Genomic DNA, 115108 nt, shown 5'->3' on the forward strand with positions numbered 1-115108 from the left:
AAACTCTGTGCGTTGATCCATGACAGAAATCTCCCGCCAAGCCATCCCGACACTCCTCCGCCAAGCAGAAAAAGTGTCAGGGATGTCTCCGAACATCTGTCAACTATGTCTCCGGGCTGTACACTTGACCCGAGGATCCATTCTTAGTGCGGCTGTGGATTCTCGGGTCAAGCCCGAGGATGACGTTGCGTATGCGGGACAGGTTGTGGACCAATCCCGAAATACGGCCTCATATTAGGCCGTATTTCTTTTCGCCCAAAGATCAAGCCTTGATGAAAGCCAGAAGATCGGCGTTCAGCACATCGGCATTGACGGTGAGCATACCGTGCGAGAAGCCGGGATAGGTCTTCAGCGTACCGTTTTTCAACAGCTTCACCGATTTCAGTGCGGAGTCGGCAATCGGCACGATCTGGTCGTCTTCGCCATGCAGCACCAGCGTCGGAACGCTGATATTCTTCAGGTCTTCGGTCTGGTCGGTTTCCGAGAAGGCCTTGATGCCGTCATAATGAGCCTTTGCGCCGCCCATCATGCCCTGACGCCACCAGTTCTGGATAACGCCTTCATGAACGGTCGCGCCATCGCGGTTGAAGCCATAGAACGGACCGGCCGGGACATCGCGGAAGAATTGCGCGCGGTTTGCGGCGAGCGACGAGCGGAAGCCGTCAAAAACCTCCATCGGCAGGCCTTCCGGATTGGCCGCAGTCTTGAGCATCAGCGGCGGCACGGCGGAAACGAGAACCGCCTTGGCGACACGGCCGGCGGGTTCGCCATGTTTTGCGACATAACGGGCGACTTCGCCACCGCCGGTGGAATGGCCGATATGGACGGCGTTCTTCAGATCGAGAGCTTCGACGACGGCAAAGGCGTCGGCGGCGTAGTGATCCATGTCATGACCGTCGGCAACCTGGGCGGAACGGCCATGGCCACGGCGGTCATGGGCGACGACGCGAAAACCCTTGGAAACGAAGAACAGCATCTGCGCATCCCAGTCATCGGACGAGAGCGGCCAGCCATGGTGGAACATGATCGGCTGGGCATCCTTCGGGCCCCAGTCCTTGTAGAAGATTTCGGTTCCGTCTGTCGTCTTAACAAAGCCCATGATCGTTACTCCTTCGGTTGCGTTGGCATCTCCGGCGCAGCCTGTTGTGCGCCGGTTTGATGGAGGGATGATGACGCAGGATAACGGTTGCAACAATTGCAACAATAATTGAGAATGAATTGCCGTTTATGAAATTATCTTCTCTACCCGCATACCATTCCGGCACATGTGTCGACCCGCTCCGCGCCCTCATGCAAGTATGAGAACGGGGATGGAGGGCGGACGGTTCCGTGAATTCGACGCGGCCTCAGTCCACCTCGGGATCGTATTCTCTCGGGCTCTCGTCCTTCGAGAACAGGACACAGGGCCCGCGTGAACCGCGCGGATCATAGGCATATCCCTTGGCGGTCAGCGCCTGCATGATATCGCGAACCCCGGCGAGACCGTAAAGATGGTCGTGCAGCTCCACGAATATCCGCTCCACGCCGGTCAGATCGGCCCTGCCGAGCAGATCGCGTTCCGCACCCTCGATATCCATCACGAGCGCGGTGATGCCCCGGCTGGCGATAAATTCATCGATATTGGCGGAGGAAATTTCGATGCGTTTTTCATAGGGGCCCTGATTTTCGTCCATGGACGACATCCAGAGATCCCTGCGGACATAAAAAGGATAGGAGCTCGGCTCGTCGGCGGTGAGAAGCCCCTGTGAAAACACGACATTGCCGCGGCAATTGGCCTTGATTACCCGCTCTGCCAGCGCCGCAGTGGAGGGGTTGGCCTCGAAGGCCCAGACGGAAACATCCTCGATGCCGGCGATGATCGAGGTGATGATCCCGATACCGGAGCCCAGCTCCAGCACGCGATCGCCGGGCTTGATGGCTTTCAGGACGCTGCGGGCCTCTTTCGCCTCATAGCTGCCGTCGGTCAGCGCCTGCCAGATGACCGGCGACACCTCATCGGAAGAGAGGGGAAGGGCAACTCCATGCACGTCCAGTATTTCCATGTCTCAAGCCTTTTCGCAAAACCCGGCCGCTTTGTCGCAATAATCCCATATCGACCGGGAATGCTCTACAGCATCGTTGCGGCAACCGGTATCGGTTTTCGCAAGCAACGCTATGACGTGGTAAAAATTCAAGATACGGCCGCCGCCAAAACAGGGCGTCTCAGACGGAACTCCAGGCCACAAGCTCCTTGGCCGGCAACGGTCTGCTGATCAGATATCCCTGAACCTGATCGCAGCCGAGACGCCTGACGCATTCATATTGCTCTTCCGTCTCGATACCTTCCGCAATCGTCGTCATCCGCAGACTGCGGCCGACGCCGACCACGAATTCAACGATCGCCAGCGCGTCGCGGTCGCTGGTGATATCGCGCAGGAACGAGCGGTCGATCTTGATCTTGTCGAAGGGCACGCCGCGCAAATTGGCGAGCGATGAATAACCTGTGCCAAAATCATCCATGGCGATCTGGATGCCGACGGCCTTCAGGCGCGACAGCGTGTTGATCGTCTGGTCGCTCTTGTTGAGCAGGATCGATTCGGTGATTTCAAGCTCGAGCCGGCTGGGTTCCAGCCCGCTTTTCTCAAGTGCGCCCATGACGTTCTGGATGAGACTGGTGCTGTGGAACTGAACCGGCGACAGATTGACCGCCACCTTCATGTCCTCGTCCCAGCCCATCGCCTCGCGGCAGGCGGTCTCCATCACCCATTTTCCGAGCGAATGGATGAGACCGGTTCTTTCCGCCACGGGAATGAACACGCTGGGCGGCACATCGCCCCGCACCGGATGTTTCCAGCGCAGCAACGCCTCGAAGCCGCAAAGCTTGCGTGTCTGCGTCGCCACCTGCGGCTGGTAATAGACTTCCATCTCGTCGTTCTGCAACGCGGTTTGCAGGTCGGCCTCGAAGGATTTCTTCTCGGTCAGCTGCTTCTGCATGCGGACCTTGAAAACGCTCGCCCGGCCGGGGCCGATGGCTTTCGCCTCATAAAGCGCCAGATCCGCGCGCTTGAACAATTCATCCGCATCGACGGCGCCGTGCGATATGGCGATGCCGATGCAGGTGCCGATTTTGACTTCCTGCTCGCCGAGCTGGTAGGTGCGGCTGATCTGGTCGATGAGCTTGGTGGCAAGACGCCGGGCGGCATCCTCGTTCAGATCGTCGGAGACGACGGCAAATTCGTCGCCGCCCAGACGGCAGACCATGTCGTAGTCGCCGCCGATGCCCGAGAGGCGCTGCGCCACGGCCTGAAGCAGCGCATCGCCGGCATCGTGGCCGAGCGTGTCGTTGACGTCCTTGAACCCATCAAGATCGAGCAGGAGGATGGCTGTCGTTCCCGTCCCGCCGAAGGATCGGCGCAACCTCTCGATCAGTTCCTGCCGGAACAGCGCGCGGTTCGGCAGTCCCGTCAGCGCGTCATGATAGGCGTCGTGTTCGAGCCGGACATTCTTCGCCTGCAATTCCAGCGTTGCGGCACGCAGATCGTCCGTCAGGCCGCGCATGCTTTTCTGCGCGCGGTTCAGAAGATCGTTCTGGCGAAGCAGTAATATGACAAGCGCAATACCGCACAGGATGAGGCCGCCCGCCAGCGCGGTATAGACGATATGCAGCTTGCGCACATCCTCATGGGCCGTATCGATCAGATTGACGTCATAAGCGACGGAAGACGAGGCAAGCGTCGTCATCGGCGCATCAAGCGCGCTCATCGTCGCCAGCAGATCCGGAACCTCGGCCGGATTGAGGTTGTTCACCTGCTGCTCGAGACGGGCCAGAACAGCATCGAGGCGGGTTACGAGATCCCGCCACTGCTGTTTTTCATTGATGAAGGCCCCGAGATTGCCCTGCTTCAAAAGCTCAAGCCGGCTCAGCATGATGTCCAGGCGCAGTTGCAGCTCATCCCGGTCGATCTTGCCGGGATTGAGCGCGAACACGGCCAGCTTGTTCTGGAGGCGCAGATATTCGGCTACGGTCTGGCTGACGGCCCAGGAATCATTGTAGCGGGCGAATTTCTGCAGAGCGGTCTGCCGCTCGGCAATGACGAAAGCGATATAGCCCGTTGCCAGGACGAAGCAACAGATGATCACCGCCACAAGTTTTCGCAAACGGCACCTTTATTCCACTATCAGTTTGGCAACTTGCCATGCGGACCGCGAATAATAGGTCTGCTTCTGCAGCTCCGGATCGCTGTCATAGGGATAGATGACGAACAACGGGCCTTTTTCGCGAACTGTCATGTAATTGCCATCCAGCTTGATCGCCAGAATAACGTTAAATTTCTTAAAATCTTCAATCGGTATCGTGCTGACATAATCGTTGAGAGCGACTGCCGTGACGCTGGTGCCCTTTGCGCCGACGACATCCATCAATTTTGCCAGCGAAACACCATCGAAACGGACTCGGCCATCATGCCAGGGCGTTGTCGTCTCCACCGTCACCATGCCGAGCGCTTCCAGCATGTCACGATCAAATACCGCGGCGCCCTCGCCATTCGTATTGGCGATGTTTCCGGATATGGTTAATATCGGTTTTCCTTGCGGTTTGGCAATTTCGCCAGCTTCGGCACAGGAAAGCCACGCGAGCGACAAGAACGCACTGAGAAGTACCCGGGCGAAACTCATACTTTTTCTCCATCGATAACGTTCAGGTCGAGGGTTTTCACCAACCTTTGAAGGTCAAGGGAACCGACGCTAGCAATATATATCAGGAATGGATGTTATATCCTCAGTGAGATTTTATCCGTATTTTCTCTAGGTTTTGAGTAAACCCTTTGGATAAGTTTTCCGTCTTATTGTATTTTTTCAGGCCACGTGTCCCATTATGACACAAGCGACAAGCTCCGGAGACCCCTCCCGATAATTCGTCAGGTGCGACAAAGGCCGAATTGTGGCGAGAGCCTTTCCGTCGTCGCGCAGCTGCATCTGATTCGCCTGAGGCAGCCGGATAAGCAACGCCCCGTCCGCGTGCCAGATTGAAATGACGAATGGCAAATTCTGCGTCACGGAAAAATCATGGCGATTGCCGGAGCGCACGGTTGAAACATACCGCCCGGACCTTAATATAAAGGCTGTCGTTTCCGTTTCCGACAACTCCAGAAGCCCCCGTCGGAAATATCCAGACACATGTTCCGCGCAGCGAAAGCCGCGATGCCGGACATCGTCCGGCCAGGAAAATTCTGTTCACGTCTCCGGGCCGGACGGCATTTCGCCGTATCGGCCGCATCATGAAGGTAGCCCCTATGCACACCTATCCCGACATCAAACTTCTCATTGATGGCGAATGGCGAGACGCCGTTTCCGGCAAGACGATCGCCGTGTCCGATCCGGCAACCGACGAGATCATCGGCGCGATTGCGCATGCCGAGAAGGAAGACCTCGATCTGGCGCTTGCCGCTGCCGAGCGCGGTTTCAAGGTGTGGCGCGACACCTCGCCCTTCGAGCGCTCGAAGATCATGCGCAGGGCGGCCGATATTCTGCGCGAGCGCAAGGACAAGATCGCCTACATCATGACCCGCGAACAGGGCAAGCCGCTGGCGCAATCGGGCACCGAGGTCATGGGCGCCGCCGACACCATCGACTGGTTCGCGGAAGAAGCACGCCGCACCTATGGCCAGGTCATCCCGGCGCGCGCAACCGGCGTTTCGCAGCTTGCCATCAAGCTGCCGGTCGGTCCCGTCGCGGCGTTTACGCCGTGGAACTTCCCGATCAACCAGATCGTCCGCAAGCTTTCCGCAGCGCTTGCCACGGGCTGCTCCATCATCGTCAAGGCGCCGGAGGAAACACCCGCATCGCCGGCCGAACTGATCCGCGCCTTCGTGGATGCGGGCGTGCCGGCGGGCGTCATCGGCCTCGTTTACGGCGTTCCCTCCGAGATTTCGGAATATCTGATCCCGCATCCGGTTATCCGCAAGATTTCCTTCACCGGCTCCACCCCCATCGGCAAACATCTGGCCGCACTTGCCGGCAAGCACATGAAGCGCGCCACGATGGAGCTCGGCGGCCATGCGCCGGTGATGATCTTTAACGACGCCGATATCGACAAGGCAATCGAAGTCACCTCGCTTGCCAAGTTCCGCAATGCCGGCCAGGTCTGTGTCGCCCCCACCCGCTTCCTCGTGCAGGACGGCGTGGCCGACCGTTTCCTTGAAGGTTTCGTGGAAGCGACGAAGGCCATCAAGGTCGGCAACGGGCTGGAAGACGGGGTCATCATGGGACCGCTCGCCAATGAGCGCCGTATTCCGGCGCTGGAAGGCCTCATCAACGACGCCGTTTCCCATGGCGCAGAATTGAAGACCGGCGGTCGCCGCATCGGCAACAAGGGCAATTTCTTCGAGCCGACGGTTCTCGCCAACGTGCCGACCACCGCCAAAATCATGAATGACGAACCCTTCGGCCCCGTCGCCATCATCAACCGCTTCTCGAGCTTCGATGACGCCATCGACGAGGCGAACCGCCTGCCCTTCGGCCTCGCATCCTATGCCTTCACCGGCTCGGTCAAAACCGCCCACGCGCTCGGCCAACAGGTCGAGGCCGGCATGCTGACCATCAACCACAACGGCCTTGCGCTTCCGGAAGTCCCCTTCGGCGGCATCAAGGATTCCGGTTATGGCACGGAAGGCGGCTCGGAAGCGGTTCAAGCCTATCTGGAGACCAAATTCGTCAGCCAGATGAGCTGAGTGTTCCGAAATTTCTTCTCCCCACCGGGGAGAAGATGGCCCGAAGGGTCACATGAGGGGGCAAGCTCTCCGCATATCTCTGCGCGCACCCCCTCATCCCGCTGCCGCGACCTTCTTCCCCTCGGGGAGAAGGCGAAAGTCGCGCTCACTCGATCCATTCTCACCTCCGATCGTTGTTCAGCCTTCTTGCCTATAGCCTCCTTCTGCCCTAAAAGAACAAAAAGTGAACCTTGAGGGCGATATGAGCGACGCGGCGGCACCGGCACTGAAGGAAATCTTCAACCGCGAGAAACTGCGGCATATCGCCGATGAGACCAAGGCTGTTCATCCGCCATTTGACGTTTCCGCCTTCATGGCGCTCGCCACCGAAAACCTCGAAGCGCTGGGCATCATGCAGCGCATGCGGCAGGTGGCAACGAGCCTGCATGCGACGCTTCCCGGCGACTATGCCCGCAACATCGAAATCCTGACCGCCGCAGCGCCGGGCATCGGCAACGGTTTCGCCTCCATTTCGCTGCCGGAATATGTGGCGCTCTACGGCCTCGATGATTTCGACCTCTCCATGGAAGCGCTGCATTATTTCACCCGCTTCGGCTCCTCTGAATTCGCCATCCGTCATTTTTTGCAGAAGGATATGGCCCGCACCCTCGCCGTGATGGAAACATGGTCGCGGCACGAAAACGAACATGTGCGGCGGCTGGCGAGCGAAGGCTGCCGGCCCCGCCTGCCATGGTCGTTCCAGCTCAAACCTCTCATCGACGATCCCTCGCCGGTCACCGCAATCCTCGACGCCATGAAAGCCGACGAGGCGCTTTATGTGCGCAAATCCGTCGCCAATCATCTGAACGACATCACCAAGGACAATCCCGCTTTCGTGCTGGCGCTGATCGATGCATGGCCGAAGGACAATCCGCATACACGCTGGATCACGCGGCAGGCCCTGCGCACATTGATCAAGAAGGGCGATGCCGCCGCACTTGCCCATCTCGGCGCGCATGAAGAAGCGGAAATCGCGCTGACGGCGTTTCAGGTTACGCCGGAGAAAATCGCACTCGGCAATCCGGTGCGGATTTCAGCCTCCTTCACCTCGACAGCGAAACGGCCGCAGAAACTGGTGATCGACTACGCCGTCCACTACGTGAAGAAGAGCGGCGACGCCTCCGCGAAAGTCTTCAAGTGGAAAGAGATCGAACTTCAGCCCGGCGAGACATGCGCGCTGTCGATCAGCCGCGCCATACGCGATTTCACGACCCGCAAGCACTATCCCGGCATCCACAAGGTCGACCTGACGATCAACGGCAAGCTTGTGGCAGAAAGCGCCTTCGAGCTTCTGGGCTGATAGCGGCTCAAGCCGCCGGGAAAATCTTCGCCCGGCGGATGATGACGGAACCGCGGTCTCCGGCGGCGACATCGTTTTCCGGCGGCACGTCGAATTCCAGAAGGTCGCCGCCATCGGTGCTGGCGATCACCCGGCGCTCGCCCGCGCGGTCGAGAACCCGCGCCACAGAGGCCGGAATGCCCTCATGCAGATCTTCCCACTCCAGATCGCCGGGGCGGGCATAGATGTCCACCGCGCCGTCGCCTTGAGCATAGGAGAAAGGCAGCTCGTTATCGCCGACATAGACCTTGCCGCCACGCGCCACGCCGGACACCCGGTTGGTATCGCCCAGAAAGCGCATGACGAAGGCGCTGTTCGGCTGGCGGCAGACCTCCTTCGGCGTGCCCTGCTGTACGATCTCGCCCTGATTGAGGATGACAACACGGTCGGCAAGATCGAGCGCCTCTTCCTGGTCATGCGTCACGAAAATCGTGGTGATGCCGAGCGAATCGTGAATCTCGCGCAGCCAGCGGCGCAGGTCGCGGCGTACATTGGCGTCCAGCGCCCCGAAGGGCTCATCGAGCAGAAGCACCTTCGGATCGACCGAAAGCGCACGCGCCAGCGCCACGCGCTGCCGCTGGCCGCCGGAAATCTGCGCCGGAAAACGGTCGCCCAGGCCATCGAGCTTCACCAGCCGCAGAAGCTCTTCGACGCGGGCATCGATTGCCGCCTTGTCCCGCTTCACCTTCGAGACCTTCATGCCGAAAGCGATGTTTTGATGCAGGGTCATATGCGGAAAGAGCGCGTAGTGCTGGAACACGAAACCGACGCCGCGGTCCCGCACCGGAATATTGGTGGCGTCCTCGTCGCCGAAAAAGATACGGCCGCCATCGCTATATTCGAGACCGGCAACCATGCGCAAAATCGTGGTCTTGCCGGAGCCTGAGGGACCGAGCAGCGCCAGAAGCTCGCCGCTTTCGATATCCAGCGAAACATCGCGCACGGCGCGGAAGGTATCGAAGGTCTTCACCACATTTTCGAGGCGGATTTTCATGGGAATCAGGTCTCCGTGGCGATGGCGGCATCGCCGTTGGTCTTCTTGGCCCCGCGCCCGGCACCGCGCCGTTCCAGCGCCACCTTGGCGATGATGGTGACGACGGCGAGGGTGGCGAGGATCGAGGCCGAGGCAAAAGCGCCGGCCGTCTGGTAGTCGTGGTAAAGCAGCTCGATATGCAGCGGCAGCGTGTTGGTCTGGCCGCGAATATTGCCCGATACGACCGATACCGCGCCGAACTCGCCCATCACGCGGGCGTTGCACAGCACGACGCCGTAAAGCAGCGCCCATTTGATATTCGGCAAGGTGACCGAAAAGAAAGTGCGCCAGCCGGATGCGCCAAGCGAGGTCGCCGCCTCTTCCAGATCGCGGCCCTGCGCCTGCATCAGCGGGATAAGTTCCCGCGCCACGAAAGGTGCGGTGACGAACATCGAGGCGATGACGATGCCGGGCAGCGCAAAAAGTATCTTGATGTCATGCGCATCGAGGAACGGGCCGAAAAGCCCCTGCAGGCCGTAAACGAAGAGATAGGCGACACCGGCGACGATGGGCGAGATGGAGAAGGGTATCTCGATCAGCACCAGCAGGAAGCGTCGACCGGGGAAATCGAACTTGGTGATCGCCCATGCGGCCGCAACACCGAAGGCCGTATTGACCGGCACGGCGATCAGCGCCGTCAGCACCGTCAGCATGATGGCGTGGCGGGTATCGGGATGGGTGATGGTGGCCGTATAGGCCTTCCAGCCCTGCGAAAACGCCTCGACGCCGATGATGATAAGCGGCGCCAGGACCAACAGGGCGCCGATGACCAGCACAAAAGAAATCAGGCTGCGGCGAACGAGAGGCGAGTCGCCGACGCGTGGCGGTTTGCGATGTGACGAAACGACGCTCATCTCTCAGCCCTTCACCGTATAACGAAGCGCGCGCGCCTGCAGATAATTGGTTACCGCCAGCATCACGAAGGCGGTGATGAGCAGCACGGAGGCGATGGCGGCGGCGGCCTGATAGTCATATTCCTCCAGCCGGATGAAGATCAGCAGCGCCGTGATTTCCGTCGAAAACGGCTGATTGCCGGCGATGAAGATGATCGCCCCGAATTCGCCGAGGCTGCGGGCGAAGGACAGCGACAGACCCGCCAAAAGCGCCGGCGTCAACAGCGGCAGGATGATCTTGCGGAAAATTTCGAGATCGGAACCGCCGAGCGACTGCGCCGCTTCCTCCAGCGCCGGATCGAGGTCTTCCAGCACCGGCTGCACGGTACGCACAATGAATGGCAGGCTGGTAAAGGCCATCGCCACCATGATGCCGAGCGGCGTGTAAGCCACCTTGATGCCGAATTGCGAAAGCACCGAGCCGAACCAGCCATTACCTGCGAACAGTGTCGTCAGCGCAATGCCGGCAACGGCGGTCGGAAGCGCAAAAGGCAGATCGACGATGGCATCGACGATGCGCCAGCCGGGAAAACGGTAACGCGTCAGCACCCAAGCGAGCGCCAGCCCGAAGATGACGTTGAACAGCGTGGCGGCGAGCGCGCAGAGCACGGTAACACGATAACTGGCCACGGCGCGCGGCGACGAGATGATCGACCAATATTCGGCAGGGCCGAGGCTTGCCGCCTTGAACACCAATGCCGAGAGCGGCAGAAGCACGATGATGGCAACGTAAGTCAGGGTAACGCCAAGGGACAATTTCAGCCCCGGCAGAACATTCCGCTTCAAACCCCGCCCCCATTCATCAAAAAGCGACCCGGCGGTTTCCCGCCGGGTCTTTTACCTGTTGCGTATCGCTGTGATTAACGGCTGCCGTAAAGCGTATCAAGCGTCGCGCCGGATGCAAAATGCTCTTTCTGGATTTTGTCCCAGCCGCCGAAGACATCATCGACGTTGACGAGGCGAATAGCAGGGAACTTGTCCTTGAATTCGCCGACGACCTTTTCATTGTGGACGCGGTGGCCGAATTCGGCGGCGATGCGCTGGCCTTCCTCGGTATAGAGGAAGTCGAGATAGCTCTTCGCCAGATCGCGCGAGCCGCGCTTGTCGACGACCTTGTCCACCACGGCCACCGGGAATTCGGCCAGCAGGCTGACGGAGGGCACGACGCCTTCCACCTTGTCTGCGCCATATTGCTTGGCGATGCCGCGGGTCTCGGCTTCGAAGGTGATCAGCACGTCGCCGATTTCACGCTCAACGAAGGTGGTGGTGGCGGCACGGCCTCCCGTGTCGAACACCGGCGTATTGTCGAAGATTTTCTTGACGAATGCCTGAACCTTCGCGTCGTCGCCGTTGAACTTCTCCTTGGCGTAAGCCGTGGCGGCGAGATAGGTGTAACGGGCATTACCCGAGGTCTTCGGATTGGGGAAGACGATCTTCACATCGTCGCGGGCAAGATCGTCCCAGTCCTTGATACCCTTGGGATTGCCGGCGCGCACGAGGAAGGACGGGAAGGAATAGAAGGGCGATGCGTCGTTCGCAAAATCCTTCTTCCAGTCGGCGGAAACGAAGCCCTGCTTCACCAGAAAATCGACATCGGTGACCTGATTGAAGGTGACGACATCGGCTTCCAGACCCTCGACGATGGCGCGCGCCTGCTTGGAGGTGCCGGCATGCGACTGGTCGACGGTGACGCCCGGATGCAGCTTGATGAACGCCTCGTTCTCGGCCGCGAAAACTTCGCGGGCGACATCGTAGGATGCGTTGAGAATGGTGGTCGGAGACTGCGCCTGCGCCGCACCTGCAAAAAGAGCGGCAATGGCAGTACCGATAATGAGAAGACGTTTCATGAATACCCCCGGCAATTCGAATGGTGCTCAACATAGCGGGCGGCGGCAACGCCCGCGAGAAACAGCCATGCTTTCCGGGCGCGCGGATTGGAAATTTCGCCCAAAGAATATCGGCTCCAAAGGCGATGATTTCATATACGGCAAGAAGCCGGATTTCTTTTGCGCCGACCTAAAGACGGTGATCGGGAAACAGATTGCCGGAATGCGCGGCAAAATAAGGCGCAATGTCCTCCTCCCTCACCTCCTCCAGCCGTGCCGGTTGCCAGCGGGGATTGCGGTCCTTGTCGACCAGCGCCGCGCGCACACCTTCGTAAAAATCATGCTGGCGCAATATTTCCGTGCCGGCGGCAAATTCCCGCTCCAGGCATTCGATGAGGCTCGCGCTTTCCCGGCCGAGGCGTAGCAGCTTCAGGGTCAGTTTCAGACTGGTGGGGGAGCGTTTTTGCAGGACCTCGAGGGTCTCGCGCGAAAACGCATCCTGGCGCGCAGAAAGCGCGGCGAAAATCTCCTCGACCGTTTCGAAACGGAATGTCGCGTCGATGATATCCCGATTTATGGATAAAACGCCTTCACCGGCCTCGACGGCGTGCGCCGCGATTACCGTCTCGATGCTGTCTGTATCCGCGGCTTGCGACAGATCTTGGACCAACCCCTCGAGACGGTCCGAAGGAACAAGATAGTCGGCAAAACCGGCATAGATGGCATCGGCAGCGGTAACGGCATTGCCCGTCAACCCCAGCCAGGTGCCGCATTCGCCCGGCGCCCGTGGCAAAAGCCAGGAGCCGCCGACATCCGGGAAATAACCGATGCCGGTTTCCGGCATGGCGAGTTTTGTGCGTTCCGTGACGATGCGGTGGCTGCCATGGGCTGAAATGCCGACACCGCCGCCCATGACGATGCCGTCCATCAGCGCGATATAGGGTTTGCCGAAGCGGGCAATGCGATAGTTGAGCGGAAATTCTTCCCGCCAGAAATCAAGCACCTGCGGGTCGCCCGCCTTGCCGAGATCGTGAATGATGCGGACATCGCCCCCGGCGCAAAGCCCCCTGTCGCCTTCCCCTGTAAGTACCACACAGGAAACACCGGCATCCTCTTCGAAACGCTGAAGCGCCTGAAACAGGTCGCGCACCATCGGCAAGGTCAGGCTGTTGATGGCCTTCGGGCGGTTGAGGCGAATGATGCCTGCCCCTCCCCGTTTTTCGACGATGACCTGCGCATCCGCTTCCGTTCTCTGTTCCAAGACCGCCTCCTCCGCTGCCCATTCATCCGGCCATCTTGGCGGCCCTGGCACGATCACGCAACGTTGATCTTGTTCTGCGGGAACGTCTTTCGCTCAAACCGCTTTAACGGGCAGAAAATGCCAGAAATCCGTTTTCGCAATGCAGCATGTTTGCTTGACGCCCGGAAAATCATGGCATGTAATGGGTTCTGGAAATGCCGGCATTGATTCCTGTCGAGCGTGTGCCGGACCAAAGCGGAATGTCGCCTTCTCATAGGCGCTGTAAACAGCAACGGGAGACGAGCATGCAGGTTTCGGAACACGAATGGATCAGTAAACGGGCATATACACTCTGGGAAAAGGAAGGTCACCCCCATGGGCGCGACGCGCACCATTGGGAACAGGCCAAGCATGAATTTTCGCTGCTGAAGACATCGGAAGCGACGAAACCCGCAACGCGCAAGAAGGCCGCTCCCAAGGCCGCTGCTGCAGAAGCCGCACCGAATGCGGAAGCCCCGGCAAAACCCAAGGCCCGTGTGCGCAAGGCTGCCGCCGCGAAGTAGCGGGAAGATCATACCGACACGTCGATCAAAAGTCTGGGAGCAACCGAAAAGTGCGCGGGTACGCAGCCTCGCCAAACTCGGAATTTTACGGAGATATCCTGGAAGTGCTTCCAAGACGAGACAATGTCCCCGGCGACAAACCGGGGACATTTTTTCATCAACTATGTTTAGCTGGCGAGTATTCCCGCCAGTCTAAGTTTTATTGTCTCGACAGGCATTCCGTATCGGCCGGATCACACGCACGATAGCTCCGGGGTGCCGGCTCGGGCGGACGAACCTGCTCCTGTGACGGAGCGCGACCTTCGGGACGCCGTTGTTCTTCAGGTTGAACACGACGCTCGGGGCGACGCTGGCCATCATCCTGATTAAACTGACGGTTGCGGTCGCGGTTTTCATCTTCCCAGCGGCGGCGGTCGTCGTCGCGACGCGGCCTGTCCTGATTTCTGTCACCCTGGTTCCAGTCGCCGTAACGACGTTCCCAGCGTCCGTCATTCGGACCGCCGCCCTGACGGGGATCACGCCACTCGTCGCGGCGACCATCACGCCAGTCGTCCCGGCGGCCGTCACGCCACTCGTCACGCGGACGCGGGCGATCCCAGTCGGCGCGGGGCGGCGGGGCGTTCCAGTAACCGCCGGACGGCGGCGGACGGCGCCAGCGGTCGCGCTCGCGGTAGAAGTCGCGGTCGCGATAATAGCGGTCCCAATAACGGCCGACTTCGAAGGTGATCACCGGCACGCCGAGATCGCGGTAATAGCGCGGTTCGACATAGACCCGGTTCTGCCGGTAGGTCGTGGCGATATAACGCCCGGCCACCCAGCCGCGACCGCCCACGAACGAGACATCGCACCAAGGCGTATCGGAAAGGCAGCCGTGCACGGTGAGCGGCGCGCCGTTCGGGATAACCACGACGGCCGGATAGGCCGTGCTCGGGCCGGAGCGCATATTCACATTCGCGGTGGCGAAACCCCGCGTCGCAGCTTCGGCAAGTGCCGGTGCGGCGAGCATGGCCACCAGCGCAATTGCGCCAAACAGTTTTTTCTTCACTTCTTTCTCCTCAAGCAAAGGCCCGCTTTGCCCTTGTCAGCGTCCACCATGTTCGATGGACGAGTATGCGTTCCGCATACTGCCACGACCGGAAAATACGCGGTTCTGCATGAACGCAGCATGAAACAAACGAGGCATCCAATCAGTTCCACCTGCGGCAATCAGCGCCCGATAAATCGCCGCCGGAATGGACCGCCGGTCTTGACTTCGGGGGACAATCATCCGACTTCAATGCAACAGCAATATGGAGCAGAACCATGAGCGAAACCGCACAGACGACCGTCGACCAGAGCGAAGTGGATCGCTTCTCCGCGATGGCTGCGGAGTGGTGGAGCCCGACCGGCAAGTTCCGCCCGCTGCACAAGTTCAATCCGGTGCGGCTCGAATATATCCGCAACCGCATCTGCGAGAATTTCGGCCGCGACCCGAAGGCGCACCGCCCGCTGGAAGGGCTGCGCATATTGGATATCGGCTGCGGCGGCGGCCTTCTCTCCGAACCCGTTGCACGCATGGGCGCGGATGTGGTGGGCGCCGATCCCTCGGAAAAGAATATCGGCATCGCCTCCACCCATGCCCGCGAAAGCGGGGTCAGCGTCGAATACCGCGCCGTGACTGCCGAGCAGTTGCAGGAAGCCGGCGAAACCTTCGACGTCATCCTCAACATGGAGGTGGTCGAGCATGTGGCCAATGTCGATCTCTTCGTCACCACCTGCGCTAAAATGGTGCGCCCCGGCGGCCTGATGTTCGCCGCCACCATCAACCGCACGCTCAAAGCCCGGGCACTGGCGATCTTTGCCGCCGAAAACGTGCTGCGCTGGCTGCCACGTGGCACGCACCAGTATGAAAAGCTCGTTCGCCCGGAAGAGCTCGAGCGGCCGCTGGTGGCAAGCGGCATGGATATCATCCACCGCACCGGCGTCTTTTACAACGTGCTGCAGGATCGCTGGAATCTTTCGCCGGATATGGATGTCAACTACATGATGCTGGCGAAGCGGCCGGCGTAGGGGTAATCCCGGACGCTATTTGCGTGAGGTCGTCCTAAAGAAGTTCAGTTGACGTCGTCGGGCAGCACCGGCAGCGGCGCGATCTCGATACCCTCGTCCAGCAGGGCCTTGGCGTCCTGCGCCGAGGCATTGCCGATGATGCCGCGCTCATCCGCTTCGCCGTAGTGGATCTTGCGGGCTTCTTCCGGAAATTTATCGCCGACATCTTCGGCATTGGCGCGGATATTGGCAACGGCCTCGCGGATTTTCGCAAGCGCCTCTTTTCGGGCGCTATCCATGGCCAGCGTCTGGCGTTCGTCTTTCTTGCGGGCGGTGGAAACCGAAGGCGCCATCAACAGCTTGGAGACCTGCACGGAATTGCAGACCGGACAGGACAGGAAACCGCGCTGCAACTGATCGTCGAAATCGTCGCTGCCGGCAAACCAGCCTTCGAACTCATGGCCCTTTTCACAGGCCAGCGCATAACGGATCACGCCGCTTCACCTCCGGCAGGTTTCAGGGGAATAACCGTGTCCAGACCAAACTCGCGGGCATTGCGGAGATTGGGAATTTTTCCGCGCGCGGCGGCCACCAGCGAGGTATCGATCTCGGCGAAGATGATCTCTTCGCCAGCGCCGCCGGCAACGGCCAGAACCTTGCCCCATGGGTCGATGATGATGGAATGACCGAAGGTTTCCCGCCCGTCCTCATGCACGCCGGCCTGCGCGGCGGCGATGACGAAAGCGCCGTTTTCGATGGCGCGGGCACGCAGCAGGATTTCCCAATGGGCCTCCCCCGTCTGTCGTGTGAAAGCCGCCGGAACGGTCAGAACCTCAGCACCTGCCAGCGCTTCCGCGCGGAAAAGCTGCGGGAAACGGACGTCATAGCAGATTGCGAAGCCGAATTTCCCCAGCGGAAGTTCGGCGATACGCGCCACTTCGCCGGGTTGATAAGCAGCGCTTTCACGCCAGCTTTCACCATTGTCGAGATCGACATCGAACATATGGATCTTGTCATAGCTGCAGATGCGCGAACCATCCGGCGCGAAGAGAAAACCGCGATTGGCGATCTTGCCATCCGGGCGGGCAATGGCCGTGGAGCCGACATGGACATGAATGCCGAGTTCGCGGGCAAGACGGGCGGCCGTCGCAACGATGATATCGCCGTCGTCATCCCGCAATTGCGCACGCAGCGCCTGCCTGTCCTTCTGGATCGCGCCCGTCATTTCCGGGGTCTGCACATAAACGGCGCCCTCGGCCGCAGCCGCACGCACCATCCGTTCCATATCGGCGGCGTTTCTTGCCGGATCGACGCCGGAGCGCATCTGAATGGCGGCAGCCTTGAAACTCATCACATCCTCCATACCCGCAAATCAGGTCGATCAGGCGGCCAGCAGCGCGTCCAGTTTACCCGCGCGCTCGAGCGCATGCAGATCGTCGCAACCGCCCACATGCTGGCCGTTGATGAAGATTTGCGGGAACGTCGTTCCGCCGGATTTCTCGATCATTTCCTGTCGGTATTCCGGTGTCGTCGTGGCGTTATATTCGGCATAATCCACGCCCTTGCTGTCCAGCAGCGCCTTGGCGCGCGCGCAATAACCACAAAAATCCCGCGTATAGATCGTCACCGGTGCCATGTTTTCAAAGCCCTCGCAAACGTGCGGTAAAACGCACGATAAAGTCATGTCATTCAGGTTTCATATAGGCCCGGAAATGGCCATTGCAAAGGTCAAAACCGTCACATCCGCGGCACCAGCCTTGCGCAGGGCGCGGCTTGCCGCACCCACCGTCGCACCGGTGGTATAGACGTCGTCCACCAGCACCACGCGCCTGCCATGGACATCGGTTTCCCGGCCGGGCGCAAGCGCGAAAGCGCCGCGCATATTGTCCCGCCGGGCAAGCGCGGAAAGACCCACCTGCCGCTCTGTCGGTTTCACGCGCAGCAGCGTGCCGGCAAGCAAGGGCTTACCGGAGGCCCTGGCCAGATGCCGCGCCAGCTCGGCGGATTGATTGAAGCGGCGGCGCAGGAAGCGGTTGCGATGCAATGGAACGGGCACGATGCAATCGCAGGCATCCACCGTTCCGTCACTTGCCCTCATCATCCACAGCGCCATCAGGCGGGCGAGATCGGTCCGGTCCTGATATTTCAGCCGGTGCACCAGCTTGCGGGCGGTTCCCTCATGGCTTGCGACGGCGCGCAGCCGGTCAAAAGGCGGCGGTTCGGCAATCGCCTGCGCGCTCACGAAACCGTCTCCGTGATCCCGCGCGAAGGGAATGCCCAGAACCTCGCAAAAAGGGCGATCGATAAAGGCCACATCCCGCCAGCAATCCGCGCATAAGGCGCCCTCGCCGCCGGTCATGCGGGTGCAGCCCGCGCAGGTTGGCGGGTAGACCATACGAAAGACCGCACGCCACATGTCTCCCGCCGCCGCCGGCACGGCCGCAGACTTCGACAGCAACCCCGAAAACAGACTTTCACCAGCACCCATGAGGTTGACTTTACCGCCGAACGGGTGCCTTTGCGAGAGCGATAGTTCCCTCCCGACACCGGGAAAACGATGCCCCAACCGGCATGAGACCAACGATACGGCCCGCCGATCCCGAAGGCGTTTGAGGCCGAGCAGGCAAGACGATGGATATTCTCTTTGACCAGGCCCTGATCGAACAAAACCGTCGCCGGGCGTGGAACCGGCGCGACGACAGGGCCCTGTTTCTTCTTGATATGGCGGCCGAAGAGCTGGCCGACAGGCTTGCCATCGTCGAGCGCCAGTTCGAGACCGCAATCGAACTTCACGGCGGAACCGGCGTCACCGCCCGGCGGCTGGCGGAAACCGGCAAGGTGGATATCATTCGCCGTATCGAAACCGAGAGCTCTTTTGCGACGGATGCGAATATTCCCGAGGCCGCTTCCATGGAGCATCTGCCGCTTGAAGAGGCCTCCGCCAACCTCATCGTTTCACCGCTTGCCCTGCATCTGACCAACGATACGCCCGGCGCGCTGATCCAGATCCGCCGGGCATTGAAACCGGACGGCCTGTTTCTCGGCGCCATTCCCGGCAGCGGCACCCTGCAGGAACTGCGCGACGTGCTGCTGACCGCCGAGGCGGAGCTGACAGGAGGCGCCAGCCCGCGTGTCATTCCCTTCGCCGATGTGCGCGATGTCGGCGCGCTTTTGCAGCGCGCCGGGTTTGCGCTCCCCGTGACCGATGCGGAGAGCTACACCGTGCGTTACGATTCGATTTTCCCGCTGATGCGCGACCTGCGCGCCATGGGCATGGCCAATCCGCTGGCAAGCCGCAGCAGAAAGCCGCTCAACCGCGCCTTTTTCCTGCGCGCGGCGGAGCTTTACGCCGAGCGATATTCCGATCCTGACGGGCGGATAAGAGCGACATTTTCCATCATCTATGTATCAGGCTGGGCGCCGCACGAAAGCCAGCAGAAGCCGCTGAAACCCGGCTCCGCCAAGGTGCGGCTTGCCGATGCCTTAAAGACAACCGAGGTGAAGCTGTCCTGAGCGATCAGCCAAAAGGCTTCAACTCTCGACCAAAGTGTCTACGATGAATTGAAACACGGCATTGATATTGCTGCTGATGCTGCCTGCGCCAGCAATGAGGGCCGCGGAAATCAGCCCGGCGATCAAGCCGTATTCAATCGCTGTCGCACCGTCTTCGTTTTTGCAAAAACTGATAAAAAAATGCAGCACAGGATATTCCCCACCCGCCATCCGGTGCGTTGCGACAACCGGCTTCTGCCCTGTTGAAATCAACTCTATCCTAGGTCGGCGATGTGAGGAATCCGTTACCTTTGATGGTAAACGATCAGCAACCGCTCTCGTTGCTATAACCCGTGACCACGCAGGGCATTTCCGGCATCGGCTGGGTGATGCTGCGACGGATGGAATAGGTCTTGCCCACATCCGTCTTTTTGATGGAGCCGGTGCTGATCATGTCGTAATTGTCGGGAAACTGCGCCACCCGCGTGGAGGATTTTCCGGCAAGCATGGGAGTGACGATGAGCGAGAGCGCGATAACCGCCGTGCCGAAAAGCAGCGCCACATTGAGCACGCCGGTGCGACGGGATTTGTCGGAATACAAGTGACGACCTTCCACCGTCTTCCAGAAATCCTCGTTCATGACCAACCTCGTCTCGCGCAGTTTACCGCTTCTTTAGCTTAACAATCTGCCAGAGGGTGCTGAACGATCTCTTAACACAGCCCCGTTTTGGCACGGCAAAGCGCTGCAAACGGGGCATTTTCACGAAGCTGTGACGGGATAATACGCGAGGACCTCGGGGGGGCTTCCCGATTTTATAGCAGATCCTGCAGGAAGGGGATGAGCGGCTCATCGGCCGGCGGCATGGGGTAATCGCGCAGGGCCTGCGGCTTCACCCATTTGATCGCCTGCCCTTCCCGGCCATGCGCAATGCCCTCATAACGGCGGCACACGTAAAGCGGCATCAGGAGGTGAAAGGTCTCATAGGTGTGGCTGGCAAATGTCAGCGGTGCGAGGCAGGCGACCTTGGTTTTGATACCCAGCTCCTCGTCCAGTTCACGGACAAGGGTTTCCTCCGGCGTCTCGCCATGCTCCACCTTGCCGCCCGGAAATTCCCACAGGCCTGCAAGCGACTTGCCTTCCGGACGCTGCGCCAGAAGAATGCGGCCATCTTGATCCAGAAGGGCGCAGGCGGCGACGAGCAGGATTTTTTTGCCTGCCTCGCTCATTCGCCGGTTCCCTTGCGCCAGTAGCGATAACGATAGGCCTCCGAGAAGCCGAATTTCTCATAAAGGGCGATGGCAGGCGCATTGGTGGAAACCACCTGCAGCCAGGCGGTTTTTGCGCCGCTGATTCTCGCCCAGCGCAGTGCCGACGACAAAACCTGCGTGCCGAGGCCCTTTTTACGCTGCGACTTTTCGACATCGAGGGAGATGATGCCGGCAAGGTCGTTATCCTGCACGCAGATCACGGTCGCGAGCGGATTGCCTTCCACTTCCTCATTGATGAAAAGGCCGAGCGCCGGCTTGATGGAGCTGACGATTTCCGCAATCGCCGGACGGAGCGCCGGATCGCTATCGCTGACCTTGATGCTCGCCTCGACAAAACGGCCGATATCGTGGCTCGGCAGGCTGACCAGCGTTTCGGGCAGCTCCATGCCGGAGAGATCGGCCGTCATGACCATCACCTCTTCGAACACGGACCAGCCGTCATTCGCCAGAAAATCCCTGAGCTGCGGCGGCATCAGCGTCGTTTCGCGCACCACCAGCGGTCTGCCGAAATCTTCGAAACGCTTGCGCGCTTTTTCCAGCCGCACCGCGCTGTTTCCGTAATCGGACGGGTCCAGCGGCACCACGCAATTGATGCGCTTGGAGGGGTGCGAACCCGTCAGGCGGATTTGCCAGCTGCCGTCATAAATCACCGACGAGGCAGGCCATGCCCGGAAACTGACGGCTTCCAGACGGCGAACCAGCGGCAGATTGACGGCTTTATTGTCCTGCATTCTCTTCGGCTCCAACGGTCAGCTCCGATAGTCGCCGTTGATCGCAACATATTCTTTCGTCAGGTCACAGGTCCAGACGGTGGCCGTTCCCTGACCGAGACCGATATCCACCTTCACCGGAATGTCTTCGAGACGCATCACCGCGCTGGTTTCCGCCTCCGAATAATCCGGGTCACGCTCGCCGTTGACGGCCACGCGCACGCCGCCGAACCAGATGGCGAGGCGGTCACGGTCGGCCATTTCGCCGGACTTGCCGACGGCCATGACGACGCGGCCCCAATTGGCGTCTTCGCCGGCAACCGCGGTCTTCACCAGCGGCGAATTGGCGATGGAAAGGGCAATCTTCTTGGCGGCGGCATCGTTTTCCGCGCCCGTTACGGTGACTTCCACCATCTTGCGCGCGCCTTCGCCGTCACGAACCACCTGCAGGGCAAGGTCCTTCAGGAGATCGTTCAGCGCGATGCGGAAGCCGGCAAGGCGCTCGTCATCGGCGCTCGTTACCTTCACCTGGCCGTCTTCAGCGGCAGCACCTGTCGCAAACAGCATCAACGTATCGGAGGTGGAAGTGTCGCTATCGACCGTCACGGAATTGAATGTCGGGCCAACACCGGCAGACAGTAGCGACTGCAGGGCGGCGGGCTCGATATCCGCATCCGTCACCACGAAAGAGAGCATCGTCGCCATGTCGGGCGCAATCATGCCAGCACCCTTGGAAATGCCGTTGATCGTTACGATCACGCCGCCGATCTCGGCGGTGCGGGTCGAAACCTTGGGATAGGTGTCGGTCGTCATGATCGCCTTGGCGGCTTCCTGCCAGAAATCGGCTTCCGCCCTGACGTTCATATCGCCGAGAACGCCGGCGAATTTCGTCGCATCCAGCGGCTCGCCGATCACGCCCGTCGATGCCAGGAACACCTCGCCTTCAGAACAGCCAACGGCGGCAGCAGCGGATTTCGCCGTCAATTCGGTCGCGGCCTTGCCCTTGACGCCGGTAAAGGCATTGGCATTGCCGGAATTGACCACCACCGCGCGCGCCACGCCGCCGCCGAGATTGGCGCGGCAGAAATCGACCGGGGCAGATGGGCATTTCGATTTGGTGAAGACGCCGGCGACGCTTGCCGGCTTGTCGAACACCATCAGCAGAACGTCGGTGCGGTTCTTGTACTTGATGCCGGCGGCAGCCGTCGCCATGCGAACGCCGCGCAGCGCAGGCATGTCAGGATAGGATTTCGGAGCGAGCGGAGAAACGGCAACGGACATGGGAAGCGCCTGAAATTCTGGAAAAGGGGTCTGGAATGCCTGAGATGAAACGGGGCGGCCCATAGCCGCCCCGTAACATTTGTTTTTACTGCTGCGGCTGAGCCTGCTGTTCCTTCGTGGCTTCGTCGTAGCCCTTCTTCAGCGTCTCATCCATGATTTCGATCTTCTGGTCGGCCTTTGCCTTCTCGATGAGGGCAACGTACTTGTCACGCATGACAAGCTGACGAACCTGCGGCTCGACCTGCTCGAAAGCCGGCGGCGGCGCGATACGCTTGTCTTCGAGCTTGATGACGTGGAAGCCGAACTGGGTCTTCACCGGAGCCTTGGTGTAAGCGCCCTTTTCGAGACCGAAAGCGGCCTCTTCGAATTCCGGAACCATGCGGCCCTTGCCGAACCAGCCGAGATCGCCGCCGTCGTCCTTGTTGGAATCGGTCGACTTTTCCTTGGCGAGCGCGGCGAAATCCTTGCCCGAATCAAGCTGCTTGATGATGTCCTTGGCTTCGTCCTCGCTGGCGACCAGAATGTGGGCGGCCTTGATTTCCTCTTCCTGCGGCAGGGCTGCGACTTCCTTGTCGTAGCGGGCCTTTACTTCGTCAGCGGTAACGGCATCGACGACATGCTTGCGGAAATAGGCGTTGTGCAGCTCACGGTCCTGGATGAACTCCATGCGCTTCTTGAAATCTTCAGTCTTTTCCAGACCTTCGGCGCTGGCGTTCTTCACCAGAAGCTTGACGTCGATCGCGCCGGAAAGGGCTGCAACCTTCTTCTGCTCATCGGGAAGCTGCGCGAGCTGCGGGTCGAGGTTGCTCATGGCGAGGTCGAGTTCGGACTGGTGGATTTCCAGATCGCCGACCTTGGCGACAACCTTGTCTTCCTGTGCGAAAGCCGGAAGCTGGAGGCCGAGCGTGGCCACAATCACCGCAGCCGCAATTTTATTATAGCGCAACATTTTGAACCTTTCGGGGACAATGCCGGCTCCAGACATGGTTTCCGGCTCTGAAAAAACTTCCAAACACCGGATTGTGGCCATTCTGTAACGGGCAGAACCGTTGACATCATTTGCCCCCCCTCTTATCTGTCACGCAACCTCGCGTCCAGATACGTTGAAGGGCGAAGTCCGTCATTTATGCTGAAATCGGCGTGACGGAGAAAAGCGCCCGGCAAAACGGAATTTCAGAAAGGGCCAGTAAGATGGTCAGTCTCGGCGGAATAGCCCGCAAGTTGTTCGGTTCGGCAAATGACCGCCGCGTCCGCTCCTATAAAAGCAAGATCGCAGCCATCAATGCGCTGGAAGAAGCCACCAAGGCGCTCTCCAATGAGGCGCTGGCGGCCAAGACCGCTGAGTTCCGCCAGCAGCTTGCCGATGGCAAGACGCTGGACGACCTGCTGATCCCGGCTTTCGCCGTTGCCCGCGAAGCCTCGCGCCGCGTTCTGCATATGCGCCCCTTCGACGTGCAGCTGACCGGCGGCATGATTCTGCATGGCGGCGCCATCGCCGAAATGAAGACCGGTGAAGGCAAGACCTTGGTGGCGACCCTTGCGGTCTACCTCAACGCCCTTGCCGGCAAGGGCGTACATGTCGTCACCGTCAACGACTATCTCGCCAAGCGCGACGCGGCCACGATGAGCAGGCTCTATGGCTTTCTCGGCCTGACGACCGGCGTGATCGTCCACGGGCTGGACGACGACCAGCGCCGCGAGGCCTATGCCTGCGATATTACCTACGCGACGAATAACGAACTTGGCTTCGACTATCTGCGCGACAACATGAAATATGACCGCGCCCAGATGGTTCAGCGCGGCCACAACTACGCGATCGTCGACGAAGTCGACTCGATCCTGGTCGACGAGGCGCGCACGCCGCTCATCATTTCCGGCCCGCTGGACGACCGTTCCGACCTTTACAACACCATCGACGCCTTCATTCCGCTGCTGACGCCGGAAGATTACGAAATCGATGAAAAACAGCGTTCGGCCAACTTCTCCGAAGACGGCACCGAGAAGCTCGAAAACCTGCTGCGGCAGGCGGGCCTCCTGAAGGGCGAATCGCTTTACGACGTCGAAAACGTCGCCATCGTTCACCACATCAACAATGCGCTGAAGGCCCACAAGCTCTTCACCCGCGACAAGGACTATATCGTACGCAACGACGAAATCGTCATCATCGACGAGTTCACCGGCCGCATGATGCCGGGCCGCCGTTATTCCGAAGGTCAGCATCAGGCTCTCGAAGCCAAGGAAAAGGTGCAGATCCAGCCGGAAAACCAGACGCTTTCCTCCGTCACCTTCCAGAATTATTTCCGCATGTACGAAAAGCTGGCCGGCATGACCGGCACGGCTGCGACGGAAGCGGAAGAATTCGGCAACATTTACGGCCTCGACGTCATCGAAGTGCCGACCAACCTGCCGATCCAGCGTATCGACGAGGACGACGAGGTTTACCGCACCGGCGAGGAGAAGTTCCAGGCGATCATCACCGAGATCAAGGCGGCGCATGAACGCGGCCAGCCGGTTCTGGTGGGTACGACCTCCATCGAAAAATCCGAGCTTCTGGCGCATCTCCTGCGTCAGTCCGGCTTCTCCGATTTCCAGGTCCTGAACGCCCGTTACCACGAGCAGGAAGCCTATATCGTTTCGCAGGCCGGCGTTCCGGGTGCGGTTACCATCGCCACCAACATGGCCGGCCGCGGCACCGACATCCAGCTCGGCGGCAACGTCGACATGCGGCTTGAGCGCGAGCTCGAAGGCATCGAACCCGGTCCGGAACATGACGCGAAGGAAGAGGCAATCCGCGCCGAGATCAAGGTGCTGAAGGAAAAGGCGCTTGCCGCCGGCGGTCTTTACGTCATCGCCACCGAGCGCCACGAAAGCCGACGCATCGACAACCAGCTGCGCGGCCGTTCCGGCCGTCAGGGCGACCCCGGCCGTTCGAAATTCTACCTCTCGCTTCAGGATGACCTGATGCGCATCTTCGGTTCCGAGCGCATGGACTCGATGCTGCAGAAGCTCGGCCTGAAGGAAGGCGAGGCAATCGTCCATCCGTGGATCAACAAGGCGCTGGAGCGCGCCCAGAAGAAGGTCGAAGCCCGCAACTTCGAGACCCGCAAGAACCTTCTGAAATATGACGACGTGCTGAACGACCAGCGCAAGGTGATCTTCGAGCAGCGTCTCGAGCTGATGGAAGCCGACAATATCGGCGAAACCGCAGCCGATATGCGCCATGAAGTGATCGAAACGCTCGTCACCAAGCATATTCCGGAAAATGCCTATGCCGAACAGTGGGATATTGCAGGCCTGAAGGCTGGTATCGCCCAGTTCCTGAACCTCGACCTGCCGGTTGAGGAATGGGCCAAGGAAGAAGGCATCGCCGAGGACGATATTCTTCAGCGCGTCACCGAGGCCGCCGACAAATACGCCGCCGAGCGCGCGGAACGTTTCGGCCCCGAGATCATGACCTATGTGGAACGTTCGGTCATTCTCCAGACGATCGACCATCTGTGGCGCGAACATATCGTCAACCTCGACCATCTCCGCTCGGTCGTCGGTTTCCGCGGTTATGCCCAGCGCGACCCGCTGCAGGAATACAAGGCGGAAGCCTTCGAACTGTTCCAGGCGCTGCTCGCCAATCTGCGCGAGGCCGTTACCGCCCAGCTGATGCGGGTGGAACTGGTGCAGCAGGAACCGCAGCAGCCGGAACTGCCGGAAATGACGGCGCATCATCTCGATCCCAATACGGGCGAAGACGAAATGGCGCAGGGCCAGCAGGCTGCGCCCGCTGCGTTCGTGCCGGCCGAGGATCGCGATCCGGAAAACCCCGCCACCTGGGGTCGCATCGGCCGCAACGAAATGTGCCCCTGCGGCTCCGGCAAGAAATACAAACACTGCCACGGCGTTTACGAACAGGCCTGAGGCAGTTCCTGACAGACAAACGAAATCGCCCGCACCTTCGGTTGCGGGCGATTTTCGTTGCACCCCTCGATCGCTGTTGACGGATATCGGCAATTTCCAATATGGGAGCCTCATCGTCCTTCGGAAAACGCTTTCATGGCTCCTCGCGACTTTGCCGCCTATGTTTTTCTCGCACTCGCGTGGGGAATGTCGTTCCTGCTGCTTTTGCATGTCGTCGAGGCCTTCGGCTGGATCGGGGCGGTCACGCTCCGCTCGCTGGTCACCGCCATCACCCTGTTTCTGATCGCGATTGCGGTGCGCCGAAAGCTCGCATTTTCCGCGAGCTGGCGCGCCTTCGCAGTCGTCGGCGCAACAACGGTCGCGGGACAGTTGATCGGCCTCTCCTATGCGACGCCGTTGGTCGGCACCGCCATGGCCGCCATATTGGTGGCCACCATCCCGCTCTTTTCCATGCTCATCGCGCAGGTCTGGGGTATCGAGCGTCTGACGCGTCAGGGCATTGCCGGTCTCGTAATCGGTCTTGCCGGCATCATCCTGCTTGTCGGCTTTCCCGCCGTTCCCGTTACAACCGGTTTCATCATCGGCTGCGCCGCCGCTGTCGCCGCGTGCATCTGCGCGGCCTATGGCAGCAATTTTGCCAGCCGCCACCTGAAGGGCGTGGGTTCCTGGGAAATCACCATAGGCTCATTCCTGACAGGCGGCCTGATGACCCTGCCGCTTCTCTTCGCGGTCCCATTGCCGAGAACGCCTGATCTCATCGATTACGGTTATCTTCTGGTGCAGGCGGTGGTCATGAGCGGCCTCACCTACATCACCTATTTCAAGCTTGTCTCCTCGATCGGCGCAACCAGGGCGATCAGCGTGGAATTCGCCGTGACCGTCGTTGCGGTCCTCGTCGGCGCGCTGGTGCTGGATGAGCCGCTTTCGCTTCCCCAGCTTTTCGGCGCCGGCATCATCATTCTGGGCTGTGCGCTGGTCCTCAATCTCATGCCCAGAAAAAAGGCTCCGCCCACACCGTCCGGGGCGTGAAGGGTTTATTAGCGTTTTCCACCAATAGTCGTGCTGGTCATTGCTGATCACACGGGATCGCGCCTGTCGCGCGAGGGAAAAATGCAACCGGGCAAACCTGACTACGAGCATTACTGGGACCCGCTAAGGGCGCTCCTCATGCTGCTTGGCATTCCCTATCACGCCTCCCTCCTCTACAGCCATGCCCTGCCATGGGACATCAAGGATTTCGACACCAGCCCGTTTCTGAGCGCGCTGGGTGCCGCACTCGTCACCTTCCGCATGCCGGCATTCTTTCTGGTGGCCGGTTATTTTTCCACCATGGTCATCGGCAAAAAAGGCAAGATGCGTTGGCTGAGGCAGCGTTTCCTGCGCCTCGGCGTGCCCTTTATCGTCGCGGTCCTTCTGCTCGGTCCATCGCAGCTTTTTCTGCTGCAACTGGCCGGCGTCGCCAAAGGCGATATCCCGGCCGACCGGCTGCTTGAGAGCCTGCCCAGCCTGCTGCGCCCGAGTGAACAGTGGATCATGCATCTATGGTTCCTGCCTGCCCTTGTCTTCTATTCGATCCTGCTTGCCGGCCTGCTGTTTCTCGCGGAACGTCCGCCAGTGGCATATATCAGAGACTGGTTAGGCAGCCTGCGGCAGCGGCATACCACCCTGTTTTTCGCGGCACTCTGCATCCTGCCTGTTTTGTGGGAATTGATGATCTACGGATCCGGCCAGCTTGCGGCAAAGAGCGGAAGCGGCCTCTTTCTTCTCTATGAACGCGCTTCCGATCCCTATGCGCGTTACCTGCCATTCTTCCTCATCGGCGCGCTGCTGCACCGTGACCGCGCCCTCTTTCACCGCTTTCGCCAGACGGGCCTTCTCACCGGCGTCATCGCGGCGGGCACCATCGCGACGGCGGTGACCCTGCGCCTGCAATATCCCTTTTCGAATTCGGCCCTGCTGGTGCTGGTGTCGGCAATTGCGGCGGTGGCGGCAAGCCGTCTGTTGATAGACCTCGCCTGCCGCTATTTCGACAGGCCGAACCGGCTTGCCAGACGCATGACGGATGCGTCCTTCACCATCTACCTGTTTCACCATCCGCTGATCTACGCCTTCGGAACGCTGTTCATCCTCATTGCGCTGCCGCCCATCCTCGAATTTACCATCATCGTTGCGGCCACCACGGCGGCGGCCTATATGCTGCATCAGGCGATACGCCTCAGCCCGCTCGCCCTTTTCCTGTTCAACGGCATTCGCAAGCCACGCGTGGCGGACGATATTGGCACACAGGCCGGCGCGTCCCAAACCCTTCGTTAAGGATGAAGCGCGTATGATCGGCTCGCCTATTCAACTGGAAATGATGGCGTGTGGATCATGGCTATCCTCAACACGGCGGAAAAAGCCTTACCCGCAGGCCTGCGCGCGAAGCTTTCGCTGCTGGTAGCGAAAGTCGCCGTTGTTCTTTCCGGCGGGGATGAGGTCTCCCGCGCGCAGCGCATGGCGCTGGTTGCGTTTGCGGTGCGTATCGTCAGCGCCGGTATCGCCTTCATTTCCCAGATCATCCTTGCCCGCCTGATGGGCGAATTCGAATATGGCCTGTTCGCTTTCGTCTGGGTTCTGGTGATCCTGTTCGGCAATCTTTCCTGTCTCGGTTTTCACACGACCGTCATCCGCTTTTTACCCGGCTATCGTCTGGAGGATGCCCATGACAAGATCATGGGGCTGACCTCGACGGCGCGTGTCTTCGCCATGCTTTCGGCCAGCGCGCTTGCGATTTTCGGTTTCGTTTTCCTGTATTTCTTCGGCGAGCGCATCGCCTCCTATTATCTCATTCCCGTTTCGCTGGCGCTTTTCACCCTGCCGATGGTGGCGCTGGGCGATGTGCTGAACGGCACCGCGCGCGCCAATGGCTGGGCGGTCTCCGCACTCAGCCCCACCTATATCGTTCGCCCGGTGCTGATCCTGCTGTTCATGCTGGTAGCAATCGGTCTCGGCGCGGAAAAAACCGCAACGACGGCCATGCTGACGGCCCTTCTTGCCACCTATGTCACCACGCTTTTCCATTTCGCCTTCATGAACCGCCGGCTCAACCGGCATTTCCGCAGCACGGTCCGCAGGGTGCATTTCCGCCACTGGATAAGGTTCGCCTTCCCGATGTTCCTGATCGACGGCATCGGTTTTTTGATGACCAATTCCGATGTGGTGATTGTCGGGCTTTATCTGCCGCCGGATCAAGTCGGCATCTATTTTGCCGCGGCCAAGACCATCGTGCTGATGCAATTCGTGTTTTTCTCGGTGCAGGCGGCAGCCGCCCCGCGCCTGGCCGCCCTGATGTCGGCCAATGACCGGCAGGGGCTCGCCGGTTTCGCCAGCCAGGCCGCGCGCTGGGCCTTCTGGCCGTCGCTCGCCGTCGGCAGCGTGGTGCTTCTGGCCGGCCCGTTCCTGCTGTCGCTGTTCGGTCCCGGCTTCGTTCAGGGTTATGAGCTGATGTTCTTCCTTTTTGCCGGTTTCCTCGCCAAGGCGCTGATCGGCCCGGGGGAAACATTGCTGAACATGGCCGGCAAACAAAAATTGTGCGTCGTCCTTTATATTATCATCTTCGGTTGCAACATTGCACTCAACATGGCGCTCATTCCGGTCTATGGTCTGGCAGGGGCCGCGGCAGCGGTGGCGATAGCCATGTGCATAGAAGCTGTGCTATTGCATATTGCCATTCGCCGCACACTCGGGATCGTCCTTTTTGCCTTCAACGATCCCCGGGCGGGTCAAAACACTGGGAAGGCGGTGTAACGATAAGCATGTCCAGCGATCCAAAGAATCCGGATTTTCAGGACCCGCGCATCGCGGCACTGATGGCGTCTGCGGAGCGTGATCGCCCCGTGGCCGACAGCAGCCGACGCGTGGGCCGCGATGGCCGGGAATTCTGCATCTATCCGGGTCAGCTCGGTTATGACATGCAGGAAGAACTCGACTTTCTGTCCAACCGCGTCATGGAGGCGAATGTCTTCTTCACCGGAAGGCTTCTCGCGCCCGCCATGCCGCGCATCGAGGACAAGTCCGTGCGCTTCGCCCTCATTCGCGATGAGAACGGTGCCAGAAGCCGCATGCGCTTCCTGATGCCCTTTACCGTGGAAAAGCCGGGCTTTTCCATCGGTCCCTCCATCATTCGCGTCTGGGCCAATCCATTCGGGCCGCTCGGCACGCCGCTGGTCGACACCGAAGGCGCTGCCGAAACCCTCGACAATCTTTTCGATGCGCTTTCCGATAGCAATATGCGTCTGCCGAATGTTCTGGTTCTGCCGGATGTCCGGCTGGAAGGGCCGTTTGCCCGCATGTTCAAAGCCATCGCGCTCAGCCGCAACCTGCCGGTGACGACGACGGGCAATTATTACCGGCCGATGCTGGAAAGCCTTCTCGATGGCAAGGCGTATCTGCGAAACGCCCTCGCGCCGCACCATTTGCGCGAAATGAACAGGCAGTGGCGTCAGCTCGAAAAACTTGGGCCCCTCTCCTATACCGTTACCCGCCAGCCAGCGGACGTGCGTTACCGCATGGAGGAGTTTCTGGCGCTGGAGGCGAGCGGCTGGAAAGGCCGCAAACGCACCGCGCTGGTCAACGACCGTTATCGCGCCGCCTTCGCCCGCGAGGCGATCACCAATCTGGCCGAAGCGGATGCAGTGCGTATCCACACCATCGATCTCAATGGCAGCGCCATCGCCTCCATGGTCGTCTTCATCACCGCCGGCGAGGCCTATACGTGGAAGACCGCTTTCGACGAGAGCTATGCGCAATTTTCTCCCGGCAAGCTGCTGGTGCAGAAACTGACCGACTGGCATCTGGATGACGCCAATATTCTGCGCAGCGACAGCTGCGCCGTGCCCGATCATCCGATCATGAGCCGCTTCTGGCAGGAACGCCAGGAGATGGGCACGCTGGTCGTCGGGCTTGCCCAGAACAGCGACCGGGACGTGCGGCAGGTTTCCACGCAGGTGGACATGTACCGCAACACCCGCAACCTCGCCCGCAGCCTGCGGCAGAAAATCCTTTCCTTCGGACGCAAGGGCAATTGATCCGAAGGGCGCCAGTGGCGCCCTTCGACGTTTCCGACACGGACAAAACCTGCTTCAGCGCGAGGCCGTCCGGATCATCTTGCACAATTGCGTCAGCGCCGCATCGTATCCGCCGCCCAGAATATCGACACAACGGCGGGCGAGCTTGATCTGCTCAGTTCGCGACATATCGTTATAGGCTTGCAGGGCATTGCGCATCGCGCCGGGAGACACCGTGCCCGAGCCGCCGGGACCGGTGGTGCTGCCGCCGGGATTTCCGGGCGTTCCGGTCGAACCGGAGCCACCGATACCGACGCCGACGCCGAGACCGACACCGCTCGAGCCGCCCACATTGGCCCCGACATTGGCATTAATGCCATCCGAGCCGCCAACGGAAGCGTTCACACCCGCATTGACGCCGCTGGAACCGCCGACGGATGCATTGACATCCGCATTGACCCCATTGCTGCCGCCGACCGATGCGTTGACATCCGCACCCAGCCCGCCGCCGCTCCTGCCGCCGACGTCCGCACTGGCGTTAACGCCACTGCTGCCGCCAACGGAGGCATCGACCCCGAGCCCGCCGCTGCCATTGTCGCCAACACTGGCGTTAACCCCATTCTCGCCACCGATCCCGATATCCAGCGCATGGGCGTTGATCGGCAGGATCAGGCAGGCGGACAGTAATAAATTGCGAGAAAAAGCCCTCATAATTTCCTCCCTATGAGTTTGGCCATTCCCGCCCCGCGTGGAAACTCCACCCTGACATCATAATTCAATTAGTAATTGCGTATATTCTAATTTATTAGAGGTGCCTAATATTACCCTAATGCCGCAACTGCAGGTGTCGCGATCCGGCACAGCCGCCCTCCGCAATATTTTGATCGGTGGACCGGCAAAGACGGAAAACCGCGCGCGCAAACACGCGCAATTCAAAAGGATAAGTCAGCTTTGGGGTTGCACGCATGGCCTTGACCATGATAGACGCCGTGGCATTACCACCGTTGCCCCAATGGCGGAATTGGTAGACGCGCCGCACTCAAAATGCGGTTCCGAAAGGAGTGCTGGTTCGATCCCGGCTTGGGGTACCATTACCTAAAAATAGCATTGATTTTCTTAAATTTTCCAGTCCGAAGTGTCCAAGTAGTTCACACCACATAGAAAAGTTGGAAATTCTCTTGCAAAAATGGGTCAGCCGCAAAACGGCCGTCTGAACGATGCAAGAAGGCCGATCGGTTAGCACCGGTCGGCTTTTTGCGTTTAGGTCAGCTGTAAAGAATGGATAGATATTCCGCCGGAGGAACCCACGGCCGCGATAGGTAGGAATCTGATTTTCTGGTCTATAATTGTTTTCAGCGTTCAGATGATCTCCACGGTCCTTAAGACGCCTCGGCCAGCGCCCGGCGGACCTTCCGCTTCCGTTCAGTCAATGCGTGGTCGGGGAGGTGCGGAGCACCCATTCGATGACTGCATCGGATTTGTTCGGGTCATCAAAGATAAGGGCGGCATGGCTACTAAGGAACAAACCGCTCTGGAATAAGTACCAATAAAAACTTATACGTTGGTGAAACCAAATGTAGGCGCTTATAAGAGTTCACTGAGGAAATATGCATTTCCCAAGCCTCGAAAATCGGCAGAGCAAAGGGACGCGGCGCGTGGATAGCCAATTACAAAATTTAAAGAATGCGGCACTACGCTCTCTTTCCCCGTTTCGCTACCCGGGTGGCAAGGCATTCTTGAGCACATTTCTTGCAGCGCGCGTTCCCGCGGTCGACGGTGAGCGGCACTATGCGGAACCGTTCTGCGGAGGAGCTGGCGCAGCTCTAATTTTGCTCAGATCCGGCACGGTGCAGCACCTTCATCTTAATGATGCGGACGTTCGAATCTATTCGGCTTGGCGCGCCATGCTCCAGGAGACGGATCGCTTTGTAGATCGCCTGCTGAACATTCCGGTAGGCATGCCTGAGTGGTACAAGGCATCTGACTTGGTCAAAAAAGGAGCCAGCTCCGGCTATGACTTTGACGTCGGTTTCGCAACATTCTTTCTCAACCGCACGAGCCGTTCCGGTATAATTGTTGGAGCCGGTCCGATCGGAGGTTACAATCAGACCGGAAAATGGAAGATTGACGCGCGTTTTAACCCCCAAAATCTGGCGGACCGGATAAGATGGATTGGCTCCGCCTCAAATCAAATCTCACTGACCAATGAGGACGCCTTAACATTTCTCCATCGCTCCATTGACAGAACGCCCTTGGCGAAGACCCTTTTTTTCGTTGATCCACCCTACGTTCAAGCTGGCGGTCGGCTTTATTTAAATGCCATGAACGAAGGAAAGCACATCGCATTGAGCGATATCCTCCAAGATTCCAAAATCAAGCATTGGGTACTGACTTACGACGATCATCCACTAATACGATCAATCTACCGCGAACAGAAGATTGAGAATCTCGCAGTTACCTACAGTCTTCAAAATAAGAGAAAAGAAAATGAGGTGCTGATTGAACCGGCATCACAATAATGCTGTGGTCCGATACTCGTTAAGCCAGTCCACGACCGCGCCGACTTGATCAGCTTCATCAACCATGGTGCCGGTTTGAAATAGCTCGAGGCCGACCTTGGCATTCGGAGGTAGCCGTAGCCTATCAATCACGGCTCGGTGAAATTGGTTTTGGGAATTCCAGAACCTCTCATCCGTGACGCGGAATGGAATTATCGTAGCGTATTGTCGGTTCCCGGTCGCCACGTCCTGCATGTAATTTGCTTCAAAAACCCGCGCATGTTCCGACGCTGGCTTTCCGGGCCAATTGCCCCCGCTGGCCGTCTGGCCGAAGAAAAGATGTGTCGGCGGCGGCGTTGCCTGCTTCGTCCATCCTAGAACATCAATACCTCCATCCTTTTCGTCTGGTGAGGTGTAAATTCCCGGCGGATTTCGCACGTTGAAACCTGCGCCATTCTCTGCGGCTCTCTGCAATAATGCCACTATTGATTCGCCACTCAAGCGCGGCCACCCGACGCTAACAGCGGGACCACGAGTCAGACCGGAGATTGCGAGCGTCGCCAATATTTGAAACACTCTGTTTCGCAACCTCGTCAAGAGTGCGCCGGTTGGTGGCTTATTAAGTATCGGCGATGCCGTGACATGCGAGGTAATCAAGCAAATGAGATAAAAGGAGTAAACTGGGGACGCCCAATCATCCACCAAGCACAGTTCTTCTCCGTCCTCGTCTAGGCGAAATGGATAGGTGTCACCGAGGTGCTTTTCCCTTAACTCAACTTCATTCTCAATTCTCTCCCGAAGTTGTTCGAGTGCTTTATCGGCCTCGCCAATGTCCTCTTCATCTTGCTCCTCAAGCTGCTTCAGAGATGACGTAAGCGCGTCTGTACGGGCAATTCCGTATGGCCCAAAGAGAGCCACCAACTCCATCCAATCCACCAGTTCAGCTTCATGCGATTCAAGGTTTGGCGGATCAACTTGCAATACCGTCATTTCTGGGTTTCCGAGGTTTGTGCAGCCATCGCAGTTTCGATCTGAAGCTTTACGATACCAGCCTTCTTGTGAAGCGATATCGCGATCTGAAGCATCTCTGGTTGGCTTTTCGCATCGAACCCTTCGATAGCCGCCACCGCATGGCTTAGTTCAGCATTCGCCGCAATAAGATGCTCCTCAAAACGCAACATAAGAGGGGTAGATGCGGTTACGGCTTCGCCAAGATCAGCTCGCTCTTCAAGGACCCTTATTCCAACAGGAGAGCCAAGGACTTCCCGCAAGCGGTTGAGGTCGGGGTTTTGACTTTTTACGGCGGGCGCTATGTCCCTGTCCTTTGACCCATAGAGCCAAGTTAGGAGATTTCTCAACTGGTCATAGTGCGAAGCTGGGACCGGATTTCGCGACGGGTCTACTGATCGATCAGGACGCTCCATTCCGAGATAAGTGGTAAACTCTTCATACGACAGGCCTGTATATAGATGGGAAAAGCTAAATGACCTTTTTTTGCGGTCCTCAATCGAATAAACACGGTCACGTTCAGCTTGATCAAGAAGGAATTTCGCCGTCACCATTCTATGAATGGTCATGTGTTGATCGCCCATTCTTCCGGCAATCTCTGCCAAACTCATTCCGTCCGGCTTTTTCGACTCGTCATCCAACCAACGGGCTGCAAATCGAGCCTTTGCGAAAGCGTCCCAACCTTGCGGACCATTGATGTGCTTAAAACCAATCAAATCTCGCGCGTCAGCCTCTGTCGCGACCCGATAGCACAGCAGCTCATCGAGTGTGGCACGTTTCGCATCATCCATAGGCGGGAGAATTAGTCGCGCTTCCCTCGCCAATTCCGGATTCCGTAAAACTCGCACTGCGGCCAGTCGGCGATTGCCTTCGAGTACGGCAAACCTACCGTTCGTCTCTAGAACAATGAGCGGCTCAATATTGATATAACCACTTGTTGCAATTGATTGAATGAGCTCAGCCAAGTCGGCACTACGCGCCAACTCAATCACTATATCGTGCTCATCGGCCGAGCTCGGCATCTTGTCAGGCGTAAAGCGCGGGTTGTTTGGGTCAAAATCCAGCAGTCCAACCGGGACCTTTGCCGACTTGCCGACGGGCAAAATCGCATCCAAATCCATTTAACAACCCTTTTACTGTTTTTGACTCGCGGAACTCTTCGTGCCCGGATAACCGATCAGCACAAACTTTCAAGGAGTGTTCCTCAGAATCTTAGCGGACACAAGTTTACGAGAGGTAATTTGTTTATAACCGCGCACTGTTCGGTGCAGGGTCGCGCAACGATTGGACACTTTTTCGAAAAGCTAAAAGTTTTCACCAAAACCCCGGATGTCCAGTGCGATTGCAAGCCGCTGATTTCGTTCAAAATCAGCGGCCCGGCTTGGGGTACCATTTCCAAAAGCGCATTGATTTCTCTAGGCTTTGCCCCGCACGGGCCCGTGAATTCTCTAATGGCCACACGCCGCCGACAAGCTCACGAAACTTTGCTTGTGCGCTCCCGAGTATTACCGGGCTTTCATTTGCCAGATGCAGCGGACTGGATTAGACGAATCCCGTTACACCCCGTGAGGACCGGCGACTTAATTTCGCCATCACGCCCGCCTTTTTGAAAGCCCGTCCGGGATATCTGCTTCTTCGCGAAGTTTGAGGAAAACAACATGGCCAATGCGACCACCGCCGACAATAGCCGCACGCTCGCCGCTCTCGGCGTCACGGCGGGAATGATCTTTACCGTCGGCTCCGCCCTCGGTTTCCAGCATATTGGCGGTTATACGCCCTGTGCGCTGTGCCTGCTGCAGCGCGATCCTTATTATTACGCCATTCCGCTGGGCATATTGGCCATTGCGACCAGCATCTTCAAATTGCCGGTTCAGATCACCCGGCTGCTGCTTGCCCTTATCGGCGTGGCGATGTTGATCGGCGCCGGGCTCGGCGTTTATCATGCCGGTGTGGAATGGGGTTTCTGGGAAGGGCCGATCACCTGCGCCACCGGGGCGCCTTCCATCACCACCAATGCCGGCGATCTGCTGGGCAATCTGAACGCCATCAAGGCGCCTTCCTGCAACGACGCCGCCTTGCGGGTGCTCGGCCTTTCCTTCGCGGGCTGGAATGTCATCGCAAGCGTTGCACTTGCGGCAGTCGCCTTTTTTGGCGCGAGCCGTAAAAGCCGGTAAGCGGAAAACCGCGTTGCAGTCCTCAAAAGATCAGGGCTGCAGTTCGGTATCCCAGTAAAGATAGTCCATCCAGCTTTCGTGCAGATAATTGGGCGGGAACAGCCGCCCGTTATTGTGCAGATCCTGAACCGTGGGCTGGAAGGGCTTCTGCGCCGGGAACATGCCCGCCTGCTTGGGAAGCTTGCTGCCTTTTTTAAGGTTGCAGGGAGAGCACGCCGCAACGACATTGTGCCAGGTGGTTTCACCGCCATGCGCGCGGGGAATCACATGGTCGAAGGTCAATTCGTCCCGCGTGCCGCAATACTGGCATTCGAACTTGTCCCGAAGGAAAACGTTGAAGCGCGTAAAGGCGGGGTTGCGGGTGGGCTGCACATAGGTCTTGAGGCTGACGACGCTCGGCAGCCGCATGGAAAAGCTGGGGGACGACACCGCGTGATCATATTCTGCAATGATGTTCACACGGTCTAGAAAGACGGCCTTGATCGCGTCCTGCCAGGACCATAACGACAAGGGATAATAACTCAGTGGCCTGTAGTCTGCGTTCAGAACGAGCGCCGGCAGGGCCTGTGGTGAAACTGCAATCGTCAAGGGCTTCTCCTGAGCGATTCGGCATCTGCACTTGTATATTAGGTCCGTTGTTACAGGATTGTGAAGCCTATAAATGCAGCGGCGAAGAGCTTAATTTTTGAGCCGTAGAATGGCCTTTTTCGCATTCCTGACGATCGAACGGCACGGTGACACCTCCTGGCGTTGTGACACCGCTGGCCGATGCTGCAGGAAGGCGATTCGGGCCTTTGCCAGGCACAAATCCTTCTCACACCGGATGCACTATCGGTGATATGATTACCCCCGACGGACGACTGGAAAATCAATGCGCGCCGGGCATGGCAAATATGCGGCGGCGGCATTCATCATTTCCGTCAATGGAGGAACGGTCATGAGGTTGGGCAGGCAGCAAGCGGCAGCATTGCGGGGCGGCCTGGTGGTCGGCGTCCTGACCGCCCTCATCTGCCTCTCCGCGGGCGCCCATGCCCAGCAGTATCAGAATTTCGAAGTAACGCCGGATGGCCGCGGCGGGGCGCAGGGAACGATCGGCGGGCGCAATTTCGAAGTTTACCGAAATTACGACCGGCCGCCGGCAAGCCGTGCCTACCCCGAGACCCGGCGTGAACTCAGGCGGGCCGTCCCGCAGCAAACCTGTATTATCGACACCGAGGGGCGAACCCGCTGCAGGTGAGTGCGAACCCGGCTTTCCCGCTGTTTTCAGCGCGCTGTCACAAAATTAGATTTCGTTAAAATGCAATCTATCGACTTAAACGGCCCGCAAGAATGGGTCGCTATGGTGCCAGGCACAAGACAAGACAATTGTGCAGGGGCAAGGACATGGCGAAGAGAACAATCCGTCTGGCAAAGATTTTTGCCGTCGCTGCCGGCGTGGCGGCAAGTGTTGCGACAACGGCATCGGCCGTCCAGCTCGGTGGCCTTGCCCAGAAGCCCGGCGCATCGCGGCCCGGCCAGTTCATGACCACGAGCCGTCCCACCATCGCACCCATTGCCTTCGCTAAATTCTGTGAAAGCGCCGCCGACCAGTGCCTCCGGATTGGCGACCGCGATACGGTGGAACTGAGCAAGCAGAAGCGCACGGAACTCCAGCGCATCAACGCCGAGATCAACACCTCGATAAGCTATGTCGGGGAGCAGGACGGCGAAGACGACTGGAAACTGAACCCGGCAAGCGGCGACTGCGAAGATTTTGCGGTGACCAAGCGGCAACGCCTCCTGCGCGCCGGCTGGCCCTCGGGCGCCCTGCGCATCGCCACAGCCCGCACGACGGATGGCATAGGACATGCCGTTCTGGTCGTCAGCACCAGCCAGGGCGATCTGGTGCTGGACAACCGCACCAATGTCGTCAAGCCGTGGAAAGCGGTGGATCTGAAATGGATCAAGATTCAGTCGCACGAGGACCCGCGTGTCTGGCTGAAACTCTAGAACACTGTTTCAGGCTAAAGCCGCCCTTTCGGACGGCAGGCATTTCGATTGCCGGTTTAAGGCAACGTATCTTTCGACCATCAAAGCGGGTATTCTTTCCCCACAGAATCGGCGCGTCAACGCAGCTTTGGCGGGTGATGCAACAGCCGCCTTCAACGCTCTTGACCTTGTGCGGGAGAGACAGTATCGGCAGCTATGCCCAAGGTGCTCAACTGGATTCGCGGTCGTAAACAACCAGCCTCCCGCGACGACCGGAGGCGGCGCAGAATTGACCTTGGCGACAAGCCGGCCTCCTTCCCTATCTATGCCATTGGCGACGTGCATGGCAGTCTCGACCTGCTGTTGCAGGCGGAGCAGAAAATCCTTGCCGATCTGGGACCCGACCCTTCTCCCGCGCTGGTCGTTCTCCTCGGCGACTATGTCGATCGCGGGCGCGATTCCCGTGGCGTTCTCGAACATTTGCTGCAGCCCCCGCCCGCGCCGCTGCGCCGTATTGCGCTTTGCGGCAACCACGAGCAGCTCTTCCATGATTTTCTCGAAAATCCGCAGCAGAATATGCACTGGCTGGACTTCGGTGGCCGCCAGACGCTTTTATCCTACGGCGTCGATATCGACTATTTCCTGCAAAAGGGCCGCCTGAGACTGCAGCCATTCAGGGACGCCCTGCTCGGCGCAATTCCGCAGACCCACCGCCAGCTTTTATCCAGCCTGCCGATCTACGCCCGGATAGGACCCTATATTTTCGTGCATGCCGGCTTGAGACCGGGATTGCCGCTGGAGACGCAGACGGATAAGGACATGCTCTGGATCAGGGAGCCGTTCCTGTCACAAGGGGCCGGGCTGGATCTCGTCGTCATCCACGGCCATACGCCGGTAACCGAGCCGGAAACCGGCCCGCAACGGATCGGCATCGACACGGGTGCATTCACCACGGGCAGGCTTACCGTTCTCAGGCTTTCGGATGCGGGCTTGCACCTGATCGGTTGAGGTGAACAATCGGCTCATTTCCCCGAAAGACGACCTTGATGCGCGCGCGAGCCCGCGACGGATTGCGGAGTTTCACGCTCTCCTGAACTGCCGTTTCCAGCTTTCGATTGCGTCCACCGGCAACTTTATCGGCGGCACGTCGCTCCCGGAAATCCAGTTCGACATTCTGTCGAAATCCTTGCGATCCATGGCCGGCAAACCAGTATCCTTGGAAATTTCCGTGGCCCGGTTGTCGACTTTGACGATTAGGGCGCGGCGAAATTTCTGCATCGCGCGAATGCCGCCATGCAGGCGCGTTCCCACGAAATCCACATCCTCATTATCAAGAAAATGGTTATAGGCTGCGAGCGTCGGATCGATGAACTTCAGCCCGGAAATATTCATGGAAGCCAGATAGGCCGCATCTTCGCGCTGCTGCGGCCAGAAATAGACGGTGTCGTAACGATCCTTCAGAATTTCAATCATCTTTTTGTCCTCCTCCTGACGGTTGAGGTAGAAGGTGAGCGTTGTGACAACGGAAGAGGCCTTGGAAGTGGGAATGGACCTGCAATGGTCCGGATCAAGGCCCCACATGGTCGGGCAAGAGGTGTTCAGAACCTTTTTGCCCAGGGTCCTGAGTTTTTCGGCGGTGTAATTGTCGCGCACGGCATGCGTGAATTCATCCGACAGAATTTTTTTCAGAATCCAGCGCGAATAAGCGTTCGGTTGCTTCATGTAATTCATCCAACCGCAGCCGAGCAGAACAGTCTCCCGGAAGGCGAATGCATCCCAGGGTAGCAACTTCCACAACACGCGGGCTTCCATGTTCGATGCAAGAATATTGGTGCCGGAAACAAAGGCAGCTTCGCTCTTGCGCAGCAGCGACTTCGAGACGTTTGTCATATATTCATGTGTCGCCACGTGATAGGGGTAAGCTTGGGGAACAACCTCAAGCAGCACCTCCTTGACGGCATCGAGAATGATCTGATCGCCGAGATTGTCCGAGGCTACGGTTGTATCGAGAATGGTAATCGTCTTCATTGGAACCTCGTCGTGAAATTAAGTCGTTCTGCAATTTCATTTTCGTGAAAAAAGCGCTCTGGCCTCTTTAAGCACCCCCCTTATGTCCCCGGGCATGGTGATAAAAAGCAAAGCCGGATAGATCACCGCCCCTGCCGAGACGAGCAGGCATAGTGTTACCGGTTTGGAGAAACGTTCCCCCATCATCCAGTAAAGACCGCTAACCAGAACAGCCATGGTGAAGGCAGCGATAAGCGGCGGCATGCAGGTGCGAAGCGTGCCGCCTATCGAAATGCCAGCGCTGTTTCGGACGCTGACCAAAGCGACCGGCCACGTCAGATAAGCCCGCACGACATGGGCGAGAGTAACCGCCACCAAGCCGAAAGGCGCAGCGGCGAGACCCAGCCCACAACCGATAACGACCTGCAGAAACGACAGGTACAGGGTTTTACCGCCCTGCCGGATGGCGGTCAGAAGCGGCCAGACGAATGAATTGGCGACAAACGGCAGAGCTGTAAGACATAATAATTGCGTGACAGGTGCTGCTGCTGCCCAGTTTTCGCCGAAGGCAACGGGAACAAGAACCGGCGCCGTGGCCGCAAGGCCAAGGAAACACGGGAAAGCAATGATGCCCGACAGCCGGATGAAGCCGAAATAGGCATTTTCGAGGGATTTGTTCTCGGCATTGATACGTGCATAACTGGTCAACGCCACCGATGTCAGAGGAATGACAGCCAACTGACTGACGAGATCGATGCACCGCCACGACAATCGGATGTATCCCACGGCCGCAGTCGAGAGAAACGTCGCAGCGATCAGCTCCTGCAGGCGGACATTGAGACCCATCAGGAAGTTTGCCGCAAAGATGCGCGACCCGAAACTCCACTGATCCGCTACATAGGCTCTGATGAAACGCGGACGCGGGATCCATCCACAGGCAATCCAGTTCATACAAGTCGTCACAAGACTGGCAATCAGCCTCTGCACGACCATTGCCCATACGCCCCAACCGTTCAGAGCCAGAGCGATTGCGATCACACCAGCGAGAAAATTGGACAGGAGCGCACGCATGGCAAGCTTGCGAAACGCGAACTCACGCTGCAGGCGGGCTTCATGGATGGCGCCGGCGCCCATGATGAAAAGAACGGTGGAAAGCGCCATCAAGACCGGGCTGAGCTCGGCAATTCTAAAAAGGCTCGCGAGGAAAGGCGCCGCGAGCGAAAGCAGGGCACACAGGAAAGCCCCCCACAGGAGTGAAAACCAGAAAGCGGTATCGGCATAGTCTTCGTCCAGCTTGGGCCGCTGCAACACGGCTTCCGGAAGGCCGCCGCGGGCCATGACGAGGATAATATCCACGAAAACCGTTGCGATGGCGACAAGCCCAAATTCGTCCGGCGTAAGCAATCGTGCCAGAATAAGGAAGACGACGAAAGACAAGAAGACGTTGCCATAGCCGCCGACCGCGCTCCACAAGGCGCTCGTGACCGAGCGCCTTTCAAGACGTGGAACGTTATCGTCCAACTTCAACATCTGCAAAACCCAGGACGCAAGTTCGCGCCTTGACGGCAACTGAAAGATCAGTGTTTGGCCACCGCGCGCTCGTCATGCGGCTGCAGCCTTGCTTTTCGCCACCACATCCTCATAGAGTTTCACATAATTTTCACCGACCCGACGCGAAGTGGATTCCTCGACGATGTTTCCGAAATCGGCCTCCGTCGGCAATTCTTCGCGCGAGAGTGTCAGCACCCGGCGGATACGGGCGGCAAGGTCGGTGGCGTTGCCTGGCTCGAACAGCCAGTCATGGTTGGTCTCGCCGATCAGCTCCGGAATGCCGCCGGAGGCTGCGCCGATGACCGGCACGCCCATGGCATAAGCCTCGTAGATCGTGCGTGGCGAAGGCTCCGCCCAGAAGGAAGGAACGATGAGCACGTCGATCTCTTCGAGAAACTCCTTCGGTTTCGCCCAGCCGACGAATTCGATCGGCAGATCGCCGGCCTGAGCCGTGAAACGTTCGATGGAATCGTCCATCGCATGGCCAGCGACCAGACAGCGCCAGTTGCCGTGGCCGATTTCCTTGAAGGCATCGACCATGTTGCCGACGCCTTTTTCCGTATTGATGCGACCGATATAACCGAAGGTCAGCGGCCGGCCAGTGCGGTCGATCCGCCGGCGGGCGACGGGATCGCCCTCCGGAACCGTGCAGGAATAAAAGATGACGCGGCGCAGGCTTTCCGGAATGTGGTGGAAAAGCCCGTGATTGACATGCGTCTTGAGGATTTCAGTGCCGACGCTTGCGACAGCGCCGATATAACGCTGGGTGAATTTCTTGGTGAAATTCACCGCCTGACAACCGAGATGGATGTGCTCGCAGGGCTTGCCGCCCTTGAACATGGCGGCGTTGCCGCACAGGAGATCATATTCGCAGATCGTGTGAACGATCGGAATGCCGCGCTTATGCGCCGCCCGCCATACCAGCGTCGTCACATCCAAAAGCGAGTGGGTGTTGAGAACGTCAGGCTTGAAATCGTCGAGAACGGCTTCGAACTGCTTTTCGACGTCGAAATTCCACTGCTGCTTGAGCTTCTGCATGCGCCGCTGCTGCGGCGAATATTGCGGCCAGTCCTCGAGCCAGAAATCGTTATTATGGAACATGCGGTAAACGGTGACGCCATTGCGCATGGTTTTCGGTTCGGCCTGCCGCTCGATACAGGCGGCGCCGACCGTATGTCCCATGGAGACGAGTTCCTCGGCGAGATGTTCGACCGAGCGTTCGCATCCACCAACGATATGCGGCGGATAAAGGCTGCTAAGATGGAGAATTCTCATGCGGTTACGCTCTGTTTTCCTTCATCGAAAATCTATGGCGTCCATCCCGGGCTCGTTCGTCTCCCCTCATTCCAAGAGACCAGTGAGACATCTGCAAAAATAAAAGAGCCGGAGCAGAACTAATGTTTGAAAATATGAATTACCAAAATCTACTTTTCAAAAAGCACGGGAATCGACGCTATTTCAAGTGATTTTTTTCGCGGCGCGGCAAAAGCCATGCGGTGTTGCGAAAAGAACCGGTCTCGTGTTACGGTTTAGCCACTTTAAAGTGCAGGCAATCGGGAGAAATCGGTTGCGTTGCAGCTTGTGATTATATTCCAGTTGATAATATCTGTTTTATTTCAAACACATGGATTTCAGGGCGATTGTAGATGCCGAAAACTTCCAGGACATTCTGATCTCGACGTGTTGAGAGGCATCATCGCCATTTAAACGGCGACGTCCATGTGTTGACGTCTGGCTTATATTTTCTCCGGACACACCAGGAGGCGAAGATGAATGGAAAAACGCCGATCGCCATGGGCAGCCTGACACGGCGCAACCTGCTTTCAGCCGCGCCCCTTGCGTTGGTCGCCGCCTCCGGTTTGCAAGCCATTCCCGCACGGGCGCAGACGGTTGCTTCAGCCAGTACCGAAGCCTTTCTGGACAGCGTAGGGGTGTGCGGTCACTTCACCCGTCCCACGGGAATCTATCCGGAACAGTTCGAGCGGATCGTGCCCGAACTCGAAGCACTGGGCGTCCGGCATCTGCGCGATGACGGGCTCATCACCGCGAGAGACAGTCGCGACAGCCCCGTCTTTCGGCGGCTGCGCCGGATCGTGGCGGCGGGCGTTCGCCTCACCATCATCTGTTACGACAATCTCAACCCTTACGTTTCCACGCCGCTCGACAGGCTGGCGGATTTCTATGACTGGTGCGACGCGGGTATCGATGTTTTCGAGGGCAGCAATGAACCGAACCTGACGAAGAATCCGCAAAATGCTCCGCGCATTTCGGCGGAGCATCAGGCGGCGCTGCACGGCGCTATCCGCTCGGTTCCGCGCCTGAATGCGGTGCCCGTTGCGGCGCCAAGTTATGTCCTGTCGAACAGAGCGCTGGCGCTGGACCTGAAAAATGCCTGCGATTACGGCAATATCCACGCTTACGCCGGGATGGAGCATCCCGAAACGACCGGTCCGGGGGCACTCTCGAAATCCATCGCCGCTTCGGCGCATATAGCGGCCGGCAGGCCGGTGCTCGCCACGGAAATGGGCTACCATACCTCGCTGCAAACCAAGACATTTCATTTCCCCGTTACCGAAGGCATCAAGGCGCGCTATATGCCGCGCATGCTGCTCTGGTGCTTCATCAGCGGTATCCGCAGGTCCTACATCTATGAAATGGTTTCAAGCTTCGCCGCCGATGAGACAAACCCGGAATCCTCCTTCGGCCTCCTGCGCCACGATCTGAGCCGCACCCCGGCCTACGAGGCAGTTCGCGCCCTTCTTTCCCTCTGCAGGGCAGAACGGCAAACCGGACCGGAGCAACGACAGCTCGATTTCCTCACTGCCGATTCCCAAAGGTTGTCGCTGCATCTGGTGAGATCGGACGGTGCTTTGCTCGTGCCTGTCTGGCTTGGAATTTCCGGCTGGCAATGGCCGGCCCGCATCGAAAACCCGCCCGCCGAACGGATTGCGACATTTTCGGTGGCCGGCCAGCATAGTCATGTTATCGCACACCGTTTCCGCGATGACGGCTCCGTGAGCCAGCAGACAATTACGCAGGAAAGCGGACAATACCGGCTTTCGGTCAGCGACCAGCTTACGGTTCTGGAAGTCTTCTGAATGGCGCGGAGGAAATGCGCATCGCAAAATTGTGTGTATCGCGTCGCGCTATTACATGATAGCCTGCTTGAATACTGGACTTCCGCACCGCAAAAGCGGCGCAATATAATACTAAATATATCTTTATTTTTATAGATTGACGATGATGAAAAACTTTAGAGAAGCGCCCGTTGCCGGGGCGCAGCGTCTTGATGTTCTTCAGGTGATGCGCGCCGTTGCGGCAACCATGATTGTTGCGCTGCACGCGGACGTGAACTGGCCATTCACGCTTTTCCCACTGCATCTGCCGAGACTGAGCGGCGGTGTCGACCTGTTTTTTGTTATTTCCGGCTTCGTCATCGTTTATGCATCCCGGCCCTATTTCGCGGCGGCAGGCGGCCGTTCCGCATTTCTGCTGCGCCGGTTTCTCCGCATCGTTCCGCTTTACTGGTTTGTGCTGACCCTGCGGCTTGCCATAGCCGCCAGCGTGCCCCTTATCAGTGCAAAGGCCTTCCCGCCGTTACAGTCGATCCTCACCTCCTACCTGTTTATTCCCTATGACAGCATGGGTTATGGCGACGCCTATCCGTTTCCGCTGATCGATCTCGGCTGGACGCTGAATTACGAAATGTTCTTTTATATCGTTTTCGCAGCGTTCATCTTCCTGCCGCTGGAGCGCGCGGTATTCACGACCGCCGGCGTGCTGTTTGCCGCCGTCATGATCGGCTCCGCCTTCGATCTCGGCCTGCCGTTCAGCTTCTGGTTCCAGCCGATCATTCTCGAATTCGTCGCGGGCATGCTCCTGGCGGTCCTCTTCCTGCGAGGCGTTCGCCTGCCGCCCCTGCTCGGGCTCGCAACGGCCCTGTGCGGCCTGGGGATCTGGATGCTGACCGATCTGAGCAGGATAGGGTTCCAGTGCGATCCGGGCTGTTACTCGTTTTCGCGACTGCTGGTTTTCGGCGGCGGCGCAATTCTACTGATGGCAGCGGCGACCTTGACCAGAAATATCTCCCTGCCCCGTTTCGCACAGCCGCTGGCGAAACTGGGCGATTCATCCTATGCGCTTTACCTGCTGCACCCGTTTATTTTCCGGGGCTTCAAAATTGCGCTCGGCGGCGTCACGTTCCCGCCCGAATGGAGCAACCTCGTTTATCTCGTCATCGTCGTCAGCACCGTCGCCATAGCCCACACCTTCCACGTCCTTGTCGAAACGCCGGCCAATATCTGGCTGCGTGACCGGCTGATAACATCGCCACGGAAAGTCGCCGTGTCATGAACAAACTGGAGAAAGGCAAGGGCGGCCGTTAACAATAGCTGAGGGTTTCCGCCACAGGTTTATTTTAGCGCTTGATCCTTTGCTTGGGCTGTGCGATTTAAAAAGAAATTTTAAATGTTGGGTAACCTTGCCCAGCATTGGATGTATTTAAAGTCGTATTTTAAAAGATTTGGAGAGTTGGATGCCCCGCATTCGTAACGGCTCGATGTTTGTTGGTGCGATGTTTATTGCCAGTATGGGTCTCTTTTCCGCTGTCGCCAACGCACAGAACGTGGAAACCGCACCGCCGGCCGCACCGCAACAGGCGCCCTCAGCCGAGAGCGCTGCAACAGGCGCGCCCGTCAAGGCCGCCGATGAAACCACCGCCGCATTTCTGAGCCGCGTTAACACCACCAATCCGGACACGGTTTCCATCACCGCAGCGGAACTGTTCAAGCAGTCTCCGACGCAGGGGACGATCAGGGATCTGGTCACCATCGCTTCCAGCACGGATGCGGCAGCGGCCGACGTAACCGGAAAAGTGACGAGCGGGTTTCCGATCATCGCCGTTTCCACCAGCGCGGCACAGTTCTCCGAACAGCTTTCCGCCCTGATCCTGAGTGACTCCGGCCAGTTGCCCACCATCGTCGCACTGGCCCAGAAGGTCGGCAACAAGGACTTTTCCGAAGTCGTCGGCGAAGGCCTGGCGCTTGCCCACGCCACCGCGATGAGGAACGGCAATACGATACTCGCAGCCGCCATCCAGTTGCAGACAAAGGGCGCCAACGTACCCGCCGATCTCCTGATCGCCTTTAGCGAAAATATCGAAGGAACGGCTGCCGGTCCGGCCGCCCCTGCCGCGGCCGCAGCGGCGGCTTCGCCGATCGGCGGCGCCGGTTCCTCGCCAGCAAGCGCCAACAGCATCGGCGGTTCGGGAACGGCAGGTGCCGCAGGCGGCACCGCACAGGCGGGTGGCGGAAGCCCGCCGGCTGGCCGCGGCAGATCGCTTTCAACCGGCAGCACCAGCACGACGACGAGCACAAGTCCCGTTTGAGTTTGGCTTTATCGCCTTTCCCGTGAGGAAGGCTGCCGCCATTTCTGTGATGCAACCGTGACTTGGCGGGCCCTGCGCCCGCCGAAAAGAGCGAGGCTGACAGTTGTTACAAAGGCACGATCCCCTGACGATGGCTGACTACGATAAAAACGGGCTGACGGCCGAATTTATCGATATCGACGCCGTTCTTGCGATGATCCGCCGGCAGTGGCGCATCGTGCTTGCCGCCGTCGCAGTCGCCGGGGCAATCGGCCTCGCTTTTGCCGCAACGGCCGTTCCGATCTATTCGGCGACGGCGACGCTGTTGATCGACCGCAACAACAGCCAGATTGTCGAACAGCTTTCGACGATCGGCGGCGTCATAGAGGATGAAGCCTCCATTCTCAGCCAGGTCGAGGTTCTGCAATCGGAAACCATCGGGCTTGCCGTTGTCGATAGTCTCAATCTTACGGAAAATCAGGAATTCAGGGCAACGCGTGCATCGCTTCTGAGCTCGATATTCGGCACCATCCGCTCGCTCGTCAATGTTTCGCAATGGTTCTCGCCAGCGAAGAAAAAAGAGGCGGTGGTTGACGATGGAACCCTGAAAAGATCGCTGTCGGACCAGCTGCTCAACGGCCTCAGCGTCAAGCGCATCGGTCGGACCTACGCGCTGGAACTCACCTATAATTCGACATCGCCGGTTCTCGCCGCGCAGATCGTCAATGCCGTGGCCTCGGCCTATCTGCTGGACAAGCTGAATTCCAAATACGAAGCGACGCGGCGGGCCAGCGACTGGTTGTCCGACCGTATTGCCGAGCTGCGCCAGCGGGCGCTCGAAACCGATCTGGCCGTGCAGAAGTTTCGCGCCGAACATAATCTGATCTCGACCGGCAACAACAGCCTGCTCTCCGATCAGCAGCTGGCGGAATCCAACAGCGCGCTGATTTTGGCGCAGTCGGAAACCGCCAGGGCGCGGGCGCGGGTGCAACGCATTGAACATATTCTCGCCACCGACGATGTCGATGCGGTCGTTACCGATATTCTCGACAGCTCGGTCGCCAACGACCTGCGCAAAAAATATCTCGAAGCTTCCAAGATCGAGGCGGAAATCACTGGCCGACTCGGCAGCAACCACGTTCAGGCGGTACGTCTGCGCAATGAAATGCAGGAATACCGGCGGCTGATGTTCCAGGAAATCAGCCGCATCGCGCAAAGTTACAAAAGCGATCTGGAAGTCTCGGAAGCGAGGGAAAAGTCGCTCGCCGAAAGTGTCGCCAAGGCGACCGACATCAGCAACTCGGCCAGCGAGACACAGGTTCAGCTGCGCGAACTGCAGCGCGAGGCCGAAACCTACAAGAACATGTACCAGACCTTCCTACAGCGATATCAGGAAGCGATGCAGCAGCAATCCTTCCCCGTGACGGAAGCGCGCGTGATTTCCAAGGCGATGCCGCCCAGAATTCCGAGCAAGCCGAACAAGCCCATCATTTTGGCCCTGTTCATGATCATGGGTGCTGCGGCCGGTGGCGGTATCGCCATGTTCCGCGAATTCCGCGACCGGTTTTTCCGCACTGGCGAACAGGTTCGCGATGTTCTCGGGCTGGAGTTCCTCGGCAATACCCCGCTCATCCAGAACAAGGCCGTAATAGAAGATCAGGAAGGCGGCCATCCGGCCTTGACGCGCCCCACCAGCGTTGCGCGCTACGCGGTCGACCATCCGCTCTCCTCCTTCGCCGAAACCCTGCGCAGCACCAGGCTTGCCATCGATCTCGGTATTCCCGCCAAAAGCGGAGCGCGGATTGTCGGTGTCGTCTCAGCCTTGCCGAGCGAAGGGAAATCCACGATCTCCATCAATCTGGCACAGTTGCTTGCCGGGCAGGGTGCGCGGGTCCTGCTGCTGGATGCCGATATTCGCAATCCCGGCGCCACGCGCGCCATGGCGCGTCACGCGAGCGAGGGCCTGCTCGAAGTCTTACTGGAAGGCCGCAGCGTGCAGGATGTGCTGCTTCGTGACGAAAAGACACGGCTCGCTTTCCTGCCCACGGTGGTCAAGCAGCGTGTCCCTCATTCCTCCGAACTGCTGACCTCGGCGCAGATGCACAAGCTGCTGGCCGAAGCGAGCAATGCTTTCGACTATATCATCGTCGACCTGCCCCCGCTCGGGCCGGTGGTCGATGCCCGCGCCATGGCGGGGCGGATAGACGGTTTTATCTTCGTCACCGAATGGGGCAAAACCGCCCGCAGGGCAGTGCGGAACACGGTGGAGAATGAGGTTCATATCCGCAAGAAGTGCCTCGGCGTCGTCCTCAACAAGGTGGACACCGAAAAGCTGAAGCTTTACCGCGCCTATGGTTCGAGCGAATATTATCATTCGCGCTATACACGATATTACCATGACCAGGCGTGACGGCGTGACGCGCCTGCGGAAAATCCTCGCGGTCGTGCCGGTCCTCGTCGTTTCCATCTTTGTCCTGTCCGTCGCGGCGCAGGCCTTTTCGCAAAGCCGGCGGTTTTCCGATATTGTCGCATTGGCGCGGATCGCCGACGACAATAATGGCCTCGCGCCTGATCTCCTTGCGGAAACGGTCCCTGAACTTCAGCCCATCGTTAGCGAAAAAATCTGCCGTTCGGATATCGTCAAAGCCGGACTAAGGCTCGTTCTGGCCGATCTCGATGCAAATGGCATCGATCCGGCATCCGATTCCGGCGCGGCGCGTCTCGGTTTTGCCGAAACCTTTATTCGCCATTCGCTCTCTTGTCTTCCCGCAAATGGCGATGTCTGGCTGCGTCTTGCCATGGTTCGCTCGCTGCGCAACGCCTCGCCCATGGAAGTCGCCGTGCTGATGAACTTCTCCCAGCTCTATGGGCCTGCCGATGCCAATTTGATCCGTGGGCGTTTCGTGATTTGGCAGCAATTTCCGAAAAACACCTTGCCCGAGGCGGAGGCTGCCCGCGAGGCGGATACGGCCATCGTCTGCGGCAGGCAGGGAGAAATCCTGCGATGGACGCTGGCGGAAGTCTGCCCAAAGCCACCGCCGGCAGACACAAAACGCTCCGCTCCGCTGTCATGATCTGAAACGATGAAACGGCTGAGCCTCGTCGATATTCGCGGCATAGCCATCACAAACAATTCCGACAAAGCCCAAAGATATGTCGCTCACCGATGCCCGATCAGAACCGCTCTCCTCCTCGCAACCCCCACTGGGGGCGGTTCGGGACTATGTCCGGCCGGTCGCAATAGTCGCATTCTGGGCAATATTTCTGCTGGCGCTTCTCAATAGGGGCGCAACGGAAATCGAAAGTCGCATCGTCGTCACGACCGCGATCTATCTCCTGCTGGTGCCATCGATCCTCCTGTTCGGACCGCCGAAGGCCGGGGCGGGCAAGGTATTCGCGGCAGCCTGCCTTTTATTGGGAGCGCTCATCGTTCAGGTGCTGTTGCAGGCATCCTCCATGCCCGGCATCGCGCGCGCCAACCCGGCATGGTCCACCGCCGCCATGTTCATGCAGAATGCGCCAGCCGCCACAATCTCACTGACACCTGCGGATGACCGGCTCGGCCTCTTGAGCGCCGCCCTGCCCTTCGGCGCCTTCATGGCCGGCCTCGTGCTTTTCGACAGCGACGAGCGTGCGGCAAAGACGCTGCGATGGTTCGCAATTGCCGGTGGCTGGCTTGCGCTGTTTTCCATCGTGCAATTCGTGCTTTTCCCCGAAGCTCTCGGCCTCATCCAGAAGCGCTTCTACCTCGGCAGCCTCACCGGCCTTTTTGTCAACCGCAATACCGCCGCGACCTTCTTCGGTCTCATCCTTCTCACGCTCGCCGCATTGTTACATAAAAGCCTCCTCGCTCCCGATTGGGCGAGAGTAAAGGCGCTCGTGGCAAATCGCCTGACCGTGCCGGCGGAGCAGAAACAGCTCATCCGCAGGGCCGCTTTTCTCGGCGTCCTCGCGGGCTTTTGTTTCATCGCATTGATGCTGACGGGATCCCGTGCGGGGATCGGCTCAAGCCTCGCCGCGCTGATTTTGCTGATCCTGCTGATTGTGTTCAACTCTCCCGCCAGAACCGGCCGCAATGGGGCCTCCAGCCGGCGCAGGCAGCGCGGGACAAGACGTCGTGCCGCGCTCCTGATCGCCATCGCTATCGCCCTCTTCGCGCTTTTCGCCAACCGGGTGGCGCTTCGCATGGAAACGCGTTTGGAAGACGATATGCGCTTCTGCTACATGCCGGGCATCGCCCGCGCCATCGCCGACAATTGGCCGCAAGGGTCGGGCCTTGCAAGCTTTACGGAAATCTATGCGCCCTATCATGTGGCGCGATGCGGGGTGGACGCCGTCGTCACCCACGCCCACAATGTCTACGCCGAAGGGCTGCTGACACTCGGTGCGGCCTTCCCGTTTTACCTCGCTTTTTTTGTGCTCATCCAACTGGTGATTTTCATTCGCGGGACACTGAAACGCAGAAATTATCGTTATGCCTCTCATCTCGGCCTTGCCGCGCTGCTGCTCGTCCTGTTGCATTCGACGCTTGATTTTTCGCTGCAGATTCCGGGCTTTGCCATGGCCTATGCCGTTTTCCTCGCCCCGGTCGTCACGCTTTGCCTGAACCCGCCCGGAATGGAGCGGGAAGGCCGCAAACGGCGGAGACAATTTTCGGAAGACGCTACAATGCGGGCGCCGGGCCATTCAGACCAGACAGTACAAACGCCGCTTCGTCTGCAATAACGGATTTTACGAATGCAAACCAGGTTTCGTGATCTTAAAGGCGCAGGAATTTAAGCATGCGGATATTGCAAATAACCTCGCTGTTTTCTCCGGATCGGGTGGGCGGTGCGGAAATATTCGTGGAAGACCTTGCGCGTGGACTTGCCGATAAGGGGCACACGGTCGCGGTGGTCGCCATCTCCCGTGAAGAGCAGGCAGCACAACAACGAGACGGTTTCACCATTCACCGTCTCGGGCATACCACACCGTTCTTTATTGGCGACTGGGGGCAACAACCGGAATGGAAGCGAAAATATTATAAGATCGCCGTGCAACTGGATCCGCGCCTCGTTCACCGGCTTGCGCGTGTGATCGATGATTTCCGGCCGGACGTGGTCAATACCCATTCGCTATCGGAACTGACGCCGCTGATCTGGCCGATGATCCGCAAGCGCGGCGTTCCGCTGGTTCATTCGCTGCATGATTTCACGAGCATGTGCACCAATGGCTCCCTGTTTCATGATGGGCATATCTGCGATGGCAGCAGCAAAAAATGCCGTGCCTTTTCCTATCTCCACCGGCGTTGCCAATGCGCAGTCGATGCTGTCGCCGGCGTTGGTCGCGATATCGTCGAACGCCATGTGCGGGCCGGCTTTTTCACCCATGTTCCCGAAAACCGCCGCACGGTGATCTGGAACGCCATCTCACCGCCAGATTCGCCAGAACCGCATATTGCCCGCGCGCCCGGCGAGCCGCTGGTTTTCGGCTATCTGGGCCGCATCGAAGCAGCGAAAGGGGCTGACTTGCTGATAGAAGCGTTGCGGCTTTTGCCGCCGCAGGGCTGGCGGGCGGTCATGGCAGGCCGCGCGCCGGATGGTATCGAGACCTATCAGCAAAAGGCAGCCGGCCTGCCGGTCGAATTTCCGGGCTATGTGGAAGCCGATCATTTCTTCGCCGGCATAGATTGCCTCATCGTGCCGCCCCTATGGCCGGAGGCCTTCGGCCGCACCGTCGCTGAAGCCATTCTGCGCGGCGTACCCGTCATCGGCGCAAATCTTGCGGGTGTTGCCGAACAGATCGGCGCGGACAGGCCGGAACGCCTGTTCGCCCCAGGCAATGCCGCCGAACTGGCCGCGCGCATGGCAGAGGCAATGCGCAATCCCGCCATGCTTGCGGAAACACCTGAAACCCGGGAGCGAATTCGCCAGGGCGTTGAGCCTGAAGGGGTCATTGCGGCCTATGAAAAGCTCTATGCGGATGTGTGCGACGATATTGAGCCATAAATATTATCAATTACACGGCATTGTTTTTGATATTCACTTTATAGCGACCATGTTATTATCATGCGCGCTTTCTAAATTTTGTATATTTTCTCCAAACTACATCAAAAATTAATTAAATAAAAAATCCAAATAAAAAATATAAATCACGAATACCAATCAAATATTTATTATATATAATTGAGAAAAAGATGATATACAATCTTCAATTCCTACGCGCATTCGCAGCTATACTTGTATTTTTTTATCACAGCGAGATTTACTGGAAGGGCGTCCTTCCGTCAACTTGGCTCTTCAAGCTTGGGCTAGCAGGAGTTGATGTTTTCTTTGTTTTAAGTGGATTCATCATGGCTGCAACTACATCATCACGTGATGTTGCAGCCACATCATTCCTTAGCCATCGCATTTTCCGTATCGTCCCCCTTTATTGGATTATAACGCTGCTTTTTACATTCTTATTTTTTTCGGGCCTCAAGCCCGTAGGCTTGATGGAGTTAACGTCGGAATATCTTATAAAATCCTTGTTCTTCATTCCGTTTTTAAGGGGCGGCGCAGCTGAACCAATCGTAACAGTCGGCTGGACACTTAACTACGAAATCTTCTTCTATCTCCTTTTTTCACTTTGCCTTTTTATTCCCAACATTAGGGCGCGGCACCCGTCTGTAATTATACTAATCTTACTCGCACTTTTACCCCGAAGTTTTGGTTCAGAGAATTTTTACGCGATTTATTATGGTAATCCGATCATACTTGAATTCTGCTTGGGAATTGCCTGCTATCATTGTGTTACATTGATGGAGAAAGCCCTCGACCCGAAGCATATGGTCCCTCTTGCCAGTGCCTTCGTCGCAGCATCAGTATTGTTCCTTTTCGCGCCAGCCTTCGGCTTAACCGGAGAAGTAACGACATCTCACTTTGCGGCGTCTGCCTTCATCCGCCCGCTCACATGGGGCGCGGCAGGATTCTTGGCTGTTTTGTCCGCTGTACTTCTCGAACGTGCAGGCTACGTATCGCGACGGGGGTTAGTCCAAATTGGCAATGCAAGCTATTCGATTTATCTCATCCATGGACTGATGCTGCATGGCGCATCCAAGGTAGTCAGCGTATTTTCACCGACCCCAGTAATATTTGCGCTGGCAACAACGACTATTGCACTTTTACTGTCGATCGCCGCAGGCCTCGTCTTGTTTCGATATTTAGAATCGCCCATCAATAAAATGCTACGTGAGTCCTTTACGCGTTTACGCGTAACGCACCCTTCACCCAGTTAGCGGATATATCCAACCTATTGTGATAACCCCCGGCGCAATACAAAAGATATTTACAGCTGCCGAAGGATTATCCAAAGAGAGAGCCATTTTTACATCGGCAAGAAGCAGCATCTTTCTTAACATTTAACGGCGTCTCCGTGGAGAAGCCACGCATAGCTCTCCGCCGCCTTCTCCCACGAATATAATTTGCGGTTTTCATAACCCGCCTGGCGGAGATTTTCTGCCAGTTCCGGATTGTCCAAAAGTCGCTCAAGCGTGTCGACAAGGCTTTGAGCATCCGACGGATCGAAAGTCAGGGCGCCTTCGCCGGCAATCTCCGGTGTTGCGGAACGATTGGAGCAGATGACCGGGCATCCAAGCTGCTGCGCTTCCAGCACCGGCAGGCAGAAGCCTTCATAGGTGGAGGGGACGCAAAGGCAGGCTGCGTGACGGTAAAGTTCGGCCAGTTGCCGGTCATCTATGCCGGAAAGCCGGATCAGCCGGGCCTGCAGCTCCGGATCGTCCAACGCGCCGGCGATTTCCTCCGCCTCGTCGCGGCCAACATGCACGATGCGCAAATCCGGCCATTTTTTACCGAGTATGGCAAAGGCTTTGCCCAGGAGAGCGAAATTCTTATTGGACGTCGCGTTTCCGACCGCCAGTATGTAGCGTCCGGGAACAGGCGGCACCGTGTCGAAAACCCCGGGATCGACATTCAGCGTGCTGTCGGAATAAATGGTGATGCTCTTATCGGCAGCGGCTGGATAAAAACGCCCCAGATCCTTCCGCGTCGCTTCAGATACGCAGATGACCCGATCCGAACCGGCCATCATCAGCTTGAAGATGAAATCGGTCGTCAGGGTCGCCCGCCAGCCGATCTGTTCGGGAATGGTTTTGAAATAAAGATCATGAACAAGGGTGAGACGCCGTTTGCCGCCGAGGGGACTTCCGAAAGGATCGGTATTAAACAGCACATCGATGCCATGCCGGCGGCAGAGCGCGGGCAGCATCGCGGCCTGACGCACCACATCGAAAACCATGACGCGCGGTCGTGGAGTCTCGATGAGCTGCAGCCGGCTGTCGCGCAGGTTTTCAGGCAGTTGCGCCCGCGTCCAGGGAGAGCGCAGAACATAGTCGTCACCCGTCTGCTCCAGCAGCCGCTCCAGCAGGCTGAAGGTCACGCGGGCCACACCGGAGGCCTTGCCGCCATATTGGCTCGGCATGTTTACGAGAATGCGCATCCTGGCCCTTCCGCCTGCCGGCATTGCCTGTTCCTGTCGATCGCCGGGTGAAACCTCACGCCGCCTCCGTCAGCAGCGCAGAAACGGAGCGGCAGGTTTCCTCCAGCGAGAAACGCTGGCTCACATCCTCCCGCCCCTTTTGCGCCAGCCTTTCCGCCAGGGCCGGTTGCGACAGGACACAGCCGATCGCCGCCGCCAGCGCCGATGCATCCCCCGGCGGCACGAGAAGGCCGGTTTCGCCGTCACGGATGATTTCGGTAACACCGCCGCCGCGCGTGGCGACAACCGGACGCCCGCACATCATGGCCTCCACCACCACCCGGCCAAAGGGCTCGGCAACAATCGAGGTATGAGCAACCACATCCATCGCCGACATCAGTTCCGGCACATCCGGGCGGAAACCGAGGAAACGGACGCGACCGTCGAGACCGAGACGGGACGCCTGTTCGCGAATGCGCGCCTCATAGGCCTCCTGCCCGAAAAGCGCACCGCCGACGATGACCGCCTGCACGCCCTCCATCGCCGCAATCGCGTCCAGAAACACATGTTGTCCCTTCCATTCGCTCAGCCGGCCAAAAAGGCCGACAAGCGGTTGCGGACCAAAGCCCAGTTCCGCACGCAGCCGCGCGGCCGTGCCGGGCTCGTATAGCCTTGCTTTCGCAGGGTCGAAGCCATTGTAAACGATGCGAACCTTATCCGCCTCACCGCCGGCCTCGATGAAAGCCCGGCCCGTCTCTTCGGAATTGACAGCCACCAGCCTGGCGAAAAGGCGCGCAAATGCCAGCGAGGCGCGGCGGTTGGTGGCGCTGAAAGCCGGATCCGTGACGATATCGTGTAAAATCCAGACGAGCGGCCGGCGGCTGAGCTTCGCGGCCAAGGCACAGACGAAAAGCGCTTTTTGCGAATTGGCGCAGATCACATCATAGCGCCTCGCCTCCCGGCTCAATTGCCAGGCGACCGCCATCACGTCGGCCGCTCCGCGCAACAGGGCGCCGAAAGACGCATTGCGGCGGATCGACAGCATTTTTTCTCCGGCGGACAGCATGACCGGAGCACGCCCCGCATCAACGAGATCATCTGCGGCCGCACCGCCGCTGAGAAAACAGGCACGCCAGGAGTGTGGGCCCGCCTTGACGAGGTCCGTCAGAAAAAGTTCGGCGCCGCCCTTCTCTCCGGTATGGCTGACGAAAAGAGCGGATGTCATGGCGTCTCCCCTGCCGGATGAGAGGGCCGACGATGCATCTTTCTGTGATTGCGGGCATGAACAGCCGGCCCGCGGAAAGAACGAACCTGCCCGAAAGCGACGGGAATATCTTCACCGGAAGCCGCGTGGAAACGCGTGTCGCTAGATAAAAATACCAGCATAAAAACCTTTATTCGTAATAGAATTCAATAATAACAATAATAATTAGAATAATATTCTATTTTTACGCCTCAAGCGAGTTCAAAGAAAAATTCATGACGCTCGTTTTCATGCGCTGTTTTCTGTTTCGCTCCCGGCATTTTTCCCCGGTCCTCGTGGCGGAACTATTCTGAGGCCAGACCAGGAGAACGAACGATGACACCGCCCGAACACAACATATGCATATATACGGCGCGAACGGAAGAGGTGGCCGCATGATCGGTTTGACGCTCGGCATACGTCCCCGAAACATGGGTGACATCGGTTTTTCCCTGACCGCGTTCTCGCCCTTGCGGGCCCGTCTGGCGGCCGGGCAGAATGCCACGATCTTCGTGAACGGCGACAGCACCGCCCATGCCGAAGCCGGACCATTTCAGCAATTTGCGATGATGCTCGGCGATCTGCACGATACGACTGTTGTGTTATACCGTTGGGCGGAATGGGAGACGAGCGCCGCCACCGGGCCAAAAACCTATGCGCCCCCGGTCACGCTGCGCGCCGGCAAAGGAGCGACGCTGACGCTCTATCTTGCGACGCTGCCCGGCGGCATGGCGGGTTACATGCTTGCGGAACAGCGCGCAGCGGCGCTGAAGATTCCCCGCCCCGATCTCTGCATCATGCATCATGGCCACAATATGCAGACCTTCGAAGCGCCCGGCGGCATTTTAAGCTCCGGACGGTCCACCCTGCTCGGACCGCTGGGAATGACCGAATGGCAATGGCCAAATGCTCCGCAACTCATCACCACGCAGAATCCGTGGCGGGATGGGACGGGTTACGACAAGGTCTATCAGGCGATCCTCGACCTAGCCCGATCCCATCCGAACCTCACGCTGGTGGATACGCATGTCGCATTTCTGGCGAAGGGCAAGGACGCCGCCCTTTATCGGGACAATATTCACCCGAACGAGGCGGGCTCCCGGCTGATTGCCCGGACCCTGTTCGATTCCTATCTGGGATCGGCGCGCGATAACAACTTCCAGACACCTTGCTGGCCAAAGCTGCCTGCCGCCAATCTCATCGGCAATGGCGATTTCACCGATTGGACTGGTTCCGTTCCAATGGGCTCGGCTATGACTTCACCAGGTTCTGCCACCAAAACCAACGAAATCATCTTCTCCCAGTCCTTCGCAAGCAGCCTCGCCCTCTACCCAAATGGCAGCCAGATCGCCGGGCTTACTCGCTATTTCCGCAATGCGGAGGCCACAGCGATGATCGGCAAGACCATTTCCTTCGCCGTACTTTACAAAAACAACGAGAGGCAGCGTGTGCCCTACATCGCACTGGTTGCGAAAAGCGGTGGCGCAGTCCGGACAATCGTTTGCTCCGCCCTGCAATTCGGAGGTGCCAACATCGCCAGTAGTGGCGGCTGGATGTGGGCGATAGCCAACGGGATCGCCGTTGACCCCGATATCAACCCGGCGGGGTATACTTTCTTTCTGCGAATCCTTCCGGCATTCGGGACCAGCGCGCCCACCTCGAATGAACCAGTTCACATTCAGCGCATCATTGCCGTCGAAGGGGATTTACCGAGAGGCAATCTGATCTCGTGACGAAACGATAAAATATCTTGCGCGGCGACGTCATCGAGCCCACTAATGGTCACCATATTATATTGATTGCCACGCGGTACCGCTCTCCTGCGGAGAGTCGAAATCCGCTTACAAAAGATAGAGACCGCGGATGAAAAGACCAGCAAACCATGCGGCATCGCACCAGCCTGCTATACCGGGTTTTGTTTTGGCAATACCGCTCTACCCTTCAAGGACAATCAATATTCCCGGCATCTTTCTCGCGACATTCGTTTTCGCCATTGGTTTCTTCATTCAATGCAATGTGGCGACCAGCAATATCGGCCTGCGTTTCCTCAACATTACCGACATGCTGGTGCTGATGACGCTGCCCGCCATCGCGCTGCTTTACATTCGCTGCCTGACGCCCTCGATTATCCTGTTTTATCTTCTTCCGCTGACAGTGCTGTTTGTTCTCACGACGCTCTTTGCCGACGCGCGCGGCGATGGCGAGTTTTACACGACGGCGATGACCTATTTTTATGCGGTCTATTTTCTGTTCTTTGCCTATATGCTGTTCAAGGAAAACCTGCTCGAACTGTTCTGCTGGGGCATATTTGCGGGCTTCATAGCGGTGACGATCCTGCTTTTCCTGGACATTGTCATCCATGACCAGCTCGCCTCCCTCGGATTGTCCTTCATGTTCGATGAGGCGGGCGTGCTGGAGCTTGCGGCGAAAGGTGAGATAACCCCGCTACTTTTGCGCGTCGAAAAGGCAGGCGGCATCTGGCCCGTCGGCAACACGGCTGGACCGGCCTTCGCGCTGGCCGGAGCAGCGGCGGCCTATGTCGCCGAACGCCACCAACGCCCCGCGCTGTTTGCCGTGTTTCTGCTCGTATATCTTGCGAGCTTTACCCTTACGCTTAACCGCTCGGGGGTGTTTGCCGTCCTCGCCATCGGGCTCTATTTCTACGTCCGGAATTTTTCGATCAAAATGCTGCTCAGCACCTATTTCGGTTTTGCCTTGAGCGCCCTCGTCATCGCCGCCGTTTTGCCGCTCGGCGCTTTCGAGTTTGCGGAACAGGCCTTTTCGAAACGTTTTCTCGAGGACAGCAATAGCAGCAACAACTTGCATGAGCGGTGGGAGACGATCACCGGCGGTTTTCAGGTCATGTTCCAGCATCCTTTGGGCATAGGATTTACCGCGCGATACGAAGAACTTACGCAGATATCGAGGATCGGCACGCCACATAATGGTTTTATGGCCACCGCCTATGCTTCCGGATTGGGATTTTCCATCATGAGCGCCTTCGCGCTTTTTTATGCAATTTTCCGGAAACGCAAAATCGGCTTTTTCACCTATTCGGCAATCGGCGTCATTATCGGTTATCAATTTGAAGAGCTGAATTTCAACCCCGTCTTCATGGCCCATGTGGGACTTGCGCTTGCCTATGCCGCCATTGATCTGGACTTCAGACTTTTCCTGAAAAACACGATGATGCGGATGCTGGGCACGGCAGACAATGCGCGCAACCGGGAAGAAGAAAGCCTGATCGGAAACAGGCCGGGTCTAAGTCCACCTGTGTTCTGACCGAACGCTTCAGGCGACGTCGACGATCTCGATCTCCCTCCCGCCCAAACTGACGAGATCGCCGGCCGCTTTTCCCATCAGCACCCTTGCAACCGGGGAGACATAGGACATCGTTCCCGCAGCGGGATCGGCCTCATCTTCGCCGACGATCCGGAACCGTTGCGTTCGCCCGTCATCGCGGCTGAATGTCACCAGGCTGCCGAAGGCGACGACGCCATCCGCTGGCGGATCAGGCATCAATTGCGCGGTGCGAACCCGCTCGGAGAAATATCGCAGATCGCGTAGCGGGCTGGCGGAAATGCGCCGTCTTTCATTTATGTCTTCAATGGCATTGGCCGCCTCGCAGGCTTCGCGCGCCAGACGCAACTGCTCTTCCAGCGCCTTCAGCCCGGACTGCGTTACCAGATTGGGATGAGGCGAGATTACCCGATCCGGCAGAACGGTTTCGGCTGCGGTTTCCGCACTGTCTTCCTTGGTGAAGGCTACGCTCAATCCTGACACTCCATTCCCGATATGCCCCGCGACATATCTGCGATCCGCCCCAATCCTGCCATCGCCCGCAGGGGCACCGCAAGACCGCGCCGCGCCGGTTCAAAAACGGACATGTAACAGGCGGAAGCGGGTCATGACAACGCGCCCGTTCAACAGCTGAATGCAACCGCAACGGAACATACCCCTCATATTTCGGCCTAACAGGAGGCTTTTTGCCCTGTTAGGGTGTGCAGCAGGAGGAGTGAGACACCAACGCTAACGGACAGGAGACGGTTCATGGCCCGGACAGTAGTGAATGCGCTTGGAGACACACTCTATTACAGCGGCAGTTCCACGGGATTTTTCTCCGCCACGGGTTCCGGCCCGCTGCTCACCGGCACCGCAGGCAATGATTCCATGTGGGGCGACAGTTCCGTCAACGTGACCATGGCGGGCGGCACGGGCGACGATATTTATTATCTCTATTCGAGCATCAATCGCGCCGCCGAAAATGCCGGGGAAGGTATCGACACCATCGATACTTGGATGAGTTACACCCTGCCCGACAATTTCGAGAATCTCAGGGTAACGGGCGATGGGCGTTATGCCTTCGGCAATTCGGCCGACAATATCATCACCGGCGGGTCGGGCAGCCAGACGATCGATGGCGGGGCTGGCAACGACGTGCTGATCGGTGGCGGCGGGGCCGACACCTTTGTTTTCACCAGCGGCAACGGCACCGATCTCATCACGGATTTCAGCGCCAATGACACGATCCGGCTGAATGGTTACGGCATCACATCTTTCGATCAGCTTGTCGGCAGCGCCACGCAGCAAGGCAGCGACCTGTGGCTCAATTTTTCGAATGGTGAGGCCATCGTTCTTGCTGGAACGACCATAGACGACCTTCAGGCCGACCAGTTCGAACTCAGCCTCGACCGATCGTCCCTCACCCAGACCTTTGCCGATGAATTCGATACGCTGTCGCTGCGCAGCGGCGATCAGGGCACCTGGGACGCCAAATATTGGTGGGCGCCGGAAAAGGGAAGCTCGCTGACGACGAACGGCGAAGCGCAATGGTATATCAACCCCGCCTATGCCGGCACATCGGAGGTCAACCCTTTCAGCGTCGAAAACGGCGTCCTGACCATTACCGCCGAGGAGACCCCGCAGTCGATTGCCGACGAGGTCGAGGGTTATGATTATACCTCGGGGATGCTGAACACCTATTCCTCCTTCAGCCAGACCTATGGCTATTTCGAAATCCGCGCCGATATGCCGACCGACCGGGGCGCCTGGCCTGCCTTCTGGCTCCTGCCCGAAGACGGCTCCTGGCCGCCTGAACTCGATGTCATCGAAATGCGCGGTCAAAACCCCAATACGCTCATCATGTCCGCCCATTCCAACGCCACCGGTGAACAGACCTCAGTCATCAACAATGTCAGCGTGCCGAGCACCGAAGGATTCCACACTTACGGCCTGTTGTGGGATGCCGAGCATATAACCTGGTATTTCGACGATGTCGCCGTGGCGCAGACGGATACGCCCGATGATATGCATGACCCCATGTATATGGTCGTCAACCTTGCCGTCGGCGGCACGGCGGGAACGCCATCGGACGCTGATTTCAGCGATGGCTCGCAGATGATGATCGATTATATCAGGGCCTATTCGCTCTCCGACTGGGCCGCATGAATTAAAACACCGGCAGTCGCATCGGGACTGCCGGTGTTTCAAACATCAGCCTCTCGGCTTACGCCTCGTTCAGGCCAATCACTCGGCCGCGAGCTGGGTGCGGGCGCTATTTAGCGAGATCAGGTGCCGCGCCGTTTCGAGGCTTGCCGGCTGCTCGGCGCGATAACGACGGCCGATTTCCATCATCAGCACGGTATCGGGCAGGAAGGAAAGTTCCGAGAAGATGTCCTGCCAGTCGATATCGCCCCAGCCGAGCGGCATGTGCAGATCGCCGATGCCGAGTGCTGTGTTTTCCTGCGGGAAATAGGGCTGATAGAAGCCCTGCGGGCGGCCGAAGGAATCGTGCACATGCAGATGGCCGGCAACCGGCGCCATGGCGCGAAGTTCATCGCGGAAATCGAGGCCACGATAGGTGGATTCGAGATAGGCATGGCTGAAGTCGATCAGCGCAACGAGATTTTCGTGACCGACAGCCTTCACGGTCGCTGCCACCTCGGCCGGTGTCTGGCGATATTGGCCGGGTTCGGTGGAGAAGATATTCTCAAGGGCGATGCGCACGCCATAGGGCCGGCAGAATTCCGCCAGTTCAAAAAGCGCTTCCCGCTCGCGGCTGTCGGCATCGGCCCGTTCGGCGATCTGGTCGGCACGCAGCGCGCCGCTATGCTGGACGAGAATGCCCGCGCCGATACGCTCGCATAGAACGGCAAGCGCCTTGGCCGCATCGATCTGGTAACGGCATGTCACCGGATCCATGAAATTCGAAGAGACGAGACCGTGCACGGTGTAGCGGAAATCGAACTGCTTTGCGAGCGACACGAAACGGTCGGCGCGCTCTTCGATAATCCGGCCGCCGGCGATCATGTCGAGGCTTGTTGCGGCGATTTCCACGGTATCGCAGCCAATTTCGGCAAGCGCGCGCAGATCGTTTTCGAGGGTGGCCAGTTCGCCATCGTCCGAGCCGGCGTTGAAGCCGGTACCTATAAGATTGCTCACTTCGTCATCTCCAGGGCTAGAAAGGTCATGGGAGTTCGGACGCCGCACATGCGACGCCACTTCAAACAGGTCCGGGCGGTCGATATCGACGTCGTCTATCCCGGGCGATGCGATGCCGTAAGAAAGTCCGAGGTCGCCGCCGTGTCGGTAAAAAGCGACCGGGACATGGTGATCCGTTTCCGTTGAAACCGATCACTCAATTAAGTTTCTTCATTTACAGCTTTATGACATTTCCGCAGGCAACCAGCAGGAAGAGCGGGCCTTCGCGGCTGGACAGGCAGCGGCATGAAGAAGTGCGTGGGAGGCCGTCGGAATGTCAGGTTGCGGACGCTCGGGTCCGCTCAAATGGCGAAATGGCCGCAAATTGCGGCGATGGGTCTGCGCGCCAGAACGTTGAAACCGGATGTCTTCCGGCGGGAGGTGCTAACCGAGATTGTGCACCATGAAATAAATCAGCCAGCAATGCGCGATGGCCAATATCGCCCAGGCCCATTTTGCGGCCCTGATATCGGCATCGACAACCCTGTTTCGGATTTCGGTCCTGCCCGGCGCCTCTTTTCCGGCTCGATCATCGCCGACGGCGGATGCGGGCAATGTCTGGGAAACGGGCTCGCTGACAACGTAGAGCCTGTCGCTGCGCAGAAGCGGGCGCGGCTCATCCTCGACGCTCTCCGCATCGGAAAGCGTATCGTCGCCGGAAACGCAATTCACCGCCACAAGCTGCGATGACATCCCCCTGTTACGCACTTTACCTCTATTGGGCATCATAATGTTCCACACAATAAAAATAAAAATATTCCCGGGTGACTTCCGATAAAGCCGCGCTTTACCGGACATGCCGCAATACGCGCATCCATGCCTTCCGCCCGTTGACCCAAAGAGCGCCCCCCGCGGTCAGGCCACCGGGACTCCCGGCAAACCACGCCTGCCCGCATAGGGTTTTGCCTCCCGCTGGATCAGGAAGACGGATTTTTCCACCGGCAGCGGCTCAATCGTCCGGTAACGCTGAAACCGCCTGGAATATTCGAACCGGATGAGCCTGTCGTCGAACTTGCCCGCCAGAACGCGATAGCCGTTGACGAATTCATTCAGGATTTCCAGTTCTTCTCCCCACACCCAGCCGCCGTAGGACGTCCCCTCATTCGAACGCAGCACGATCTCGAAAAAGTGCCCGCCCGCCACCAGCGGCATGCGAAAGAGAATATCGAGATTATCCTCGTCCTCATCGTCGCCCTTTTCCGCCGACAGCCTGGCATGCGCGACCTTCGCATGGACCAGCGCCGAGACCGGATAGAACGGACGGCCCTTGAACCACATGAATTCACTGACCGCATATCCGACATCGTCGGCACGCTGGTAAGGCTCGATACGCGGCTCGAAGGCCATGTAGCTTCCGTTAAACGCTATCACTGTCGAAAATTCCCGATGCCTGCCCGTCGCATGTCCGCTGTTTTCCACCCGTCATTCATGCTTCTGTCTGCGACAATAGGCAGGCCGCGTCACACCAGCGTCAAATGGAACGCTATGATGACTTTCAATTTCCCGGACACGTTGTTAGATGATGGTTCATGAGGGGACGAAAGTGGCTGGGAACGCTGAACTGATACCGATCCGGCTTTTTGGCACCCCGCGCTGTGATGCGGTGCGGGAGGCATTTTTTCCGTCCAAGGGCTTCGCCCTTACCGCCGCCCTCATCCTTGCGCCGAACCAGTCCCTTTCCCGCCAGCATGCCGCATCGCTTTTATGGGAAAATGTCGAGCAGAAAAGGGCTCTCGGCAATTTGCGGCAGCTCATTCTCCGCCTGCAGAAACTGCCCAATGAGGACGATGCCATCCTTCTGACCGAAGGAAACGACCTGAAGGCCGGCAAGCTGGCGCAGCGCACTGACCTTGCCATCTTCCTTGCCGGCGCAAGGGCGGAAGACCCGATGCGGCGGCTCAATGCGCTGCTCGAATTCGGCGGCGAGTTGCTGGAGGGGCTGGAGGCCGGGCAGGACCATCTTTATCTCTGGCTGCTTTCGGAGCGCCGCCGTCTCAGGGACCTGTTCTTTTCGAGCTACACCCAGCTTCTGGAGGAATTGACCCGCTTCGGTCGCGCCAGCTCGAACGACATCGCCAGACTTGCCGAATGCGCCTGCAAGATCGAACCGGAGCGCGAAGAAACCTACCGCGCCGCCATGGCGGCCTATGCGCGGATCGGAAATATCAGCGCCTGCGAGGGCATGTACCAGCTTCTGATGGAGCAGCTTCGTCAGGAGGGTCGTTCGCCGGAAGCGGAAACCGTGGCGCTGAGGCGGAGAATACAAAGTCTGGCCGCCACGATAACGGCCCCCGCCGAGCCGGAAGAAGGCAGTCGCCGAAAATCAATGGCAAAACCGCGTGTCGCATTCGTCCGCCCGGCACGGGTCGACGGGCAGCCGGTCTCGCCGGTCATGCATGCCTTCGTTGAGGATGTCGCCAACAGCCTTGTCCGATACCGAACCTTCACCGTCCTTTCGCCGCACAGCACCTTTGCGCTGGCGCATGACCGGGCCGATGACGGCTACGCCATGCTGCGGGCGGATTACCGCATCATTTCGACCGTGTTCGACGAAACCCGCATGTCGGTTGCGCTGATCGAGGATGCGAGCGGTGAAATCGTCTGGTCACTGGAAGCGGTCCTGACCGAACGGCATATTCACGCCGCCTTCCGGCTGCTCTCCAAACAGGTGGCGGCGGCGCTTGCCCGCGAAATCGAACGGCTTCAGGTGGAGCCCGACCGCAACCATAGCGGCGAGGCCTACCGGCAATTGCTGGAAGGCCAGCAGCTTCTGCGCGGCAAATGCGATCTGCCGCTTCTCAGAAGAGCCCGTTCGATGTTCCGCAAGGCCGTCGATCTCGACCACAGCATGGCGGTTGCCCGCGCCCGCGTTGCACAGAGCCTGCAACTGGAATGGCTGATGCTGGGCGGCAACGACCCCCATCTCCTGCACCGCGCCAAGGCGGAGGCCGATTCTTCCGTCGAGATCGACCCCGCCCTCGGGGTGGGCCACTGGATGTGCGCGGTGGTGGCGCTCTACCAGCGGGACTTCGACATCTCCGCCGAAAAATTCTTCGAGGCGGAGGCGCTGGCGCCCAATTCGGCCGACCTCCTGCTCCAGCATGCCGATGCGCTCGCTCATTTCGGCGATGCGGAAATCGCCTGGGAGAAGTTTCAGCAGGCCATCGACCTCAATCCGCTGGCGCCCGACATCTACTGGTGGGCCGGCGCCAGCATCGCTTTCAAGCGCGAGGATTACGGCACGGCGGTGGAACTGTGCGGGCGGATGGAAAATGACGAGCCTGCGCTACGCGTCCTCACCGCAAGCCACGCGCTGCATGGCGATCTGGCCTCCGCTCGGGAATCCGGCAACAGGCTTCAGGAAAACTATCCGGGTATGACGGCGAGGGAGATCAGCAGCCTGTCTCCAGACCGAGACCCGATAGCGAATGAAAAATTCTATCACGCACTTCGATTAGCTGGGATCAAATAGGAGATACTATGTCCTCGCATTTCTTCATTGTCGGAAAAAAGGGTTTCGGCGTTCTCTTCATTCGCACGGCGCCGCTCAGGGTTGCGTCCGTGTCGCATGAGACGATTGCCGCCTATGAAGCCAGCCATCCCGGCGTGGATGGCTATGCCCGCGTGGCAGCCGCCGCAAAGTCCATGCTCGTTCGCCAGAACGGCCAGCCGGAAGCGGAACTGGACCAGGTTCAGATTCAGGGCATCGAAGCCCTCGTCTCCGGCGGTGCCGTGGTTTCCGAAGCCGATTTCGCCTTCATCGGCGAAGTGAACGACGCCGGCTGGGATTTCAACCGCATGGTACAGGCGCCGATCGAAGCGGCCCTGAAGGCTGTCGGCCCGGCCGGCTCCGTCACCGGCGAGCTGTTCGACGCCATCCTTGCCGACGACAGCAACACGGCGCCCTGATCGCGGTCTCGCAGCCTTGACCGGCGCCGATGCTCCCATATCAGCGACAGCGGCTTCAAGGCATGTCGACGCTTCGTTCTTCGATCCCGGACTGCTTCGGCGGTTCGGGATTACCCGTGTTGGCGACGTGACCGGCCTCGATATTATCGGCATTCCCGTCTGGTTCGCGGCCCGGCCCAATTCGCGCGGGCTGTCGGTCTCGCAGGGCAAGGGGCTTGTCACGGAACAGGCCCGGCTATCGGCGATCATGGAGGCGATCGAAGGCGCGGTTGCCGAAGAAACCCGCAAACATATCGCCGCCTTCAGCTCCGTTCAGGAGATGCGGGACAAAGGGGTTCCTCTCATTCCCTTCGAAACCGTTGGCAGGGTCGATCCGGACGCGCTCGATCCGCGAAAAGAACGCGCCTGGGTGAAGGGCACATCCATTCGCCGGCAGGGGGAGGTTTTTGCACCTTACGAACTTGTCGGCATGGATTTCCGGGTGGATTTCCCATGGGACCGGCAGGCCTTTCGCATGAGTTCCCAAGGGCTCGCGGCGGGGTTCGACCATGACCATGCGGTCCTCCATGCCCTGCTCGAACTCATTGAAAACGATGCCTGCTTTCTCGTCGACACTTTCGAGACGCGCGCCATCGCACCGCGACCGATCCTCATTCCGGCGGGCGTCGATCCTTCCTTCGACGGTCTTGTTCAGCACCTTTCGGATATCGGCCTGCCGCCGTCCTTCTTCGACATGACGAATGGGCTTGGCGTGCCGGTGGCGATGGCGAGCCTGCCCCGGTCGCTTCAGGCACAGGACGGGCCAGCCACCCGCAGCGCCGCGGGCGCCGCCTGCCGGCCTGATATCCATGGCGCTGCCATTGCAGCCTTGCTGGAGGCGATCCAGTCGCGATTGACCGATATCAGCGGCGCGAGGGACGATCTTTCTCCTCTCCGCTACCAGCGGGATATGGTTGCGGCCGGGTCTTCGGCCGCCGGCGTGCAGCCGATGGAAAGGGTGCCAGCCAATCTCGATTTTATACATGACGCCGCGTCTTCGCCGCCATGGCGTCAGCTTGCGACACACCTGTTCGCCGGCGGCATCGAGGATATCTATGTCTTTCCGCTGGAAACGGAGGTATCCGGCCTGCATGTCGTGCGGGTTCTGGCAAGCGGCCTTGCTCCGGCCGGCGGCGGCCTGCAACACATCTCGCAGCGCACTCTCGATCACCTGCTGACCGTCGGGGGCCTCGGATGAAACCGGTGGTTTTTGCAGGCCCGTCCATCCACGGCATCGCAGCCGAGCATATATCCGGTCTCGATCTTCGCGGTCCGGCCGCCTACGGCGATATTTTCGATGCGGTTCGGCAAGGCGTCGGAACAATCGGGCTGATCGACGGGCTTTACGGCGATTGCGCCGCCGTCTGGCACAAGGAGATCCTGTTTGCACTGGCGAGCGGCGTCACCGTTTTCGGCGCCGCCAGCATGGGGGCGCTCAGGGCGGCGGAATGCGCACCCTTCGGCATGATCGGCATCGGCGAGATTTTCGAGGCCTATCGGGATGGGCGGCGTTTTTCCGATGCCGATGTGGCAGTGAGCCATGCACCCAGCGCGCTCGATTACCGCCCGCTGACAGTCGCGCTGGTCGATGCCGAGGCGACGCTTGCCGTCTGCCGCGATACGGTCGCAGAGGAATATGACGCGCTCACGCACGCAGCCAACAATCTGCATTTTACCCGCAGGACATGGCGCGCCATCGCCGCGGAAGCGGGCCTCGGCTCCCAGACGGCGAATCTGCTCGCGGCGAATGCGGTTTCCGTCAAAAGAAACGATGCGGCCAGGCTTCTGGCAACGCTCACGGGCGAAATGTTGCCATCCCCACCGCCGCCATCATGGAAGCTTCAGAATACGATGTTTTTCCAGCAATTGGCGGCAAGGCGGGCGGCAGGGGACAAAAGGTCTTGAGCACCATCCGGCTCCTGCCTCTGATGCCCGATTGCGGCGGGCAGATCCGCACGATTGCGCTCGCACTACCCGCCTCTTTTTTTGCGGAAAACAGGGCCGCTGACACTGTTTTACCGCTCGTTCCAATCGGAAATCTGCTCTCGGCCCTGCCTGCAGATATCACCGCCGTTATCGTGACCGATCGAGCCAGTCTCGGGTCAGCACGCGTCTGGCTTAGCAGCCTGCCAGCCTCTTGCAGCACCGAGCTGATACCCCTTGCCGGAAACGACAGCATTTCGCATCCATGGATACAGGACATGTTCCATGTGCGTGCGGTTGATGCTGCGGCGGAATTCGTCCTGGTGGCGGAGAAGGCCATCGGCGTCAGCCTGGCCGAATATCTGGGAGCGGCAACCACGCATTCGGATGTCGCCTTGGCAGGGGGCAACCAGCTTGTCGGCCCGGATTTTCGACTGGTGGGCCATTCCAGCCTGCAGGATGACAGGGGGATCGGAAGGAATGCGGCCATCCCTTCGCAGCGGTGGCGAAAAATTCAGGCTCTGGACGGCAGAAACATCTTCAGTTTCGGATATCGGCCGGAAGATCTCGGCAAAATCCCGGTCTCCTCCGATTTTTCCGCGATGGAAACTTGCGGAGCGGAGATTGCCGGCGAAAAAATGCACCAATGCGGCTTCCACGTTGACCAGTTCGTTTCCGTCACCGGTCTGAGAAGCGGCGGCCGGCCGCTATTGCTCGTTGCCGACCCTGTCGCGCATGGCGGATGCAATGCCCGCGCCGCAACCGAGCTGAAAAGAAAACTGGACGCCTCGGTACTTTGGCTCGCCCGGCAGGGCTTTGCGATCGAACGAAATCCCATCCCGCTTTCGCCGGCCATCGACACCAACAAATGCCTGCCCAGACTTTACAACAATGTCCTTCTTGAAAATGTCATACGTTCCGGTCAGAAACGGCCATTCGTCTGGATTCCGCATTTCGGCGATACCGAGTCGCTTGAGGAATTCGATGCAATGAACCGAGAAATTTGGGACAGAATCGGCTTTCAGACCATCCGCGTGGCCGGATGGAGCCATCTTTCCAGCCGCAACGGTGCGTTGCGTTGTGCAACAAAAATAATAAATCGCGGCCCGGACACGCGATTATGAACGAAAAATCGTGCAATTTCGTCAATAAAGCGTCATAATACCCGTGGAAATTGTGTTGAATGTATACCTTCAACAATATTAATTGATAATCATCGGATTTAAGAACCTCAACCGGAGGAATTTGTAATGCACGCCAAACTACCCAGCCCGATCGACGTCCATGTCGGCGCACAAATCAGAATGCGCCGCAAGTCGCTCGGCATGAGCCAGAGTGCGCTGGCCGGGCGATTGGGCATCACCTTCCAGCAGGTCCAGAAGTATGAAAAGGGCGCCAATCGTGTCGGCGCGTCCCGTCTGCAGGCCATTGCGTCGATTCTCGGCGTTGAGGTCAGCTCCCTGTTCGCCAATGCCACGCCCGATGGCGACCCGGCCAATCCGGCCCTTGGCACGATCAATGCCATGCAGACCTTCGTGGCCTCGAATGAAGGCTTTTCGCTCAACCAGGCCTTTTCGCGCATCAAGAGCGCCGCCGTGCGCAGAAGCATCGTCGCTCTCGTGACATCGCTCGCCGCCACTGAAGCGGCGGAAAACGTCGCCGCGCCGGCGGACAAAAACGACGATTGACGCAGGTGTGACGCTCGCGTGACGCTCGATGTGGTCGAAAATGAACAACGCAACATTATCGCGTTTTCATACTGTCGACTGTCGAGAGGGAATCATGGCGGCGTCTACCACAGCTATACTTGAACAGGACAATGCAGACGAGATTCTGGCGCTCGGGCGGATGGTTTCCTATCTTTGCCAGCGCTCGAAATCTCTGGAACTGGGCATGTCGACCTATTTCCTGGAGATGGCATTGTTGTCGCTGGCTCAGGACATCAATCAGCAGGGTCTGCCGCCGGTAAGCGCAGAGCTGAATGTCGGCGCCTTCGCTCAGGCCGACCTGCATTGAACGCTTTCGCAACGGCGTAAATCCGCCGGGATTGAGCGTTTCCACACCGATCTCCAGTCGTAGGCCCGGAAACGTTCATCTGCCTGTCCGGCTGGCTCCATCCTCCCGGAGAGGCTTTCATATGCCCTCCCCCACATTTTCCCGGCGGAAGCCGTGATGGAGGCCCGGTTCTCGCCGGGCCTCCATTCATATCAGAGCACCGCGCGGCGAAGCTCGGCAGCGGCGGCGACCATGTTGACCAGGGCCGGCCTGACCTCTTCCCATTTACGCGTCTTCAGGCCGCAATCCGGATTGATCCAGAGCTGCCGGTCGTCAAGCCGCTCTCGCGCCAGCGCCAGAAGATCGACCATTTCTCCAACCGCCGGCACACGCGGCGAATGGATGTCGTAGACACCGGGACCGATCTGGTTCGGGTATTTGTAGGTCCGAAACGCATCCAGCAATTCCATCTTCGAACGCGAGGTCTCGATGGAGATCACGTCGGCGTCCATGGCAGCAATGGCATCGATGATCTGGTTGAATTCGGAATAGCACATATGGGTGTGAACCTGTGTGCGGTCGCCCACGCCGCTGGAGCAAATGCGGAAGCATTCCACCGCCCAGCCGAGATAATCCTGCCAGTCCCGGTGCCGAAGCGGCAGTCCTTCACGAAGAGCTGCCTCATCGATCTGGATCATCTGCGCACCGGCCGCTTCGAGATCATTGACCTCATCGCGGATGGCGATCGCGATCTGGCGGCATGTCAGGCTTCTGGCGATATCGTCGCGGACGAAGGACCAGTTGAGGATCGTCACCGGCCCGGTCAGCATGCCCTTGACGGGTTTGTCGGTGAGCGACTGCGAATATTCCCACCAGCGAACCGTCATCGCTTTCGGACGCGACACGTCGCCGAAAATAATGGGTGGACGCACATAACGCGAGCCGTAACTCTGCACCCATGCATGCTGGGTGAAAGCGAAACCGGAAAGCTGTTCGCCGAAATATTGCACCATGTCATTGCGCTCGAACTCGCCATGCACGAGAACGTCGAGACCGATTTCCTCCTGCCAGCGAATGGTCATTTCGGTTTCCTTCTGCAGGAATTTTTCATATTGCGCATCCGTCAGCGCGCCCTTGGAATGCGCCGATCTGGCCTTGCGCACCTCCGGCGTCTGCGGGAAGGAGCCGATGGTCGTCGTCGGGAAAAGCGGCAGCGCAATGGCCTGCGATTGCACTTTCTGCCGCTCGGCAAACGGGCTCACCCGCTTCCTGTCGGCCTCGCCAATCGTCGCGATACGCTTCTGCACGGCGGCGTCCGTCACCTTCGGCGAGGATGCACGCGCGGCAACGGCCTTGGAGGCAGCCTCCAGTTCCGTCGCGACAGCAGCCTTGCCCTTACCGAGAGCCCTGCCAAGCGTGGCAAGTTCGCCGAGCTTCTGGGTGGCGAAGGAAAGCCAGCTTTTCAGATCGGCATCGAGGCCGGTTTCCAGTTCGAGATCGACCGGGACATGCAGCAGCGAGCAGGACGGCGCGATCTGAAACGCCGCCGCACCGCGTGCCGCGATCACCGGTTCCAATCGGGTAATAATTGCGGCGAGATCAGCGCGCCAGATGTTGCGGCCGTCTATAACACCCAGCGACAGGACGCGATTTTCCGGCAAAGCCTTCAACGCCGTCTCCAGCGCATCGGGTGCTCGCACCAGATCGACATGAAGGCCCGCGACCGGCAGCGATGCGACGGCTTCGAGATTGTCCTCAAGCCCACCGAAATAGGTGGCGAGCAGGATTTTCAGATCCGGCGCGGCCTTCGACAAAGCCCGATAGGCCACGGCCAGCGCGTGCCGCTCCCCCTCGGAAAGATCGAGCACGGCGACCGGCTCGTCGATCTGCACCCAGTCGGCACCGACCGCGCGCAGGCGACGCAGCAGCTCTTCATAGACGGGCAGCAACCTTGCCAGCAGATCGAGAGGCTTGAAGGCTGCCTCGCGCGCCTTGGCAAGCTTCAGGAACGTGACCGGGCCGAGAATGACCGGACGCGTATGGATGCCGAGCGCCTTCGCCTCAAGGAAGTGGTCGACCGGCTTTTGCGAGGTGAGCACGAAATGCTGATCCTCTGAAACCTCCGGCACCATATAGTGATAGTTGGTGTCGAACCATTTGGTCATTTCCAGCGCGGGAACGCCCTGACCATGATGCGAATGTCCTTCATGCCCATGGCCGCAGCCTGCATGCCCTTCGCTCTGGCTGCCGCGCGCCATGGCGAAATAGTTGGAGAGGGAAACATCCCCACCCGCCCATCCATAAAGGGATGGAATGGCGCCCACCATCACGGCCGTATCGAGAACGTGATCGTAAAGGGAGAAATCGTTGGACGGGATATGGGTAATCCCCTTCTCACGCTGAAGCGCCCAGTTTTCGGCGCGCAGCCTAGCTGCGGTTTCGAGCAGTTCCGTCTCGGAAATCTTGCCGGACCAGAAGCCTTCAAGCGCGAACTTCAGTTCGCGATGGCGTCCGATCCTCGGAAAACCGAGCGATGCGACTGGAATGGTCTTGTCTGGCATTGTCATACCCCATTTGGTTGTGGGGGCATGGGTAAAGCGGACGCGTGCAGGCCCGGCCTGTGCCGGACCATAGCAGCAACCACCGGGACACCCCGCCCGTGGACGTTATTTTGTCCTGGCAGGTCTCCTGGCTTACGGGTCGTCGCCTTTGTCCGTCTTCCCGGGGTTTACCCCAGTGACGTGTTGGACAAAGGCTCGCCGCTTACAGTTGCGGGGGCAGCTCCGGTCTTGCCGATCGTCGGCGCACCGGATTCCCTCTTAGCTCCGGGATCGAACAAACAAGCCCGGAGAACCATGACACCCGCATTTCTCACCACGGGTGCCACGATGTCAATAGACATAAAGAAATCTTTATATCTTTATTTCACTGAGTTCAGAGCGCGACCGCACCCGGCCCCGGCACCGCACCGGTCGGCACCTTGCCCAGAATGATCATGCCAAGCACCTCGTCCTTGGTGACATCCTGCGTGCGGGCATGGCCCACCACCTTGCCGTTCTTCATCACGAAGACCCGGTCGGCCAGATCGAAGACATCGTGAATATCGTGGCTGATGAGGAAGATGCCGATGCCCTGCCGTTTCAGCTCCTTGACGAGATCGCCCACCTGCGCCGTTTCCTGCGGCCCGAGTGCGGCCGTCGGCTCGTCCATGATGAGGATGCGGGCATCGAACAGAATGGCGCGGGCGATGGCGACGGATTGCCGCTGGCCGCCCGAAAGCGCCTTCACCGGTTCCTTGAACCGCCGGAAATTGGGGTTGAGACGCCCCATCACCTCGCGGGCCGAGGCTTCCATGGCGACATCGTCAAGCGTGCCCCATTTCGTCTTCAGCTCGCGGCCGAGATAAAGATTGGCGGCCGCATCGACATTGTCGGCCACGGCCAGCGTCTGGTAGATGGTCTCGATACCGTATTTCTTGGCATCGCGGGGATTGCGGATATCCGCATCCTCGCCATTGATGAGGATATCGCCGCCATCGCGCCGATAGGCGCCGGAGAGGATTTTGATAAGGGTCGATTTGCCCGCGCCGTTGTGGCCGAGAAGGGCGACCACCTCACCGGGGAAAAGATCGACAGAGGCGTTTTCCACCGCATGGATACCGCCGAAGGAAATGGAAATATTGCGCATTTCCACGAGGGGCGTGACTTGGTCCGTCATAGGAGTTCTCCTCGGTTCTTACTTGGCGCGGGCGCGGTAGATGGTGTCGAGCCAGACGGCGACGACCAGAACCACACCGACGACGATGCGCTGGAAGGGCGTATCGATGCCCACCAGCACCATGCCGGATTGCAGCGACTGCATGACGAGCGCGCCGAGCATCGCGCCCGCTATGGTTCCGACACCGCCGGCAAGCGAGGTGCCGCCGATGACGGCCGCCGCGATGGTGTAAAGCTCGTCCAGCTCGCCCTGGGCATTGGTCGCCGCATTGAGGCGGGCGGTGGAGATGGCTGCGGCGATGGCGCACAGAACGCCCATCAGCGTGAAGATCTTCACCGTCACCCAGCGGGTCTTGATGCCGGCGAGTTCGGCTGCTTCCGGATTGCCGCCGATGGCGAAGACATAACGTCCGAAGCGCAGCCGTGTGGCGATGAAGGTCATGACCGCACCCACGGCAAGCGCCATCAGCACCGGAATGGCGATACCGTGCGAAATGAACAGACCGCCTTCAGGCCAGGCGATGCCATTGGCATCGGCATAGTTGCGGGCGATGTTGACCGGCCATGGATAGCTGTTGACCACCGCCACGAAACCGATGACGACAAGGCAGCCGAGCGCGGCCAGAAAATATTCCGCCCAGACGGGCCGCAACGGAAAGCCGAAACGGCGGCGCTGATGGCGGGAATTCAGGATGGCCGCAATGATGGCGACGCAGGCGATGACGGCGGCGATCCAGCTCCATGTCGCACCAATCGAACCGCTGGTGCCGCCGCCCATCAGGCGGAAGGTCGAATCCATCGGCGCCACGGTGCGGCCGCTGGTGATGAACCACGTGCCGCCGCGCCAGACCAGCAGACCGCCGAGCGTGACGATGAAGGACGGCACGTTGAGGAAGGCGATGATGGAGCCCTGCAGCATGCCGATGGCGCCGCCGACGAGAATACCGACCATAAGCGTGACGATCCATGTGGCCCAATGTTCGAAGCCGAGGATCTGCGGCAGGATTTCCGCCTGCATGACACCCATGATCATGCCGGAAAAACCGAGGATCGACCCGACCGAAAGGTCGATGTTGCGGGTGACGATGACGAGCACCATGCCGGTCGCCATGACGGCCACGGACGCGGTCTGCACGGAGAGGTTCCAGAGGTTTCGCGGCGTCAGGAACAGCCCGCCGGACAGGATATGAAATCCGATCCAGATCAGAAGAAGCGCACCGACCATGCCGAGCAGCCTGGTATCCAGCTCGGTGGCGTTGATGAAGCGCGTTATCGAGCCTGTTTTTTCCGTCTTTTGCGACGTTGTGGAATTGGATTGGGTCATATCGGCCATGAACTGCCGGTGCTCCTTACATCTTAGAGCGTTTTCGCTTTTCCCTGAATCGCGAAAACGCTCCAACGCTTTGTTCTGGCGCATTTCCGGACGGAAAACCGGGCTCCACTTTTCCTGGAAATGCTCTAACTCTTTGTTTTTACGCATTTCCGAACGGAAAACCGGGGCCCACTTTTCCTGGAAATGCTCTAAAGGCGCCGCGCCATGAACCATGGCGCAGCGCCCGAACCGGGACCTACTCGATCAATCGCAGGCTTTGACGGTTCCGGCCTTCACACCCTGGCAGGCCGTTTCCTTCTTGATCCAGCCGGCATCGATGACGACGTTCAGATTGTCCTTGGTGATGGCGATCGGCTTCAGGAAGACCGACTGCATCGTGACCTTCTTCGGGCCGCCATCAAAGGCCGTGACGCCCTTGATCTCCGTCATCTTCTTGCCGCCGGCCAGTTCCAGCGCGATGCCTGCCGCTTCCTTGCCGAGTTCACGGCTGTCCTTCCAGACCGACACCGTCTGCGTGCCGAGCGCGACGCGGTTCAGCGCGGCGAAATCGGCATCCTGACCGGAAACGGGAACCGAACCGGCCATGCCCTGCGCGGCGAGAGCGGCGATTGCACCGCCGGCCGTGCCGTCATTCGAGGCGACGACCGCATCGACCTTGTTGTTATTCTTGGTCAGGAACTGTTCCATGTTCTTCTGGGCATTTTCCGGCTTCCAGCCATCGGTATAGGCTTCGCCGACATTCTTGATCTTGCCGCCGTCAATGGCCGCCTTCAGCACTTCCTGCTGACCGGCGAACAGGAAGTCCGCATTCGGGTCGGAAGAAGAGCCCTTGATGAAGACGTAATTGCCTTCGGGCTTCACCTTGAAGACTTCGGCAGCCTGCAGACGGCCGACTTCCTTGTTATCGAAGGTGATGTAGAAGGCGTTCTGGTTTTCGATCAGGCGGTCGTAACCCACGACCGGAATGCCCTCGGCAACGGCCTTTTCAACGGCCGGGCCAATCGCGTCGCTGTCCTGCGCCAGAATGATCAGCGCGTTGGCGCCCTGCGAGATCAGCGATTCCACGTCGGTCAGCTGCTTTGCGGCGGATGATTGCGCGTCGGCGGAGATGTATTTCGCGCCGGCCTTGTCGAGCGCCGCCTTGATGGCTGCCTCATCCGTTTTCCAGCGTTCTTCCTGGAAATTCGACCAGGAAACGCCAACGACGAGATCGGCCGCGATAGCCGCGGTATGCAGGGAAACGAGTACGGCTGTACCCGCCAAAAGCTTGGCAAAAGAATTCATGATGTCCTCCCGGTAAGGGCGAAGCCCCACACCTCCATGCAGGAAAAACGCCCGGAAAAAGCTGCCGGTCTCTGTGGTTTCACAATTTTCTCGACAGTCGAGAAAATTAATGTCAGAGATTCCCCATGCTGTCAACAACGGCTGCGGGCAGCATCCGGGTGCCTTGATCTTCGCTCTGGCATGCGCCATCAGAGTGGATCAGCACGACAGGAAAAAGGCCGTTCAGGGAGCATGCCCCAGCCCATGTCCGCCATTGCAAGTACGGAACTGGTGCGCCAGAAAAACAGCCTGTCGGTGATGGCGGCGCTGCGCCTGCACGGCAGCCTTTCCCATACCGACATGTCGTCTTTCACCGGGCTTGCCTCCGCAACCGTCTCCGCCATCACCACCGAACTTGAGCGGGCCGGTCTCATTCTGCGGAAAGAGCAGCTCGCGACTGCCGGCCGCGGCCGGCCACGCATTCTCTTCGGCCCGCGCGGCGCTTTCTGCCATGTCGCCATCGTCATCATCTCTTCCGACAGCGTGCAATATTCGTTGGTCGATTATGCCGGCAAGCTGGTGGACCGCTTCACCGAACAGAGGATTGCGGCTGAGAAAGGCACATTCGGCGGCGCGATCCTCGCCGGCCTCGCAAGACTTGCCGATCGCTCGCGCATCGACCGGCACGATATCCTCCAGGTCTCGATCAGCAGCAAGGGGCTGGTGGATGCGGCCGCGGCAACTCTTGTCTGGTCGCCGGTTCTCGGTGACGAAAGGATCGATTTCCAGCGGCTGGTTTCCGGGGACGGCCGCATTCGCGTGACGCTGAACAACGAGACGCTGCTGGCCGCAAAAGCCATCTGGATGCGGGAGCAGGCACGGGAAAACCCGGCGCCGGAAGCCCTCGTCACCCTGTCGCTCGGCCACAGCATCGGCCTTGGCATCGCCCGCTCGACGGGCGGCGCAATCGAGGTCAGCGCCCCCAATTTCGGCCATATGCTGCATCTGGCCGACGGTGCACTGTGCCGTTGCGGCACCAAAGGCTGCATTGAGGCCTATTCCGGGTTTTACGCCATCCTGCGCTCTGCTTTCGAAGCTCCGCCGCAGGCGGAACCGGCGAAATTCGTGCCGATCGCCGAGGTGGACAAGATCGCCGCCTCGGCCCGCACCGGCGCCCGCATGGCGCGGTTCGCCTTCCGCACCGCCGGGCTTGCTCTCGGCAACGGTCTTTCGCGCCTATTCAGCCTGCATGGCCACATGCCGGTCTTCATCACCGGCCCCGGCACCCGCTATTTCGATCTTCTGGAAAGCGGCCTGCGCGACGGTCTGGCGCAGTCGCAGGCGGTGCGTTTCGGCGGCATGCCGAAAATCGCCATAGCGCCCAACGAGCCGGAACTGGTGTTCGAAGGGCATATGGAGCACGCGCTTTCAGCCGCCGACGACTATATCCTGAGCGCCGACGGCCCGGAGAGACCGGTGAAGAGTTCCGGGAGCTGACGGGGCAACCGGCGGATTTTCAGGCGCGCTCCGCCACGACTTCGGCCTTTTGTCCGCCACCCATCAGCATAGCCACGAACTCGTCGAGACCGGCAGCCTCGTCCTTGTTAAGGCGCAGGCCCTGTTTCGTGCGCCGCCAGAGAATGTCCTCGGCCGCGCAGGCCCATTCGTGCTCAACCAGCCAGCGCACCTCGCATTCATAAAGCGTGCCGCCGAAATGCCGGCCGAGGCCGGAGACATCGGTGGCGCTGCCCAACAGTTCCGCCGCCTTGGTGCCGTAGTTTCTGACAAGTCGCTCGGCATGGCGCCCATCGAGGAAGGGATAACGGGAGACGAGCGCCCGCACCTGCGCCTCATATCTCTCAGCGCCGAAATCGCCGCCCGGCAGGTGGGAGCCCGCCGTCCACGGCTTGCCCTTTTCGCCAATCGCCGCACCGATCTTTTCCAGCGCATGTTCCGCCAGCCGCCGATAGGTGGTGAGCTTGCCGCCGAAAATATTGAGGAGTGGCGCCTCACCCTCTGTCTCTTCAACCTTCAGCACATAATCACGCGTCGCTTCCTGCGCTTTCGATGCGCCGTCATCGAAGAGGGGCCGCACGCCGGAATAGGTCCAGACGATATCTTCCGGCCGGACCGGTTCGCTGAAATAGTCGCTGGCCGCGTTGCAGAGATAGGAAATCTCCTCCTCAGAGATGCGAACGCTGGCCGGATCGCTCTTGTAATCGCGGTCCGTGGTGCCGATCAGCGTGAAATCGCGCTCATAGGGAATGGCGAAGATGATGCGGTTATCAGGGTTCTGGAAGAAATAGGCGCGCGGATCGGAAAACTTCTTGCGCACGATGATATGGCTGCCCTGCACGAGCCGGACGTTGTGCACGTCGTTGCGGCCGAAGACGCCGGAAAGCACCTTGTCCACCCAGGGACCAGCGGCATTCACCAGCATGCGTGCTTTATGTGTCTCCGCACGTCCAGTTTTTTCGTCCAGTGTCTCGATGAGCCACAACCCGCCTTCGCGCCGTGCGGAAACGACCCGCGTGCGGTTCATGATCGTCGCGCCGCGATTAGCCGCATCGCGCGCGTTGAGGACCACGAAACGGGCATCATCCACCCAGCCGTCGGAATATTCGAAAGCTCTGGCAAAAGCCGGCTTCAGCGGCTTGCCCGCCGGATCCTTGCGAAGATCGAGCGTGCGGGTCGCCGGCAAAAGCTTGCGGCCGCCGAGATTGTCATAAAGAAACAGGCCGAGCCGGACCATCCATGCCGGGCGCACGCCGCCTTTCTGGATGGGCAGAACGAAACGCATGGGCCAGATGACATGCGGCGCCATGGCCCAGAGGATTTCCCGCTCCATCAGCGCTTCGCGCACCAAACGAAACTCGTAATGTTCAAGATACCGCAGGCCGCCATGAATGAGCTTGGTGGCGGCGGAAGAGGTGCCGGAAGCGAAATCGCCCTTTTCCGCAAGCGCAACGGAATAACCCCTGCCGACGGCGTCGCGGGCAATGCCGCAGCCGTTAATGCCGCCACCGATGACAAAAAGATCGAAAATATTCTCGCCGGACATAGAGCCTCCACGACGGCGTCGGGGATCGCGTCCCCATCGTTGAAAGACAATTGCCATAAAAACGAAAATAAAACGAATGTCAAAAGAAAACAAACGAAACACGTTCCGGCAAAGGCGAACGGCCGCTGCGCGCCGTCCACCGTATGGCCAGCCTCTTACGGGGTCTGTGTTTCAGCCATGTGTCGGGGAAACCTGCTCAAGCTCATAGAGCACACCGCCCATATCCTTCGGATGCAGAAAAAGAACGGGATTGCCATGCGCGCCGATCTTCGGCTCGCCATCACCCAGAATTCGAACGCCCTTTTTGACGAGATCGTCGCGCGCCGCGACAATGTCAGGCACTTCGAAGCAGAGATGATGCGTGCCACCGCCCGGATTTCTCTCGAGAAAAGCGGCAATCGGCGAATTTTCGCCAAGCGGATAAAGAAGCTCAATCTTGGTATTGTCAGCCTGAATGAAAACCACCGTCACGCCGTGTTCGGGTAGCGATTGCGGTTCCGAGACATCTGCGCCCAGCGCCCTGTAACGGGCAATGGCGGCATTAAGATCGGGCACCGCGATGGCGACGTGATTTAGTCTTCCGAACATGGCCGTCTCTCCCTCACGCGTTCCGCCGGATGCCTTCGAGCAGGTCGAGCACCTTGTTGGCGGCATCCATGACATTGGTGCCGGGGCCGAAAATCGCCGAGACACCGTGGTCAAGCAGGAACTGATAATCCTGCCGCGGAATGACGCCGCCGACCACAACAATGATATCGTCCGCGCCCTTCTGTTTCAGCGCCTCGACCAGCTGCGGCGCCAGCGTCTTGTGACCGGCGGCGAGTGACGACATGCCGACCACATGCACCCTGTTCTGGACGGCGAGATCGGCTGCTTCAACGGGTGTCTGAAACAGGGGTCCGGCCAGCACATCGAAACCTATATCGCCGAAGGCGGAGGCGATGACCTTCGCGCCGCGATCATGCCCGTCCTGCCCGAGCTTGGCGACCATGATGCGCGGCTTGGTGCCAATCCTCTCAGCAACACCGGAAAGCCGGGCGGCGAGCGTGGCAAGTTCCGGCTCGTCCTTATAGGCCTCGCCGTATATATCGCTCACCACCTCCGGCACGGCGGCATGGTCGCCGAAGGCCGCACGCAGCGCATCGGAAATCTCTCCCACCGTGGCGCGGGCGCGGGCGGCGACAACGGCGGCTTCGAGAATATTGCCCTTGCCGCTGCGGGCGATCTCGGAAAGCGCGTCCAGAGCTGAGCCGACCTCCTTGCCATCGCGGCGGCGGCGCGTTTCTTCGATGCGGCGGATTTGCGCGGCGCGAACGGCGGCGTTGTCGATATCGAGAACATCGATATCCTCTTCATTTTCGAGACGATAACGGTTGACGCCGACAATGACCTCCTCGCCCTTGTCCACCGCCGCCTGGCGGCGTGTCGCCGCCTCCTCGATCAATCGTTTCGGCAGGCCTTCGGCCACGGCTTTTGTCATGCCGCCCAGCGCCTCCACCTCCTCGATCAGCGCCCAGGCCTTCTCAGCCAGCTCATCGGTCAGGCTTTCGACATAATAAGAGCCGGCCAGCGGGTCGACGACCTTCGTGACGCCGGTTTCATGCTGGAGGATGAGCTGGGTATTGCGGGCGATGCGGGCGGAAAACTCCGTCGGCAGGGCAATCGCCTCATCGAAGGAATTGGTGTGCAGCGACTGCGTGCCGCCGAGCACGGCGGACATGGCCTCAAACGCGGTGCGGACGATGTTGTTATAGGGGTCCTGTTCCTGAAGCGAGACGCCCGACGTCTGGCAATGGGTGCGCAGCATCAGCGACGACGCCTTTTGCGGCTTGAACTCCTCCATGATGCGCGACCAGAGCAGGCGCGCGGCGCGCAGCTTGGCAGCCTCCATGAAGAAATTCATGCCGATGGCGAAAAAGAACGACAGGCGGCCGGCGAAATCATCGACATTCAACCCCTTGGCCAGCGCCGCCCGCACATATTCGCGGCCATCCGCCAGCGTGAAGGCCAGCTCCTGCACCAGCGTCGCGCCCGCTTCCTGCATGTGATAGCCGGAAATGGAGATGGAATTGAATTTCGGCATCTCCTTCGCCGTATATTCGATGATGTCGGCAATGATCCGCATCGAGGGTTCGGGCGGATAGATATAGGTATTGCGGACCATGAACTCCTTGAGGATATCGTTCTGGATGGTGCCCGAAAGGGCGGCACGGGGCACCCCCTGTTCTTCCCCCGCAACGATGAAACTGGCGAGCACCGGAATGACCGCGCCATTCATGGTCATCGACACCGAGACTTTTTCGAGCGGAATGCCGTCGAACAGAATTTTCATGTCCTCGACGCTGTCGATCGCCACGCCCGCCTTGCCGACATCGCCTTCGACGCGCGGATGATCGCTGTCATAACCGCGATGGGTGGCGAGATCGAACGCCACGGAAACGCCCTGCTGACCGGCGGCGAGCGCCTTGCGGTAAAAGGCGTTCGAGGCTTCGGCCGTGGAAAAACCGGCATATTGACGGATCGTCCATGGCCGGCCGGCATACATGGTGGCGCGCGGGCCGCGCGTGAATGGCGCAAAGCCCGGCAGGCTGTCGAGATGGGAAATCTTTTGAAGATCGTCAATCGTATAGAGCGGCTTGACCTCAATGCCTTCGGGCGTGTGCCAGACGAGCGTTTCCGGTGAACGCTTCAGCTCTTTTTCGGCAAGCTGCAGCCAATCCCGCACCGTTTTTTCACCCGACATGCATCTCTCCCCTTCTGCATTTCATTTTAGCACTGTGGCCGGTGATCGTGACGAAAATCGAACGATCCGCCCGCAGGTCCGACCCCGTAAACCGCTCCGGCCCACATGCGTTCCGGAAAAACGGCAGCGGCCATCACTCGAATTCGAGGATGACTTCATCCACTGCAAGGCTGTCGCCCGGTTTTGCCGCCACTCTGGCGACGCGACCGCGTTTTTCCGCGCGCAGAATGTTTTCCATCTTCATGGCTTCCACCGTCGCCAGCGCCTGCCCGGCCTCCACCTCATCGCCCTCACCCACCGAAATACCGGTGATGACGCCCGGCATGGGGCAGAGCAGCAGCTTCGATGTATCCGGCGGCAGTTTTTCCGGCATCAGCAGCGCCAGTTCCGCCACACGCGGGCTGCGCACATGGGCACGAATATCCATGCCGCGCCAGCGCAGGCGGATCGCAGCACCTGCAAGATCGACCTTGGCGGCGATGACCTCACCTTCGACCGTGAACAGGCCGAGGCTCTGGCCGGGAAGCCAGCCGGTATCGACGGTGAGCGCCGCCCCGTCTTCAAAACGGACCGCCGTGCCATCCGTGCCGGTTTCAACGCTAACCCTGTGGCGGGATGCGCCAAACGACACCACCCAGTCCTGACCGACGATGCGGCGATGATTGCCAATGGTGCCGGAAATTTCGACCGCGCGGCTCTGCAGCCGCTGATGGATGATGGCGGCAATAGCGGAAAGCTGGCGCGCCGTGGCCTCATCCGGTTCCACGCCGGAAAACCCTTCCGGAAATTCTTCCGCGATAAAACCTGTCGTGAGCCTACCGGCGCGGAAACGCTCATGCTGCATGACGGCCGACAGGAAGGGCAGATTGTGGCCGATGCCCTCCACCTCGAAACGATCCAGCGCCTGCCCCATGGCGTCGATGGCGGTTTCACGATCCTTGCCTAGAGCGCACAGCTTGGCGATCATCGGATCGTAATACATCGAAATCTCGCCGCCTTCGAAAACGCCGGTATCGTTGCGGATGACGGTGCCGTTTTCCTGCGCACCCTCCTGCGGCGGGCGATATCGTGTCAGCCGGCCGATGGAGGGCAGGAAGTTGCGATAGGGATCTTCGGCATAAAGCCGGCTTTCGATGGCCCAGCCGTTCAGCTTCACATCCGCCTGTCCGAAGGAGAGCTTTTCACCTGACGCCACACGGATCATCTGTTCGACCAGATCGATACCGGTGACGAGTTCCGTTACCGGATGCTCCACCTGCAGGCGGGTGTTCATTTCCAGAAAGTAGAAATTCCTCTCGCCATCGACGATGAATTCCACCGTGCCGGCCGAATGGTAACCGACCGCTCTCGCCAGCGCCACGGCCTGCTCGCCCATGGCTTTGCGGGTCGCTTCATCCAGAAAGGGCGACGGCGCTTCCTCGATCACCTTCTGGTTACGCCGCTGGATCGAGCATTCGCGTTCACCCAGATAAAGTGTGTTGCCGTGCTTGTCGCCCAGCACCTGAATTTCAATGTGACGCGGCTGGGTGACGAATTTTTCAATGAAAATGCGATCATCGCCAAAGGAGGATTTCGCCTCGTTTTTCGAAGACTGGAAACCCTCGCGCGCCTCAGCATCGTTGAAAGCGATGCGCATGCCTTTGCCGCCGCCGCCGGCCGACGCCTTGATCATGACGGGATAACCGATCTGCGAGGCGATCCTCACGGCCTCATCCGCATCCTCGATCAGCCCCATATGGCCGGGGACGGTGGAAACGCCCGCTTCCGCGGCCAGTTTCTTGGAGGTGATCTTGTCACCCATGGCCTTGATGGCGCCAACAGGTGGGCCGATGAAGACGACGCCCGCCTTTTCCAGCGCCTCGGCAAAGGCAGCATTTTCCGACAGGAAGCCGTAACCGGGATGGACAGCATCCGCCCCGGTCTTCGCGATTGCCTCAAGAATCCTGTCGATGACGATATAGGACTGCGACGAGGGGGCCGGGCCGATATGAACGGCCTCATCCGCTTGTCTCACATGCAGTGCATTGGCATCCGCATCCGAATAGACCGCGACAGTGGCGATGCCCATCTTCTTCGCCGTCTTGATGACCCGGCAGGCGATCTCGCCGCGATTGGCGATGAGGATTTTCTTGATCATGCGGTTATTCTCCCCTCGCATCGTCATCATCGTCGCGGAATTTCTTTTCATAGGGCATCATCAGGATCGCCGAGGCGGTGGCGGCCGCGCCGAACAGGGATGCGATGGGCATGACGACCAGCAGCACGGGCACGACCGGATTTGCGGCGCGGCCGATGCGCGCGCCCAAACCGCCAATGTCGAGAAAGATCAGCGCTGCACCGACGCAGACGCCGATCAGCACGCCGACCGCCGCATTGAGCGCCATGAACCTCAACATCTGCCGGTGATCGAGGCGGGCGGCTTCCGGCGTCATTCTGGGTTTGAGGTTGCGGTTGCCGGGCTTACGGGCACCGCCGCCACGCCGCTGCCTTAGCCAGCGATGCAGCCAATCCATATCGATCTGAAATATGCCGACACCCATTTCGCCTCCCTCCTCCATTACCAAACGTCAGCCCGTCACCCGTCGCTCTCCGCTGAGGAATCCTCGAACGGGGTCAGATAGGCAAATGGCACGGCGTCCGTCAGCCAAACGCCGTTGTCGGCTTGGTAGAAATTGCAGCCATCCGCAAACATCCGGCCGGCATCGACAATCAGGACCACGGGTTTTCCGTGCCGTTGTCCGACGGCAATCGCAGTCTTCCGGTCAGCGGAAAGATGAACCTGCTGCCTTTCCCCCGGACGCAAGCCTTCCCGCAGAATGGAATCGAGAAAGCGGGTCGCCGTACCGTGAAACAATTGCGGCGGCGGCTCGACTGGCGGCTGGCCAAGATCGACCTTAACGGAGTGCCCTTGCGCCGCCCGGATGCGGCGGCCGTCTTCCGACAGCGTGAAGCGCTTCTTGTCGCTTTCTGCGACGACCGAAAAGAGGCCTGCCTCATCGAGCGGCGTGCCGCTCGCATTCGCTTTTGCCAACAGATCTGCGACATCCGCCCAACCCTGAGCATCCAGGGTCAGGCCGATACTTTCAGGCGCATGGCGCAGAACGTAACTCAGAAATTTGCTGGTCGCTGTCGACATCGAATTTCATTCCCCGTTGGCGGATGACAGCACACTCAAATCTCGAAGAAATTCTCGAAGGATTCCGGGAAGTTCTGCCGCGCAACGCGCTCGTCAATCACCAGCATCGCCTGATAGGAAAGCGGATCGAAATTCTTTTCCGCCGGCACGACCTCGCGGCCGAAGAGCAGGTTGAGGCGGGCGGCGTCGAGATTGCCGCGCTCGAAGGGCTCGGCGCCGAAATGGTGCCAGAGCGAGTGCAGGAAGGCGGCATCGATGCGATGCTCCTTGGTGTCGTTGCGCGCCCGGCGGGGTATCATCTTGATAGGCGTTACCCCTTTGGGGTTGGCGCGGCGGATGGTGAACTGGACGCCCGTGCTCGGCATGCCGGAGGGAAATCCCTTGTGTTTGGTCATTTCGGGCAGGTTCGCCATCTTTTGTCCTTCCAGAACATTTCCAGTAAAAGCTGCCTTGCTTTTACGTCCGGAAATGCGCCAATTCAAATAGTTAGAGCGCTTTTGGCGCTCTAATCTTTCCTTATGCCTTGCCGATCTTGTCCTGCGTCTTCGTCTCGAAGTCGGAGGCATCGTGGCGTTCATGCAGTTGTTCGGACGGATCGCCCGAGGTCTTGTTGACGATCACGCCACGCTTGACCGCCGGACGTTCGCCGATTTCGAGCGTCCAGCGCATGACGTGTCTGTAACCGTCCGCCTCAAGGAACGCACCGGCATCGCCATAGGCCTGACCGAGCGCGATCTTGCCATACCATGGCCAGACGGCCATGTCGGCGATCGTATATTCCGAACCCGCCAGGTAGCGGTTCTCGGCCAGATGCCGGTCCAGCACGTCGAGCTGACGTTTGACTTCCATGGCGTAGCGGTCGATGGCGTATTTGATCTTCACCGGCGCATAGGCATAAAAATGGCCGAAACCGCCGCCGAGGAAGGGGGCGGAGCCCATCTGCCAGAACAGCCAGTTCAGCGCCTGCGTGCGGGCATTGCCCTCTTTCGGCAGGAAGGCGCCGAATTTTTCCGCGAGATAAACGAGAATCGAGCCGCTTTCGAAAACGCGCGTCGGCTCAGACGTCGAGTAATCCATCAGCGCCGGGATCTTGGAATTCGGATTGACGCCGACGAAACCGGAGCCGAACTGGTCGCCTTCGCCGATCTTGATCAGCCACGCATCATAGTCTGCGCCCTTGTGGCCGGCGGCCAGCAATTCTTCCAGCATGATGGTGACCTTCTGGCCATTCGGCGTCGCCAGCGAATAAAGCTGCAGCGGGTGCTTGCCGACGGGCAGTTCCTTTTCATGGGTGGGACCGGCAATCGGACGGTTGATATTGGCGAACTGGCCACCATTGCCCTTGTCCCAGGTCCAGACCTTGGGCACCTCATATCCGGCGGGGAAATTATCTGCGGAGGAATTTTCGGCCATGAAAATGTGTCCTTGTGCGTTTCGGGAGGACATCCGGACATCCGGGCGCCTGAACAAACATATAGTAAGGTGGCCGAAGCATTTTTCCAGTCTCAGAGCGGAATAGTGTCGTGTTTCTTCCAGCGGGTTTCCACGCTCTTGTTACGCAGCGACGCGAAGGCGCGGGCGATGCGACGGCGCGAGGAATGCGGCATGATGACCTCGTCGATAAAACCGCGTTCCGCCGCCACAAAGGGGTTGGCGAAACGCTCTTCATATTCCTTCGTGCGTGCGGCGATCTTCTCCGGATCGGCAAGCTCGGAACGATAGAGAATTTCCACCGCCCCCTTCGCGCCCATCACGGCGATTTCCGCCGTCGGCCAGGCATAATTCACATCCGCGCCGATATGTTTTGAGGCCATCACGTCGTAAGCGCCGCCATAGGCCTTGCGGGTGATCAGCGTCACCATCGGCACCGTCGCTTCCGAATAGGCGAAGAGAAGTTTCGCGCCGTGCTTGATGACGCCGCCATATTCCTGCGCGGTTCCCGGCAGGAAACCCGGCACATCCACCAGCGTCAGCAGCGGAATGTTGAAGGCATCGCAAAAGCGCACGAAGCGGGCGGCCTTGCGCGAACTGTCGATATCGAGGCAGCCGGCCAGCACCATCGGCTGGTTGGCGACAACGCCCACCGTCTGGCCTTCGAGACGGATGAAGCCGGTGATGATGTTGCGGGCAAAGGCCTCCTGCAACTCGAAGAAATCGCCCTCATCGGCCAGCGCGTGGATCAGTTCCTTCATGTCATAGGGCTTGTTGGAACTATCAGGGATCAGCGTATCGAGACGTGCTTCCAGCCGGGCCGGATCGTCGTGGAACGGGCGCACCGGCGGTTTTTCGCGGTTGTTCAGCGGTAGGAAATCGAACAGCAGCCGTACATGTTCCAGCGTTTCGATGTCGTTTTCATAAGCGCCATCGGCGACAGAGGATTTTTTCGTATGGGTGGAGGCTCCGCCCAGTTCCTCAGCCGTAACGATTTCGTTGGTTACGGTTTTGACCACATCCGGCCCGGTCACGAACATGTAGGAGGTATCGCGCACCATGAAGATGAAATCGGTCATGGCCGGCGAATAGACGGCACCGCCCGCGCAAGGTCCCATGATGACGGAAATCTGCGGCACGACGCCGGAGGCGACGACATTGCGCTTGAACACATCGGCATAACCGCCGAGCGAGGCCACGCCCTCCTGAATACGCGCGCCGCCGCTGTCGTTGAGGCCGATCACCGGCGCGCCGTTGCGCACCGCCATATCCATGATCTTGCAGATTTTCTGGGCATGGGTTTCCGAGAGCGAACCGCCAAGCACAGTGAAATCCTGCGAAAACACATAGACCTGCCGGCCATTGATGGTGCCCCAGCCGGTAACGACACCGTCACCCGCCACCTTCTGCTCCGCCATGCCGAAATCCACCGCCCGATGGGTGACGTACATGTCGTATTCTTCGAAGGAACCTTCATCCAGGAGCACGTCGATACGCTCGCGCGCCGTCAGCTTGCCCTTGCCATGCTGCGCCTCGATGCGCTTGACGCCGCCGCCGAGCCGCGCCTCAGCGCGCCGCGTTTCCAATTGCTCCAGAATGCCGGGCATGTTTCCTCCATGCGTTGTGCCACGATCAATAGCCCAGAAAACATTCGCCAAGAAGCCTTGATCGTGCGCGTATGCGTGCCATAAATATTTGCAATGTTTAATTTTGCAAAGTTGCAACATGGCGACGGAAAAACTCTTCATCGGCCGCAAGGTTCGCGGCCTTCGCGAAAACGCCCGCGCCACGCAGGCGCAATTCGCCGAACGGCTCGGCATTTCCGCGAGTTACCTGAACCAGATCGAAAACAATCAACGCCCGGTTTCGGCCAGCGTTCTGGTGACGCTGGTGGAAAAATTCCAGCTCGACATGGCGGAACTCGCAACCGGTGAAAGCGACCGGCTGGTTTCCGCCGTGCGCGAAGCGCTGAAAGACCCGCTGTTTCTGAATTACGAGCCGGGGCTTCAGGAGTTGAAGCTGATTGCTCAGAACGCGCCGGGTTTTGCCCATGCGCTGCTGCGCGCCCATCAGGCCTATCGCCAGAACAGCGAGCAGCTGGTGCAGCTGGATGACCGGCTGGGCCGCGGCACCGCGCAGGTGGAAAGAACCCCCTATGAGGAGGTGCGCGATTTCTTCCACTTCGTCGACAATTACGTTGCCGAGATCGATCTTCTGGCCGAGGAGCTGGCGGAAGAGCTGGAGATAGAAGGCGGCGAGACCTATGGCATTCTGGCGGCGCATCTGAAGAGCCGTTACGGCATCCATATCACCCGAACCGAGGCGGCGGGCGGTCTGATCCGGCACTTCGATCCTGCCGGCAAGACGCTCGCCCTCAGCTCCTACATGGCCGCACCGACCCGCTGTTTTCAGCTTGCATTGCAGATCGCCCAGCTTCACGCCGGCCCAACCGTGGACAGGGTGCTGGCCGGCGCCGGTTTCCGCAATGCGGAAGCTGCGGAAATCTGTCGTATCGGGCTGCACAATTATTTCGCCGCAGCCCTCATCCTGCCCTATGGCCGCTTTCACCGGGCGGCGCAGGAACTGCGCCACGATCTCGAGCTTCTCGCCGTTCGTTTCGGCGCGAGCCTTGAGCAGGTGGCCCACCGGCTCAGCACCCTGCAACGGCCGGGCATGAAGGGCGTGCCGATCTTTTTTGCCAAGATCGACCGCGCCGGCAACATCACCAAACGCCACAGCGCCACGCGGCTGCAATTTGCCCGTTTCGGCGCGGCCTGTCCGCTGTGGAATATCCATCAGGCCTTCGAAAGCTCCGACAGGATCGTGCGGCAACTGGCGGAAACGCCTGACGGCGTGCGCTATCTTTCCATCGCCACGCAGATCGAAAAGGCCGGCGCCGGTTTCAACACGGAGAGACCGCGTTATGCCATCGCGCTTGGCTGCGAAATTTCCCATGCGCAGAATTTCGTTTATGCCGATACGCTCGATCTCGGCAATGCGGCCTCCTTCAAACCCATCGGCATTTCCTGTCGGGTCTGCGAGAGGGTGGATTGCGTGCAGCGCGCCGTACCGCCGCTGAAACGCAAACTGCAATTCGACCACCTTTCGCGCGGAGCCCTGCCCTACAGTATCGCCGATTTTTAACCCCGCTCAGGGCAGAGGCACCATGGCGCGCCGCATGATATTGGCATAATAGCCCCAGAAAAGCCGGGCGGCCACGGAGCGCCATGGAGACCAAAGCGCCGCGCGTTCCGCCAGCCATTTCGCTTCCGGCCTCACCTCCAGGGCAAGCGCATGGGCCACCGCCGATCTCAGCGCCACATCGCCGACCGGAAAAATATCCGGGTGCCCGCCGCAGAACATCAGATAGACCTCCGCCGTCCACGGGCCGATACCGCGAAGCGCAACCAGCTCGGAAAGGGCCGCACGCCCCTCCTTGCGCACCACGCCGTCAAGATCGATCTGCCCTTCCGTGACGGCGCGCGCCAGCCCTTCCAGCGTCGTCGCCTTGGCCCGGGAAAGGCCGAAAGTGGCGCGCAATTCCGCCGGTGCGCCGAGATAATTTTCCGCCGTGACCACGCCGCCGGTGCCGGCAAGGATACGCGCCCATATGGCATTGGCGCTGGCGCGCGACACCATCTGCGAAACGACGATATGGGCAAGGCCGGAAAAGCCGGGTTCGTGAATGCGCAGTTCCAGCGGGCCGGCTTTTTCGATGACAAGGCCGAGAGCCGGATCGAGGTGGGCGAGATGCTCCAGCCCTTCGCTTATGTCGTCCATCCCGGTGATGATTTTCATGTCCGTCATTCCATATGCCGCCAGCCGCTGGCGGGGTGCTTTAAAACATGGCAGAAGAAACCATGCCTTCGCCTCTCCGTCAAAAACCGGTTTACCGTTTCGCACCAAGCCCCAATGGCCTGCTGCATCTCGGCCACGCGCTTTCCGCCTTCCTGAACCACGATATGGCGCGAGACAATGGCGGCCGCTTTCTGCTGCGTATCGAGGATATCGACCAGACACGCTGCACCCCGGAGCTGGAACGGGCAATCTATGATGACCTTGGCTGGCTGGGTCTCGACTGGGAGAAACCTGCGCGGCGGCAATCGGAGCATTTCGAAGAGTACCGCGTGGCGCTGGACAGGCTGATCGAGGCAGGACTTGCTTACCCTGCCTTTCTGAGCCGTGGAGAAACCAAGGCAATCGTTCGTACTTTCGAGGCGGAGGGAGGGTTGTGGCCCCGCGATCCCGATGGCGCGCCGCTTTACCCGGCCATCGACCGGGAGAGGCCAAGGGTGGAACGGGATGCGCTGCTCGTCTCCGGCCGGCCGCACGCCTGGCGGCTCGACATGGAAAAGGCGATCCACGCCATCGGCAGCCCCCTGTTCTGGCAGGAGAGCGGCGATGGCGAGACGGGGCAGATCGAGGCCCTGCCCGCGCTTTGGGGCGATGTGGTACTGTCGCGTTCCGACGCGCCGTCGAGTTATCATCTTTCCGTTGTGGTGGATGATGCGCTGCAGGGCATAACCCATGTGGTACGCGGTATGGATCTCTATCACGCCACCGCCATTCACCGGCTGTTGCAACACCTGCTGGACCTGCCGCAACCGGCCTATCGCCATCACCGGCTGATCTTGGGTGCGGACGGGCGCAAGCTCTCGAAAAGCGAAGGCAGCACCGGGCTTTCCGCCCTTCGTTCGGAAGGTGCTGCGCCCTCAGATATCCGCCGGCTTGTCGGGCTCCTCTAGCGCCTGACCGCGGCGCGCACCGTTGCCGCCGATATTGCGGCGGATGATCTGCCGGACCTTGTATTTCATCAGCGCGGCATTCACCTCAGCTCCCAGCATGAAGATGACGCCGACCATATAAAGAAACACCAGTACCACCATCACCGAAGCGAGACCGGCATAGGTGGCGGCATAATTGGCGAAGGTGGAGAGATAATAAGCGAAGATGGCCGCACCGATGACCCAGAAGATCATCGTCAGGAGAATGCCCGGCCAGACATCCCAGATGCGGCGCTTGCCGGCCGGAAGCCACAGATGCGCCGCCACCAGTCCCGCCGTCAGCACGACGATGGTGCCATAAAGACCGAGGCTGGAGATGGTGTTCAGCACATCCGTCAGCCACGGAAACCGCTGCTCGGCAAAAGATGTGGCGACCGGCACGGCAACCAGCACGATGCTGATGCCGGCAAAGACCACGACGGCGATCAGCACATAAAGCAGGCTGAGCAGGCGGGTGACATACCACCAGCGCGTTTCGGTGACACGATAGGCGCGGTTCAATGAAATGCGCAGCGCCTCGACACCATTGGACGCAAAATAGGCGGCCGCCAGCACCGAAATCGTCAGCAGCCCGCCGCGCGGAATGGTCAGCACCTGCTGCACCTGCGCCGCCAGCGGCCCGGCAATCGCCTCCGGCCAGGTGTCGAAAATAAGATGCACCGCCGTTTCGGAAAACTGATCCGCCCCCAGAAAGCCGGCGAGGGCCGTGCCGAAGATCAGGAATGGAAACAGGGCCAGCAGGATCGACAGCGCCATATGGCTCGCCATCGCCCAGCCGTCATCCTCGGCGAAATGGGAATAGGCATCGAAGGCAACCTTGCCTGCCAGGCGCACTGCGGCAACCATGTCACCTCCATTCATCGGCATTTCATTTGTAACTTCGAGCCGAATATGGGAAATCAGCTTCGCTTTGTACAGCGCGCAAGCTGGCCTTTCGGTTCCAGAAGGGCACGGATTTCGCGCGATAGGATTTTAACGGGCCGGGCAATCGGGCCAGAGCAACAGTCGGTTTCCCGGAGCGGCAAATGTCTGAAAAACCCGTCATCATCATCACCGGATGCTCCTCGGGCATCGGCGCCCATTGCGCCGGCGCGCTCCACCGGGACGGCTGGCGGGTTTTCGCCACCGTGCGGCGCATCGCCGACATGGCGGCGCTTGAGAACCAGGGCATCGAGACCCTGATCATGGACTATACCAAGCCGGAAACCATCGCCGCGCTGGTGGACACCGTCGCAGCCCGGACCGGCGGCCGCATCGATGCGCTTTTCAACAACGGCGCCTATGGCCAGCCGGGCGCGGTGGAGGATTTGCCCGTCGAAGCGCTGCGGGCACAGTTCGAAACCAATGTCTTCGGCTGGCACGATCTGACGCGGCGGGTCATTCCCTTCATGCGCGCCCGGGGTGCGGGGCGCATCGTGCATTGCTCCTCCATCCTCGGCCTTGTGCCTTATCGTTATCGCGGCGCTTACACCGCATCGAAATTCGCCCTCGAGGGGCTGGGCGTCACGCTGCGCATGGAGCTTCAGGGCAGCGGCATCCATGTCAGCCTGATCGAACCGGGGCCGATCACCTCCAAATTCACCGCGACGGCGCTTGCCCATATCAACGAGCACATCGATCTCGAAAATTCCGCCCATGCGGCGGAATATAAACGCCAGTTGGCGCGTATGGATGGTTCCGGCCCCGTCAACCGCCACAAGCTCGGCCCGGACGCCGTTTATGCCGTGTTGAAACATGCCCTGACTGCCAAAAGGCCGAAACCGCATTATCCCGTTACCGTGCCGGCCAAACAGGGGCTTGTGCTGAAACGGCTCTTGCCTGCCGGACTTTTCTATCGTCTGCTGCGCAGATTCGATTGAGGAGGAGTAATACCGCATGTCCGGCTTCACCACCGTTCTGGCCCTTATCGTCATGGGCCTCGTCGTCATCGTGCTGATACGCGGCCTCTTCAACATGCTGAAGGGACAGGACGCCAACCGCTCCAACAAGCTGATGCAGCTTCGCCTGCTTTTGCAGGCTGTGGCGATTGTGCTGATCATGTTCACCCTCTGGCTCACCGGCGGTGGCCGCTGACATGGTGAAGCTGAACAAGATCTATACCCGTACCGGCGACAAGGGCACCACGGCGCTGGTTTCCGGCCCGCGCCGCCTGAAGCACGATCTTCGCGTCGAGGCCTATGGCACGGTGGACGAGACCAATTCGGCCATCGGCGTCGCGCGGCTTCATACGGGTGGGATGGAAAAGCTGGATGCCATGCTTTTCCGCATCCAGAACGATCTTTTCGATCTCGGCGCCGATCTCGCCACGCCGGACAGCGGCGAACCGCTTTCCTATGAGCCGCTACGCATCGTCGAAAGCCAGGTCACACGGCTGGAAAACGAAATCGACGATCTCAATGCCGCCCTTGAACCGCTGACCTCTTTCGTGCTGCCGGGCGGCCGTGCGGCGGCGGCCAGCCTGCATATGGCGCGCACCGTCTGCCGGCGCGCGGAAAGACTGATGGTGGAACTCTCCGTCACTGAGAATGAGATCGTCAGCCCGGCGGCGCTGAAATATGCCAATCGCCTGTCCGACTTCCTGTTCGTCGCCGCCCGCTTCGCCAATGATGCGGGCAAGGCCGATATATTGTGGGTTCCCGGCAAGAACCGCTAAAGCGTTTCAATGACGCAACCAAAGGGCGTTCGATGTTCATACCGCTGCACGATGCGAATTCCCTCAAACATATCCGGCTGCAATATGTCACCATCGGCCTGATCGTGGTCAATGTGCTGGTCTGGCTGTTTACCGGGGTGCTGGCCAGCGACACCCAGGCCAATGCCGCTGCCCTCGGCCTCGGTTTCATTCCGGCAGTGGTGTTCGACTACGCCTATCTGGAACCCGCCCTGCAGATCGTGCCCGATGACCTGACCGTTGTCACCTATGCCTTCCTGCATCTCGATTTCTGGCATCTGGCCGGCAACATGCTGTTTCTCTGGGTCTTCGGCGACAATGTCGAGGACGCGCTCGGCCATTTCCGTTTCCTGATCTTCTACATCGCCTGCGCCATCGCCGGCGCGCTGTTTCACGGTTTCGTCGCCCCCACCTCGGAGGGGCCGCTGATCGGCGCTTCGGGTGCGGTTTCCGGCGTCGTCGCGGCCTATTTCCTGCTGCATCCCAGGGTGCGCGTCTGGGTGCTGGTTCTCATGCGCATTCCGCTTCCTTTGCCCGCCTTCATTCCGCTGGCGCTGTGGATCGGCCAGCAGTTCCTGATGCTGGCGCTCGGGCTCGAGGAAAACGTTTCCTGGGGCGCGCATGTGGGCGGCATCATGGCGGGCGCAATCATGGTGATCTTCATGCGCAGGCGGGGCGTTCCCCTGTTTGACCGCACCATTGTTCCGCCGAGGGCGGCACAGTTCAAGAATCCGTCGCAAACGGCGGGGTTGTCGCAAATCGAACGGGGCTATGACGGGAGCAGATGAGCTCTTGCGAAAGAGATAGAGTATTTACGTGAACGTCAACGTAAGATATGCCTTACGTGCATGTGATAATGAAGATTGCTCCGTTGTAATTGCGGGAAAAATGCTTATCCATGTCGCCAACCTGTTTTTGGAGGTCCGCGCGGTCAACTGGCCAAAGCGGACAGGAGTTTGAGGAAAGCCGCCGATGAAGATCCTTGTCCCCGTCAAACGAGTCGTCGATTACAACGTTAAGATCCGCGTAAAATCGGATGGTTCGGGCGTCGAGCTTGCGAATGTGAAGATGTCGATGAACCCGTTCGACGAAATCTCGGTGGAAGAGGCGCTGCGCCTGAAGGAAGCCGGCAAGGCCGAAGAGGTTGTGGTCGTCTCCATCGGCCCGGCCAAGGCGGAAGAGACGCTGCGCACCGCGCTCGCCATGGGCGCCGACCGCGCCATTCTGATCGAGACCGACGAAACGGTCGAGCCGCTGGCCGTCGCCAAGCTTCTGAAGGGCGTTGCCGAGGCTGAGCAGCCCGGCCTCGTGATCGTCGGCAAGCAGGCAATCGATGACGATTCGAACCAGACGGGCCAGATGCTGGCCGCCCTTCTCGGCTGGGGCCAGGGCACCTTCGCCTCCAAGGTCGTACCGTCCGACGGCAAGGTCGCAGTCACCCGTGAAGTCGATGGCGGTCTGCAGACGGTTGAGCTGAAGCTTCCCGCCGTCGTCACCACCGATCTTCGTCTCAATGAGCCGCGTTATGCTTCGCTGCCGAACATCATGAAGGCGAAGAAGAAGCCGCTCGACAAGAAGGCGCCGGCCGATTTCGGCGTCGATGTTTCGCCGCGCCTGAAGGTGCTGAAGACCGAAGAACCGGCAGGCCGCAAGGCCGGTATCAAGGTCGGCTCGGTTGCCGAGCTGGTCGAAAAGCTCAAAGCCGACGGCGTCCTCTAAGGTTTCGGAAAAGGGAGATATTCTCATGGCCATTCTTCTTCTGGCAGAACACGACAACGCAACCCTTTCCGACCTGACGGGCAAGACGCTGACGGCGGCAACGCAAATCGGCGGCGACGTCCATGTACTGGTCGCCGGCACCAATGCAAAGGGCGCGGCTGACGCAGCAGCGAAACTCTCCGGCGTATCCAAGGTGCTGCTCGCCGACGACGCGTCCTATGCCAATGCGCTGGCAGAACCGCTGGCGGCGCTGATCGTTTCGCTTGCGCCTTCCTATGACGTCATCATTGCGCCGGCGACCGCCTCGGCCAAGAACGTGACGCCGCGCGTTGCGGCGCTTCTCGATGTGGCGCAGGTCTCGGAAATCATCGAGGTCGTCAGCCCTGACACCTTCAAGCGGCCGATCTATGCCGGCAACGCCATCCAGACGGTGCAGGCGACCGATGCGAAGAAGGTCATCACCGTGCGTCCGACCGCCTTTGCGGCGGCGGCTGAAGGCGGCTCGGCAGCGGTTGAAACCATTGGCGCTGCTGCAAACCCTGGCCTTTCCAGCTTCGTTTCCGATGCGCTGGCGTCGTCCGACCGTCCGGAGCTGACGTCGGCCAAGATCATCATCTCGGGTGGCCGCGCGCTCGGTTCGTCGGAGAAGTTCAAGGAAGTCATCCTTCCCGTCGCAGACAAGCTCGGTGCCGCCGTTGGCGCCAGCCGTGCGGCTGTCGATGCCGGTTATGCACCGAACGACTGGCAGGTGGGCCAGACCGGCAAGGTGGTTGCGCCGCAGCTTTACATTGCCGCCGGCATCTCGGGCGCCATCCAGCATCTGGCCGGCATGAAGGATTCGAAGGTCATCGTCGCCATCAACAAGGACGAGGAAGCGCCGATCTTCCAGGTGGCCGACTACGGCCTCGTCGCAGACCTGTTCGAGGCGCTGCCCGAACTCGAAAAATCGCTGTAATTTAAGCATAAATTGGAGGCGGCGCGTTTTTTAAACGCGCCGCCTTCTCTTTTTCGGCGATATGCGTAACATCGCCGGCAATAACGCAGACAAAATCCCTGAGAGGAGACCAGCCTATGACCGCCCCCTTTAAGAACATCGGTGTCATTGGAGCCGGTCAAATGGGATGCGGCATTGCGCATGTCTCCGCCATCGCCGGCTACAAGGTCCATATCTACGATCTTTCCAAGGAAGGCATCGAGGCCGGTCTTGCCACGATCAACGGCAATCTCGCCCGCCAGGTCACCAATGGCAAGCTTTCGGACGACGCCCGCAAGCAGGCGCTGGCGCTGATCAGCGGTTCGACCGACATCAACGATCTGGCGGCCATGGACCTCGTCATCGAGGCCGCGACGGAAAACGAGGAGATCAAGCGCAAGATTTATGCGCAGGTCTGCCCGATCCTGAAGCCCGAGGCGCTGCTCGCCACCAATACGTCGTCGCTCTCCATCACCCGGCTCGCCTCCGCCACCGACCGTCCCGAACAGTTCATGGGCATCCACTTCATGAATCCGGTTCCGGTGATGAAACTGGTGGAACTGGTGCGCGGCATCGCCACCAATGAAAAGACCTTCGACGCGGCGAAGGACTACGTGCGGACGCTGGAAAAGGCGATCACCGTTGCCGAGGATTTCCCGGCCTTCATCGTCAACCGCATCCTGCTGCCGATGATCAACGAGGCGATCTATACGCTTTATGAAGGCGTCGGCTCGGTGGAAGCCATCGACACCGCCATGCGGCTCGGCGCCAACCACCCGATGGGTCCGCTGCAGCTTGCCGATTTCATCGGTCTCGACACCTGTTTGTCAATCATGCAGGTGCTGCATGACGGCCTCTCCGACAGCAAATACCGCCCCTGCCCGCTGCTGGTCAAATATGTCGAGGCCGGCTGGCTCGGCCGCAAATCCGGCCGCGGATTCTACGATTATCGCGGTGAGACGCCGGTTCCGACCCGCTAAATCCTGTCAGGCGAGTAGCAGGTAAGTGGCCGTTCCGGCGCAGGCCGCCAGAATGGATGCAATCGCGACCAATCCTCCATAGACCAGCGTTCCGGAAACGACAGCGACGAAGATGCGCCCGACCGCATTGGCGGCGAGGGCGGCAAGGATCGCTCCTGCGACGATTTCCGGCGACAGGCCTTGCCCATTGGTTCGCAGCGCGCTGAGGACCGCGACATCGGCATCGAATATGGCCGACAGCGCCGTCAGGGCGACGAAACCGCCATTGCCGATCCAGGAGAGCAGAGCCGCATTCAGCGTCCTCGTCAGGGCAAACAGCCCGGCGAAGATGGCAAGGGAAACCAGTTCGAACGGGTTTTTCGTCTTGACCTCCTGACCGTACCGCATGCCCTGCAACCTGATGAGGCCGCCGCCGCATGCCGCCAGAATGAGCGCCGCCGTCAGCGTCGCGGGTGCGACGAGAGGAAATATGGCAGGCGCAAGGAGAAGGACGATAACAAGAACCCTGAGCAGTGATACAGTTGCGGCCAGAGCCGCGACGCCGGCAAGGGGCCACGCATTTTCACCACTTTTCGCCTTCTGCCCGAAGCTCGCGGTCACGGCCGTCGAGGAGACGACCGCACCCGCCAAGCCCGTTACTAGCAGGCCACGGGTCGAACCAAGAAGCCGCACCGCAATATAACCGCAGTAGGAAATCGTGGCGCTCAGCACGGTGAACAGCCAGATTTCCCACGGGTTGAAACCGCCCCAGGGATCGATGGTCCGATCCGGAATGATCGACAGGCCGACGGCAGTCATGACGGCAAGCACCAGCGCGGAGCGCAGCTCGATCCATGTCAGCCGTTCCAGCAAACGATGGAGAACCTCCCTGCCGGCAAGGAGTGCGGCAAGCGCTGCGCCGCCGGCCGCCGCCACCTGATATTGCTCGGTGACCGCAAGCCCGCCCAGGGCAAAGACGCAGAACGCCGCGACCACGCCGGTAACGCTGAAATCGTCGTCATGCCGCGCCTCGCGCAATTTGAACCAGGAAAAACTAAGCGCGAATCCGAAAAAACCCGCCGCAAAGACAAAGGCGCTGTTCTGCTCTTTGGCCAGCGCCCCAAAGACACCTCCAAGCAATCCCGAAATTCCGTAAGTCCTGATCCCGGCGGTGCGGCTGCCGGCCGGCGCATCGCGTTCCCGCCAGCCCCGCTCAAGGCCGACGAGCAGACCGATGGCAAGGGCAAGGCCAAGCCGTGGGATAAGCGACTCCATAGCGGGACCCATTTGTGAAGGAAGCCAGGGTCATTATACAAAATGGATGCGGCATTGTCGCCGATCGCTTCACCGGCTTATGAATGGCAGATCGCCCTTCCGCTATTGTCCCTTCACCGCCGAAACCAGCGCTTTGGCGTCCTCGCTGTCCCAGGCGGCCGGGCCGTTCATGGCGGCGAGCAGGCAGCCGTTTTCATCCATCAGCAGCGTTGCCGGCAGGCCGAAGGCGAGGCCTTCCTTTTTGAGGACGTTGAAGACACCCATGGAACTGTCGCGGTAAGACTTCAGCGCGTCGATCTTATAGTCATCCATGAAGGCTTTCGGTTTTTCATCCGCGCCGACATCGATATTGATGGCCACGACCTCGAAACCATCGTCACCCTTTTCCTTTTCCAGCGCGTTCAGCGCCGGCATCTCTTCCCGGCAGGGCACGCACCAGGTGGCCCAGAGGTTGAGAAGAACCGCCTTGCCCTTGAGGTCGGCCAGCGTCATCTCCTGCGCCTGCGGCCCCTTGAAGGAGAGTGGGATGATGCGGGGCTTGTCCGCCGCCGACATGGCCGCCACCTGCCCCTTCAGAAACGGCTTCAGCGAGGCGATGCGGTTTGCCGCACCTTCACATAAACCGGCGTCAGTCACCGCTGCCCCTTGAACCGGGCTCTCAGACCCAATATGCCTGAACCAGACCGCGCCCGCGCCGCTTAAAACACCGGCAACGGCAGCAATTGCAACCAATCTGGCGGAAGGAAGCCTGAACGGCCTTTTTTCTGTCATCGAATACTCCAGGGCACTGAAAACATGGCTGACGGCACAGATCAGAAATCCTCCAACCAGATGTGGGGCGGACGTTTCGCTTCCGGGCCATCAGCCATCATGGAAGAGATAAATGCCTCCATCGGCTTCGACAAGAAGCTTTACGCCCAGGACATCCGCGGCTCTATGGCGCACGCCACCATGCTGGCGGAAAAAGGCATTATTTCGCAGGAAGATAAAGAGAAGATCGTTCACGGCCTGAACACGATCCTGTCAGAGATCGAATCCGGCAGCTTCGAATTCTCGCGCAAGCTCGAAGACATCCACATGAACATCGAGGCCCGCCTTGCAACGCTGATCGGCCCCGCCGCCGGCCGCCTGCACACCGCCCGCTCGCGCAACGACCAGGTGGCGCTCGATTTCCGCCTGTGGGTCAAGGAAGAATTGCAAAAGACTGAGGGCATGTTGACCGCCCTCATCGCCGCCTTCCTAGATCGCGCCGAGGAAAATGCCGATACGGTTATGCCTGGCTTCACCCATTTGCAGACAGCGCAGCCGGTGACCTTCGGCCATCATTGCATGGCCTATGTGGAAATGTTCGGCCGTGACCGCGCCCGCGTGCGCCACGCCATCGAGCACATGGACGAAAGCCCGATCGGCGCGGCCGCCCTTGCCGGCACTGGCTATCCCATCGACCGCCACATGACGGCGAAGGCACTCGGTTTCCGCGAGCCGACCCGCAATTCCATCGACACCGTCTCCGACCGCGATTTCGCGCTGGAATTCCTGTCTATCGCTTCCATCTGCGCCACGCATCTGTCGCGCCTCGCCGAAGAAATCGTCATCTGGTCGACGCCGCAATTCGGCTTCATCCGCCTGTCGGATGCCTTCTCCACCGGCTCCTCGATCATGCCGCAGAAGAAGAACCCGGACGCCGCCGAACTGGTGCGCGCCAAGACCGGCCGCATCAACGGCTCGCTGATCGCCCTTTTGACAGTGATGAAGGGCCTGCCGCTCGCCTATTCCAAGGACATGCAGGAAGACAAGGAACAGGTTTTCGATGCTGCCGAGAGCCTGGAACTGGCGATTGCCGCCATGACCGGCATGATCCGCGACCTTGAAGTGCGCAAGGACCGTATGCGCGCCGCCGCCGGTTCGGGCTATTCCACCGCCACCGACCTTGCCGACTGGCTGGTGCGCGAAGCGGGCCTGCCCTTCCGCGATGCCCACCATGTGACCGGCAATGCCGTGGCGCTGGCGGAAAAGAAGGGCTGCGATCTCGCCGATCTTTCGCTTGAGGAATTGCAGGCCATCCATCCCGGCATCACCAAGGGCGTTTTCGACGTTCTGTCCGTCGAGGCATCGGTTGCCAGCCGCACCAGTTTCGGCGGCACGGCCCCTTCGGAAGTGAAGAAGCAGATCGCCTGGTGGCGCGGACGCAACTGATAAAATCGCGTTACGCTGCGATCACAAGAAACAGGGTGCACAAGCGCCCTGTTTTTCGTTATCAGAGAGGCACATATTTCCTTTGGACAGGCCCATGCTTTCAAAAACCGCGCGCAAACTTATCGTTCCCATCGGCATGACGCTCGCCGTCAGCCTTGTTCTCAGCGCCTGCGGGCGTAAGGGTGACATCGACCCGCCGAGCACGCCGGTCGAAATGCGCAACAAGCGCAATGCCGACGGAACGGAGACAAAGCCGGCGACGGCGGAACGGCCGTTCATCCTCGACAAGCTTCTCTGACGGATAAAAGCCTGTGAACCATTTTGGCTATATCGACGGCGTGCTGCACGCCGAAAACGTGCCTGTGCCCGAGATCGCCAAGGCGGTCGGCACGCCATTCTACGTCTATTCGACTGCGACGCTGGAGCGCCATTACAAGGTGTTTTCCGGCGCCTTTGCGGATGTGGACGCCATGGTCTGTTACGCCATGAAGGCCAATTCCAACCAAGCGGTTTTGAAGACGCTGGCAAAGCTCGGCGCGGGCATCGACGTCGTCTCGGGCGGCGAATTGCGCCGCGCACTCGCAGCCGGCGTTCCGGCAAGCCGCATCATGTTTTCCGGCGTCGGTAAAACCGTGGCCGAGATGGACTATGCGCTGGAAGCTGGCATCTATTGCTTCAACATCGAATCCGAGCCGGAACTGGAAGTCCTCAACCTGCGCGCCGTGAAAGTCGGCAAGCGGGCGCATGTCTCCTTCCGCATCAATCCGGATGTGGATGCGCGCACCCACGCCAAGATTTCCACCGGCAAGAAAGAGAACAAGTTCGGCATTTCATATGAACGCGCCCGCGCGGTCTACGCCCATGCAGCCACTTTGCCAGGCATCGAAGTCACCGGCATCGACATGCATATCGGCAGCCAGATCACCGAATTGCAGCCTTTCGAGGATGCCTTCCGGTTGCTGCGCGAACTTGTCGAGGCGCTGCGCACCGACGGCCACACCATCAGCCACGTCGATATTGGCGGCGGTCTCGGCATTCCTTATCGCGATGACAATAATCCGCCGCCGCTGCCGGATGCCTATGCCCATATCGTCAAGAACGAGCTGAAGAGCCTCAACTGCAAGATCGTCACCGAGCCGGGCCGCCTGATCGTCGGCAATGCCGGCATTCTGGTGACGGAAGTAATCTATGTGAAGGACGGCGGCGAAAAGACCTTCGTGATCGTGGATGGCGCCATGAACGACCTCATCCGCCCGACGCTTTACGAGGCCTATCACGGCATCCGCCCGGTGGTGCAGCCGGCAGAAGATGCGCCCCGCATCAAGGCCGATATCGTCGGCCCCGTTTGCGAGACCGGCGACTATCTGGCGCTCGACCGCGAGATGGCTGCCCCGCAGCCGGGCGATCTGATCGCCGTCAGTTCCGCAGGCGCCTATGGCGCGGTGCAGGCCGGCACCTACAACTCGCGCCTGCTGGTGCCGGAAGTGCTCGTGAAGGATGACAAATTCCACGTGATCCGTCCGCGCGGCACCTATGAAGAGTTGATCGCGCTCGATTCCGTGCCCGCCTGGCTCGATTGATCTCGCCGCATCACCGGTCGGCCGATCACAATCAAGCGAAGCTGCCTAAAAAATGGGGGTGAGGGCTTGGGTGCCCTCGTCTTCGCCACAAAGAATGTTATCCTTGCTCCCGTGATATAAACAGCGCGCCGTTCCGGGAATGGCGTTCGACGTGGCCAGAACCGGGAGAACGGATTGATGACCACAGCCGGAGAGGACAGGACAGGCAGAAAGCGCCCGACCGGCGCATTCGCGCAGCGGCCGGACCTTGCCCGCCGGGTTGCCGCCAAGCGCTTCTTCGCAAAAATCGTGCTGCTTTCGGAAAAAATTGCGCCGAAAACGCTTTGGCCACTCTCCATCGCCGCCGTGTTTCTAGCGCTTGCCTGGTTCGGCCTTTACCGACAGATGCCGGATTTCCTGCGGCTCGGCGTTGTTTTCGTGCTCGTCTTCTCCTTCATCGCCACTCTCCTGCCAATCGTGCGGCAGAAATGGCCGACGGACCACGATGCGTCCCGTCTGCTTGAAGATCGCAACGGTCTCGCGCACCAGCCGGTTGGCGTGCAGGAGGACGAACCGGCCTTCGATACGCCTTTTTCCCGAACGCTGTGGAAAGAGCACCAGATCCGCATGGCGGAGCGCATCGCCGCGCTGAATGCCGGCCTGCCGAAACCCGATATCGCCCGTTATGACCGCCTCGCGCTGCGCACCGTTCCCGCCCTTCTTCTCGCCGCCGCCTTCGGTTTTTCCTATTCCAACGGCGCGGGCACGATTGCCGATGCCTTCCGCAGCCAGCCGGCCGTCGGTCCCCTCAATCCCGATATCCGTCTTGATGCCTGGGTCACGCCGCCATCCTATACCGGCCGCGCGCCGATTTTCCTGACTGGACGCGACGCAACCAACCGCGACGCGGTTTCCGTGCCGCAATCCTCCAAGCTGACGATCCGCATGACCGGCGGCGATGGCGGCGAGGAAGTGACTTTCGAGCCTGAAATGGCGGGCGCGCTGCAAAAGCTTGCGCCGGAAGCGGCGCGTGCCGACAGCGCAAGCGGCGATATCGCCGTTCAAACGCCGGTTCGTTCGGCGGATCAGCCCGTCGCGCCGCGCACCTTCGCCATGGATGTTACCGAAAGCGGCATGATTACCGCCAATGGCGAACAATGGGTGTTCAACGTCATCCCCGACCAGCCGCCCAGCATCGCTTTCGACAACATGCCGCGCCGGGCCGTCAATGGCGCGCTGGAAGTGGGCTTTACCGCCAAAGACGATTATGGGCTGAAGGAAGCCCATGCCATCATCGAGCCGATTGGCGTTGCGGAAGGTGCGACCGCGCTTTATCCGCCGCCGGAATTCAAGCTCGATCTGCCGCGGCAGAACAATCGCGAGATCAAGGGCCTGACCAGCCGTAACCTGACCGAACATCCGATGGCGGGAAAACGCGTGCGCATCACGCTGGTGGCGACGGACGGCGCCGGTCAGACCGGCCGCAGCCCCGCGCATGAAATGGTGCTGCCGGGCCGCAACTTCTCCGAACCGCTGGCGGCCTCCATTGCCGAGCAGCGGCAGATCTTCTCGCTCGACACGCGCCAGATGCCGAAGGCGATCGCCTATAACGAGGCGGTGGGCCTGCGCCCGGAAGAGACCATTCCCAACACCACCCATTATCTCCTGCTACAATCGGCGCAGACCCGCATGCGGCTCGCCTATAACGAGGAGATGCTGAAGGATACGGCCGATTATCTCTGGGAAATCGCGCTCGGCATTGAGGATGGCGACCTTTCGCAGGCCGAAAGACGCCTGCGCGATGCGCAGACTGCGCTTTCCGAAGCGCTTCAGCGCAATGCCTCCGACGAGGAAATCGCCAAGCTGATGCAGGAGTTGCGGGAAGCCATGCAGCAGTTCATGAGCGAGCTTGCGCAGCGCATGCAGAATGCGCCGCAGGCCAACATGAACAGCCAAGCACAGAACGTATTGCGCCAGCGCGATCTGGAAAACATGATGAACCAGATCGAGAACCTCGCCCGCTCCGGTAATCGCGACGCGGCGCAGGAAATGCTCTCGCAGCTGCAGCGCATGATGAACAATCTGCAGGCCGGCCGGCCGCAGCGTCAGGGCCAGCAGGGGCAGCAGCAGAGCAGCAAGATGCGCCAGCAGATCGACAAGCTGGGCGAAATCCTGCAGCAGCAGCAGAAGCTGATGGACGAGACCTTCAAGCTGGATCAGGCGCTGCGCGACCGGATGCAGCGCGGTGACCCGCAGCAGGGCGACGACGAGCAGCAGATGGGTGAAAACGGCCAGCAGCCGCAAGAAGGACAGCAGGGTCAACAGGGCGAAAATGGCCAGCAGGGCGGACAGCCAAGTGACCAGATGACCGCCGAACAATTGCGTGAAGCGCTGAAAAACCTGCGGGCCCAGCAGGATGCGCTCGGCAAGCAGCTCGGCGAATTGCAGCAGGGGCTGCGCGATCTCGGCATGGAACCGGGCGAAAACTTCGGCAAGGCGCAGCAGGAAATGCAAGGAGCCGGTGAGGCGCTGGGCAAGGGCCAGGGCGAACAGGCCGTCGAAGGTCAGGGCAATGCGCTGAATGCGCTGCGACAGGGCGCGCAGGACATGATGGGCCAGATCATGCAGGCCATGCGCCAGCAGGGCCAGCAGCCGGGACAGGGGCAAGAAGGCATGGCGGGCCAGGGCGGCCAGAACGGCCGTGATCCGCTCGGCCGTCCACGCAGCACCACCGGCCCGGATTTCGGCGATCAGGTGAAGGTGCCGGACGAAATCGACGTGCAGCGCGCCCGCGAAATCCTCGAGGCGATCCGCGAAAAGCTCGGCAACAATCCGCCCGGTGAAATCGAGCGGCGTTATCTGGAGCGGTTGCTGGATATACAGTGAGGATCGGAAGCCGTTCACGGCGATCCGGCCCTTCACTTTAATCGCGCAGCTTTCCGGAAAAGCCGGCAGCGGGAAATGTGTTCGGCAGTCGCCAAACACTCTACGTCATCCTCGGCCTTGTGCCGAGGATCTGCCAACCTCCCATGAAACCGATACGTCGCAGATGCTCGGGACAGGCCCGAGCATGACGGAGGAGAGAGTTGACAACTACGCAACAAAAAAGGCGACCCAAGGGGCCGCCTTTCTCAAATCTGTGTAACGTTTTCACTCAGGCCGCAAGCGCCCGCGCCACAGCCTTGCGAATATCCGGAAGCGCAAAGGGTTTGGAAACCACATCCACGATCTTCTCCGCCAGATCGTCAGCCCGTTCGCGCTGCTCGGCGTAACCCGTCATTAGCAAAATGCGCATGGCCGGGAAGCGTTCGGCGGCGCGGTGCGCCAGCTCGATGCCATCCATGACCGGCATGCGGATATCCGAGAGAAGAAGATCGAAACTGGTTTCCTGAAGCTTTTCCAGCCCCTGCTCGCCATCCGCCGCCTCATGGGTCTCGTGACCGTCGAGACGCAGCGCGCGAGCGACGAAAGCCCGCAATGCATCCTCGTCTTCGGTAATCAGAATCTTCGCCATTACTCATTGCTCCTGGGCATCATTTCCAGCCGTGAGCAACATCGCAGGCTCCTCTTTTCAAGAGGTAAACACCCAGCCCTTCGCTGGGTGAATGGTTAATGAGGCGTCTCCGCGCTGTGCCGTTCCGGCACGGCAAAATTGCTCAGGCGTCGCCGGTCACGACGCCGACAAAGGGCAGTTCGCGGAAGGCATAAGCGACATCCATGCCGTAACCCACGACGAAATAATCCGGACACTCGAAACCGACATAATCGGCCTCCAGATCTTCCTTGCGCTTGACCTTCTTGTCGAGCAGCACGGCGATGGTGACGTTGCGAGCGCCGCGTTCGTAAAGCAGTTCCTTGGCAAAACGCAGCGTGCGGCCGGATTCGAGAATATCGTCGATCAAGAGGACATCGCGGTCCTTCACGTCGCTGTCGATATCCTTGACGATCCTGACGCCTTGCGAAACCGTGCCGGTGCCATAGCTCGACAGCGTGATGAACTCGACTTCAGGGGCAAGGCCGCTGTCATGCAGCGCGCGGATAAGATCGGCCGCGAAAATGAACGATCCCTTGAGCACGGCAATGACCAGTAAATCCTTGGTCGGGCCGCTGGCGATGTGCTTGGCCATGTCGCGATTGCGCTCGGCGATCTGCTCGGCGGTATAAAGCGGCTCGATGTTTTTTCCACGGACGACGGGCATTCTTACTCCTGTGCTGCGCCTTGCCGATTTTACCTTTCAGTAAAAATACGAAGACCATGCGTTAGCACAGTCAGCGTTCGGACGCACCCGCCTCAGCGAAGGAAAGCTTGATCTCGGGCGTTTTTCCACCGGGATGGCGCAGTTTTGCCGAAAAACCGTGGCTGAAACCGGGCTGCATCTCCTTCACCGGCGGCTCGATGACCATGCTGGCCACCAGTTGTCCCTTGGCGGCGAAGAGATCGGCGCGGAGAGCCGGCACCTCTTCGAGATTGCCGCCATTATTTTCGACAATGCCGTTGATGAGCAGAGTATCCATGCCATCCGCCTCCATCGGGGTCACGGTGACATGGGAAATGGCGAGCGGGTTCACCGAAGCGGCAACAGCCGGCTTTTCCGGCACGACCACCGAGAGACCGCCCGAGCAGACGAAGACGAAAATCGCGAGCCCCGCCACGAGCGCCGAATAGGCGTCCGCCGAAAGACGGGATAATCTGCGGTCCAGCCAGCCGATGAAGGCGAGGCCGAGCGCACCGATGGTGACGGGAGGTTTTGCCGCCTGCCGGCGCGCTGCACCGCGATTGTCGTTTCCGGGTTGCCGCGAACGGTTTTCCTTGATGGTGACAAATTCCGCGTCTACCACATCGCGGTCGGGATTTGCCGCCCGCGCCGTGCGGCGCACCGGCGTTTCCGGCATCAGGAGGTCGAAATCGAATGCCGCTTGCCGGCGAGATGAACGGAACATAGCCATAGAATTCCTTGGGTGAGGTTTTCCGGCCCGCAAAACTGGGCATTGCAACGAATCCTGCCAAGTTTTAAATTTAATTGGTTAATGCTTCGCAAAAACGGCTCGCACAGGCTGCCGGATCCGGGTTAAACCCCGACATCCGAACCCCATGCGCCAGCGGCTTGCGAACCACCACGAAACGAAGAGACTGGAAGTCCGTTGATCCATTTCGAAAATGTCGGGTTGCGTTACGGCATGGGACCCGAAATCCTGAGGGACATGACCTTCGATATCCCCAAGGGTTCGTTCCAGTTTCTGACCGGCCCGTCGGGCGCCGGCAAGACGACGCTGCTCCGCCTGCTTCTGATGTCGCTGCAGCCGACGCGCGGCAATATCCGCATGTTCAACCGCGATGTGTCGCGCATTCCGCGCAGCGAGTTGCCGATGCTGCGCCGCCGCGTCGGTATCGTGTTTCAGGATTTCCGGCTGCTCGATCACCTGACGACCTATGAGAATGTCGCCCTGCCGCTGCGCGTACGCGGCAAGGAAGAGAGCGCCTATCGCAACGATGTGATCGAGCTTCTGAAGTGGGTGGGGCTCGGCGAGCGCATCAATGTGCTGCCGGCCATTCTTTCCGGCGGGGAAAAGCAGCGCGCCGCCATTGCCCGCGCGCTGATGGACCAGCCCGAAATCCTGCTGGCCGACGAGCCGACCGGCAACGTCGATCCGCCGATGGCCAAGCGCCTTCTCAACCTTTTCCTGGAACTCAACCGGCTGGGCACGGCCGTCGTCATCGCCACCCATGATTTCGGCCTGATGGACCAGATCGATGCGCGCCGGATGATCCTGACCGAAGGGCGGCTCGACATCTATGAATGAGATCAACCGCAAACAATTGAAGCCGGAAGCGGCGCAGCCGAAGCGCCCACCCATGCGCATCCGCCCGATGGCGCCCATTCTGCCGCCCTCCAATATTCAGGGCAATGCGCTGATGGTGGTCATCGCCATCATGGCCTTTCTCGCCTGCCTGACGCTGGGCGCCGTCTCCATGGTGCGCGCCACCGCCGCCACCTGGCAGAGCCAGATTTCCCGTGAGATCACCATCCAGATCAAGCCCGAGGACGGGCTGGACATGGATGCGGCGCTTAACAAGGCGCGCAACCTGGCGCTCACCTTCGTCGGCACGCGGGATGGCACCATCCTCGACGATGCGGCGACATCGCGCCTTTTGGAGCCGTGGCTCGGCAGCGGTCTCGATCTTTCCGAATTGCCGGTGCCGCGTCTCGTCGTCATCACCATCGACGAAAACAATCCGCCCGATTTCCAGGCGATGCGGGATATGCTGAAGGCCGAGATTCCGCAGGCATTTCTGGACGACCACCGCACCTGGGTCGACAGGCTGGTCTCCATGGCGAGAACCACTGTCATGATCGGCGTCGGCGTTCTTATCCTCGTTTTCACCGCCATGGTGCTGACGGTGGTGTTTGCGACGCGCGGCGCGCTTTCCGGCAACCGACATATCGTCGAGGTTCTGCATTTCGTCGGCGCGGAAAGCAGTTTTGTGGCGCGTGAATTCCAGAAGCACTTCCTGAAGATCAGCCTCAAGGGGGCGGCGGCGGGCAGCGCACTGGCCGCAGCGGTTTTCCTTGTTGCCGGTTTCTGGCAATCGAGCACGGTCGCCACGCCGCAGAGCGATCAGGCGAGTGCGCTTTTCGGCTCGTTTTCGGTCGGTCTCGGCGGTTATTTCGGCATTGCCATGACGATGATCATCATCGCGCTTTTGACCACCATCACGGCGCGCGTGACCGTCATCCGCACCATCGACGATATCGACCGCGTCCGCTCCGATCCATCGAAAAGCGACGGTCTTGCATCGTGAGAACACCCCGGAATCCTGCGGTAAAACTGAAACCGTCACAAGCCGGATGTAACCTGCAGACGGTGGACAAAAATGCCTGTTCCTTGCCTTAATCGGCGAGTATTCAGGAGGAATGTTTGTGAGTCGGATGGACCAGGATCAGACGACAGCGCGACCGGCCAGAAAGGGCCTGTTGTCGCGGCGCGGTCCTCTGCGCCGTTTTATTCGCGGCCTCATCCTGCTTTGCGTCATTGTGCTTGGCGCATTTTCCGGCGGTTTCCTGTGGTTTGCCGATTCCGTCGCCTCCATGCGTCCGCCGGAGGGGGCGAGAGGCGATGCCATCATCGTGCTTACCGGCGGTTATCAGCGCATCGAACAGGCGGTCGGCCTGCTGAGAGACGGCGTGGGCAAGCGGCTTCTGATTTCCGGCGTCAACCCGGCCACCACCCGCTCGCAGATCCGCAAGATGACGCAAGGGTCATCCGACATGTTTTCCTGCTGCGTGGATATGGGCTATAAGGCGATAGACACGATCGGCAACGCCAGTGAGGCGGCAAGCTGGATACGCGATCACAATTATTCCTCCATCGTCGTCGTCACCAATAATTATCATATGCATCGCAGCCTGCATGAATTGCGCAGCGCCAGCCCGCAGACGCAATTCATCGCCTATCCCGTCATCAGCGCCGATCTTGCCCGCACCAACTGGTTCGTGGAGCCGGATGTGGTGAGAACCATGCTTTACGAATATCTAAAGTTCGTGGCGGCGGCGGGACGCGACCTCACCGGTTTCGGCAAGGGCGACGGTCTGCGCAAGGCCGCCGCCGATCATTCCCGGATAAAGACGACAACCGCTTCATCCTGACCGGCGAGAACGCGCTTGCTGCGGCCCCTTGTTTTCGTGTAGGCGTCTGGCATCGGCATCCGGCATCGAGGCCTGTCCAAGGCTTCGGAACGGCTGCGCTCCGGGAAGGCTGTTGATGCTCAAGCTGCGCTCTTTTCTTTTCAATACGCTGTTTTATCTCAACCTGATTGTCCGCATGATCGTGCTGACGCCGATCTATTTCATCCTGCCGCGCAAGATCGCCTTCGAAATTCCGAAGAACTGGGCGCGGTCCAATCACTGGCTGATGAAAACCATCGTCGGCACCACCTTCGAGATCGAGGGGCTGGAAAACATTCCCGAGACCGGCTGCATCTTCGCGCCCAAGCATCAATCCTTCTGGGATACCTATGCGCTGCTCCCCAATCTGCCAGACCCCGTTTACATTCTGAAACGGGAGTTGATGTGGATTCCGCTGTTCGGCTGGTACGTGATGAAACAGCGCATGATCCCGGTCAACCGCGCCGCACGCGGCAAGGTGATGCTGAAGGTGATGGAGCGGGCGAAAGAGGAAATGGCCGCCGGCCGCGAACTCATCATCTATCCCGAAGGCACGCGCCGCCCGCCGGGCGCCGAGCCCGAATATCGTTATGGCATCGCAAGGCTTTACCGCGATCTGCAGGTTCCGGTCATTCCCGTCGCCATGCATCCCGGCCTCTTCTGGCCGCGCCGTTCCACCATGCGCTATCCCGGCCATTTCAAGGTGCGTATCCTGCCGGCCATCGAGCCGGGGCTGGACCCCGACGTGTTTTTCAAGCGCCTGATCGACGTAACGGAAAAGGCGAGCGACGAGTTGCTGCTGGAAACCGTGCGCAACAACCCGCATTTGCCGCTGCCGCCGACCGCCGTGAAGCGGATCGCCGAACTTCAGGGCAAGGAAACCGCCGCCGCCGGCTGAGCGGCAAGCGTGCCGACATTTTTGGCGATGCTCTCCAGCAGGGAATCGCGAATACCCATCTCCTGCAGATGCTGTACGGTGTTGAAGACATAATCCGTATTCGGCCCGGATCGGCCCGATGCGGCTGCAACGATGGTCGCCGATTCGGCAACACCGAGACCGCCGATATATTGCTCATGCGCGGGATCGGCCACATAGGTCACCGCGCTGCTGCGTCTGCCATCGGAAAGCGCGATGGAAACCAGCCGCTCCTTATAGACATTCGTCACCAGTTCGCGCTCGCGCAGATAGATCATGACCGGCTCACGGTCCTGTCCGCGCACGCGGAAAGCGACGCCAAGGCAGGAACCGCCGCGCTCCAGGCCGAGAACGAGACCGGGCTTTTCTTCGGTGCCTCTATAAAAGTTGGAACTGATACAAAGCGAGCGCCGATACCCGTGCAGCCGCGCCTGCTGCCGCTCTTCAAAGGCGAAGCCGGGGTTCCACATCAACGAACCGTAGCCAAAGACCCAAAAATCGTCCATATCCCAAGCCAAATCGAAATTGTCTGAAGTCTGTTCATCGGAGATCAATATGGCAGCGTCAAGCCAATCCGGCACCGCCAAAAAATTCCTCTGGCTCGCCATCGCCATCCTCGTGGTCATCGGACTTTATACCGCCGGGTGGTTTTACGCCGCCGACAGGCTGAAGCAGACGGTTCTGAACGTCATTGCCCCCTCGCAGGCCCGCAGCGTCAGCGGCGAATGCGGCGATATCGCCTTCAAGGGTTATCCCTTCCGCATCGGCCTCTTCTGCTCCAAGGTGACGGTGGATGACAAGGAGAACGGCGTTTCCGCTTCCTTCGGCGAACTTCGCTCGGCGGCGCAGGTCTATAATCCCGGCCACATCGTCTGGGAACTCGATTCGCCGGCGGAAATCCGTTCCGCCCACGGTCTGACGATTTCGGCCGCCTGGCAGAACATGCAGTCCAGCATCGTCACCAAGCTGAAGGGCATCGATCGCAGCTCGCTCGTCATCGACGGGCTGAAGGCGCAGGCGGTTTCTTCCGTCACCGGCCAGACCATCGATTTCGATGCGGTAAAAACGGAAATGCATCTTCGCCAGAACGGCGCGGATCTCGACGGGGCCATCACGCTCACCGACTCCGCGACCGTCATCAAGGACTGGCCGCAGCTTCTGCCGCGCCTCAACGCCATTGCCGATATCACCCTTGCCGGCAAGGCGGGCATGGTGGATGGCAGCGACAGATCGGGCCTTTATGGCGCGAGCGGCGAGCTTCGCCGGCTGGTGGCCGATATTGGCGAGGGCCGCACCATGCGCATCAGCGGCCCCTTCTCCTTCGACAATGAGGGCTATCTCTCCGGCCAGTTCAAGCTGGAAATCGAAAAGCTCGGCGCATGGTCGGACAATGCCAAGCAGGTCTTCCCGCAGTTGCAGTCCACCATCGATACGGCCCGCAAACTGCTCGGCGCGCTCGCCGGCGGCGGTGATCGGGCATCCGTCGATCTCGTTGTGGATCGTGGCCGCGCCACGGTCAGCGGCTTTATTCCACTTGGGAAAATCCCGCCGATCTGAAGGATTGATTTATACTCGGCGTCATCCTCGGGCTTGATGTACAGCCCGGAGACATAGTTGACAGATGTTCGGAGACATCCCTGACACTTTTTCTGCTTGGCGGAGGAGTGTCGGGATGGCTTGGCGGGAGATTTCTGTCATGGATCAACGCACAGAGTTTGTGA

General features: G+C 59.5%; 107 protein-coding genes, 1 tRNA gene and 1 riboswitch. Of the genes, 54 read left to right on the top strand and 54 right to left on the bottom strand.

What is annotated here, in order from left to right:
* Window positions 1–262 precede the first annotated feature (262 nt).
* The 4 genes from I3J13_RS21280 to I3J13_RS21295 all read right to left on the bottom strand — a co-directional run bounded on the left by I3J13_RS21280 (window position 263) and on the right by I3J13_RS21295 (window position 4653).
* On the bottom strand, window positions 263–1099 hold the full coding sequence (locus tag I3J13_RS21280; protein ID WP_196380139.1) for an alpha/beta fold hydrolase: 837 nt from the start codon (window positions 1097–1099) through the stop codon (window positions 263–265).
* A gap of 247 nt (window positions 1100–1346) precedes the next feature.
* On the bottom strand, window positions 1347–2042 hold the full coding sequence (locus tag I3J13_RS21285; protein WP_003522567.1) for an FkbM family methyltransferase: 696 nt from the start codon (window positions 2040–2042) through the stop codon (window positions 1347–1349).
* A gap of 160 nt (window positions 2043–2202) precedes the next feature.
* On the bottom strand, window positions 2203–4125 hold the full coding sequence (locus I3J13_RS21290; RefSeq protein ID WP_233283561.1) for a putative bifunctional diguanylate cyclase/phosphodiesterase: 1923 nt from the start codon (window positions 4123–4125) through the stop codon (window positions 2203–2205).
* A 21-nt stretch (window positions 4126–4146) separates the two neighbouring features.
* Window positions 4147–4653 carry a putative pterin-binding protein gene (locus I3J13_RS21295; protein WP_003522565.1) on the bottom strand — a complete coding sequence of 169 codons (507 nt, stop codon included), beginning with the start codon at window positions 4651–4653 and terminating at the stop codon, window positions 4147–4149.
* 617 nt (window positions 4654–5270) lie between these two features.
* Between I3J13_RS21295 and I3J13_RS21300 the strand changes: the two genes are divergently transcribed.
* Window positions 5271–6707, top strand: a complete 1437-nt coding sequence (locus tag I3J13_RS21300; protein WP_196380140.1) for an NAD-dependent succinate-semialdehyde dehydrogenase — start codon at window positions 5271–5273, stop codon at window positions 6705–6707.
* Window positions 6708–6948: 241 nt separating this feature from the next.
* On the top strand, window positions 6949–8046 hold the full coding sequence (locus I3J13_RS21305) for a DNA alkylation repair protein (protein ID WP_196380141.1): 1098 nt from the start codon (window positions 6949–6951) through the stop codon (window positions 8044–8046).
* Window positions 8047–8053: 7 nt separating this feature from the next.
* On the opposite strand, the gene I3J13_RS21310 is transcribed toward I3J13_RS21305, so the two are convergent.
* From I3J13_RS21310 to I3J13_RS21330, 5 genes are all read right to left on the bottom strand, one after another.
* Window positions 8054–9079 carry a sulfate/molybdate ABC transporter ATP-binding protein gene (locus I3J13_RS21310; protein WP_196380142.1) on the bottom strand — a complete coding sequence of 342 codons (1026 nt, stop codon included), beginning with the start codon at window positions 9077–9079 and terminating at the stop codon, window positions 8054–8056.
* Window positions 9080–9084: 5 nt separating this feature from the next.
* Window positions 9085–9972 (bottom strand): sulfate ABC transporter permease subunit CysW, encoded by an 888-nt coding sequence (cysW, locus tag I3J13_RS21315; protein ID WP_196380143.1) that lies wholly within the window; start codon window positions 9970–9972, stop codon window positions 9085–9087.
* Window positions 9973–9975: 3 nt separating this feature from the next.
* Window positions 9976–10797 carry a sulfate ABC transporter permease subunit CysT gene (gene cysT / locus I3J13_RS21320; RefSeq protein ID WP_196380144.1) on the bottom strand — a complete coding sequence of 274 codons (822 nt, stop codon included), beginning with the start codon at window positions 10795–10797 and terminating at the stop codon, window positions 9976–9978.
* 74 nt (window positions 10798–10871) lie between these two features.
* The gene (gene cysP / locus I3J13_RS21325) at window positions 10872–11858 is read right to left on the bottom strand and encodes a thiosulfate ABC transporter substrate-binding protein CysP (RefSeq protein WP_035264351.1); all 987 of its coding nucleotides are present in this window, start codon (window positions 11856–11858) and stop codon (window positions 10872–10874) included.
* A 169-nt stretch (window positions 11859–12027) separates the two neighbouring features.
* Complete coding sequence (locus tag I3J13_RS21330; protein WP_196380145.1) at window positions 12028–13098, bottom strand: enoyl-CoA hydratase/isomerase family protein; 1071 nt, start codon at window positions 13096–13098, stop codon at window positions 12028–12030.
* A 284-nt stretch (window positions 13099–13382) separates the two neighbouring features.
* On the opposite strand from I3J13_RS21330, the gene I3J13_RS21335 reads away from it, so the two are divergent.
* The gene (locus I3J13_RS21335; protein ID WP_196380146.1) at window positions 13383–13640 is read left to right on the top strand and encodes a DUF2934 domain-containing protein; all 258 of its coding nucleotides are present in this window, start codon (window positions 13383–13385) and stop codon (window positions 13638–13640) included.
* A gap of 199 nt (window positions 13641–13839) precedes the next feature.
* On the opposite strand, the gene I3J13_RS21340 is transcribed toward I3J13_RS21335, so the two are convergent.
* Window positions 13840–14685 carry an SH3 domain-containing protein gene (locus I3J13_RS21340; RefSeq protein WP_196380147.1) on the bottom strand — a complete coding sequence of 282 codons (846 nt, stop codon included), beginning with the start codon at window positions 14683–14685 and terminating at the stop codon, window positions 13840–13842.
* Window positions 14686–14942: 257 nt separating this feature from the next.
* On the opposite strand from I3J13_RS21340, the gene ubiG reads away from it, so the two are divergent.
* Window positions 14943–15689 carry a bifunctional 2-polyprenyl-6-hydroxyphenol methylase/3-demethylubiquinol 3-O-methyltransferase UbiG gene (ubiG, locus tag I3J13_RS21345; protein WP_196380148.1) on the top strand — a complete coding sequence of 249 codons (747 nt, stop codon included), beginning with the start codon at window positions 14943–14945 and terminating at the stop codon, window positions 15687–15689.
* Window positions 15690–15733: 44 nt separating this feature from the next.
* On the opposite strand, the gene I3J13_RS21350 is transcribed toward ubiG, so the two are convergent.
* From I3J13_RS21350 to I3J13_RS21365, 4 genes are read right to left on the bottom strand one after another with little or no spacing between them, the layout of a single operon-like run.
* Window positions 15734–16162 (bottom strand): DUF1178 family protein, encoded by a 429-nt coding sequence (locus I3J13_RS21350; RefSeq protein WP_059753574.1) that lies wholly within the window; start codon window positions 16160–16162, stop codon window positions 15734–15736.
* Entirely contained in the window at window positions 16159–17019 is an 861-nt protein-coding gene (locus I3J13_RS21355) for a carbon-nitrogen hydrolase family protein (RefSeq protein WP_196380149.1), read from the bottom strand. The genes I3J13_RS21350 and I3J13_RS21355 overlap by 4 nt, the downstream gene beginning before the upstream one ends.
* 30 nt (window positions 17020–17049) lie before the next feature.
* Window positions 17050–17304: a glutaredoxin 3 gene (gene grxC, locus I3J13_RS21360; RefSeq protein ID WP_003522552.1), complete on the bottom strand. Its 255-nt coding sequence runs from the start codon at window positions 17302–17304 to the stop codon at window positions 17050–17052.
* Window positions 17305–17364: 60 nt separating this feature from the next.
* A complete protein-coding gene (locus I3J13_RS21365; RefSeq protein ID WP_196380150.1) occupies window positions 17365–18156 on the bottom strand; it encodes a ComF family protein in 792 nt (263 codons plus the stop codon).
* 143 nt (window positions 18157–18299) lie between these two features.
* Here I3J13_RS21365 and I3J13_RS21370 point away from each other — a divergent pair, with 143 nt between their 5' ends.
* The gene (locus I3J13_RS21370; protein WP_196380151.1) at window positions 18300–19181 is read left to right on the top strand and encodes a methyltransferase domain-containing protein; all 882 of its coding nucleotides are present in this window, start codon (window positions 18300–18302) and stop codon (window positions 19179–19181) included.
* Between the two features lie 18 nt (window positions 19182–19199).
* On the opposite strand, the gene I3J13_RS21375 is transcribed toward I3J13_RS21370, so the two are convergent.
* The 6 genes from I3J13_RS21375 to I3J13_RS21400 all read right to left on the bottom strand — a co-directional run bounded on the left by I3J13_RS21375 (window position 19200) and on the right by I3J13_RS21400 (window position 23369).
* Window positions 19200–19391 carry a Flp family type IVb pilin gene (locus tag I3J13_RS21375; RefSeq protein ID WP_196380206.1) on the bottom strand — a complete coding sequence of 64 codons (192 nt, stop codon included), beginning with the start codon at window positions 19389–19391 and terminating at the stop codon, window positions 19200–19202.
* 94 nt (window positions 19392–19485) lie between these two features.
* Window positions 19486–19800 (bottom strand): hypothetical protein, encoded by a 315-nt coding sequence (locus tag I3J13_RS21380; RefSeq protein WP_003522548.1) that lies wholly within the window; start codon window positions 19798–19800, stop codon window positions 19486–19488.
* A 173-nt stretch (window positions 19801–19973) separates the two neighbouring features.
* Window positions 19974–20387 (bottom strand): 8-oxo-dGTP diphosphatase MutT, encoded by a 414-nt coding sequence (gene mutT, locus I3J13_RS21385; RefSeq protein ID WP_003522547.1) that lies wholly within the window; start codon window positions 20385–20387, stop codon window positions 19974–19976.
* Window positions 20384–21160: a GNAT family N-acetyltransferase gene (locus I3J13_RS21390; RefSeq protein ID WP_003522546.1), complete on the bottom strand. Its 777-nt coding sequence runs from the start codon at window positions 21158–21160 to the stop codon at window positions 20384–20386. Before I3J13_RS21390 ends, mutT begins: the two co-directional genes overlap by 4 nt.
* Before the next feature lie 18 nt (window positions 21161–21178).
* Window positions 21179–22420 (bottom strand): bifunctional glutamate N-acetyltransferase/amino-acid acetyltransferase ArgJ, encoded by a 1242-nt coding sequence (argJ, locus tag I3J13_RS21395; RefSeq protein WP_196380152.1) that lies wholly within the window; start codon window positions 22418–22420, stop codon window positions 21179–21181.
* 85 nt (window positions 22421–22505) lie between these two features.
* Complete coding sequence (locus I3J13_RS21400; RefSeq protein ID WP_035237262.1) at window positions 22506–23369, bottom strand: peptidylprolyl isomerase; 864 nt, start codon at window positions 23367–23369, stop codon at window positions 22506–22508.
* A 242-nt stretch (window positions 23370–23611) separates the two neighbouring features.
* Here I3J13_RS21400 and secA point away from each other — a divergent pair, with 242 nt between their 5' ends.
* From secA to I3J13_RS21425, 5 genes are all read left to right on the top strand, one after another.
* The gene (secA, locus tag I3J13_RS21405; RefSeq protein ID WP_196380153.1) at window positions 23612–26329 is read left to right on the top strand and encodes a preprotein translocase subunit SecA; all 2718 of its coding nucleotides are present in this window, start codon (window positions 23612–23614) and stop codon (window positions 26327–26329) included.
* A 135-nt stretch (window positions 26330–26464) separates the two neighbouring features.
* Window positions 26465–27358, top strand: coding sequence for a DMT family transporter (locus tag I3J13_RS21410; protein ID WP_196380154.1), 894 nt, complete (start codon window positions 26465–26467; stop codon window positions 27356–27358).
* An 81-nt stretch (window positions 27359–27439) separates the two neighbouring features.
* Window positions 27440–28642: a glucans biosynthesis protein MdoC gene (gene mdoC / locus I3J13_RS21415; protein WP_196380155.1), complete on the top strand. Its 1203-nt coding sequence runs from the start codon at window positions 27440–27442 to the stop codon at window positions 28640–28642.
* A gap of 57 nt (window positions 28643–28699) precedes the next feature.
* The gene (gene uppV / locus I3J13_RS21420) at window positions 28700–30115 is read left to right on the top strand and encodes a Wzx-type polysaccharide biosynthesis protein UppV (RefSeq protein ID WP_196380156.1); all 1416 of its coding nucleotides are present in this window, start codon (window positions 28700–28702) and stop codon (window positions 30113–30115) included.
* Between the two features lie 8 nt (window positions 30116–30123).
* Entirely contained in the window at window positions 30124–31395 is a 1272-nt protein-coding gene (locus tag I3J13_RS21425) for a GNAT family N-acetyltransferase (RefSeq protein ID WP_059753593.1), read from the top strand.
* 54 nt (window positions 31396–31449) lie between these two features.
* Here I3J13_RS21425 and uppQ read toward each other — a convergent pair whose 3' ends face one another.
* Complete coding sequence (uppQ, locus tag I3J13_RS21430; RefSeq protein ID WP_020812124.1) at window positions 31450–32085, bottom strand: polysaccharide biosynthesis GNAT family N-acetyltransferase UppQ; 636 nt, start codon at window positions 32083–32085, stop codon at window positions 31450–31452.
* Between the two features lie 295 nt (window positions 32086–32380).
* Between uppQ and I3J13_RS21435 the strand changes: the two genes are divergently transcribed.
* Window positions 32381–32465: transfer RNA gene (locus I3J13_RS21435), tRNA-Leu, on the top strand.
* A 564-nt stretch (window positions 32466–33029) separates the two neighbouring features.
* Entirely contained in the window at window positions 33030–33893 is an 864-nt protein-coding gene (locus tag I3J13_RS21440; protein ID WP_338081654.1) for a DNA adenine methylase, read from the top strand.
* On the opposite strand, the gene I3J13_RS21445 is transcribed toward I3J13_RS21440, so the two are convergent.
* On the bottom strand, window positions 33885–34862 hold the full coding sequence (locus I3J13_RS21445) for a hypothetical protein (RefSeq protein ID WP_196380158.1): 978 nt from the start codon (window positions 34860–34862) through the stop codon (window positions 33885–33887). The two genes, I3J13_RS21440 and I3J13_RS21445, sit on opposite strands and share 9 nt — an antisense overlap.
* Window positions 34859–36001, bottom strand: coding sequence for a ParB N-terminal domain-containing protein (locus I3J13_RS21450; RefSeq protein ID WP_196380159.1), 1143 nt, complete (start codon window positions 35999–36001; stop codon window positions 34859–34861). The genes I3J13_RS21445 and I3J13_RS21450 overlap by 4 nt, the downstream gene beginning before the upstream one ends.
* 537 nt (window positions 36002–36538) lie before the next feature.
* On the opposite strand from I3J13_RS21450, the gene I3J13_RS21455 reads away from it, so the two are divergent.
* Complete coding sequence (locus I3J13_RS21455; RefSeq protein WP_035264342.1) at window positions 36539–37054, top strand: disulfide bond formation protein B; 516 nt, start codon at window positions 36539–36541, stop codon at window positions 37052–37054.
* A gap of 30 nt (window positions 37055–37084) precedes the next feature.
* Here I3J13_RS21455 and I3J13_RS21460 read toward each other — a convergent pair whose 3' ends face one another.
* Window positions 37085–37642: an HNH endonuclease gene (locus I3J13_RS21460; protein ID WP_003585610.1), complete on the bottom strand. Its 558-nt coding sequence runs from the start codon at window positions 37640–37642 to the stop codon at window positions 37085–37087.
* A gap of 283 nt (window positions 37643–37925) precedes the next feature.
* Between I3J13_RS21460 and I3J13_RS21465 the strand changes: the two genes are divergently transcribed.
* From I3J13_RS21465 to I3J13_RS21475, 3 genes are all read left to right on the top strand, one after another.
* Complete coding sequence (locus tag I3J13_RS21465; protein ID WP_196380160.1) at window positions 37926–38291, top strand: hypothetical protein; 366 nt, start codon at window positions 37926–37928, stop codon at window positions 38289–38291.
* Between the two features lie 146 nt (window positions 38292–38437).
* Window positions 38438–39043 carry a transglutaminase-like cysteine peptidase gene (locus tag I3J13_RS21470; protein WP_080854412.1) on the top strand — a complete coding sequence of 202 codons (606 nt, stop codon included), beginning with the start codon at window positions 38438–38440 and terminating at the stop codon, window positions 39041–39043.
* A gap of 195 nt (window positions 39044–39238) precedes the next feature.
* Complete coding sequence (locus tag I3J13_RS21475) at window positions 39239–40030, top strand: metallophosphoesterase family protein (RefSeq protein ID WP_196380161.1); 792 nt, start codon at window positions 39239–39241, stop codon at window positions 40028–40030.
* A gap of 72 nt (window positions 40031–40102) precedes the next feature.
* On the opposite strand, the gene I3J13_RS21480 is transcribed toward I3J13_RS21475, so the two are convergent.
* The 3 genes from I3J13_RS21480 to I3J13_RS21490 all read right to left on the bottom strand — a co-directional run bounded on the left by I3J13_RS21480 (window position 40103) and on the right by I3J13_RS21490 (window position 43855).
* The gene (locus tag I3J13_RS21480; RefSeq protein ID WP_080854410.1) at window positions 40103–41050 is read right to left on the bottom strand and encodes a polysaccharide pyruvyl transferase family protein; all 948 of its coding nucleotides are present in this window, start codon (window positions 41048–41050) and stop codon (window positions 40103–40105) included.
* 36 nt (window positions 41051–41086) lie between these two features.
* Window positions 41087–42559 carry a lipopolysaccharide biosynthesis protein gene (locus tag I3J13_RS21485; protein ID WP_080854409.1) on the bottom strand — a complete coding sequence of 491 codons (1473 nt, stop codon included), beginning with the start codon at window positions 42557–42559 and terminating at the stop codon, window positions 41087–41089.
* 72 nt (window positions 42560–42631) lie between these two features.
* Window positions 42632–43855: a glycosyltransferase family 4 protein gene (locus I3J13_RS21490; protein ID WP_196380162.1), complete on the bottom strand. Its 1224-nt coding sequence runs from the start codon at window positions 43853–43855 to the stop codon at window positions 42632–42634.
* A gap of 494 nt (window positions 43856–44349) precedes the next feature.
* Here I3J13_RS21490 and I3J13_RS21495 point away from each other — a divergent pair, with 494 nt between their 5' ends.
* The 8 genes from I3J13_RS21495 to I3J13_RS21530 all read left to right on the top strand — a co-directional run bounded on the left by I3J13_RS21495 (window position 44350) and on the right by I3J13_RS21530 (window position 55200).
* On the top strand, window positions 44350–45678 hold the full coding sequence (locus I3J13_RS21495; protein ID WP_196380163.1) for a hypothetical protein: 1329 nt from the start codon (window positions 44350–44352) through the stop codon (window positions 45676–45678).
* 142 nt (window positions 45679–45820) lie between these two features.
* A complete protein-coding gene (locus I3J13_RS21500; RefSeq protein WP_196380164.1) occupies window positions 45821–46933 on the top strand; it encodes an acyltransferase family protein in 1113 nt (370 codons plus the stop codon).
* 181 nt (window positions 46934–47114) lie between these two features.
* Complete coding sequence (locus I3J13_RS21505) at window positions 47115–47966, top strand: hypothetical protein (RefSeq protein WP_196380165.1); 852 nt, start codon at window positions 47115–47117, stop codon at window positions 47964–47966.
* 130 nt (window positions 47967–48096) lie between these two features.
* On the top strand, window positions 48097–50355 hold the full coding sequence (locus tag I3J13_RS21510) for a polysaccharide biosynthesis tyrosine autokinase (RefSeq protein WP_196380166.1): 2259 nt from the start codon (window positions 48097–48099) through the stop codon (window positions 50353–50355).
* A complete protein-coding gene (locus I3J13_RS21515; protein WP_196380167.1) occupies window positions 50342–51019 on the top strand; it encodes a hypothetical protein in 678 nt (225 codons plus the stop codon). The genes I3J13_RS21510 and I3J13_RS21515 overlap by 14 nt, the downstream gene beginning before the upstream one ends.
* 79 nt (window positions 51020–51098) lie before the next feature.
* Window positions 51099–52670, top strand: coding sequence for an O-antigen ligase family protein (locus tag I3J13_RS21520; protein WP_196380168.1), 1572 nt, complete (start codon window positions 51099–51101; stop codon window positions 52668–52670).
* Between the two features lie 56 nt (window positions 52671–52726).
* Window positions 52727–53932, top strand: coding sequence for a glycosyltransferase family 4 protein (locus I3J13_RS21525; RefSeq protein ID WP_196380169.1), 1206 nt, complete (start codon window positions 52727–52729; stop codon window positions 53930–53932).
* Between the two features lie 188 nt (window positions 53933–54120).
* The gene (locus tag I3J13_RS21530) at window positions 54121–55200 is read left to right on the top strand and encodes an acyltransferase family protein (protein WP_196380170.1); all 1080 of its coding nucleotides are present in this window, start codon (window positions 54121–54123) and stop codon (window positions 55198–55200) included.
* 116 nt (window positions 55201–55316) lie between these two features.
* Here I3J13_RS21530 and I3J13_RS21535 read toward each other — a convergent pair whose 3' ends face one another.
* Both I3J13_RS21535 and I3J13_RS21540 read right to left on the bottom strand, forming a co-directional pair.
* Window positions 55317–56420 carry a glycosyltransferase family 4 protein gene (locus I3J13_RS21535; protein WP_196380171.1) on the bottom strand — a complete coding sequence of 368 codons (1104 nt, stop codon included), beginning with the start codon at window positions 56418–56420 and terminating at the stop codon, window positions 55317–55319.
* Window positions 56421–56475: 55 nt separating this feature from the next.
* Window positions 56476–57624, bottom strand: a complete 1149-nt coding sequence (locus I3J13_RS21540; protein WP_196380172.1) for a glycosyltransferase family 4 protein — start codon at window positions 57622–57624, stop codon at window positions 56476–56478.
* Window positions 57625–58037: 413 nt separating this feature from the next.
* On the opposite strand from I3J13_RS21540, the gene I3J13_RS21545 reads away from it, so the two are divergent.
* Window positions 58038–59375 carry an SGNH/GDSL hydrolase family protein gene (locus tag I3J13_RS21545; protein ID WP_196380173.1) on the top strand — a complete coding sequence of 446 codons (1338 nt, stop codon included), beginning with the start codon at window positions 58038–58040 and terminating at the stop codon, window positions 59373–59375.
* Between the two features lie 130 nt (window positions 59376–59505).
* Window positions 59506–60924, top strand: coding sequence for an O-antigen ligase family protein (locus I3J13_RS21550; protein WP_196380174.1), 1419 nt, complete (start codon window positions 59506–59508; stop codon window positions 60922–60924).
* A 9-nt stretch (window positions 60925–60933) separates the two neighbouring features.
* On the opposite strand, the gene greA is transcribed toward I3J13_RS21550, so the two are convergent.
* Complete coding sequence (gene greA / locus I3J13_RS21555; protein ID WP_137004952.1) at window positions 60934–61416, bottom strand: transcription elongation factor GreA; 483 nt, start codon at window positions 61414–61416, stop codon at window positions 60934–60936.
* A 276-nt stretch (window positions 61417–61692) separates the two neighbouring features.
* On the opposite strand from greA, the gene eglC reads away from it, so the two are divergent.
* The gene (gene eglC, locus I3J13_RS21560) at window positions 61693–63090 is read left to right on the top strand and encodes an endo-1,3-1,4-beta-glycanase EglC (RefSeq protein WP_196380175.1); all 1398 of its coding nucleotides are present in this window, start codon (window positions 61693–61695) and stop codon (window positions 63088–63090) included.
* A gap of 78 nt (window positions 63091–63168) precedes the next feature.
* Here eglC and I3J13_RS21565 read toward each other — a convergent pair whose 3' ends face one another.
* Window positions 63169–64083 carry a TIM barrel protein gene (locus I3J13_RS21565; RefSeq protein ID WP_196380176.1) on the bottom strand — a complete coding sequence of 305 codons (915 nt, stop codon included), beginning with the start codon at window positions 64081–64083 and terminating at the stop codon, window positions 63169–63171.
* Window positions 64084–64131: 48 nt separating this feature from the next.
* On the opposite strand from I3J13_RS21565, the gene I3J13_RS21570 reads away from it, so the two are divergent.
* Window positions 64132–64269: a hypothetical protein gene (locus tag I3J13_RS21570; protein ID WP_196380177.1), complete on the top strand. Its 138-nt coding sequence runs from the start codon at window positions 64132–64134 to the stop codon at window positions 64267–64269.
* A 237-nt stretch (window positions 64270–64506) separates the two neighbouring features.
* Here I3J13_RS21570 and I3J13_RS21575 read toward each other — a convergent pair whose 3' ends face one another.
* A complete protein-coding gene (locus tag I3J13_RS21575; protein WP_196380178.1) occupies window positions 64507–64848 on the bottom strand; it encodes a hypothetical protein in 342 nt (113 codons plus the stop codon).
* Window positions 64849–64977: 129 nt separating this feature from the next.
* Window positions 64978–65469 carry a hypothetical protein gene (locus I3J13_RS21580; RefSeq protein ID WP_003520865.1) on the bottom strand — a complete coding sequence of 164 codons (492 nt, stop codon included), beginning with the start codon at window positions 65467–65469 and terminating at the stop codon, window positions 64978–64980.
* A 172-nt stretch (window positions 65470–65641) separates the two neighbouring features.
* On the opposite strand from I3J13_RS21580, the gene I3J13_RS21585 reads away from it, so the two are divergent.
* The 7 genes from I3J13_RS21585 (at window position 65642) to I3J13_RS21615 (ending at window position 72009) form a co-directional block, all read left to right on the top strand.
* Window positions 65642–67594, top strand: a complete 1953-nt coding sequence (locus tag I3J13_RS21585) for an AfsR/SARP family transcriptional regulator (protein ID WP_174057939.1) — start codon at window positions 65642–65644, stop codon at window positions 67592–67594.
* An 8-nt stretch (window positions 67595–67602) separates the two neighbouring features.
* Window positions 67603–68031: a hypothetical protein gene (locus tag I3J13_RS21590; RefSeq protein ID WP_003520863.1), complete on the top strand. Its 429-nt coding sequence runs from the start codon at window positions 67603–67605 to the stop codon at window positions 68029–68031.
* A gap of 37 nt (window positions 68032–68068) precedes the next feature.
* Window positions 68069–69268: a YcaO-like family protein gene (locus I3J13_RS21595; RefSeq protein ID WP_196380207.1), complete on the top strand. Its 1200-nt coding sequence runs from the start codon at window positions 68069–68071 to the stop codon at window positions 69266–69268.
* Complete coding sequence (locus I3J13_RS21600; protein ID WP_196380179.1) at window positions 69265–69975, top strand: TfuA-like protein; 711 nt, start codon at window positions 69265–69267, stop codon at window positions 69973–69975. Before I3J13_RS21595 ends, I3J13_RS21600 begins: the two co-directional genes overlap by 4 nt.
* Window positions 69972–71117: a hypothetical protein gene (locus tag I3J13_RS21605; RefSeq protein ID WP_196380208.1), complete on the top strand. Its 1146-nt coding sequence runs from the start codon at window positions 69972–69974 to the stop codon at window positions 71115–71117. The genes I3J13_RS21600 and I3J13_RS21605 overlap by 4 nt, the downstream gene beginning before the upstream one ends.
* A 126-nt stretch (window positions 71118–71243) precedes the next feature.
* The gene (locus I3J13_RS21610) at window positions 71244–71681 is read left to right on the top strand and encodes a helix-turn-helix domain-containing protein (protein ID WP_196380180.1); all 438 of its coding nucleotides are present in this window, start codon (window positions 71244–71246) and stop codon (window positions 71679–71681) included.
* A gap of 94 nt (window positions 71682–71775) precedes the next feature.
* On the top strand, window positions 71776–72009 hold the full coding sequence (locus I3J13_RS21615; protein ID WP_020811749.1) for a hypothetical protein: 234 nt from the start codon (window positions 71776–71778) through the stop codon (window positions 72007–72009).
* Window positions 72010–72200: 191 nt separating this feature from the next.
* Here I3J13_RS21615 and metE read toward each other — a convergent pair whose 3' ends face one another.
* From metE to xylF, 4 genes are all read right to left on the bottom strand, one after another.
* Window positions 72201–74549 (bottom strand): 5-methyltetrahydropteroyltriglutamate--homocysteine S-methyltransferase, encoded by a 2349-nt coding sequence (gene metE, locus I3J13_RS21620; RefSeq protein ID WP_196380181.1) that lies wholly within the window; start codon window positions 74547–74549, stop codon window positions 72201–72203.
* 100 nt (window positions 74550–74649) lie between these two features.
* Window positions 74650–74861: riboswitch (cobalamin riboswitch) on the bottom strand.
* 61 nt (window positions 74862–74922) lie between these two features.
* Window positions 74923–75705, bottom strand: coding sequence for an ATP-binding cassette domain-containing protein (locus I3J13_RS21625; protein WP_196380182.1), 783 nt, complete (start codon window positions 75703–75705; stop codon window positions 74923–74925).
* Between the two features lie 18 nt (window positions 75706–75723).
* The gene (locus I3J13_RS21630; RefSeq protein WP_196380183.1) at window positions 75724–77037 is read right to left on the bottom strand and encodes a sugar ABC transporter permease; all 1314 of its coding nucleotides are present in this window, start codon (window positions 77035–77037) and stop codon (window positions 75724–75726) included.
* Window positions 77038–77280: 243 nt separating this feature from the next.
* Window positions 77281–78321 (bottom strand): D-xylose ABC transporter substrate-binding protein, encoded by a 1041-nt coding sequence (gene xylF, locus I3J13_RS21635; protein WP_059753660.1) that lies wholly within the window; start codon window positions 78319–78321, stop codon window positions 77281–77283.
* A gap of 243 nt (window positions 78322–78564) precedes the next feature.
* On the opposite strand from xylF, the gene I3J13_RS21640 reads away from it, so the two are divergent.
* Window positions 78565–79797, top strand: coding sequence for an ROK family transcriptional regulator (locus tag I3J13_RS21640; RefSeq protein WP_196380184.1), 1233 nt, complete (start codon window positions 78565–78567; stop codon window positions 79795–79797).
* 19 nt (window positions 79798–79816) lie between these two features.
* Here I3J13_RS21640 and I3J13_RS21645 read toward each other — a convergent pair whose 3' ends face one another.
* From I3J13_RS21645 to I3J13_RS21685, 9 genes are all read right to left on the bottom strand, one after another.
* Window positions 79817–81361, bottom strand: a complete 1545-nt coding sequence (locus tag I3J13_RS21645; RefSeq protein WP_196380185.1) for a glycerol-3-phosphate dehydrogenase — start codon at window positions 81359–81361, stop codon at window positions 79817–79819.
* 171 nt (window positions 81362–81532) lie between these two features.
* The gene (mce, locus tag I3J13_RS21650) at window positions 81533–81949 is read right to left on the bottom strand and encodes a methylmalonyl-CoA epimerase (protein WP_196380186.1); all 417 of its coding nucleotides are present in this window, start codon (window positions 81947–81949) and stop codon (window positions 81533–81535) included.
* Window positions 81950–81962: 13 nt separating this feature from the next.
* Window positions 81963–84104 carry a methylmalonyl-CoA mutase gene (gene scpA / locus I3J13_RS21655; RefSeq protein ID WP_196380187.1) on the bottom strand — a complete coding sequence of 714 codons (2142 nt, stop codon included), beginning with the start codon at window positions 84102–84104 and terminating at the stop codon, window positions 81963–81965.
* A 133-nt stretch (window positions 84105–84237) separates the two neighbouring features.
* On the bottom strand, window positions 84238–86241 hold the full coding sequence (locus I3J13_RS21660) for an acetyl-CoA carboxylase biotin carboxylase subunit (RefSeq protein ID WP_196380188.1): 2004 nt from the start codon (window positions 86239–86241) through the stop codon (window positions 84238–84240).
* A gap of 4 nt (window positions 86242–86245) precedes the next feature.
* Window positions 86246–86644: a hypothetical protein gene (locus I3J13_RS21665; protein ID WP_003520843.1), complete on the bottom strand. Its 399-nt coding sequence runs from the start codon at window positions 86642–86644 to the stop codon at window positions 86246–86248.
* Window positions 86645–86679: 35 nt separating this feature from the next.
* On the bottom strand, window positions 86680–87240 hold the full coding sequence (locus I3J13_RS21670) for an RNA 2'-phosphotransferase (protein WP_059753676.1): 561 nt from the start codon (window positions 87238–87240) through the stop codon (window positions 86680–86682).
* A gap of 35 nt (window positions 87241–87275) precedes the next feature.
* A complete protein-coding gene (locus I3J13_RS21675) occupies window positions 87276–87653 on the bottom strand; it encodes a hypothetical protein (RefSeq protein ID WP_003520841.1) in 378 nt (125 codons plus the stop codon).
* Window positions 87654–87756: 103 nt separating this feature from the next.
* Window positions 87757–88653: a glutathione-dependent disulfide-bond oxidoreductase gene (yghU, locus tag I3J13_RS21680; RefSeq protein ID WP_196380189.1), complete on the bottom strand. Its 897-nt coding sequence runs from the start codon at window positions 88651–88653 to the stop codon at window positions 87757–87759.
* Window positions 88654–88745: 92 nt separating this feature from the next.
* Entirely contained in the window at window positions 88746–90278 is a 1533-nt protein-coding gene (locus tag I3J13_RS21685) for an acyl-CoA carboxylase subunit beta (protein ID WP_196380190.1), read from the bottom strand.
* A 118-nt stretch (window positions 90279–90396) separates the two neighbouring features.
* Between I3J13_RS21685 and I3J13_RS21690 the strand changes: the two genes are divergently transcribed.
* Window positions 90397–91815, top strand: coding sequence for a helix-turn-helix domain-containing protein (locus I3J13_RS21690; protein WP_196380191.1), 1419 nt, complete (start codon window positions 90397–90399; stop codon window positions 91813–91815).
* Between the two features lie 6 nt (window positions 91816–91821).
* Here the strand turns inward: I3J13_RS21690 and I3J13_RS21695 are convergent, their stop codons facing one another.
* Window positions 91822–92478, bottom strand: coding sequence for a DNA-3-methyladenine glycosylase family protein (locus I3J13_RS21695; RefSeq protein ID WP_196380192.1), 657 nt, complete (start codon window positions 92476–92478; stop codon window positions 91822–91824).
* A gap of 38 nt (window positions 92479–92516) precedes the next feature.
* On the opposite strand from I3J13_RS21695, the gene gluQRS reads away from it, so the two are divergent.
* Window positions 92517–93416, top strand: a complete 900-nt coding sequence (gene gluQRS / locus I3J13_RS21700; RefSeq protein WP_196380193.1) for a tRNA glutamyl-Q(34) synthetase GluQRS — start codon at window positions 92517–92519, stop codon at window positions 93414–93416.
* Here the strand turns inward: gluQRS and I3J13_RS21705 are convergent.
* On the bottom strand, window positions 93384–94301 hold the full coding sequence (locus I3J13_RS21705; protein WP_196380194.1) for a YihY/virulence factor BrkB family protein: 918 nt from the start codon (window positions 94299–94301) through the stop codon (window positions 93384–93386). The two genes, gluQRS and I3J13_RS21705, sit on opposite strands and share 33 nt — an antisense overlap.
* A gap of 179 nt (window positions 94302–94480) precedes the next feature.
* Here I3J13_RS21705 and I3J13_RS21710 point away from each other — a divergent pair, with 179 nt between their 5' ends.
* The 7 genes from I3J13_RS21710 (at window position 94481) to I3J13_RS21740 (ending at window position 99798) form a co-directional block, all read left to right on the top strand.
* The gene (locus I3J13_RS21710) at window positions 94481–95314 is read left to right on the top strand and encodes an SDR family oxidoreductase (protein ID WP_125144909.1); all 834 of its coding nucleotides are present in this window, start codon (window positions 94481–94483) and stop codon (window positions 95312–95314) included.
* A 16-nt stretch (window positions 95315–95330) separates the two neighbouring features.
* Window positions 95331–95528, top strand: coding sequence for a twin transmembrane helix small protein (locus tag I3J13_RS21715; protein ID WP_003520830.1), 198 nt, complete (start codon window positions 95331–95333; stop codon window positions 95526–95528).
* A gap of 1 nt (window position 95529) precedes the next feature.
* Window positions 95530–96108: a cob(I)yrinic acid a,c-diamide adenosyltransferase gene (locus I3J13_RS21720; RefSeq protein ID WP_196380195.1), complete on the top strand. Its 579-nt coding sequence runs from the start codon at window positions 95530–95532 to the stop codon at window positions 96106–96108.
* Between the two features lie 32 nt (window positions 96109–96140).
* Window positions 96141–96914, top strand: a complete 774-nt coding sequence (locus tag I3J13_RS21725; RefSeq protein ID WP_196380196.1) for a rhomboid family intramembrane serine protease — start codon at window positions 96141–96143, stop codon at window positions 96912–96914.
* 184 nt (window positions 96915–97098) lie between these two features.
* The gene (locus I3J13_RS21730; RefSeq protein WP_003520827.1) at window positions 97099–97845 is read left to right on the top strand and encodes an electron transfer flavoprotein subunit beta/FixA family protein; all 747 of its coding nucleotides are present in this window, start codon (window positions 97099–97101) and stop codon (window positions 97843–97845) included.
* Window positions 97846–97870: 25 nt separating this feature from the next.
* A complete protein-coding gene (locus I3J13_RS21735; protein ID WP_196380197.1) occupies window positions 97871–98800 on the top strand; it encodes an electron transfer flavoprotein subunit alpha/FixB family protein in 930 nt (309 codons plus the stop codon).
* 116 nt (window positions 98801–98916) lie between these two features.
* Window positions 98917–99798: a 3-hydroxybutyryl-CoA dehydrogenase gene (locus I3J13_RS21740; RefSeq protein ID WP_003523331.1), complete on the top strand. Its 882-nt coding sequence runs from the start codon at window positions 98917–98919 to the stop codon at window positions 99796–99798.
* A gap of 6 nt (window positions 99799–99804) precedes the next feature.
* Here I3J13_RS21740 and I3J13_RS21745 read toward each other — a convergent pair whose 3' ends face one another.
* Both I3J13_RS21745 and tlpA read right to left on the bottom strand, forming a co-directional pair.
* Window positions 99805–101052, bottom strand: a complete 1248-nt coding sequence (locus tag I3J13_RS21745) for an MgtC/SapB family protein (protein WP_196380198.1) — start codon at window positions 101050–101052, stop codon at window positions 99805–99807.
* Between the two features lie 102 nt (window positions 101053–101154).
* Entirely contained in the window at window positions 101155–101823 is a 669-nt protein-coding gene (tlpA, locus tag I3J13_RS21750; RefSeq protein WP_196380199.1) for a thiol:disulfide interchange protein TlpA, read from the bottom strand.
* Window positions 101824–101847: 24 nt separating this feature from the next.
* Between tlpA and argH the strand changes: the two genes are divergently transcribed.
* From argH to I3J13_RS21770, 4 genes are all read left to right on the top strand, one after another.
* Entirely contained in the window at window positions 101848–103248 is a 1401-nt protein-coding gene (gene argH / locus I3J13_RS21755) for an argininosuccinate lyase (protein ID WP_196380200.1), read from the top strand.
* Between the two features lie 94 nt (window positions 103249–103342).
* Complete coding sequence (gene lptM / locus I3J13_RS21760) at window positions 103343–103546, top strand: LPS translocon maturation chaperone LptM (RefSeq protein ID WP_003497438.1); 204 nt, start codon at window positions 103343–103345, stop codon at window positions 103544–103546.
* Window positions 103547–103559: 13 nt separating this feature from the next.
* Window positions 103560–104828, top strand: a complete 1269-nt coding sequence (gene lysA / locus I3J13_RS21765) for a diaminopimelate decarboxylase (RefSeq protein ID WP_196380201.1) — start codon at window positions 103560–103562, stop codon at window positions 104826–104828.
* Between the two features lie 177 nt (window positions 104829–105005).
* On the top strand, window positions 105006–107693 hold the full coding sequence (locus I3J13_RS21770) for a TIGR02302 family protein (protein WP_196380202.1): 2688 nt from the start codon (window positions 105006–105008) through the stop codon (window positions 107691–107693).
* 268 nt (window positions 107694–107961) lie between these two features.
* Here the strand turns inward: I3J13_RS21770 and I3J13_RS21775 are convergent, their stop codons facing one another.
* The 3 genes from I3J13_RS21775 to I3J13_RS21785 all read right to left on the bottom strand — a co-directional run bounded on the left by I3J13_RS21775 (window position 107962) and on the right by I3J13_RS21785 (window position 109748).
* Entirely contained in the window at window positions 107962–108321 is a 360-nt protein-coding gene (locus I3J13_RS21775; protein ID WP_003497441.1) for a response regulator, read from the bottom strand.
* Window positions 108322–108463: 142 nt separating this feature from the next.
* Window positions 108464–109006, bottom strand: coding sequence for a hypoxanthine phosphoribosyltransferase (gene hpt / locus I3J13_RS21780; protein ID WP_004445644.1), 543 nt, complete (start codon window positions 109004–109006; stop codon window positions 108464–108466).
* Window positions 109007–109076: 70 nt separating this feature from the next.
* Window positions 109077–109748: a hypothetical protein gene (locus I3J13_RS21785; protein ID WP_196380203.1), complete on the bottom strand. Its 672-nt coding sequence runs from the start codon at window positions 109746–109748 to the stop codon at window positions 109077–109079.
* Window positions 109749–109949: 201 nt separating this feature from the next.
* Here I3J13_RS21785 and ftsE point away from each other — a divergent pair, with 201 nt between their 5' ends.
* From ftsE to I3J13_RS21805, 4 genes are all read left to right on the top strand, one after another.
* Window positions 109950–110609 (top strand): cell division ATP-binding protein FtsE, encoded by a 660-nt coding sequence (ftsE, locus tag I3J13_RS21790; RefSeq protein WP_003497447.1) that lies wholly within the window; start codon window positions 109950–109952, stop codon window positions 110607–110609.
* Window positions 110602–111609, top strand: coding sequence for a cell division protein FtsX (locus I3J13_RS21795; protein ID WP_065657057.1), 1008 nt, complete (start codon window positions 110602–110604; stop codon window positions 111607–111609). The genes ftsE and I3J13_RS21795 overlap by 8 nt, the downstream gene beginning before the upstream one ends.
* A 127-nt stretch (window positions 111610–111736) precedes the next feature.
* A complete protein-coding gene (locus I3J13_RS21800; RefSeq protein WP_020808963.1) occupies window positions 111737–112453 on the top strand; it encodes a YdcF family protein in 717 nt (238 codons plus the stop codon).
* Between the two features lie 115 nt (window positions 112454–112568).
* Window positions 112569–113369 (top strand): lysophospholipid acyltransferase family protein, encoded by an 801-nt coding sequence (locus I3J13_RS21805; protein ID WP_196380204.1) that lies wholly within the window; start codon window positions 112569–112571, stop codon window positions 113367–113369.
* Here I3J13_RS21805 and I3J13_RS21810 read toward each other — a convergent pair.
* Entirely contained in the window at window positions 113339–113893 is a 555-nt protein-coding gene (locus I3J13_RS21810) for a gamma-glutamylcyclotransferase (RefSeq protein ID WP_080858151.1), read from the bottom strand. The two genes, I3J13_RS21805 and I3J13_RS21810, sit on opposite strands and share 31 nt — an antisense overlap.
* Before the next feature lie 49 nt (window positions 113894–113942).
* Here I3J13_RS21810 and I3J13_RS21815 point away from each other — a divergent pair, with 49 nt between their 5' ends.
* Window positions 113943–114944 carry a DUF2125 domain-containing protein gene (locus I3J13_RS21815; protein WP_196380205.1) on the top strand — a complete coding sequence of 334 codons (1002 nt, stop codon included), beginning with the start codon at window positions 113943–113945 and terminating at the stop codon, window positions 114942–114944.
* Window positions 114945–115108 lie beyond the last annotated feature (164 nt).

Origin of the sequence: Agrobacterium leguminum (assembly GCF_015704895.1) — a bacterium.
GTDB classification, from domain to species: Bacteria; Pseudomonadota; Alphaproteobacteria; order Rhizobiales; family Rhizobiaceae; genus Agrobacterium; species Agrobacterium leguminum.

Bases quoted from the DNA above. Each gene is read 5' to 3' on its own strand.
- I3J13_RS21280 (WP_196380139.1), bottom strand. From the start codon at position 1,099: ATGGGCTTTGTTAAGACGACAGACGGAACCGAAATCTTCTACAAGGAC.
- I3J13_RS21285 (WP_003522567.1), bottom strand. From the start codon at position 2,042: ATGGAAATACTGGACGTGCATGGAGTTGCCCTTCCCCTCTCTTCCGAT.
- I3J13_RS21295 (WP_003522565.1), bottom strand. From the start codon at position 4,653: ATGAGTTTCGCCCGGGTACTTCTCAGTGCGTTCTTGTCGCTCGCGTGG.
- I3J13_RS21300 (WP_196380140.1), top strand. From the start codon at position 5,271: ATGCACACCTATCCCGACATCAAACTTCTCATTGATGGCGAATGGCGA.
- I3J13_RS21305 (WP_196380141.1), top strand. From the start codon at position 6,949: ATGAGCGACGCGGCGGCACCGGCACTGAAGGAAATCTTCAACCGCGAG.
- I3J13_RS21310 (WP_196380142.1), bottom strand. From the start codon at position 9,079: ATGAAAATCCGCCTCGAAAATGTGGTGAAGACCTTCGATACCTTCCGC.
- cysW (WP_196380143.1), bottom strand. From the start codon at position 9,972: ATGAGCGTCGTTTCGTCACATCGCAAACCGCCACGCGTCGGCGACTCG.
- cysP (WP_035264351.1), bottom strand. From the start codon at position 11,858: ATGAAACGTCTTCTCATTATCGGTACTGCCATTGCCGCTCTTTTTGCA.
- I3J13_RS21335 (WP_196380146.1), top strand. From the start codon at position 13,383: ATGCAGGTTTCGGAACACGAATGGATCAGTAAACGGGCATATACACTC.
- ubiG (WP_196380148.1), top strand. From the start codon at position 14,943: ATGAGCGAAACCGCACAGACGACCGTCGACCAGAGCGAAGTGGATCGC.
- I3J13_RS21355 (WP_196380149.1), bottom strand. From the start codon at position 17,019: ATGAGTTTCAAGGCTGCCGCCATTCAGATGCGCTCCGGCGTCGATCCG.
- grxC (WP_003522552.1), bottom strand. From the start codon at position 17,304: ATGGCACCGGTGACGATCTATACGCGGGATTTTTGTGGTTATTGCGCG.
- I3J13_RS21365 (WP_196380150.1), bottom strand. From the start codon at position 18,156: ATGGGTGCTGGTGAAAGTCTGTTTTCGGGGTTGCTGTCGAAGTCTGCG.
- I3J13_RS21370 (WP_196380151.1), top strand. From the start codon at position 18,300: ATGGATATTCTCTTTGACCAGGCCCTGATCGAACAAAACCGTCGCCGG.
- I3J13_RS21375 (WP_196380206.1), bottom strand. From the start codon at position 19,391: ATGGCGGGTGGGGAATATCCTGTGCTGCATTTTTTTATCAGTTTTTGC.
- I3J13_RS21380 (WP_003522548.1), bottom strand. From the start codon at position 19,800: ATGAACGAGGATTTCTGGAAGACGGTGGAAGGTCGTCACTTGTATTCC.
- mutT (WP_003522547.1), bottom strand. From the start codon at position 20,387: ATGAGCGAGGCAGGCAAAAAAATCCTGCTCGTCGCCGCCTGCGCCCTT.
- I3J13_RS21390 (WP_003522546.1), bottom strand. From the start codon at position 21,160: ATGCAGGACAATAAAGCCGTCAATCTGCCGCTGGTTCGCCGTCTGGAA.
- argJ (WP_196380152.1), bottom strand. From the start codon at position 22,420: ATGTCCGTTGCCGTTTCTCCGCTCGCTCCGAAATCCTATCCTGACATG.
- I3J13_RS21400 (WP_035237262.1), bottom strand. From the start codon at position 23,369: ATGTTGCGCTATAATAAAATTGCGGCTGCGGTGATTGTGGCCACGCTC.
- secA (WP_196380153.1), top strand. From the start codon at position 23,612: ATGGTCAGTCTCGGCGGAATAGCCCGCAAGTTGTTCGGTTCGGCAAAT.
- I3J13_RS21410 (WP_196380154.1), top strand. From the start codon at position 26,465: ATGGCTCCTCGCGACTTTGCCGCCTATGTTTTTCTCGCACTCGCGTGG.
- mdoC (WP_196380155.1), top strand. From the start codon at position 27,440: ATGCAACCGGGCAAACCTGACTACGAGCATTACTGGGACCCGCTAAGG.
- uppV (WP_196380156.1), top strand. From the start codon at position 28,700: ATGGCTATCCTCAACACGGCGGAAAAAGCCTTACCCGCAGGCCTGCGC.
- I3J13_RS21425 (WP_059753593.1), top strand. From the start codon at position 30,124: ATGTCCAGCGATCCAAAGAATCCGGATTTTCAGGACCCGCGCATCGCG.
- uppQ (WP_020812124.1), bottom strand. From the start codon at position 32,085: ATGAGGGCTTTTTCTCGCAATTTATTACTGTCCGCCTGCCTGATCCTG.
- I3J13_RS21445 (WP_196380158.1), bottom strand. From the start codon at position 34,862: ATGACGGTATTGCAAGTTGATCCGCCAAACCTTGAATCGCATGAAGCT.
- I3J13_RS21450 (WP_196380159.1), bottom strand. From the start codon at position 36,001: ATGGATTTGGATGCGATTTTGCCCGTCGGCAAGTCGGCAAAGGTCCCG.
- I3J13_RS21455 (WP_035264342.1), top strand. From the start codon at position 36,539: ATGGCCAATGCGACCACCGCCGACAATAGCCGCACGCTCGCCGCTCTC.
- I3J13_RS21465 (WP_196380160.1), top strand. From the start codon at position 37,926: ATGCGCGCCGGGCATGGCAAATATGCGGCGGCGGCATTCATCATTTCC.
- I3J13_RS21470 (WP_080854412.1), top strand. From the start codon at position 38,438: ATGGCGAAGAGAACAATCCGTCTGGCAAAGATTTTTGCCGTCGCTGCC.
- I3J13_RS21475 (WP_196380161.1), top strand. From the start codon at position 39,239: ATGCCCAAGGTGCTCAACTGGATTCGCGGTCGTAAACAACCAGCCTCC.
- I3J13_RS21480 (WP_080854410.1), bottom strand. From the start codon at position 41,050: ATGAAGACGATTACCATTCTCGATACAACCGTAGCCTCGGACAATCTC.
- I3J13_RS21485 (WP_080854409.1), bottom strand. From the start codon at position 42,559: ATGTTGAAGTTGGACGATAACGTTCCACGTCTTGAAAGGCGCTCGGTC.
- I3J13_RS21490 (WP_196380162.1), bottom strand. From the start codon at position 43,855: ATGAGAATTCTCCATCTTAGCAGCCTTTATCCGCCGCATATCGTTGGT.
- I3J13_RS21495 (WP_196380163.1), top strand. From the start codon at position 44,350: ATGAATGGAAAAACGCCGATCGCCATGGGCAGCCTGACACGGCGCAAC.
- I3J13_RS21500 (WP_196380164.1), top strand. From the start codon at position 45,821: ATGATGAAAAACTTTAGAGAAGCGCCCGTTGCCGGGGCGCAGCGTCTT.
- I3J13_RS21505 (WP_196380165.1), top strand. From the start codon at position 47,115: ATGCCCCGCATTCGTAACGGCTCGATGTTTGTTGGTGCGATGTTTATT.
- I3J13_RS21510 (WP_196380166.1), top strand. From the start codon at position 48,097: ATGGCTGACTACGATAAAAACGGGCTGACGGCCGAATTTATCGATATC.
- I3J13_RS21515 (WP_196380167.1), top strand. From the start codon at position 50,342: ATGACCAGGCGTGACGGCGTGACGCGCCTGCGGAAAATCCTCGCGGTC.
- I3J13_RS21520 (WP_196380168.1), top strand. From the start codon at position 51,099: ATGTCGCTCACCGATGCCCGATCAGAACCGCTCTCCTCCTCGCAACCC.
- I3J13_RS21525 (WP_196380169.1), top strand. From the start codon at position 52,727: ATGCGGATATTGCAAATAACCTCGCTGTTTTCTCCGGATCGGGTGGGC.
- I3J13_RS21530 (WP_196380170.1), top strand. From the start codon at position 54,121: ATGATATACAATCTTCAATTCCTACGCGCATTCGCAGCTATACTTGTA.
- I3J13_RS21535 (WP_196380171.1), bottom strand. From the start codon at position 56,420: ATGCGCATTCTCGTAAACATGCCGAGCCAATATGGCGGCAAGGCCTCC.
- I3J13_RS21540 (WP_196380172.1), bottom strand. From the start codon at position 57,624: ATGACATCCGCTCTTTTCGTCAGCCATACCGGAGAGAAGGGCGGCGCC.
- I3J13_RS21545 (WP_196380173.1), top strand. From the start codon at position 58,038: ATGATCGGTTTGACGCTCGGCATACGTCCCCGAAACATGGGTGACATC.
- I3J13_RS21550 (WP_196380174.1), top strand. From the start codon at position 59,506: ATGAAAAGACCAGCAAACCATGCGGCATCGCACCAGCCTGCTATACCG.
- eglC (WP_196380175.1), top strand. From the start codon at position 61,693: ATGGCCCGGACAGTAGTGAATGCGCTTGGAGACACACTCTATTACAGC.
- I3J13_RS21570 (WP_196380177.1), top strand. From the start codon at position 64,132: ATGCGACGCCACTTCAAACAGGTCCGGGCGGTCGATATCGACGTCGTC.
- I3J13_RS21575 (WP_196380178.1), bottom strand. From the start codon at position 64,848: ATGCCCAATAGAGGTAAAGTGCGTAACAGGGGGATGTCATCGCAGCTT.
- I3J13_RS21580 (WP_003520865.1), bottom strand. From the start codon at position 65,469: ATGGCCTTCGAGCCGCGTATCGAGCCTTACCAGCGTGCCGACGATGTC.
- I3J13_RS21585 (WP_174057939.1), top strand. From the start codon at position 65,642: ATGATGGTTCATGAGGGGACGAAAGTGGCTGGGAACGCTGAACTGATA.
- I3J13_RS21590 (WP_003520863.1), top strand. From the start codon at position 67,603: ATGTCCTCGCATTTCTTCATTGTCGGAAAAAAGGGTTTCGGCGTTCTC.
- I3J13_RS21600 (WP_196380179.1), top strand. From the start codon at position 69,265: ATGAAACCGGTGGTTTTTGCAGGCCCGTCCATCCACGGCATCGCAGCC.
- I3J13_RS21610 (WP_196380180.1), top strand. From the start codon at position 71,244: ATGCACGCCAAACTACCCAGCCCGATCGACGTCCATGTCGGCGCACAA.
- I3J13_RS21615 (WP_020811749.1), top strand. From the start codon at position 71,776: ATGGCGGCGTCTACCACAGCTATACTTGAACAGGACAATGCAGACGAG.
- metE (WP_196380181.1), bottom strand. From the start codon at position 74,549: ATGCCAGACAAGACCATTCCAGTCGCATCGCTCGGTTTTCCGAGGATC.
- I3J13_RS21625 (WP_196380182.1), bottom strand. From the start codon at position 75,705: ATGACGGACCAAGTCACGCCCCTCGTGGAAATGCGCAATATTTCCATT.
- I3J13_RS21630 (WP_196380183.1), bottom strand. From the start codon at position 77,037: ATGGCCGATATGACCCAATCCAATTCCACAACGTCGCAAAAGACGGAA.
- xylF (WP_059753660.1), bottom strand. From the start codon at position 78,321: ATGAATTCTTTTGCCAAGCTTTTGGCGGGTACAGCCGTACTCGTTTCC.
- I3J13_RS21640 (WP_196380184.1), top strand. From the start codon at position 78,565: ATGTCCGCCATTGCAAGTACGGAACTGGTGCGCCAGAAAAACAGCCTG.
- I3J13_RS21645 (WP_196380185.1), bottom strand. From the start codon at position 81,361: ATGTCCGGCGAGAATATTTTCGATCTTTTTGTCATCGGTGGCGGCATT.
- mce (WP_196380186.1), bottom strand. From the start codon at position 81,949: ATGTTCGGAAGACTAAATCACGTCGCCATCGCGGTGCCCGATCTTAAT.
- scpA (WP_196380187.1), bottom strand. From the start codon at position 84,104: ATGTCGGGTGAAAAAACGGTGCGGGATTGGCTGCAGCTTGCCGAAAAA.
- I3J13_RS21660 (WP_196380188.1), bottom strand. From the start codon at position 86,241: ATGATCAAGAAAATCCTCATCGCCAATCGCGGCGAGATCGCCTGCCGG.
- I3J13_RS21665 (WP_003520843.1), bottom strand. From the start codon at position 86,644: ATGGGTGTCGGCATATTTCAGATCGATATGGATTGGCTGCATCGCTGG.
- I3J13_RS21670 (WP_059753676.1), bottom strand. From the start codon at position 87,240: ATGTCGACAGCGACCAGCAAATTTCTGAGTTACGTTCTGCGCCATGCG.
- I3J13_RS21675 (WP_003520841.1), bottom strand. From the start codon at position 87,653: ATGGCGAACCTGCCCGAAATGACCAAACACAAGGGATTTCCCTCCGGC.
- yghU (WP_196380189.1), bottom strand. From the start codon at position 88,653: ATGGCCGAAAATTCCTCCGCAGATAATTTCCCCGCCGGATATGAGGTG.
- I3J13_RS21685 (WP_196380190.1), bottom strand. From the start codon at position 90,278: ATGCCCGGCATTCTGGAGCAATTGGAAACGCGGCGCGCTGAGGCGCGG.
- I3J13_RS21690 (WP_196380191.1), top strand. From the start codon at position 90,397: ATGGCGACGGAAAAACTCTTCATCGGCCGCAAGGTTCGCGGCCTTCGC.
- I3J13_RS21695 (WP_196380192.1), bottom strand. From the start codon at position 92,478: ATGACGGACATGAAAATCATCACCGGGATGGACGACATAAGCGAAGGG.
- gluQRS (WP_196380193.1), top strand. From the start codon at position 92,517: ATGGCAGAAGAAACCATGCCTTCGCCTCTCCGTCAAAAACCGGTTTAC.
- I3J13_RS21705 (WP_196380194.1), bottom strand. From the start codon at position 94,301: ATGGTTGCCGCAGTGCGCCTGGCAGGCAAGGTTGCCTTCGATGCCTAT.
- I3J13_RS21710 (WP_125144909.1), top strand. From the start codon at position 94,481: ATGTCTGAAAAACCCGTCATCATCATCACCGGATGCTCCTCGGGCATC.
- I3J13_RS21715 (WP_003520830.1), top strand. From the start codon at position 95,331: ATGTCCGGCTTCACCACCGTTCTGGCCCTTATCGTCATGGGCCTCGTC.
- I3J13_RS21720 (WP_196380195.1), top strand. From the start codon at position 95,530: ATGGTGAAGCTGAACAAGATCTATACCCGTACCGGCGACAAGGGCACC.
- I3J13_RS21725 (WP_196380196.1), top strand. From the start codon at position 96,141: ATGTTCATACCGCTGCACGATGCGAATTCCCTCAAACATATCCGGCTG.
- I3J13_RS21730 (WP_003520827.1), top strand. From the start codon at position 97,099: ATGAAGATCCTTGTCCCCGTCAAACGAGTCGTCGATTACAACGTTAAG.
- I3J13_RS21735 (WP_196380197.1), top strand. From the start codon at position 97,871: ATGGCCATTCTTCTTCTGGCAGAACACGACAACGCAACCCTTTCCGAC.
- I3J13_RS21740 (WP_003523331.1), top strand. From the start codon at position 98,917: ATGACCGCCCCCTTTAAGAACATCGGTGTCATTGGAGCCGGTCAAATG.
- I3J13_RS21745 (WP_196380198.1), bottom strand. From the start codon at position 101,052: ATGGAGTCGCTTATCCCACGGCTTGGCCTTGCCCTTGCCATCGGTCTG.
- tlpA (WP_196380199.1), bottom strand. From the start codon at position 101,823: ATGACAGAAAAAAGGCCGTTCAGGCTTCCTTCCGCCAGATTGGTTGCA.
- argH (WP_196380200.1), top strand. From the start codon at position 101,848: ATGGCTGACGGCACAGATCAGAAATCCTCCAACCAGATGTGGGGCGGA.
- lptM (WP_003497438.1), top strand. From the start codon at position 103,343: ATGCTTTCAAAAACCGCGCGCAAACTTATCGTTCCCATCGGCATGACG.
- I3J13_RS21770 (WP_196380202.1), top strand. From the start codon at position 105,006: ATGACCACAGCCGGAGAGGACAGGACAGGCAGAAAGCGCCCGACCGGC.
- I3J13_RS21775 (WP_003497441.1), bottom strand. From the start codon at position 108,321: ATGGCGAAGATTCTGATTACCGAAGACGAGGATGCATTGCGGGCTTTC.
- hpt (WP_004445644.1), bottom strand. From the start codon at position 109,006: ATGCCCGTCGTCCGTGGAAAAAACATCGAGCCGCTTTATACCGCCGAG.
- I3J13_RS21785 (WP_196380203.1), bottom strand. From the start codon at position 109,748: ATGTTCCGTTCATCTCGCCGGCAAGCGGCATTCGATTTCGACCTCCTG.
- I3J13_RS21795 (WP_065657057.1), top strand. From the start codon at position 110,602: ATGAATGAGATCAACCGCAAACAATTGAAGCCGGAAGCGGCGCAGCCG.
- I3J13_RS21800 (WP_020808963.1), top strand. From the start codon at position 111,737: ATGGACCAGGATCAGACGACAGCGCGACCGGCCAGAAAGGGCCTGTTG.
- I3J13_RS21805 (WP_196380204.1), top strand. From the start codon at position 112,569: ATGCTCAAGCTGCGCTCTTTTCTTTTCAATACGCTGTTTTATCTCAAC.
- I3J13_RS21810 (WP_080858151.1), bottom strand. From the start codon at position 113,893: ATGGACGATTTTTGGGTCTTTGGCTACGGTTCGTTGATGTGGAACCCC.
- I3J13_RS21815 (WP_196380205.1), top strand. From the start codon at position 113,943: ATGGCAGCGTCAAGCCAATCCGGCACCGCCAAAAAATTCCTCTGGCTC.